At 52.5% G+C, this 115,343-nt stretch carries 90 protein-coding genes, 19 pseudogenes and 2 other annotated features (1 of these 111 running past the window's edge); of the genes and pseudogenes, 80 read left to right on the forward strand and 29 right to left on the reverse strand.

The genetic code is table 11. The features are described 5' to 3' along the window. Positions 1-176: 176 nt before the first annotated feature. Both XI25_RS31685 and XI25_RS27220 read left to right on the forward strand, forming a co-directional pair. Positions 177-560 (forward strand): IS110 family transposase, encoded by a 384-nt coding sequence (locus XI25_RS31685; protein WP_052759780.1) that lies wholly within the window; start codon positions 177-179, stop codon positions 558-560. A gap of 777 nt (positions 561-1,337) precedes the next feature. Further along, entirely contained in the window at positions 1,338-2,750 is a 1,413-nt protein-coding gene (locus tag XI25_RS27220; protein ID WP_235440456.1) for a peptidoglycan D,D-transpeptidase FtsI family protein, read from the forward strand. A 69-nt stretch (positions 2,751-2,819) separates the two neighbouring features. Here the strand turns inward: XI25_RS27220 and XI25_RS27225 are convergent. After that, a pseudogene (locus XI25_RS27225) lies at positions 2,820-4,006 on the reverse strand (AI-2E family transporter). 144 nt (positions 4,007-4,150) lie between these two features. On the opposite strand from XI25_RS27225, the gene XI25_RS36590 reads away from it, so the two are divergent. Next, positions 4,151-4,414, forward strand: coding sequence for a polysaccharide deacetylase family protein (locus tag XI25_RS36590; protein ID WP_327204867.1), 264 nt, complete (start codon positions 4,151-4,153; stop codon positions 4,412-4,414). Then, on the forward strand, positions 4,362-5,543 hold the full coding sequence (locus XI25_RS27230; RefSeq protein WP_327204868.1) for a polysaccharide deacetylase family protein: 1,182 nt from the start codon (positions 4,362-4,364) through the stop codon (positions 5,541-5,543). The genes XI25_RS36590 and XI25_RS27230 overlap by 53 nt, the downstream gene beginning before the upstream one ends. Positions 5,544-5,619: 76 nt before the next feature. Here XI25_RS27230 and ilvD read toward each other — a convergent pair whose 3' ends face one another. From ilvD to XI25_RS27245, 3 genes and pseudogenes are all read right to left on the reverse strand, one after another. After that, positions 5,620-7,293 carry a dihydroxy-acid dehydratase gene (ilvD, locus tag XI25_RS27235; RefSeq protein WP_046681045.1) on the reverse strand — a complete coding sequence of 558 codons (1,674 nt, stop codon included), beginning with the start codon at positions 7,291-7,293 and terminating at the stop codon, positions 5,620-5,622. A gap of 486 nt (positions 7,294-7,779) precedes the next feature. After that, positions 7,780-7,995, reverse strand: a pseudogene (locus XI25_RS27240) (KGG domain-containing protein); the annotation flags it as partial. A gap of 131 nt (positions 7,996-8,126) precedes the next feature. After that, positions 8,127-9,167, reverse strand: coding sequence for an acyltransferase family protein (locus XI25_RS27245; protein ID WP_046681046.1), 1,041 nt, complete (start codon positions 9,165-9,167; stop codon positions 8,127-8,129). Between the two features lie 285 nt (positions 9,168-9,452). Here XI25_RS27245 and XI25_RS27250 point away from each other — a divergent pair. The 3 genes and pseudogenes from XI25_RS27250 (at position 9,453) to mgrA (ending at position 12,154) form a co-directional block, all read left to right on the forward strand. Further along, positions 9,453-10,221, forward strand: a pseudogene (locus XI25_RS27250) (HAD family hydrolase). 24 nt (positions 10,222-10,245) lie between these two features. Further along, positions 10,246-11,020: pseudogene (locus tag XI25_RS27255) on the forward strand (NAD-dependent protein deacylase). A gap of 129 nt (positions 11,021-11,149) precedes the next feature. Beyond that, positions 11,150-12,154 carry an L-glyceraldehyde 3-phosphate reductase gene (gene mgrA, locus XI25_RS27260; protein ID WP_046681047.1) on the forward strand — a complete coding sequence of 335 codons (1,005 nt, stop codon included), beginning with the start codon at positions 11,150-11,152 and terminating at the stop codon, positions 12,152-12,154. 100 nt (positions 12,155-12,254) lie between these two features. On the opposite strand, the gene XI25_RS27265 is transcribed toward mgrA, so the two are convergent. After that, complete coding sequence (locus XI25_RS27265) at positions 12,255-13,112, reverse strand: AraC family transcriptional regulator (protein ID WP_200901489.1); 858 nt, start codon at positions 13,110-13,112, stop codon at positions 12,255-12,257. A 181-nt stretch (positions 13,113-13,293) separates the two neighbouring features. Between XI25_RS27265 and XI25_RS27270 the strand changes: the two genes are divergently transcribed. The 10 genes and pseudogenes from XI25_RS27270 (at position 13,294) to ptsP (ending at position 26,102) form a co-directional block, all read left to right on the forward strand. Then, entirely contained in the window at positions 13,294-14,472 is a 1,179-nt protein-coding gene (locus XI25_RS27270) for a galactokinase (protein ID WP_046681048.1), read from the forward strand. Position 14,473: 1 nt separating this feature from the next. Beyond that, positions 14,474-15,463 carry a UDP-glucose 4-epimerase GalE gene (gene galE / locus XI25_RS27275; protein WP_046681049.1) on the forward strand — a complete coding sequence of 330 codons (990 nt, stop codon included), beginning with the start codon at positions 14,474-14,476 and terminating at the stop codon, positions 15,461-15,463. A gap of 12 nt (positions 15,464-15,475) precedes the next feature. Continuing rightward, positions 15,476-17,059, forward strand: a complete 1,584-nt coding sequence (locus XI25_RS27280; protein WP_046681050.1) for a UDP-glucose--hexose-1-phosphate uridylyltransferase — start codon at positions 15,476-15,478, stop codon at positions 17,057-17,059. Positions 17,060-17,205: 146 nt separating this feature from the next. After that, positions 17,206-18,368 (forward strand): annotated as a pseudogene (locus XI25_RS27285) (iron-containing alcohol dehydrogenase). 269 nt (positions 18,369-18,637) lie between these two features. Then, positions 18,638-19,173, forward strand: a pseudogene (locus XI25_RS27290) (protease). 3 nt (positions 19,174-19,176) lie between these two features. Beyond that, positions 19,177-20,614 (forward strand): annotated as a pseudogene (locus tag XI25_RS27295) (SPFH domain-containing protein); the annotation flags it as partial. Positions 20,615-20,879: 265 nt separating this feature from the next. After that, positions 20,880-21,733: pseudogene (gene glcT / locus XI25_RS27300) on the forward strand (glucose PTS transporter transcription antiterminator GlcT). 277 nt (positions 21,734-22,010) lie between these two features. Further along, a pseudogene (gene ptsG / locus XI25_RS27305) lies at positions 22,011-24,076 on the forward strand (glucose-specific PTS transporter subunit IIBC). A gap of 42 nt (positions 24,077-24,118) precedes the next feature. Then, on the forward strand, positions 24,119-24,394 hold the full coding sequence (locus XI25_RS27310; protein WP_046681051.1) for an HPr family phosphocarrier protein: 276 nt from the start codon (positions 24,119-24,121) through the stop codon (positions 24,392-24,394). Continuing rightward, positions 24,387-26,102 (forward strand): phosphoenolpyruvate--protein phosphotransferase, encoded by a 1,716-nt coding sequence (gene ptsP, locus XI25_RS27315; RefSeq protein WP_046681052.1) that lies wholly within the window; start codon positions 24,387-24,389, stop codon positions 26,100-26,102. The genes XI25_RS27310 and ptsP overlap by 8 nt, the downstream gene beginning before the upstream one ends. Before the next feature lie 174 nt (positions 26,103-26,276). Here the strand turns inward: ptsP and XI25_RS27320 are convergent, their stop codons facing one another. Further along, complete coding sequence (locus XI25_RS27320) at positions 26,277-28,355, reverse strand: glycosyl hydrolase family 18 protein (protein ID WP_046681053.1); 2,079 nt, start codon at positions 28,353-28,355, stop codon at positions 26,277-26,279. 590 nt (positions 28,356-28,945) lie between these two features. Here XI25_RS27320 and pulA point away from each other — a divergent pair. Both pulA and XI25_RS27330 read left to right on the forward strand, forming a co-directional pair. Beyond that, complete coding sequence (gene pulA / locus XI25_RS27325) at positions 28,946-31,195, forward strand: type I pullulanase (RefSeq protein ID WP_235440457.1); 2,250 nt, start codon at positions 28,946-28,948, stop codon at positions 31,193-31,195. A 513-nt stretch (positions 31,196-31,708) separates the two neighbouring features. Beyond that, positions 31,709-32,338 carry a 50S ribosomal protein L25 gene (locus tag XI25_RS27330; RefSeq protein WP_046681054.1) on the forward strand — a complete coding sequence of 210 codons (630 nt, stop codon included), beginning with the start codon at positions 31,709-31,711 and terminating at the stop codon, positions 32,336-32,338. 205 nt (positions 32,339-32,543) lie between these two features. On the opposite strand, the gene XI25_RS27335 is transcribed toward XI25_RS27330, so the two are convergent. Both XI25_RS27335 and XI25_RS27340 read right to left on the reverse strand, forming a co-directional pair. Then, the gene (locus XI25_RS27335; protein WP_046681055.1) at positions 32,544-33,407 is read right to left on the reverse strand and encodes a transporter substrate-binding domain-containing protein; all 864 of its coding nucleotides are present in this window, start codon (positions 33,405-33,407) and stop codon (positions 32,544-32,546) included. Between the two features lie 85 nt (positions 33,408-33,492). Further along, entirely contained in the window at positions 33,493-34,407 is a 915-nt protein-coding gene (locus XI25_RS27340; RefSeq protein WP_046681056.1) for a LysR family transcriptional regulator, read from the reverse strand. 166 nt (positions 34,408-34,573) lie between these two features. On the opposite strand from XI25_RS27340, the gene XI25_RS35485 reads away from it, so the two are divergent. The 5 genes and pseudogenes from XI25_RS35485 (at position 34,574) to XI25_RS27355 (ending at position 37,678) form a co-directional block, all read left to right on the forward strand. After that, positions 34,574-34,696: an NAD(P)H-dependent oxidoreductase gene (locus tag XI25_RS35485; RefSeq protein ID WP_160308960.1), complete on the forward strand. Its 123-nt coding sequence runs from the start codon at positions 34,574-34,576 to the stop codon at positions 34,694-34,696. Continuing rightward, the gene (locus XI25_RS33540) at positions 34,693-34,842 is read left to right on the forward strand and encodes a hypothetical protein (RefSeq protein ID WP_160308961.1); all 150 of its coding nucleotides are present in this window, start codon (positions 34,693-34,695) and stop codon (positions 34,840-34,842) included. The genes XI25_RS35485 and XI25_RS33540 overlap by 4 nt, the downstream gene beginning before the upstream one ends. 42 nt (positions 34,843-34,884) lie before the next feature. Continuing rightward, positions 34,885-35,799 (forward strand): NADP-dependent oxidoreductase, encoded by a 915-nt coding sequence (locus tag XI25_RS27345; protein WP_046681057.1) that lies wholly within the window; start codon positions 34,885-34,887, stop codon positions 35,797-35,799. 275 nt (positions 35,800-36,074) lie between these two features. Further along, positions 36,075-36,290 carry a DUF2905 domain-containing protein gene (locus tag XI25_RS27350; RefSeq protein WP_046681058.1) on the forward strand — a complete coding sequence of 72 codons (216 nt, stop codon included), beginning with the start codon at positions 36,075-36,077 and terminating at the stop codon, positions 36,288-36,290. A 22-nt stretch (positions 36,291-36,312) separates the two neighbouring features. After that, positions 36,313-37,678 (forward strand): annotated as a pseudogene (locus XI25_RS27355) (glycosyltransferase family 2 protein). Positions 37,679-37,835: 157 nt separating this feature from the next. On the opposite strand, the pseudogene XI25_RS27360 reads toward XI25_RS27355, so the two are convergent. Continuing rightward, a pseudogene (locus XI25_RS27360) lies at positions 37,836-39,078 on the reverse strand (cation:proton antiporter). Between the two features lie 4 nt (positions 39,079-39,082). Then, positions 39,083-39,578: pseudogene (locus tag XI25_RS27365) on the reverse strand (cation:proton antiporter regulatory subunit). Between the two features lie 189 nt (positions 39,579-39,767). Here XI25_RS27365 and XI25_RS33150 point away from each other — a divergent pair. Beyond that, positions 39,768-39,953, forward strand: coding sequence for a hypothetical protein (locus XI25_RS33150; RefSeq protein WP_152669234.1), 186 nt, complete (start codon positions 39,768-39,770; stop codon positions 39,951-39,953). 259 nt (positions 39,954-40,212) lie between these two features. Here XI25_RS33150 and XI25_RS27375 read toward each other — a convergent pair whose 3' ends face one another. The 4 genes from XI25_RS27375 to XI25_RS27390 all read right to left on the reverse strand — a co-directional run bounded on the left by XI25_RS27375 (position 40,213) and on the right by XI25_RS27390 (position 42,321). After that, positions 40,213-40,482, reverse strand: a complete 270-nt coding sequence (locus XI25_RS27375) for a hypothetical protein (RefSeq protein WP_046681060.1) — start codon at positions 40,480-40,482, stop codon at positions 40,213-40,215. A 164-nt stretch (positions 40,483-40,646) separates the two neighbouring features. Continuing rightward, positions 40,647-41,369, reverse strand: a complete 723-nt coding sequence (locus tag XI25_RS27380; protein ID WP_046681061.1) for an ABC transporter permease — start codon at positions 41,367-41,369, stop codon at positions 40,647-40,649. After that, positions 41,362-42,099 carry an ABC transporter ATP-binding protein gene (locus XI25_RS27385; protein ID WP_046681062.1) on the reverse strand — a complete coding sequence of 246 codons (738 nt, stop codon included), beginning with the start codon at positions 42,097-42,099 and terminating at the stop codon, positions 41,362-41,364. Before XI25_RS27385 ends, XI25_RS27380 begins: the two co-directional genes overlap by 8 nt. After that, the gene (locus XI25_RS27390) at positions 42,100-42,321 is read right to left on the reverse strand and encodes an AbrB/MazE/SpoVT family DNA-binding domain-containing protein (RefSeq protein WP_235440458.1); all 222 of its coding nucleotides are present in this window, start codon (positions 42,319-42,321) and stop codon (positions 42,100-42,102) included. A gap of 254 nt (positions 42,322-42,575) precedes the next feature. Between XI25_RS27390 and XI25_RS27395 the strand changes: the two genes are divergently transcribed. The 13 genes from XI25_RS27395 to XI25_RS35495 all read left to right on the forward strand — a co-directional run bounded on the left by XI25_RS27395 (position 42,576) and on the right by XI25_RS35495 (position 58,577). Beyond that, positions 42,576-42,983, forward strand: a complete 408-nt coding sequence (locus XI25_RS27395; RefSeq protein ID WP_046681122.1) for a zinc ribbon domain-containing protein — start codon at positions 42,576-42,578, stop codon at positions 42,981-42,983. A 42-nt stretch (positions 42,984-43,025) separates the two neighbouring features. Further along, positions 43,026-43,598, forward strand: a complete 573-nt coding sequence (locus tag XI25_RS27400) for a 2-phosphoglycerate kinase (RefSeq protein ID WP_046681063.1) — start codon at positions 43,026-43,028, stop codon at positions 43,596-43,598. Positions 43,599-43,666: 68 nt separating this feature from the next. Continuing rightward, on the forward strand, positions 43,667-44,170 hold the full coding sequence (locus tag XI25_RS27405) for a cysteine hydrolase family protein (RefSeq protein ID WP_268794582.1): 504 nt from the start codon (positions 43,667-43,669) through the stop codon (positions 44,168-44,170). Next, entirely contained in the window at positions 44,127-44,324 is a 198-nt protein-coding gene (locus XI25_RS35970) for an isochorismatase family protein (protein WP_268794586.1), read from the forward strand. The genes XI25_RS27405 and XI25_RS35970 overlap by 44 nt, the downstream gene beginning before the upstream one ends. A 120-nt stretch (positions 44,325-44,444) precedes the next feature. After that, positions 44,445-44,903: an NUDIX domain-containing protein gene (locus XI25_RS27410; RefSeq protein ID WP_046681064.1), complete on the forward strand. Its 459-nt coding sequence runs from the start codon at positions 44,445-44,447 to the stop codon at positions 44,901-44,903. A gap of 153 nt (positions 44,904-45,056) precedes the next feature. Beyond that, on the forward strand, positions 45,057-46,580 hold the full coding sequence (locus tag XI25_RS27415) for an extracellular solute-binding protein (protein WP_046681065.1): 1,524 nt from the start codon (positions 45,057-45,059) through the stop codon (positions 46,578-46,580). Further along, the gene (locus XI25_RS27420) at positions 46,577-48,409 is read left to right on the forward strand and encodes a cache domain-containing sensor histidine kinase (protein ID WP_046681066.1); all 1,833 of its coding nucleotides are present in this window, start codon (positions 46,577-46,579) and stop codon (positions 48,407-48,409) included. Before XI25_RS27415 ends, XI25_RS27420 begins: the two co-directional genes overlap by 4 nt. Then, on the forward strand, positions 48,406-50,016 hold the full coding sequence (locus XI25_RS27425; RefSeq protein ID WP_046681067.1) for a response regulator: 1,611 nt from the start codon (positions 48,406-48,408) through the stop codon (positions 50,014-50,016). The genes XI25_RS27420 and XI25_RS27425 overlap by 4 nt, the downstream gene beginning before the upstream one ends. A 270-nt stretch (positions 50,017-50,286) precedes the next feature. Then, positions 50,287-51,246 (forward strand): ABC transporter permease, encoded by a 960-nt coding sequence (locus XI25_RS27430; RefSeq protein ID WP_046681068.1) that lies wholly within the window; start codon positions 50,287-50,289, stop codon positions 51,244-51,246. 61 nt (positions 51,247-51,307) lie between these two features. Then, complete coding sequence (locus XI25_RS27435) at positions 51,308-52,186, forward strand: carbohydrate ABC transporter permease (RefSeq protein WP_235440459.1); 879 nt, start codon at positions 51,308-51,310, stop codon at positions 52,184-52,186. Between the two features lie 91 nt (positions 52,187-52,277). Further along, entirely contained in the window at positions 52,278-53,849 is a 1,572-nt protein-coding gene (locus XI25_RS27440) for an extracellular solute-binding protein (RefSeq protein WP_235440460.1), read from the forward strand. A 14-nt stretch (positions 53,850-53,863) separates the two neighbouring features. Next, on the forward strand, positions 53,864-55,732 hold the full coding sequence (locus XI25_RS35490) for a hypothetical protein (protein ID WP_235440461.1): 1,869 nt from the start codon (positions 53,864-53,866) through the stop codon (positions 55,730-55,732). Then, positions 55,617-58,577 carry an S-layer homology domain-containing protein gene (locus XI25_RS35495; protein WP_235440477.1) on the forward strand — a complete coding sequence of 987 codons (2,961 nt, stop codon included), beginning with the start codon at positions 55,617-55,619 and terminating at the stop codon, positions 58,575-58,577. Before XI25_RS35490 ends, XI25_RS35495 begins: the two co-directional genes overlap by 116 nt. A 253-nt stretch (positions 58,578-58,830) precedes the next feature. Here the strand turns inward: XI25_RS35495 and XI25_RS27450 are convergent, their stop codons facing one another. Then, a complete protein-coding gene (locus tag XI25_RS27450) occupies positions 58,831-60,405 on the reverse strand; it encodes an FAD-dependent oxidoreductase (protein ID WP_046681070.1) in 1,575 nt (524 codons plus the stop codon). 472 nt (positions 60,406-60,877) lie between these two features. On the opposite strand from XI25_RS27450, the gene sstT reads away from it, so the two are divergent. The 5 genes and pseudogenes from sstT (at position 60,878) to sigK (ending at position 67,165) form a co-directional block, all read left to right on the forward strand. Next, positions 60,878-62,110 carry a serine/threonine transporter SstT gene (gene sstT, locus XI25_RS27455; RefSeq protein WP_046681071.1) on the forward strand — a complete coding sequence of 411 codons (1,233 nt, stop codon included), beginning with the start codon at positions 60,878-60,880 and terminating at the stop codon, positions 62,108-62,110. Between the two features lie 878 nt (positions 62,111-62,988). After that, positions 62,989-63,957 carry a discoidin domain-containing protein gene (locus tag XI25_RS35975; RefSeq protein ID WP_268794583.1) on the forward strand — a complete coding sequence of 323 codons (969 nt, stop codon included), beginning with the start codon at positions 62,989-62,991 and terminating at the stop codon, positions 63,955-63,957. Further along, positions 63,945-65,462, forward strand: coding sequence for a DUF4855 domain-containing protein (locus XI25_RS35500; RefSeq protein WP_268794584.1), 1,518 nt, complete (start codon positions 63,945-63,947; stop codon positions 65,460-65,462). The genes XI25_RS35975 and XI25_RS35500 overlap by 13 nt, the downstream gene beginning before the upstream one ends. Further along, a complete protein-coding gene (locus XI25_RS27465; protein WP_160308962.1) occupies positions 65,389-66,039 on the forward strand; it encodes a discoidin domain-containing protein in 651 nt (216 codons plus the stop codon). Before XI25_RS35500 ends, XI25_RS27465 begins: the two co-directional genes overlap by 74 nt. A 426-nt stretch (positions 66,040-66,465) precedes the next feature. Further along, a pseudogene (gene sigK / locus XI25_RS27470) lies at positions 66,466-67,165 on the forward strand (RNA polymerase sporulation sigma factor SigK). A gap of 115 nt (positions 67,166-67,280) precedes the next feature. On the opposite strand, the gene XI25_RS27475 reads toward sigK, so the two are convergent. Both XI25_RS27475 and XI25_RS27480 read right to left on the reverse strand, forming a co-directional pair. Further along, positions 67,281-67,730, reverse strand: a complete 450-nt coding sequence (locus XI25_RS27475) for a YbaK/EbsC family protein (protein WP_235440462.1) — start codon at positions 67,728-67,730, stop codon at positions 67,281-67,283. A gap of 87 nt (positions 67,731-67,817) precedes the next feature. Then, the gene (locus tag XI25_RS27480) at positions 67,818-69,374 is read right to left on the reverse strand and encodes a 2-isopropylmalate synthase (RefSeq protein WP_046681073.1); all 1,557 of its coding nucleotides are present in this window, start codon (positions 69,372-69,374) and stop codon (positions 67,818-67,820) included. Positions 69,375-69,464: 90 nt separating this feature from the next. Further along, positions 69,465-69,699, reverse strand: a binding site (T-box leader). A 769-nt stretch (positions 69,700-70,468) separates the two neighbouring features. Between XI25_RS27480 and XI25_RS27485 the strand changes: the two genes are divergently transcribed. From XI25_RS27485 to hutI, 6 genes and pseudogenes are all read left to right on the forward strand, one after another. Beyond that, positions 70,469-71,146: a TetR/AcrR family transcriptional regulator gene (locus tag XI25_RS27485; RefSeq protein ID WP_235440463.1), complete on the forward strand. Its 678-nt coding sequence runs from the start codon at positions 70,469-70,471 to the stop codon at positions 71,144-71,146. Further along, entirely contained in the window at positions 71,143-72,351 is a 1,209-nt protein-coding gene (locus tag XI25_RS27490) for an Acg family FMN-binding oxidoreductase (protein WP_046681074.1), read from the forward strand. Before XI25_RS27485 ends, XI25_RS27490 begins: the two co-directional genes overlap by 4 nt. Before the next feature lie 1,207 nt (positions 72,352-73,558). Next, complete coding sequence (gene hutP, locus XI25_RS27500) at positions 73,559-74,017, forward strand: hut operon transcriptional regulator HutP (protein WP_046681076.1); 459 nt, start codon at positions 73,559-73,561, stop codon at positions 74,015-74,017. A gap of 191 nt (positions 74,018-74,208) precedes the next feature. Next, positions 74,209-75,723, forward strand: coding sequence for a histidine ammonia-lyase (hutH, locus tag XI25_RS27505; protein ID WP_046681077.1), 1,515 nt, complete (start codon positions 74,209-74,211; stop codon positions 75,721-75,723). A 27-nt stretch (positions 75,724-75,750) separates the two neighbouring features. Further along, positions 75,751-77,431: pseudogene (gene hutU, locus XI25_RS27510) on the forward strand (urocanate hydratase). Next, positions 77,428-78,762, forward strand: coding sequence for an imidazolonepropionase (gene hutI, locus XI25_RS27515; RefSeq protein WP_046681078.1), 1,335 nt, complete (start codon positions 77,428-77,430; stop codon positions 78,760-78,762). Before hutU ends, hutI begins: the two are co-directional and overlap by 4 nt. A 12-nt stretch (positions 78,763-78,774) precedes the next feature. On the opposite strand, the gene XI25_RS36595 is transcribed toward hutI, so the two are convergent. The 4 genes from XI25_RS36595 to XI25_RS35520 all read right to left on the reverse strand — a co-directional run bounded on the left by XI25_RS36595 (position 78,775) and on the right by XI25_RS35520 (position 81,673). After that, a complete protein-coding gene (locus XI25_RS36595) occupies positions 78,775-79,149 on the reverse strand; it encodes an AraC family transcriptional regulator (protein WP_327204869.1) in 375 nt (124 codons plus the stop codon). Positions 79,150-79,324: 175 nt separating this feature from the next. Beyond that, complete coding sequence (locus XI25_RS35510; RefSeq protein ID WP_235440464.1) at positions 79,325-79,837, reverse strand: response regulator; 513 nt, start codon at positions 79,835-79,837, stop codon at positions 79,325-79,327. Beyond that, positions 79,825-80,580 (reverse strand): sensor histidine kinase, encoded by a 756-nt coding sequence (locus tag XI25_RS35515; RefSeq protein WP_235440465.1) that lies wholly within the window; start codon positions 80,578-80,580, stop codon positions 79,825-79,827. Before XI25_RS35515 ends, XI25_RS35510 begins: the two co-directional genes overlap by 13 nt. Beyond that, a complete protein-coding gene (locus XI25_RS35520) occupies positions 80,465-81,673 on the reverse strand; it encodes a cache domain-containing protein (RefSeq protein WP_235440466.1) in 1,209 nt (402 codons plus the stop codon). Before XI25_RS35520 ends, XI25_RS35515 begins: the two co-directional genes overlap by 116 nt. Positions 81,674-81,925: 252 nt before the next feature. Here XI25_RS35520 and XI25_RS27530 point away from each other — a divergent pair, with 252 nt between their 5' ends. The 7 genes and pseudogenes from XI25_RS27530 to XI25_RS27555 all read left to right on the forward strand — a co-directional run bounded on the left by XI25_RS27530 (position 81,926) and on the right by XI25_RS27555 (position 88,179). Further along, positions 81,926-83,311: an ABC transporter substrate-binding protein gene (locus XI25_RS27530; RefSeq protein WP_046681079.1), complete on the forward strand. Its 1,386-nt coding sequence runs from the start codon at positions 81,926-81,928 to the stop codon at positions 83,309-83,311. 29 nt (positions 83,312-83,340) lie between these two features. Then, positions 83,341-84,294 carry a carbohydrate ABC transporter permease gene (locus tag XI25_RS27535; RefSeq protein ID WP_046681080.1) on the forward strand — a complete coding sequence of 318 codons (954 nt, stop codon included), beginning with the start codon at positions 83,341-83,343 and terminating at the stop codon, positions 84,292-84,294. A 46-nt stretch (positions 84,295-84,340) separates the two neighbouring features. Then, a pseudogene (locus tag XI25_RS27540) lies at positions 84,341-85,166 on the forward strand (carbohydrate ABC transporter permease). Between the two features lie 48 nt (positions 85,167-85,214). Further along, entirely contained in the window at positions 85,215-86,099 is an 885-nt protein-coding gene (locus tag XI25_RS27545) for a sugar phosphate isomerase/epimerase family protein (RefSeq protein ID WP_046681081.1), read from the forward strand. Beyond that, positions 86,092-86,727 (forward strand): Gfo/Idh/MocA family protein, encoded by a 636-nt coding sequence (locus tag XI25_RS35525; protein WP_235440467.1) that lies wholly within the window; start codon positions 86,092-86,094, stop codon positions 86,725-86,727. The genes XI25_RS27545 and XI25_RS35525 overlap by 8 nt, the downstream gene beginning before the upstream one ends. Before the next feature lie 22 nt (positions 86,728-86,749). Beyond that, the gene (locus XI25_RS35530; RefSeq protein WP_235440468.1) at positions 86,750-87,103 is read left to right on the forward strand and encodes a hypothetical protein; all 354 of its coding nucleotides are present in this window, start codon (positions 86,750-86,752) and stop codon (positions 87,101-87,103) included. Between the two features lie 62 nt (positions 87,104-87,165). Continuing rightward, positions 87,166-88,179: a Gfo/Idh/MocA family protein gene (locus tag XI25_RS27555; RefSeq protein ID WP_046681082.1), complete on the forward strand. Its 1,014-nt coding sequence runs from the start codon at positions 87,166-87,168 to the stop codon at positions 88,177-88,179. Between the two features lie 72 nt (positions 88,180-88,251). Here the strand turns inward: XI25_RS27555 and XI25_RS27560 are convergent. After that, positions 88,252-89,092: pseudogene (locus XI25_RS27560) on the reverse strand (sugar phosphate isomerase/epimerase family protein). A 16-nt stretch (positions 89,093-89,108) separates the two neighbouring features. After that, complete coding sequence (locus XI25_RS27565; RefSeq protein ID WP_046681083.1) at positions 89,109-90,182, reverse strand: M42 family metallopeptidase; 1,074 nt, start codon at positions 90,180-90,182, stop codon at positions 89,109-89,111. Positions 90,183-90,753: 571 nt separating this feature from the next. Here XI25_RS27565 and spoVAC point away from each other — a divergent pair. The 21 genes and pseudogenes from spoVAC to XI25_RS27670 all read left to right on the forward strand — a co-directional run bounded on the left by spoVAC (position 90,754) and on the right by XI25_RS27670 (position 108,543). After that, a pseudogene (gene spoVAC / locus XI25_RS27570) lies at positions 90,754-91,210 on the forward strand (stage V sporulation protein AC). Further along, positions 91,207-92,221 (forward strand): annotated as a pseudogene (gene spoVAD / locus XI25_RS27575) (stage V sporulation protein AD). Before spoVAC ends, spoVAD begins: the two co-directional pseudogenes overlap by 4 nt. 12 nt (positions 92,222-92,233) lie before the next feature. Then, positions 92,234-92,578 (forward strand): annotated as a pseudogene (gene spoVAE / locus XI25_RS27580) (stage V sporulation protein AE); the annotation flags it as partial. Between the two features lie 188 nt (positions 92,579-92,766). Further along, positions 92,767-93,723, forward strand: a complete 957-nt coding sequence (locus XI25_RS27585) for an AAA family ATPase (RefSeq protein WP_046681084.1) — start codon at positions 92,767-92,769, stop codon at positions 93,721-93,723. Positions 93,724-93,725: 2 nt separating this feature from the next. Beyond that, complete coding sequence (locus XI25_RS27590; RefSeq protein WP_046681085.1) at positions 93,726-94,976, forward strand: DUF58 domain-containing protein; 1,251 nt, start codon at positions 93,726-93,728, stop codon at positions 94,974-94,976. Next, entirely contained in the window at positions 94,973-97,186 is a 2,214-nt protein-coding gene (locus XI25_RS27595; protein WP_046681086.1) for a DUF4129 domain-containing transglutaminase family protein, read from the forward strand. The genes XI25_RS27590 and XI25_RS27595 overlap by 4 nt, the downstream gene beginning before the upstream one ends. 234 nt (positions 97,187-97,420) lie before the next feature. Then, positions 97,421-97,948, forward strand: a complete 528-nt coding sequence (locus XI25_RS27600) for a YqeG family HAD IIIA-type phosphatase (protein ID WP_046681087.1) — start codon at positions 97,421-97,423, stop codon at positions 97,946-97,948. Next, complete coding sequence (gene yqeH, locus XI25_RS27605; RefSeq protein ID WP_046681088.1) at positions 97,945-99,072, forward strand: ribosome biogenesis GTPase YqeH; 1,128 nt, start codon at positions 97,945-97,947, stop codon at positions 99,070-99,072. The genes XI25_RS27600 and yqeH overlap by 4 nt, the downstream gene beginning before the upstream one ends. An 87-nt stretch (positions 99,073-99,159) precedes the next feature. After that, positions 99,160-100,044, forward strand: a complete 885-nt coding sequence (gene aroE / locus XI25_RS27610) for a shikimate dehydrogenase (protein WP_046681089.1) — start codon at positions 99,160-99,162, stop codon at positions 100,042-100,044. Positions 100,045-100,135: 91 nt separating this feature from the next. Next, a complete protein-coding gene (yhbY, locus tag XI25_RS27615; protein WP_046681090.1) occupies positions 100,136-100,426 on the forward strand; it encodes a ribosome assembly RNA-binding protein YhbY in 291 nt (96 codons plus the stop codon). A gap of 34 nt (positions 100,427-100,460) precedes the next feature. After that, positions 100,461-101,063: a nicotinate-nucleotide adenylyltransferase gene (locus XI25_RS27620; RefSeq protein WP_046681091.1), complete on the forward strand. Its 603-nt coding sequence runs from the start codon at positions 100,461-100,463 to the stop codon at positions 101,061-101,063. Continuing rightward, entirely contained in the window at positions 101,035-101,613 is a 579-nt protein-coding gene (gene yqeK / locus XI25_RS27625; RefSeq protein WP_046681092.1) for a bis(5'-nucleosyl)-tetraphosphatase (symmetrical) YqeK, read from the forward strand. Before XI25_RS27620 ends, yqeK begins: the two co-directional genes overlap by 29 nt. Next, entirely contained in the window at positions 101,610-101,954 is a 345-nt protein-coding gene (gene rsfS / locus XI25_RS27630) for a ribosome silencing factor (protein ID WP_046681093.1), read from the forward strand. The genes yqeK and rsfS overlap by 4 nt, the downstream gene beginning before the upstream one ends. After that, positions 101,951-102,868, forward strand: a complete 918-nt coding sequence (locus tag XI25_RS27635) for a CvfB family protein (RefSeq protein ID WP_046681094.1) — start codon at positions 101,951-101,953, stop codon at positions 102,866-102,868. The genes rsfS and XI25_RS27635 overlap by 4 nt, the downstream gene beginning before the upstream one ends. Before the next feature lie 26 nt (positions 102,869-102,894). Further along, on the forward strand, positions 102,895-103,665 hold the full coding sequence (locus tag XI25_RS27640; protein WP_046681095.1) for a class I SAM-dependent DNA methyltransferase: 771 nt from the start codon (positions 102,895-102,897) through the stop codon (positions 103,663-103,665). A gap of 351 nt (positions 103,666-104,016) precedes the next feature. After that, positions 104,017-104,223, forward strand: coding sequence for a helix-turn-helix transcriptional regulator (locus tag XI25_RS27645; protein WP_046681096.1), 207 nt, complete (start codon positions 104,017-104,019; stop codon positions 104,221-104,223). Beyond that, complete coding sequence (locus tag XI25_RS27650; RefSeq protein WP_235440469.1) at positions 104,220-104,564, forward strand: hypothetical protein; 345 nt, start codon at positions 104,220-104,222, stop codon at positions 104,562-104,564. Before XI25_RS27645 ends, XI25_RS27650 begins: the two co-directional genes overlap by 4 nt. A gap of 324 nt (positions 104,565-104,888) precedes the next feature. Next, entirely contained in the window at positions 104,889-105,740 is an 852-nt protein-coding gene (locus tag XI25_RS27655; protein ID WP_046681097.1) for a sugar phosphate isomerase/epimerase family protein, read from the forward strand. A 55-nt stretch (positions 105,741-105,795) separates the two neighbouring features. Continuing rightward, on the forward strand, positions 105,796-106,959 hold the full coding sequence (locus XI25_RS27660) for a Gfo/Idh/MocA family protein (protein ID WP_046681098.1): 1,164 nt from the start codon (positions 105,796-105,798) through the stop codon (positions 106,957-106,959). Between the two features lie 69 nt (positions 106,960-107,028). Beyond that, positions 107,029-108,117 carry a Gfo/Idh/MocA family protein gene (locus XI25_RS27665; protein ID WP_046681099.1) on the forward strand — a complete coding sequence of 363 codons (1,089 nt, stop codon included), beginning with the start codon at positions 107,029-107,031 and terminating at the stop codon, positions 108,115-108,117. A 93-nt stretch (positions 108,118-108,210) separates the two neighbouring features. Then, positions 108,211-108,543 (forward strand): AraC family ligand binding domain-containing protein, encoded by a 333-nt coding sequence (locus tag XI25_RS27670; protein WP_046681100.1) that lies wholly within the window; start codon positions 108,211-108,213, stop codon positions 108,541-108,543. A gap of 85 nt (positions 108,544-108,628) precedes the next feature. Here the strand turns inward: XI25_RS27670 and XI25_RS27675 are convergent, their stop codons facing one another. The 6 genes from XI25_RS27675 to pqqA form a co-directional block, all read right to left on the reverse strand. Continuing rightward, the gene (locus XI25_RS27675; protein ID WP_052759782.1) at positions 108,629-109,576 is read right to left on the reverse strand and encodes a dipeptidase; all 948 of its coding nucleotides are present in this window, start codon (positions 109,574-109,576) and stop codon (positions 108,629-108,631) included. Between the two features lie 12 nt (positions 109,577-109,588). Continuing rightward, the gene (gene pqqE / locus XI25_RS27680; RefSeq protein WP_082112519.1) at positions 109,589-110,695 is read right to left on the reverse strand and encodes a pyrroloquinoline quinone biosynthesis protein PqqE; all 1,107 of its coding nucleotides are present in this window, start codon (positions 110,693-110,695) and stop codon (positions 109,589-109,591) included. After that, positions 110,686-110,961: a pyrroloquinoline quinone biosynthesis peptide chaperone PqqD gene (gene pqqD, locus XI25_RS27685; RefSeq protein ID WP_052759783.1), complete on the reverse strand. Its 276-nt coding sequence runs from the start codon at positions 110,959-110,961 to the stop codon at positions 110,686-110,688. Before pqqD ends, pqqE begins: the two co-directional genes overlap by 10 nt. Further along, the gene (gene pqqC / locus XI25_RS27690; protein WP_235440470.1) at positions 110,958-111,704 is read right to left on the reverse strand and encodes a pyrroloquinoline-quinone synthase PqqC; all 747 of its coding nucleotides are present in this window, start codon (positions 111,702-111,704) and stop codon (positions 110,958-110,960) included. Before pqqC ends, pqqD begins: the two co-directional genes overlap by 4 nt. Continuing rightward, positions 111,705-112,625: a pyrroloquinoline quinone biosynthesis protein PqqB gene (pqqB, locus tag XI25_RS27695; RefSeq protein ID WP_046681103.1), complete on the reverse strand. Its 921-nt coding sequence runs from the start codon at positions 112,623-112,625 to the stop codon at positions 111,705-111,707. 63 nt (positions 112,626-112,688) lie between these two features. Next, the gene (gene pqqA, locus XI25_RS37105; RefSeq protein WP_082112520.1) at positions 112,689-112,871 is read right to left on the reverse strand and encodes a pyrroloquinoline quinone precursor peptide PqqA; all 183 of its coding nucleotides are present in this window, start codon (positions 112,869-112,871) and stop codon (positions 112,689-112,691) included. 272 nt (positions 112,872-113,143) lie between these two features. On the opposite strand from pqqA, the gene XI25_RS35980 reads away from it, so the two are divergent. The 3 genes from XI25_RS35980 to leuS form a co-directional block, all read left to right on the forward strand. After that, complete coding sequence (locus tag XI25_RS35980; protein ID WP_268794585.1) at positions 113,144-113,266, forward strand: hypothetical protein; 123 nt, start codon at positions 113,144-113,146, stop codon at positions 113,264-113,266. Positions 113,267-113,302: 36 nt separating this feature from the next. Then, positions 113,303-113,977 carry an AraC family transcriptional regulator gene (locus XI25_RS27705; protein WP_235440471.1) on the forward strand — a complete coding sequence of 225 codons (675 nt, stop codon included), beginning with the start codon at positions 113,303-113,305 and terminating at the stop codon, positions 113,975-113,977. 83 nt (positions 113,978-114,060) lie between these two features. Continuing rightward, positions 114,061-114,324 (forward strand) — a binding site (T-box leader). 182 nt (positions 114,325-114,506) lie between these two features. Continuing rightward, positions 114,507-115,343: the start of a leucine--tRNA ligase gene (gene leuS, locus XI25_RS27710; protein ID WP_046681105.1), read on the forward strand. It continues 1,605 nt past the right edge of the window; 837 of the gene's 2,442 nt are visible here — the first part of the coding sequence; the start codon lies at positions 114,507-114,509; its stop codon lies off the right edge, out of view.

Genomic DNA, 115,343 nt, shown 5'->3' on the forward strand with positions numbered 1-115,343 from the left:
CTAGAAATGTGTCTCTCGCCAAAAGGCATTGAGGAGCGAGACCATAATACTTGGGCTGCGGTCGTAAGAGAATCCACTAAAGCTGCTCGTTCTGAAGATTGGATGAACCGTAAGATTGAGCATTTAAACGTAGCTATAAAGGATAATCCTGTTAGCATGTCCCATATGGATTAGAAATGGCTCTGCGCAGTATGCTAACGGTTATCCGTGACTTGCAAAACCAACTAGCTGAACTAGAAAAAATCATATTAGAACTGTCTGAAACGATAGCAGAAGTTCAACTTTTAGAATCCATTCCAGGAGTAGGTACAAAACTGGCAACCTCTATTGCTGCTGAAATTGGTGATGCTTCGCAGTTTCGGCATCCGAAGCAACTAGTAGCTTATGCTGGCCTTGATCCCAGTGTCTTTAGTTCAGGCAAGTTTGTAGCAACGCAAAACCGAATAACAAAACGTGGCTCCAAACGATTAAGACGTGCAGTTTATTTAGCAGTAACCTGTGGTCTACGAGGAGATCTAAATCTCCGTATTAGAGAGTACTATGACAAGAAAAAAAAGTGAAGGGAAGCCCCATAAAGTAGCTGTGATTGCTTGCGCCAACAAGTTATTACATCACATCTACGCTATGCTCAAAAAAAGGCAACCCTACACTTTATAGTCCCAAAATCCATAAACTTCCATTTATATGGAGGTTTATTTCGTATGCTTTCTTACAGTATAACAAATTTCTTTCGCTTCAAATAGCTTGACTTGACAAACCATTAGCTGGTTTTTTCGTTGCGGGTCGGGCAGGGAACGGATTCTTCAACCGACTGCCAGTGAGCATGCCGGCCCTGATAACGGAGGATTTTATGATCTGCTTGTCACCCTGAGATTGCGAACAGGTTAGCTGGGGAAGGATGTTGATAGAGGTGCTGAAATCCGAATTTGTTGAATATTCACTTAAAGGTTTCGTTGGAGGGACGTCATGAGGGTGAACCGTCACCGTCGCATTTTTTTTCGCCTGGATAGCACTTGCCACGCTGATCGGGCTGCTGGTCTGCAGGCTTGCTTGGGTGCAGCTGGTCATGAAAAATCAAAAACAGCCCGGGAGCCGCCATACTTTGTTGGAAGCGTCGCTTCTACAGCGGGAACGCGGGCTCGTTCTGGATAGCGGGCGCGGGCATTTTACCGACCGGAACGGATATCCGCTGACAGGAAAGCTGGTTTGGGCTGCGGTCCTGTTCCCGGAATCCGGGGATCAAAGGATCTCCAAGGATGTACTTCGTCAAGCGGCTGAACTATTAAACACTCGACCGGAACGATTAAAAAACGGTTTGGGAGGGATTAAAGGAACCCATGCTGTGGCATGCCGAAGGAAGCGCCATTCCGCTTGCCTTGAACGAGGCGCAAAAGGATGGCATCGGACATCTGGATCTGCCGAATCTGCAGGTGCTTCCATTCGAGCAAAGATACGGAAACCGGGAATCCGGGATGCAGTGGCTGGGCTTTATTTCCGGCCAAAGGAAAGAGAAATTGTTTTACCGGGACTATGAAGGGGTGAAAGGAACAAGCGGGCTTGAAAGAACGCTGGATGCCCTGCTGCAGGGTACCGGTCCTACCGTCGTTTATTTTCCCGTAGATGGCCGAAACCGGATCATCAACGAAATGAAGCCTATGGTCAAAGCTTCAACCAACCCCTATTATCCGCTTCGCTTTACGGCCACGGTGGATATCCGAATTCAGACGGGAATAGAAAAGCTGATGGAAAAGGCGGGAATCATGGAAGGGGCGGTGGTGGTACAGGATACATCAAACGGAGATATCCTCGCCATGGTTTCCCGACCGTTTTACAATCCCGAGCAAATTCATCCGAAGGAGGGCCAGTGGGGAAATAAAGCGCTTCAGTCAGCCCCTCCCGGCTCGATATTCAAAATCGTAACGGCTGCTGCGGCTTTGGAAGCCGGGGTGACTTCAGGCAAGGAAAAGTTCCGCTGCAGCGGCGAATACGGAAAATACGGGTTATCCTGCTGGAAAACGGGAGGGCACGGCACAATCAATTTGCGTCAGGCTTTTGCGGAATCCTGCAACGTGGCATTCGCTGAACTCGCCGAACGTTTAACCTCGGAGCAGATCCAGGATACGGCCAATAAGCTGGGGTTGGGAAGAAGCATAGGGTGGGAAGCGGATAACGTGCTGGGATTGCCGCTTCTCAAGCCGCTGGATCATGAGGAGAGCGGGACCGTATTTCTCCCATCAACAGACCCGAAGGACGCGGGTGCCCGGGTTCAGACCGCGATAGGGCAGAGGGACGCTTCCGTTACGCCGCTGCAGGCGTCAAATCTGATGGTTACCTTACTGCATGACGGAAAGGTCATCAGACCCCGGATCGTCAGCAGCATCTCGTATGCTAACGGTCAACAGCTCCAATCCTTTCAGCCGATGAGAGTCACGGAGGCAGGCGAGACCATTTCCCGCGAGACGTATCATACCCTGCGTAAATGGATGGAGGATGTTGTCCGTCAAGGGACAGGTCGATCCCTCGGGCGGTCCGTCTGGAAACTAGCCGGAAAATCGGGAACGGCGGAAACCGTGGTTAATGGCATCCCGCGAAACAATCAATGGTTTGTCGGATACGGCCCTGTCCGACAGCCGCGTTACTCGGTGGCCGTTCTTGTGGAAAATGTAAAGCCGAACAGCCGTCATCTTGCAACCGAATTGTTCGGACAGGTTATGGATTTGTTGGCATTGGCAGACAACTCAAGCCGATAAGAAAAAACGGCCTTTCAACCGGATCTGCCGGGGAAAGGCCGCTAACGTTTTTCAAAAAAGACATAAAGCTCATTCGGGTGACGATTTTGTTGCCGAGTTGTCAGCCTCCTTCGAGGTTTTGGAAGGATGCACCGTATCCTCGGCGGGTTTGGTTACCTCGAAAGGAGAAACAACGAATTCCTCTTGCGGCAGCCGAATCCACTGCTGCAAGTAACCCTGCTGAAGCAGCTCCTTCAAGAGGATCATCAAGATCGGCGAAAGAATCAGTCCGGCTACCCCAAATACGGATAGCGAAATGATCATGAACGACAGCATAAGAAACGCCGAGGACACGCCGAGGGATTTGCCCATAATTTTCGGTTCCGCAAGTTGGCGCGTCACCATGACAACGGCCAACAGTATAATGAGTGCGACGGCCATGCCGACATCGCCCGTCGCAAACAGATATACGATCCAAGGAATAAAGATGACCGGGACGCCAAGCAGCGGCAGTAAATCAAACAGCGCGCAGATCAAGGCCAATGACAAGGCGTTGCCCGTCCCAAGGATGAGCAAGCCTATGTATACGAGCACGAAGGTTATGGATATCAGCTTGAGCTGTGCCTTCAAGTAGGAGCCGATCGCTTTGAACACATTGTCTTTCAAAAAATGAAAGGCTGTTTTTAGCGTCTTAGGGGTCTTGTCATGGGCGATTTTTCGCCAGCTGCCGATTTCCGTGCTCAGGAAAAACGCGAGTACGATGGCGATGCCGAAGTGGGTGATAAAGGTAGTGAACGTACCCATAAAACCAACGACGGAAAATAAAACCGACTGAGCTGCTTTTGTGGCAAAGTTCGTAATATCCTGAAAATACTCGTTCATGCGGGCCGTAATATCCGGTGGAAGAGCTTCAAGCTTTGCCTGCAGAAAGACGACCAAAGATGCGAATTGTTCTTGAATGATGCGCGTGTAAAAGGGAAGGGAGTCCTGGAGTTGGATAATCTGCGAGATGATGATTGCCCCTGCGCCGAACAATATTCCCAGTATAATCAGGAGAAACAGTAAGACGCAATTGCCGATGCATAAATTTTGGGCATCCCCCGGCGGTGGAAAAAACGCGCGATCGGCTCGATCATCCAGAAAACGATAAATGACAAGAACACGGGGGCCGCGATCTGATACAGCTTGCTGAAAGCGAACATGACCAGAAAAACGGTCAACACGATCATGGCTATATCAAAGAAGGTCCTCCAATATTTTTTGTATAGGGGAAGCATAGATCGGTATTCTCTCCTTTATACTTTAATGATTGATTTCATTGTACACGATTTGTGAAAAAAAACGCCTATTTCTTTTAAGGTATGTTAAAATATTAGATAGTGTAATGCCAAAAAAAGATAAAGAAAAAGCGGGGAGTTGGCATGCAGAATATACTGCTTGGGCTGTTTTACATTTCAACTTTTTATGCCTTTATTCCCGGGATTATCACCCGGATTTTTGGTTTCAGAGTATTCCGGAAAGGAACGGGGCGGCAGGAATTTGCCTTAACGTTTGACGACGGGCCGGACCCGATCTTCACGCCCCGGCTGCTCGACTTATTGAAACGGTTTAACATGAAGGCAACATTTTTTTTTGGTAGGTTCCCATGCGGAGCGTCATCCGGATATCGTGAGGCGCATCCATGAAGAAGGACATTTAATCGGAATTCATAACTACACGCATAAGAGCAATTGGTTGATGCGGCCCAAAACCGTAAAAATGCAGCTGAAGCGGACGGATGACATCATATTTGAGGCTACGGGCGAGCGGCCAACCTTTTACCGACCTCCGTGGGGAATCGTCAATCTGTTCGATTTCGCCAAAAACAGCGGATACCGGATCGTCTTGTGGTCGGCGATGTTTGGGGATTGGCGCAGTAAAACGGGCTCCGACAAGCTGGTCAAACGGATGCTCCGCAAGCTTAAGCCGGGTGAAGTGATGCTTCTGCATGACTGCGGAACCACAATGGGAGCCAACCCCGAAGCGCCCGAACAAATGCTGATCGCTCTGGAGCAGGTGTTGCAGGAAGCGGAACGCAAAGATCTGAAAAGCATTAGGGTAGACGATATGATCAACCTTGAAAATAAGGCTCAGAAAAAGAAGAACCTGTCCTTGATGAAACGTTTGTTCGTCTCCTTATGGCTACTTTGGGAAAAAGTCTTTCACGTCATGTTCCATCTGGAGACGGTTACGCCGAAGGACCCGATGCTTCACTTCCGTCGCCGCCCTTATCAGGGCAGGACGCTGCAGCTGGAGGACGGAAGCAGCCTAGAAAAAGGGGACCAGGTGCTGGAGCTTCATTTTGACAATAAAAAGCTGTTTCATATCGGAAGCCGGTCGCGTTCCGAAGTACAGTTGGCCATTCAAATGATCCGGGCGGTTCAGAAGGACCTTCCGACGTTGGCCAATATGGTGGTTGAACGGCCGGAGTTCAGCGACATCAAAGGACTATATGCGGTAACGATGATCACGCGGGGGCCGGAGCAGTTCGGGTTTATCGTTCAGGATCTGCCTCCCGGAATCTTTGCAAGGACAACCCGGATTTATCTGAAGCTGCTGTTGAGCGTGATTCATCCTAAAGGCCAAGCCCGGCTGAAGGAAGGCAGGCGCGTTATGGAGCCGAAAATACTCATGATGCCGGTGGATGTGCTTATAGGCCGATATGCCGAAAAAGACAAACGGCCCTGCCGTTCCGTCAAGCATGAACCTGCGGAAGAAGAACAGGAGATCGGCGAACTGCCGATTTCAAGCGCGCCGCACGGGTTCTCATCTTAAAAACCCGCCTCGAAAAGAGGCGGGTTTTTAAGTTTCGACATTGGAGTTATAAGTTAAAAATAAGCTCTTTCTTACCTTAGATTTTCATGACGCCGCCGTTGCTCGCGTTCGTAACGAGCTTGGAGTAACGGGCAAGGTAGCCGGTTTTGACCTTCGGCTCAAACTCTTTCCAGTTGCTCGCGCGTCTTCTCTCAAGCTCTTCATCGCTCACTTCGAGATGAATCCGGCGGTTGTTCAGATCCAGCTCGATGATGTCTCCGTTCTCCACGAAAGCGATGGGGCCGCCCTCAGCCGCTTCCGGCGAGATATGGCCGATGCTGATGCCGCGGGAAGCTCCGGAGAAGCGTCCGTCCGTGATCAGGCCGACTTTGGCGCCAAGTCCCATGCCGGCGATCTGGGAGGTCGGGGCAAGCATTTCGGGCATGCCCGGTCCGCCTTTAGGGCCTTCGTAGCGGATCACGACAACCATGCCTTCCTTCACTTTACCGTTCGCGATGCCTTCCAGCGCCTCATCCTGGGAATCGAAGCAGATGGCAGGTCCTTTATGGTAGCCGCCGACGGATGGATCGACAGCGCCGACTTTGATGATGGAACCTTCGGGTGCGAGGTTGCCGTACAATACGGCCAGACCGCCGCGCTCGGAATATGGCTGGTCGATCGGATGGATGACGTTGGTATCCTTAATCTCGCAGCCTGCCACGTTTTCAGCCAGCGTCTTGCCGGATACCGTGATGCAGTCGCCAAACAGGGCGCCCGGTTTCTTGAGCAGCTCGTTCAGAACCGCGCTGACGCCGCCGGCCGTATGAACGTCTTCGATGAAGTAATCGGAAGCCGGAGCCAGCTTGGAAATGTGCGGGACGCGGTTCGCAACTTCGTTGATGCGTTCCAGCGGGTAGTCGACGCCGGCTTCATGCGCAAGCGCAAGGGTGTGAAGCACGGTATTCGTGGAGCCGCCCATGGCCATATCGAGGGCGAACGCGTTATCGATTGCTTCGCGCGTTACGATATCGCGCGGCTTAAGATCCATTTTGATCAGCTCCATCAGCTGACGGGCGGATTGTTTGACGAACTCTCTGCGTTCTTCCGCGACCGCAAGGATGGTGCCGTTGCCCGGAAGGGCAAGCCCCAGCGCTTCGGACAGGCAGTTCATGGAATTTGCCGTGAACATGCCGGAACAGGAGCCGCAGGTTGGACATCCGTATTGTTCAAGCTCCAGGAGCTCTTTGTCGTCGATCTTGCCGACCTGATGGGCGCCGACGCCTTCAAATACCGAAGTCAGGGACAATCGGCGTCCTTTGCTGTCCACGCCGGCTTTCATCGGGCCGCCGCTGACGACGATGGTCGGAATGTTGACGCGGAGCGCGCCCATGAGCATTCCGGGAGTGATCTTGTCGCAGTTCGGGATACATACCATCCCGTCGAACCAGTGAGCGGATACGACGGTTTCGAGGGAATCGGCGATGATCTCGCGGCTTGGCAGCGAATAGCGCATGCCGATATGTCCCATGGCAATCCCGTCGTCCACGCCGATGGTATTAAACTCGAACGGTACCCCGCCCGCTTCACGGATGGCTTCTTTAACGATTTTGCCGAATTCCTGAAGATGGACATGGCCCGGGACGATGTCGATATAAGAGTTGCATACGGCGATAAACGGTTTATCGAAGTCTTCTTCCTTTACGCCGGCGGCACGCAGCAGACTGCGGTGCGGCGCCCGGTCAAAGCCCTTTTTAATCATGTCTGAACGCATTTTTTTTAGCTGCCATGATGTCGGTTTCCCCCCAGATCTCCCAAAATTGTCCTACAACGCGCTTTAGCGCGGTTCACCGGCAAAGCAGCCGGGTAACTGTAATGACGAATCAGATTTTATATGAGTCTATCACAAACAGGCAGGTTTTTCTACTCGATTTTGGATAGGGAAGCAGGGAAGGAGAGCTTGGCTGTCCTATAAGAAAAAACGTCTATCGATGTACTTTCTTAGAAGACAGACCGCATATAGCAGAAGTTTTTCTTGCGAGATAAGGATGGCCAACCTCTGAAGTCTATACTCTCTTATCTCTTAAGAAAAACGTCTATCGATGTGCTTTCTTAGAAGACAGACCGCATATAGCGGAAGTTTTTTCTTGCGATATAGAATTCCATCAGCTCCGCTGATAACTTATGATTTCTACATCTATGAAAAAGAGGCCCTGCTCTTAGATAGAGCGGGCCTCCCTGAAAGCGGCAGAAATTATTTCTTTCCGCCTTTGCGTCCAATTTCCTGGTAAAATTCACGGTCGTGGTTGCGGGAAGTGGCTTCGCCGCCTTTTTGGCCGATTTCCTGGTAGAATTCGCGGCTATGATTCTTTGATGTAGCTTGCCCGCCTTTCTTGCCGATTTCCTGGTAAAATTCACGGTTATGCTTCTTGGCGGTAGCTTCGCCGCCCAGACGGCCGGCTTCTTCTCTTGACATTTTTTTCGCCTTTATTTCGTGCCACAAGAATCACTCCTTCTCAGTCGTTTTTGCTGTGCGCAAGACTTACTTACCACAGCTAACTTGTCATGAAACAAAGAAAACGACTAAAGATTGGAAGGAAAGTGGGTTTATCTTACAAAAAAGCGGCGTAAGGCCACGTTTTCCAAACGGAGGAGTCCATCCACCGGCGGTTCGATAACATAATGGAAGAAACGCTTTAAACCCGGATGGGCAAGCAGTACGGCACACATAACCGCCGCAGTGATCAGCAGGATCGCGCCCCAAATGTTCGAGATCGATTCGTGAAGTCCCGAATAATCGGCGAATCGAATAATGAATCCATGGAGAAGGAACACGTACAGCGTGCGTCGCCCCAGGTCCGTTATTCGGCCTGATGCCATAGGGACCCAGGCCAGAAAAGCGGCGGATGCGATAAACTGCAGCCCGTAAACGGCGATCCGGAACAGACCGGCATACCAAACTTCGTGTCCAAGCTGCATATAGGTCATGCTGCCATAGAGCCAGCCGGCCGGAAGCTCGCTGCCCCACAAGCCAAGCACGGTAAACAAAGCGATGGAGACGATGCCTGCGGCAGCTTTGATCCATGTTCTAAAGCGCTGCCTGAAAGCTTCAAAAGAAAAATGATATCCCGCCACAAAAAACGGGAAGAAGACAAACGTACGGCTGATGCTGAGCCAGACCCCATCAACCGGAAGGTATCCCGCCAATATGCCAAGCGTTGCGGCAATGATCAGCTGACGGGCAGCCGTCAAGCGGCTCAGCGACAGGAACATCAGGCGCCAGCAGAAATGGCTGAACAGGAACCAGAGCAGGAGATAAGGAGCAAAGAACGAGCGGTGGACGTCATCCACATGGAAAACGGCGGCATCGAGCAGCGAGTACAGGCTCTGGAATATGACGTATTGCATGCCGATCTGGAGCAGCGTTTTGCGGCCCGCCGGACCCGAGATCGATTTCTTGGCAAAATAACCTGTTACCAAGACAAACAAGGGCATGTGAAACGTGAATATCCAAAGATATAGTGCGTGAATACTGCCCATGCGGTTAATTAACGGTTCGATGGCGTTGCCGACAAGCACGGTAACGATCAGCATAAATCGGAGATTCAGGAAAAACGTTTCCCCTTTTTCTTCAATGGTGCGGTTCATGGTTTCCCTCCACGGCCTTTTTTCTAAATAGCTGCAGGCCTCTATGTGATCCGTATGACAGGACTTTTGATCCTTTAATCCATTTACAATTTAAAATTACTCCTTTTAAGGAGAATGGTAGGTGATAAAAATCACAAAGTATTCCGCTGTCAACGTTTTCAAATGTGTCAAACCCTTGAAGACGGGGAGTTCTCGAACCTTCGTTCTGTTTTAAAAAGGAAAGGAAGAATAAGGAGACATTTCTAATTAGAAAGAGTATGATCGAATAAAAGGGAGGGATACGGCTTGCCGATACTGCAGGTAAATCAGTTTAAGGTGCCCTGCCGGGGGGTACTGTTCGATAAGGATGGGACACTGCTTCATTTTATGTCTTTATGGGGCGGCTTTTCCGACTATGTTTTGCGTTTTTTTGGAAGAACGGCTTGAATTGATGGGCGCCGGTTTTACGGGTCCCAAGGAAAAAGTGCTGGGAACGTTTAACGGAGAGGACGGAAAAGCAACCTCCTATGATGTCCGGGGGCCGCTCGCCATGGGAACGGTGGAGGAAACGAACGGCATATTGGCTTGGCAGCTTTACGCTGCAGGCATGCCCTGGAATGAGGCAATCCTTCAAGTAAATCAAATTACGAAAAATGCGATGTACGAGCTCCGCCAGAGCAAGCCGGCATTTCCGATGCCGGGATTGAACGGATTTTTGGAATCCTGCCGGAAAGCATCCATAAAAATGGCTGTCGTCACCTCGGATACGACGTCTGCTGCCCTAGAGCATTTGGAATGGATGGGGATAAGCAATTATTTCTCGGAGGTCATCGGACGCGATCAGGTCCGAAACGGCAAGCCCGATCCGGAAATGGCGGAAGTCGCCTGCCGTCGGCTTGGCATTGAACCCGGGGAAGCTGCCGTAATTGGCGACAGCAACGGGGATATGCAAATGGCCAAACAGGCCGGGGCTGCCGTCGCGATCGGTCTCTATGAGAGGGACGGCGAAACGGAGCATCTCATAGATGCCGATACGGTCATCACCGATTATAATGAAATTACGTTAGCCTATTAATCAGGATTATTTTTTGGCGCTGTTATGGAGGTGTTTGGAGTGGAGAACAGGGAAAAGATCGAAAGATTGGCCACATGGATCGAGGCAAGCGATTATATCGTATTTTTTGGAGGAGCAGGCACGTCGACGGAAAGCGGAATTCCCGATTTCAGATCGGCTGCGGGATTGTACCAAACGGAACACCATTCCCCGTATCCTCCCGAGATTATGCTCAGCCATACGTTTTTTATGGAGCATCCGGAAGTTTTTTTTTGACTTTTACCGCAGCAAAATGCTGCATCCCCATGCCGAGCCGAACGGCTGCCACAAGCTGCTGGCGAGATTGGAGCAAGAAGGGAAGCTGAAAGCGGTCATCACGCAAAATATCGACGGTCTCCATCAAACGGCCGGAAGTACCGAAGTGCTGGAGCTCCACGGATCCATTCATCGAAACTACTGCATGGACTGTTCCCGTTTTTATTCGCTGCACGATATTCTGAGCATTCCGGAGACGGTTCCGCGCTGCCCGGCATGCGGGGGCGTTATCAAACCTGACGTTGTGTTGTACGAAGAGGAGCTGGACCAGCAAGTCCTGCTTCGCTCGGTGCAGGAAATATCGACTGCGGACCTGCTCATTATCGGCGGCACCTCGCTTACGGTTCATCCGGCGGCGGAGCTTGTCACTTATTTTCACGGCGGCAAAACAGCCCTTCTCAACAGGGACCCCACACCGTATGATCATCGTGCAGGGCTTTTAATCTCCGACCGCATTGGTCAGGTTATGATGCAGATCAGCGGCCTGCTGCGAAAAGACATTTAACGGCAGAATGCCGAAAATCGCCTTGGAATTGTAATCGTTTTCTAGTCGGAAGGTTCTTTCGGCATGCTGAGATTAGGTTAATCATACTTATTGGACACTTAAGAGATGAAGAGAGGCAGGGGATAGCAGATGACTTATGTGGCTAGCGAAGACCGCTATGAGGGTATGAAGTACAACCGGTGCGGCCGGTCGGGTTTAAAACTTCCGGCCATTTCCCTCGGGCTGTGGCATAATTTCGGCGGCATCGACACGTATGAAAACGGACGGAGCATGATTACGAGGGCGTTCGATTTGGGCATCACCCATTTTGATCTCGCGAATAACTACGGTCCTCCTGCCGGTTCGGCAGAAGAGACCTTCGGCAAAGTGCTGTCGCGGGATTTGAAGCCGTACCGGGATGAGCTTATTATCTCGTCCAAAGCGGGATATTACATGTGGCCGGGGCCGTATGGGGATTGGGGCTCGCGCAAATATCTGGTATCCAGCCTCGATCAGAGCCTGAAGCGGATGGGACTGGATTACGTGGATATTTTCTATCACCATCGCATGGATCCGGATACGCCGCTGGAAGAAACCATGACGGCTCTCGATCACATTGTCCGCTCCGGCAAGGCGCTGTATGTAGGCATCTCCAATTATACGCCCGAGAAAACGCAGGAAGCGGCCGCGATTCTGAAAAGCCTGGGCACCCCGCTGCTCATTCACCAGCCTAGCTACTCCATGCTGAATCGCTGGGTGGAGAACGGGCTTCTGGATGTGCTGGATCAGAACGGGATCGGCAGCATCGCCTTTACCCCGCTGGCCCAAGGACTGCTGACCAACAAGTACCTGAACGGGATACCGAACGATTCCCGTGCGGCCAGCCCGTCGGTATTCCTGAACGAAAACAATATTACGCCGGAAGTTTTGCGGAAGATCCGGGCGCTGAATCAGATGGCTGCCGCCCGCGGACAAAGCCTGGCCCAATTTGCCTTGGCGTGGGTTCTTCGCGGAGGCCGGGTGACTTCCGCCCTGATCGGGGCGAGCAAGGTCAGCCAAATCGAGGATAACGTGGCCGCATTGAATCATTTGGAGTTTACCAAGGAAGAGCTGGACCGCATCGAAACCATTTTGAAAACGGATAGCGAAGCCTAAGCTTGCTACCGGAAACAAGACATGAATGAAACGAACAGCATACTGAATCAAACAGCCCGCTTTTCGGCCTGAGAAAAGCGGGCTGTTTCGTTCGAAGGCGTCAGTTATCGGCAATGTCTTTGCGGTAACCGGTCGGGGACTGTCCGCAGAAGCGTTTGAACTGGCGCGAAAAGTAAAGGGGATCCGTCAAACCGACGGAGGCCGAAATTTGCTCGACGGAAAGTTCGGGCCGCTCGCGGAGGAGACGTTTGGCCTGATCGATTCTCAACTTCAGAAGGTAGGTCACCGGCGATAGGCCGGTTTCCTTTTTGAAAATTCGGGACAAGTAGGCCCGGTTATAGCCCAGGCTTGCACACATTTGTTCGATCGAGACCGGATGGGCGTACTGGGATGCCATATAGCTGATCATCTGCTTGACGGTTCGCTGGACCTGGGGTTCTGCCATGGTTAAGGTAGACGGGCGGTCACTGCGGTTCATCATCTCGGCGAACAGCAGATGAAGATAACCGACGGCGGCCGTATGCGCGCTTTCCTGTTTGCCGTGGAAGCTCTCCTGGATATGACGAATATAAACCGGAACCTGGCTTTGTCCGGCATTGTGAAGCACCGGATAGTCCGGGACGAGTGCCGAAGCTTCGGTCAAGGACAGGGCGGATTCCCCGGAAAAAGCAATCCAACGGTACCGCCAAGGTTGGGAGGAATCCGAAACGTAGCTGACCAGCTGGCCCGGATGGATGAGGAAACAATCTCCGGCTCCCAGCTCGTAAACTTCGGTTTCCGTCCGGAAAATGCCTTTCCCGGATTCGATGGCATGAAGCAGGTAATAGTCATAAATTTTCGGGCCGAGCGCATGCCCGGGCTTGGTTTGGCTTTCGCCGGCGAAGAGCACATGCAGCTTGTCGCCACGAAGCGGAGCAACAGGGTTGGAATCGACGGAATAACTTTCTTTTCCAATCATGGCGGGTTCTCCTTCTTATATAGTCAATGCCGGTTCATTGGATTTTAATTACTTGCATTGTACTATGCGAGGTCACATTTATCCATATGTAACACACAAGACTGCATTACCGTGCCAGGAAGATTCTTTTATACTGGGAGTATCAGTACTACCATACCTACAGGATGGAGTGATTCATCGGATGAATAAGCAGCAGTTGGTACAACAATTTGAAGAAAAATACGGGGACAGCAAGCGGCAGCTTCGGGTCTTCAATGCTCCGGGACGGGTCAATCTGATCGGAGAGCATCTGGACTATAACGGCGGTTACGTGCTTCCGGCGGCGCTGGAATTCGGCACGACGCTTGTGATCCGGGAGCGGGACGACGATGTGATTTCTTTGGCGTCGACCAATCTGCCGCATGAAGCCGATGTGCGCATCAGCGAGAACTTTGGCGGAAAAAGCGGGCAATGGACCGACTATCCGGTTGGCGTCATGGTCGAACTGGACAAACTCGGCTGCAGGCTGACAAAAGGTTATGATCTGCTGTACCACGGCGATATTCCGAACGGCGCCGGCTTATCTTCATCGGCTTCCATCGAGGTGGTAACGGCTTATGCCTTGCTGTCCATGGAAGGACGCGACACCGATACGGTAGAAATCGCCAAGCTGTCCCAACGGGCGGAAAACCAATTCGTCGGCGTCAATTCAGGGATCATGGATCAGTTTGCGGTTGCGAACGGGCGCAAGGATCATGCGATTTTGCTCATGTGCGACACGCTCCGATATGAACTGGTGCCTTTTCAGACGGGGCGTTACAAAATCGTGATCGCCAATACGAACAAACGCCGCGGGCTGGTCGATTCCAAGTACAACGAACGCCGCGGCGAATGCGACCGGGCGCTTGAAATGCTGCAGAAGGAACTTCCGGCCCTTCAGTTTTTGGCTCAGCTGACCCCGGAGCAGTTCGCGACGCTCCAGGACAGTATTACGGATGAAACGGTAAGGCGGCGCGCCCGGCATGTCGTGGAAGAAAACCAGCGCGTGCTCGATTCGGTTGAAGCGCTGAAAAACAATGACCTGGACGCCTTCGGACGGTATATGAACCAGTCCCACGACTCCTTGCGTTATCTTTACGAAGTAACCGGAGACGAGCTGGACGCGATGGTCGAGGAATTCCAGCGCGAACCGGGCACCTTGGGCGCCAGGATGACCGGAGCCGGCTTCGGCGGCTGTACGGTGGCTTTGGTCCATGAGGATCATGTGGAGAAGGTCACCCAGGAAGTCGGGAAGCATTATGAGGCAAGAACGGGGCTGAAGCCGGACTTTTATGTATGCGGCGTAGGCCAGGGCGTGCATGAAGTAAAGGAGGCGTTGTAAAATGGCGATTTTGGTAACCGGAGGAGCAGGATATATCGGATCGCATACCGTGGCTGAATTGCTGGAACGCGGGGAAGAGGTCGTGGTCGTCGACAGCCTGGAGACAGGACACCGCGAAGCCCTGTTGGGCGGCAAGCTCTATGAGGGGGATTTGCGCGACAAAGCGCTGCTGAAATGTCTGTTTGCCGAAAACGAAATCGATGCCGTCATTCATTTCGCGGCCAATTCCCTCGTGGGAGAAAGCATGAAAAATCCTGTCAAATACTATGACAACAACGTATACGGCACGCTCTGCCTGCTGGAAGCGATGAATGAAGCGGGGGTCCGCAAAATCGTGTTCTCCTCGACAGCCGCAACGTACGGCGAGCCGGAAAAGGTGCCGATTGAGGAGAAGGACCGCACGCAGCCGACGAATGTGTACGGCGAAACCAAGCTCATGATGGAAAGAATGATGTCCTGGTTCGATCAGGTGCTGGGCATCAAATACGTTTCCTTGCGGTATTTCAATGCGGCCGGTTCCCATGCCAGCGGAGCCATCGGCGAGGATCACCGTCCCGAAAGCCATCTGATTCCGCTCGTGCTTCAGACGGCCCTGAAACAGCGCGATTTTATTTCCGTCTTTGGAGACGACTATCCGACGCCGGACGGTACCTGCATCCGCGACTACATTCACGTAAGCGATCTGGCGGATGCCCATCTCCGGGCGGTCGAATATCTCCGCCGCGGCGAGGAGAGCAACGTGTTCAACCTCGGCAACGGCCTCGGTTTCTCCGTCAAGGAAGTCATCGAGACCTCGAAGAAAGTCACGGGGCGCGACATTCCGGTCGTGATGGAGGCGCGCCGTGCGGGAGATCCTGCCGTGCTGGTCGCCTCCTCCGAGAAAGCGCGCCGTATCCTGGGCTGGAAGCCTACCCGGGTCAAACTTGAGGATATCATCGCAAGCGCCTGGAAATGGCACGACAGCCGTCCCAACGGTTACGGCGACAACTAAGGGGGACAGACCATGGACAACCAGACAGCAAGAACTCCCGAGCCTGCTCAAGCTAAACGTGCCATCGAGAATCTGGTTCGGTTCGCGCTCCGGCACGGATTAATTCAAGAGGCGGACCATGATTACAGCCGCAACCTGCTGCTTGAAGATTTCGGCTTCAGCGAGCCTTACGAGGGACGGCCGGATCACGAGACGCCGGAGAGTCCTCAGCCGATGTTGGACGTGCTGATCGATTACGCGGCCGCTAAAGGTCTTATCCCCGATAATAGCGACACGTACCGTGATCTCTTGGACGCAAAAATCATGGGGCGCCTTTTGGCCCGTCCTTCGGAAGTGGTTTCCGAATTTCTTCGTTTGGAACGGGAGTCGGGAATCGAAGCGGCTACGGATTATTTTTACAAGCTGTGCATCGACAGCAACTACATCCGCATGGACCGGGTAGCGAGGAACGAATACTGGAAGCATCACAGCGAGTACGGGGAAATCGAAATTACGATCAACCTGTCCAAGCCGGAAAAAAACCCGAAGGAAATCGCCATGGCGAAACTTCTCCCGCCGCCGGTTTATCCGAAATGCCAGCTGTGCCGGGAAAATGTCGGTTATGCCGGACGGATCAATCACCCGGCCCGCCAAAACCTGCGAATCATCCCCTTGAAGCTGAACGGCGAAAACTGGTTTTTCCAATACTCGCCTTATGTGTATTACAACGAGCACTGCATCGTGTTCCATCATGACCATGTCCCGATGAAGCTCACGAAAGACACGTTGGCCCGTCTGCTCGGATTCGTGGAGGATTATCCGCACTATTTCCTGGGCTCCAATGCGGATTTGCCGATCGTCGGCGGGTCGATTCTGACCCATGACCATTTTCAGGGGGGGCGGCACACCTTCCCGATTCAAAAAGCGGCAAGGCTGGCTTCGTTCGAACATAAATCGTACGCCGGCGTATCCGTCGGCATCGTCCATTGGCCGATGTCGGTGATCCGGCTGACTTCGCAGGACCGTTCGGCCCTGCTGGAATGCGCAAACGACATTTATGAGGCATGGAAGGGGTACAGCGACGCCTCCGTGGATATCCAAGCCCGGAGCGAAACGGACGGGGAGAAGGTCCGCCATAATACGGTAACGCCGATTGCGCGACGAAGCGCAGACGGAGGTTACGAGATGGACCTCGTGCTTCGCAACAACCGTACGAGCGAGCAGTATCCCGAAGGGATTTTCCACCCGCACCGCGAAATGTTTCATATCAAGAAGGAAAACATCGGCCTGATCGAGGTTATGGGCCTGGCGATTCTGCCGGGCAGACTGAAGACGGAGCTGGATCAAATCGCCGCCATTCTGGCCGGCGACGACGAGCTGGATAAAGCTTCCAGGGCCGAAGAACACCCGCTTGCCGTGCACAGGGACTGGGTTGAACGGCTTAAAGCGGCAGCGGGGACGACCTTGGCCAAGGATCAGGCCGCGGATTTGATCCGCCGCGAGGTGGGCGGCATTTTTACGGCCATTCTTGAGCAGGCAGGCGTATACAAACACACGCCGGAAGGCCGGGACGCCTTCGTCCGCTTTCTTGAAAGCATGGGGTTTGTTTCCTTGTAAACCCGATCAGCAACATATTTGTTCAGCCGCAGCTTCCGGTCCGCAAGCTGCGGCTGATTTTGTATTGCCGTGGTGAAAGATAGTATAATGGGAAAGCTGAAAACGTATAGACAACCATACAATACTGTTGATGGAGGTTGAAACGAATGGGACCTTTTGAATTTCATAATCCGACCCGGCTGATCTTCGGCAAAGGCAAGCTGAGCGCACTGACAGCCGAAGTTCCGAGATACGGCAAGAAAGTGCTTTTGGTATACGGCGGCGGCAGCATCAAGCGCAGCGGGTTATATGACCGCGTCATCTCCCTCCTGGCCGAAGCCGGAGCGGAAGTGACGGAGCTGAGCGGCGTGGAGCCGAATCCCCGTCTGTCCACGGTACACCGCGGAGTGGAACTCTGCCGGGAACACGGCATCGAGCTTATATTGGCCGTCGGCGGCGGCAGCGTGCTGGACTGCTCGAAGGCCATCGCCGTCGGTGCGAAGTATGAAGGGGATATGTGGGATTTCGTCGAGCGCAAAGCGGTTCCTAAGGACGCCCTCCCGCTGGGAACGGTGCTGACGATGGCGGCTACCGGCTCGGAGATGAACGGCGGCTCCGTGATTACCAACGAGGCTACCCAAGAAAAGATGGGTTGGGGCAGCGAGCATGCGTATCCCGCTTTTTCGATCCTGGATCCGGAGCATACCTACTCCCTGCCGAAGGACCAAACGGTCTACGGCATGGTCGACATGATGTCGCACGTGCTGGAGCATTACTTCCATCCGGAGACCAATACGCCGGTGCAGGACGGCTTTTGCGAAACGATTTTGCGAACGGTGATCGAAACGGCGCCGAAGCTGATCGGGATCTCGAAAACTTCGAGCTCCGCGAAACGATCATGTACTGCGGCACGATGGCGCTGAACGGCATGATCAGCATGGGGCTGAGGGGGGATTGGGCAACCCATAACATCGAGCATGCCGTGTCGGCTGTTCATGACATCCCGCACGGCGGGGGGCTGGCCATTCTGTTCCCGAACTGGATGAAATACAACCTTGACGTGAATCCGGAGCGCTTCAAGCGGCTGGCCGTCCATGTGTTCGGCATTGATCCCGCCGGCAAGACGGACAAGGAGGCCGGTCTGGAAGGCATCCAAGCACTGCGCGATTTCTGGAAGTCGATCGGGGCCCCAAGCCGTTTGGCGGACTACGGCATTGATGAAAAAGACATCGATCTTATGGCTGAGAAGACGGTGCGCTTTGGGCCGTTCGGCAACTTCCGCAAGCTGCAGCGCGAGGATGTCGTTGAAATCTATAAGATGTCGCTATAATCTCTTTAGAATAAACATGCTGCCTTGAACTATGGGTAGGCTGTGCCTGATCAGAACATTCTGAAAGGGCACAGCCTTTTTTGGCTGTATCGGGGAAAAGCTATCGTCCCTGGAAGGACAACGAAGTCGTTTCTACTTGCGCAAAACCAGTCAAGGCTTGATTTTCCCGAGAGAGAACCACGGATTTCAGGCAAATATTTGAAACGAAGCCAACTTTATTACGTATGAATTGTTATATACAGTAAGGAAACTTCGGGGAGGCAGTCAAAATGGAGGCGCTTTTTTGGGGATGTCTGATCGGCGGGGTTTTGTTCGCGGTCGTAACGGTGCTGCTGGGGGACGTATTGAGCGGAGCGCTCGACGGCATGCTCGATTTTTTATCGGTTGATTTTTTTTAAACCGGTCGTGCTTGCCGCGGGAGTGACGGTTTTCGGAGGCACCGGAGTCATGCTTGCAAAGTACACGGAGCTAACCGCTCTGCCGCAGATTCTGATATCCGTATTGGTTGCGGTCCTGATCTCGATTGCGGTGTATTTCGGTTATGTGCGGCCGATGGAGAACAGCGAGAATTCCACGGGCTTTTCCATCCTTGAAATGGCCGGAAAAATCGGGGAGATTACGGTGCCGGTGCCTGAACAGGGGTATGGCGAAGTCATGGTGAGGGTCGGCGCGGGAAATACGCTACATATCGCCTCCAGTTTTGACAAAAAAACCGCTGGCCGCCGGGGTTCGGGTCGTCGTGGTGGAAGTGTCCGACGGCGTCCTCCGTGTATCCGAGCTGGAAGAACGAAAGGGAGAGATGTAAAACATGCCTGAATTTTTGGTCATACCGTCCATTGTCGTTGGCGTTATTATCGTACTGGGGCTGGCATTCTGGGCCCGCTACAAAACGGTTAGTCCGGATGAAGCCATGATCGTAACGGGTTCGTTTCTCGGCAGCAAAAACATTTCCGAGGATGAATCCGGCCGCAAAATCAAAATCGTCCGAGGCGGCGGCGCGTTTATCTTGCCGGTATTCCAGAAGTCGGAGTTCGTGTCGCTCTTGTCCCACAAGCTGGATGTCATGACGCCGGAGGTTTATACGGAGCAGGGCGTTCCGGTGATGGCGGACGGCGTGGCGATCATCAAGGTGGGAAGCTCGATCGAAGACGTGGCGACGGCCGCCGAGCAGTTCATGGGCAAGCCGATCGAGGCACTGAAGGGAGAAGCGCAGGAGGTTCTGGAAGGTCATTTGCGTGCGATTCTGGGATCGATGACCGTTGAGGAAGTGTACCGGAACCGGGACAAATTCGCGCAGGAAGTACAAGGCGTGGCTGCACGGGATCTAAAAAAAAATGGGTCTGCAGATCGTATCCTTTACCATCAAAGACGTCCGCGACAAGCACGGTTATCTGGAAGCCCTTGGTAAGCCCCGCATTGCGACGGTAAAACGGGATGCCGAGATCGCCGAAGCCGAAGCGGTCCGGGACGCGCGGATCCAGAAGGCACGCGCCGAAGAGGATGGACAGAAGGCCGAACTGCTGCGTGATACGAATATTGCGGAAGCGGCTAAGGAAAAGGAACTGAAAGTTGCATCTTTTAAGAAGGAACAGGATACGGCGAAAGCGGAAGCCGACCAGGCCTACCATATCCAGGAGGCGCGTGCCAAGCAGACGATGGTCGAGGAGCAAATGAAGGTGGAACTCGTCCGGAAAGAACGCGAAATCGATCTACAGGAAAAGGAAATTATGGTTCGTCAGAAGCAGTATGACGCTGAAGTGAAGAAAAAAGCGGACGCCGACCGTTATGCGGTTGAGCAGGCGGCCGAAGCCGATAAAGCCCGCAAGATGCGCGAAGCAGACGCGCTTCAATATTCCATTGAAACGCAAGCTAAAGCTTCGGCAGAGCAGAAACGCCTCGAAGGACAGGCGATAGCCGATGCGGAACGCGCCAAAGGTACGGCGGAGGCCGAGGTCATCCGGCTGCGCGGTTTGGCCGAAGCGGAGGCCAAGGAGAAGCTGGCCGAGGCGTTCCAAAAGTTCGGGGAAGCCGCCGTGCTGGATATCATCGTCAAAATGCTGCCTGAGCTGGCAGGGAAAATCGCTCAACCGATTTCGTCCATCGATAAACTGACCGTCGTGGATACCGGCAAAGGCGAGGGCGCTGCGCGCGTCAGCAACTACGTGACCGAGCTGATGTCCACCGCGCCGGAAATGTTGAAAAGCGTATCGGGGATCGATGTGGAGCAGCTGATCCAAGGCCTGACGAAGCGGCCTGCCCCGGCTGCCGGTTCAGAAGCCGGCCGTCATCGAGCCGGAGCCTGCGGTCATGGAGGTCGGCGCAGCCAAAGAAAGCGAATAAAACCAAAGAATCGGGCAGCTCTGGACACAGAACAGGGCTGCCCGATTTACGATAAACGGTTACGTCTAGGGCACTGCAGCTTAAGGATGAAAAGCCAAAATGCCCTTTTGCCCAGCAGCGCGATTTCTGTTAAGATTGCGGGTATAGGGTTATCTAAAAAGAGGTGCGGACGTGAGCAGTTTACAAGTCGCTAAAGTATTGAACAATAATGTCATTATCGCGAAACATCCCCGGCACGATGAGGTGGTTGTCATCGGTAAAGGCATAGGATTTAACCGTAAAGCCAAAGATTTGATACCGCTGTCAGCCGTTGAAAAAAATGTTCATCCTGACGAAGCCCGAGGAGCAGGAACAATATAAACAGCTCGTGCCGCAGGTCGATGAGCAGCTCATTGAAGCCGTCAATGAAATCATTCTTCACGCTTCCAAAACCGGCTCCGGGCCGATGAACGAGCATATCCATATCGCTTTGACCGACCATATCGCTTTTGCCGTCAAACGCCATGCCCAGGGACTTTATATCCATAATCCCTTTTTGTTTGAAACCAAAGAGCTTTATCCCGAAGAGTATGAGATGGCGGAATATGCGGTCGAGACGATCAAACATCGTCTTGGCGTGGATCTTGGGGAGAAAGAGGCCGGATTTATCGCTCTGCATTTTCATGGGGCGTTGACGAACCAGCATATTTCGGAGGTCAGAAAATATTCGGAGCTGGTGTCGGACCTTGTGCAGACCGTCGAGGATAAGCTGGAATACAACATTCCTAGAGATTCGCTGGATTATTCAAGACTCATCACCCATCTGCGGTTTGCGCTTGAGAGAATCAGGCGGGGAGAGGCCGTCGAAGAAACGGATTCGCTGGACGGCTTGCTTAAGCGGGAGTATCCGGAAATGTACGCTTTGGCCTGGAAGCTCACAAAAATCATGGAGGTCCGGTTAAAAAAAACCGGTTTATCCGGCGGAAGTGGGATACCTTACGATTCATCTCCAGCGGCTGGCCCAGCGGAAAGAACAAGGTGAATAATTCGTGAAGATTGGCGAATGAGGGCATAAATCCCTTGCAGCCCGACGGGCAGGATGATACAATACGGACAGTAATTCAACAAAACTCCAAATCAAAAACGTGTAACTGATTCGATCAGGCATGAGTATATGACAGAAATTTTTGGTTGTTTCTATCCCTTTCCGGGTAACCTAGGGTAAGAAAACAAACAGGATTCTGGTGTATGCTTGTGCCTTTTTTTGGTTTGAAGTTTTACCATTACACCCAGAATCGACCACATGATGGAAGGAGAAATACCATGTTTAAACGGCTCTTTGGCGTTTTGCAGAGAGTAGGTAAAGCTCTCATGCTACCCGTTGCCATTTTGCCAGCAGCCGGGCTTCTGCTCGGGATAGGCAATATGCTGGTGAATCCCGACTTCCTGCAATATGCACCTTGGCTGGATACCGCTTGGGTTCAATCGGCCGCTACCGTTATGATGAATGCGGGTCAAATCGTCTTTACGAACCTGTCACTCCTGTTTGCCGTCGGCGTGGCCGTTGGTCTGGCAGGGGGGGAAGGCGTTGCGGGACTGGCAGCAATCATCGGTTTCCTGGTCATGAACGTGACCATGGGCTCGGTCATCGGCGTTACGCCTGCGATGATCGGTACGGATCAGGCTTACGCCAGCGTGCTCGGAATCCCGACGCTGGCCACCGGGGTGTTTGGGGGCATTATCGTCGGCGTGCTTGCAGCAAGCATGTACCGCAGATTTTTCAAAATCGAGCTTCCGCCCTACTTAGGTTTTTTTGCAGGAAAACGGTTCGTCCCGATCATGACGGCGGCTGCCTCGGTACTGCTCGGCTTGCTCATGACGGTCGTCTGGCCGCCGATCCAATCAGGCCTGAACGCAGCTTCGCACTTCATGCTGGAGCAGAACCTGACCCTGTCCGCGTTTGTATTCGGCGTGGTGGAACGGGGATTGATTCCTTTCGGGTTGCACCATATCTTCTACTCGCCTTTCTGGTTTGAATTCGGCGAGTACGTTAACCACGCAGGACAATTGGTGCGCGGCGACCAGAACATCTTCATGGCGCAGCTTCGCGACGGCGTGGAATTTACGGCAGGCACGTTCATGACAGGCAAGTTCCCGTTCATGATGTTTGGTCTTCCGGCCGCAGCGCTGGCGATTTACCATGAAGCGAGACCCGAGCATAAGAAATATGTCGCGGGCATTATGGGATCCGCAGCGCTGACATCCTTCCTGACGGGAATCACGGAACCGCTCGAGTTCTCCTTCCTTTTCGTGGCGCCTTTGCTGTTTGCGGTTCACGCGGTGTTCGCGGGTCTGTCTTTTATGACCATGCATATCCTCGGAACGAAAATCGGCATGACGTTCTCGGGCGGTTTGATCGACTACCTGATCTTCGGCGTGATCCCGAACCGGACGCTTGGTGGAACGTCATTATCGTCGGCTTGATCATGGCGGTGATCTATTACTTCGGTTTCCGGTTTGTTATCCGCAAGTTTAACCTTCGGACACCCGGAAGGGAAGAAGCCGCGGCAAGCGATGAGAGTGCAGGCACCGGAGGCGGGGGCAAAGACGAATTGCCTTATAACATTCTGACGGCGCTTGGCGGTCAGCGTAACATCGCCCATCTCGATGCATGCATTACGCGCCTTCGCGTTGAAGTGAAGGACAAGGCGGAAGTGGACAAAGAACGCCTGAAAAAGCTCGGCGCTTCCGGGGTTCTGGAAGTAGGCAACAATGTGCAGGCCATATTCGGTACCCGATCGGATACGATCAAGTCCCAAATTCAGGACATTATGTCCGGAATTGCGCCGGCACCGGCACCGGCCGCACCTGCCTCCGAGGAGGGCAAACCGGCCGTTGTAGAGCAGCAGGCTGCGCAGGACGGAGACGCCGTGATCATGGAGGACATTGTCTCTCCGGTCAACGGCGAGTTGATGGACATCTCGAATGTGCCGGACCCTGTATTCTCCGAACGGATGACGGGCGACGGATTTGCTGTTCTTCCGCATGACGGGACGATTTCTTCGCCTGTTTTCGGTAAAGTGTTCAATGTTTTTCCGAGCAAGCATGCCGTCGGCATTATGTCGGACGGAGGCAAGGAAGTACTCGTCCATATTGGCGTAAATACGGTAAAATTGAAAGGACAGGGCTTCAAAGTCCTCGTTCAGGAAGGCGACCTTGTATCGGCCGGACAGCCGATCATGGAGGTAGACCTGGAGTATGTGAAAGAACATGCGCCTTCCATCATTTCGCCCGTTATTTTCTCCAACCTTCCGGAGGGTGTGTCGGTGACACTGAATAAGACGGGCGTCGTCAAAACCGGGGAACCCAATATCATTACAATAAAATAATTATTTTGGGTAATTAAAAACAAGAAAGAGGGATGATGAACAATGCAAAAAACATTCAGAATTATCGATGAGGATGGAATCCACGCACGTCCGGCTACAGCTCTGGTGAACACGGCCAACAAATTTAAAGATACGGAATCCTTTGCGGAAGCCAACGGCAAAAAAGTAACGTTGAAATCGATCCTGGGCGTTCTTTCCCTCGGATTGGAGCAAGGAGATACCTTGACATTGATTTCGGAAGGACCAAGCGAGAATGACGCATTGTCCGCTCTTTCCGAGGTGATGATTAACGAAGGGCTGGGAGAGCTCAATGAATAACATTAAGGGGATCGCGGCATCGGCGGGAATCGCCATCGCTAAAGCGTTCATCCTGGAACATCCGGATTATTCCGTGTCCTACCAAAAAGCGGAGGACGTAAACGGGGAGATCGTCAAACTTGATGCCGCGCTGGATAAGTCCAGATCGGAGCTCGAAGCCATTAAAGAGCGCACGCTTCGGGAGCTTGGAGAGAAGAAGGCCGAGATTTTCGAATCTCATCTTCTGATTCTTGACGATCCGGAGCTGATCAGTCCGGTGAAGGACAAGATCGCTGCCGAATCGGTTACGGCCGAATATGCGCTTAACGAAACGGCGGGGCAATTCATCGAAATGTTCCTGAACATGAAAAGCGCCTATTTGCAGGAACGCGCGGCCGATATGCGGGACGTGACCAAACGAATCCTTAAGCATCTGCTTGGCCTTACCTATGTAAGTCCGTCGGAAATCAGCGAGGAAGTCATTGTCGTTGCGGAAGACCTGACGCCTTCGGATACGGCCCAGTTGAACCGGAATTTTGTCAAAGGTTTCACGACCAATATCGGAGGCCGAACTTCCCACTCCGCCATTATGGCCCGCTCGCTTGAAATTCCGGCCGTGGTCGGAACCAAGAACGTTCTTTCCCATGTAAAGAGCGGCGACCTGGTTATCGTGGACGGTTTGGAGGGCCATGTGCTGATCAATCCGTCAGAGGCAACCGTTTCCGAATACCGCGGCAAGCAGGAGGCCTATGCCAAGCAGGTCGAGGAATGGAGAAAGCTTCGTACCGAGCGGACCGTCTCCAAGGATGGGGTCCATGTGGAACTGGCCGCAAACATCGGCACGCCGAATGACGTTGCAGGCGTCTTGGATAACGGCGGCGAAGGCGTTGGCTTGTATCGCACGGAGTTCCTATACATGGGAAGAGATAAGCTTCCTTCCGAGGAAATCCAGTACAATGCCTACAAAACGGTGTTGGAAAAAATGGAGGGAAAGCCGGTCGTCGTCCGCACGCTTGATATCGGCGGCGATAAAGAGCTTCCTTACATGGATCTGCCGAAGGAGATGAATCCGTTTCTTGGATTCCGGGCGATTCGTCTTTGCCTGGAACGCCAGGATATTTTCAGAACCCAGCTTCGGGCACTGCTGCGGGCGAGCGTTCACGGCGACCTTCGCATCATGTTCCCGATGATCGCAACCTTGGGCGAATTCCGTCAAGCAAAGGCACTGCTCGAAGAAGAAAAAGCAAAGCTGCTGTCCGAAGGGATCGCCGTTTCGGAGCATATCCAACTGGGCATTATGGTTGAGATTCCTTCGACTGCCGTAATGGCGGATCAGTTTGCGAAGGAAGTGGATTTTTTCAGTATCGGCACCAACGATCTGATTCAATACACCATGGCTGCGGACCGGATGAACGAGCAGGTTTCCTACCTGTATCAGCCATACAACCCGGCCATCCTGCGCCTGGTGAAAATGGTCATCGATGCGGCACATCGTGAAGGCCGCTGGGCCGGCATGTGCGGAGAGATGGCGGGAGACGCAACGGCCATTCCGCTCCTGCTCGGATTGGGCCTGGATGAATTCAGCATGAGCGCAACTTCAATCCTGCCGGCCCGCAGCCAAATTTCACGGCTGTCGAAGGCCGAAATGGAGGACTTGGCCGCCAAAGCGCTGCAAATGCGAACGGCTGAGGAAGTCGTCGAGCTGGTCAATCAATTTGCGGCCAACTAGTTTGGGCTGTAAAATTTAATCGGATGACGAATCCGGATTTTTCAGGGGCATCTTTTATTAGCATTCGTTCTTTGTGGACGGATGCTTCTTTTTTAGGATAGGAAAGACGAAGGGACTGCCTCCGAAATCCCGTTTGAATTGGCCGCGGATTCCGGGGCAGTCCCTTCCATCGATCTAGGATTGAAGCTGGAATAAAGCCGGCACGTTAGGCGGCTCCCAACCTGCGATAGAGGTATGGGACTGAATAACTTTATAGGTCTTACCGTTATAGGTCACCAATTGGTTGACGGTGTAAGGCGTATTCGGCTGCCAGGCGGCGGTTCCCGGCCCGGTTTCGGCCTCGGTCGCAACCGTAAGTTCCGGGCTTGCCGCCGAAACATTGCCCGCCGCGTCCTTTGCCTTGACGGAGAAGGTATAGGAGGTTGCGGCATTCAAACCACTAATCGTAGCGGTTGGTTCCGTTACTGTGGCGGCTAATGAATTCCCCCGGTATACCTCGTATGAAGCAACGCCAACATTGTCGCTGGAGGCGTTCCAGCTAAGCGAAACGCTGGAGCTGGTCTTGCCGGTGGAGATCAGCCCGGAAGGGGCGCTTGGCGGCTGCGTATCTCCCGGATGGGTCCCACCCGTGTCCGTTACGACCGTAACCGGATTGCTTGCAGCGGAAATATTTCCGGCCGCGTCCATGGCTTTGACCGTAAAGGTATAGCTTGTGGCAGCCGTTAGACCGGAGATCGTGGCGGTCGTTCCGGTCACCGTCGCTGCTTTGCCCGTACCGTTGTACACTTCATAACCGGTAACCCCGACATTATCCGTGGACGGGCTCCAGCTGAGCGTGACGCTGTCCGAGGTTTTGCCGGTGCTGGTCAGGCTGCCGGGGGCCGTGGGAGGTTGAGTGTCGGGAACCGGCCCGCTGTTGTTCAAATCCGAGTTGAGCTTATTCAGGAGCGTTTTGTTCCGATCGCCGCTGAGCTCCCAGAACATCGCGCCTCCAAGGCCCTTCTGTTTAATATAATCGGTCTTATGTCCGAGGGATGACGCGTCATCATAACTTATAAACCGTTTCAGGCTCGGGTTGTACAGGTAAGGAACTTTCGAGGCGTCGTTCCAGTACCGGGTATACCCGTTTTTGTTGATATAGTTGGCTTCCAGATCATTGAAGTCAAACGAGCCGTTTTCCCATGTTCCCGCTTGGGATGGCCCTGTTCCGGTCTGGTATTGCCCGTTGCCGACCGAAGGGACGCCATCCCATCCACGGCCGTAGAAGGCCACGCCGAGCACGATTTTCGAGGAGGGAACCCCTGCGCTTAAATGCCCCTGGACCCCGGCGTCGACGTTGAAAGCGGATGCATGGGGAACCTTGGCAGTCTCAGCGGCCGGATCAAAGTACAGCGGGGCATTGTGGGCGCTGATCTTTTGCCAGCCTCCATTAAAATCGTAGGTCATAATATTGATCCAGTCCACGACGGCGCCGATGTTTCCAAGCTCGGTATTGTTCTTGTAGTTTTCCGAAGCCCCGGAGGCGATGGTGAGCAAATAATCCTTGCCGTCTGTTTTCTCGGCGGCGTCCAGTTTATTGCGGATTTCCTGCAGAAGCAGGGTGTAATTCTGTTTGTCTTCCGGACGGGCGCTGTTGCCCGCAAGCCCTCCGCCGACCGGGTATTCCCAGTCCAGATCGACGCCGTCGAAGTTGTACTTCCGCAGGAAGTCGACCGCGGAGTTGGCGAACGTTTCGCGCGTAACCTGGCTTGCGGCCACATCGGAGAAGCGGTTCGACCAGGACCAGCCGCCGACCGATATGATCGTTTTCAGATTCGGGTTGATCTTTTTCAGCTTGTTCAGCTGGTTAATATTCCCGGCATAGGGTTGATCCCAAGCGTCGCCGGGAAATCGTTTTCCGGTATCGATCCAGGGGTCCCCGAGCACGATGGTGCCGTTAGGTACATTGATCGTTTGGCTGTTCTCATCCTGGCACGTCCAGGTCGACGGGTTCGGGCTTGCCGGATCGGGATTGCCGTGCCTTCCGTTCCAGCAGATGTCCGCAAAGGCATAGTTGATGTGGGTCATTTTGCCGGGATCGATATCGGATACATTATAATTGCGTCCATATGCCGCCCATGACGGATAGTATCCTACCATTTTGTAGCTTTCCGCAGCCGAAGCCTGGCCCGGCCCGGTGAAGCAAGCGGGCGCCAGCAGCGCGAACATGAGGCCGAATAGCGCAAATCGGGACCATTTGTTTCGGTTTGACATGACACGATTTCCTCCTTCCAATGATCAAAACAAGGTTCAGGGGAGACAAGGATCTCTCGTTTTTTTGTTTCCGGCATCGCCACCTTTCCGAAAGAGATCGAAGAATGCGCTTTCAACAGCGCCCGACGGTGATACGATAAAACGTTGTCATGCGTGCTTTTCGACCATAAGAGCATACAAGCTGGTATAGTAAAAATACAAAGAGATTCAGCGGCCGACGAATTAGTTAAATATTTACAAAAGAGGATTTTATGTATTTTTATTAAAGCACAGGAAACACGAAATAAAAGGGATAACATATTCCATCTTCGGGATAAAATTTTACTTAAACCATGAGAAGGACAGGCCTTTGGGATCTGCATGATATGATTTATTTTCCGCACCGTTCGACATGTTCGTAGTTCCATAGACTTACATATCCGCCCAAAACAGCCGATAATAGAGACATAGACCCAAACTTTTTGGCGCCACCGGCATAAGCTATATCTTGAAAGCGATTTTTTGCCCGATAGGTCTGTCTTATGAATCAGGCGCCAATACTATTAAAATGATTCTTTTTAAAAGTGACGGTGATTATGATGAGTATGGACATGATCAGTAATATAACGGATATAAAACTTGGGGTAACCTATAGCAAGGCGGGAAGCCGGTTCAGCTTGTGGTCGCCGTCCGCCCGGGCCGTATCACTGATGTTATATGAAGACGCGGGAGTTTATAACGAAGCAGGCGTGGCCGCGGATCATAAAGACGGGACCGAGTACCCGATGGAGCGGGACGAGGATGGCGTATGGACGGCGAGGATTGAAGGAGAAACCGCCGGTTTGTTCTATATGTACAAAGTTTTTCATGAAAACGGAGAATGCCGTTATGCGGTGGATCCTTATGCGACGGCGGTTTCCGCCAATGGGTGCCGGGGCGCCGTTGTCGACCCCGAGGTCTGCAACCCGGAGGGCTGGGAACAGGATAAACGCCCGCCGTTCGTTCAGCCCGCCGATGCGGTGCTCTATGAGCTGCATGTCAGGGATTTCTCGATATCCCCTGACTCCGGCATGAAATATAAGGGGAAATTTAAAGCTTTTACGGAGACGGGATTGAAGGATGCACACGGAAACCGTCTCGGGATCGATCATTTAGCCGAGCTTGGGGTGACCCATGTTCACCTGCTGCCGATCTTCGATTTCAAAACGGTGAATGAGCTCAAATCCATGCCGTTTTATGAACCGGAAGGAGAATACAACTGGGGATACGACCCTCAGCATTACAATGTTCCGGAGGGATCCTACGCGACCGATCCAACCAGGCCGGAGGTGCGTATCCGCGAATGCAAGGAAATGATTCAAGCGCTTCACCAAAAGGGCATGAGAGTGATTATGGACGTTGTCTACAATCACACGTACACGGTGGATGACGGGCCGTTTGAGCCTGTAGTGCCAGGGTACTTTTACAGGAAAAACGCGGATGGCGGGTTATCCAACGGCTCGGGCGTCGGCAACGAACTGGCGACCGAGAAACCGATGGTACGGAAATTTATCAAAGATTCCCTGCGTTATTGGGCGGAGGAATATCATGTTGACGGGTTCCGGTTTGATCTGATGGCTCTGATCGATACGGCGACCCTTTGCGAAATCGTGGAAGAACTGCGCCGCGAGGTGGATCCCGGCATTCTGGTTTACGGAGAGCCCTGGACCGGCGGAGAAAGTCCGCTTCGGGACAAAACCGTAAAGGGAAGCCAGCGGGGCAAGCGCTTTGCCGTGTTTAACGATCATTTCCGTCAGGCCATCAAAGGCGATAATGACGGCGGAGGCAGGGGATTTGCCACCGGGGAAGCCTGGTGCGAAGGCGCCATAGCGGAAGGCATGATGGGCTCCATTCATGATTTTGCGTATGAAGCATCGGAAACCGTTAATTATGTTACGGTTCACGACAACCTGAATCTGTGGGACAAAGTTCTCGCATCCCAGAACAAATGGGAGGAATCCGGCCTGATCCACATGAACGACGGCCGACCTGCAGACGGAAGCTCGCTTCAGGAGAAGCTGGCGGCTTCCAACCCTTACGCCTCCGTATCGGTTATGGACGTGATGGCCTCCGATCCGGTGAGGCGATGCCTCTTGGCTAACGGCATTGTGCTTCTGTCTCAGGGAATTCCGCTGATTCACGCAGGCGACGAACTTCTCAGAACCAAGTTCGGCGATCATAACAGCTACCGGAGCGGCGATGGAATCAATGCGATGCGATGGAGCTGCAAGGAACGGTTTTTACCGGTTTACGACTATTACCGGGGGTTGATCGCGCTGCGACGGAAGCATCCTGCGTTCAGAATGAGCTGCAGGGAGCAGATTGAAAAGCATATGGAAATCATCCGCTGCAGCGACCAGATCGTGGCTTACAGGTTAAAAGACCACGCTGGAGGCGATGCCTGGAAGCAGATCGTCGTGATCGTGAACGGGAATCCTAAAGCCTTGGACGTTGAGCTGCCGGCAACCCCGTACAGCTGGAATATCGTCGCGGATGAACGCAGGGCAGGGGTGGAAACCCTGTCCCAAGTGGATGAATCCTCGGTTTCCGTGCCCGGACTCTCCATCATGGTACTGTATGAGGACGAACGGCGGCCGAAGAAACACAAGGTTAAAGTTGAAGTGGAATACGAGCGCCAGGATGGCTGCTATGAAGGCTGGAACCTTTGGGTGTGGGGCACCGGGGTTGAGGACGGACGGATCGATTTCATGGAGGAAGACCATGGCAGGGTAAAGGCTGTTTTTTTATGCGGCTTCCGGGGTGAAGCGGATTGGATGTTTAGTCCGGCTGAACGATTGGGAAGCGAGAGAATGGGAGAATGACCTATTCATCGAGGTGCCATCCGGCAAAAGAGAAATCAAGGTTAGGGTAGCCAGCGGAAAAGAGGGCTTTCACGGTCCGGATTCGGTATCCGATATGGCAAGCTGACATGCAAATGGAGCCTTCCGGTTTTAACCGGAAGGCTCCATTTCATATTTAAGAGAGGGGTAATTATCATTACCCTCAATTTCGGTGGTTAAACCGCGAGAAAATAAGAAAAACGCATATCGACGTACTTTCTCAGAAGACAGACCGCATATAGCGGAAGTTTTTTCTTGCGAGATAAGGGAAGCCGCGTCTCCGAAGCTTATACTTTCTTATCAAATAAAGAAAAAACGCATATCGACGTACTTTCTCAGAAGACAGACCGCATATAGCGGAAGTTTTTCTTGCGAGATAAGGGAGCTGCGTCTCCGAAGCTTATACCTTCTTATCTCTTAAGAAAAATGTTTAGCAACCAAGGAAAGCGGGTAAAGGATAGATAGACTTGTTTTCGTATAAGGAGGATGTTAATCATGACGTCAAAAGGAAACAATGTTCAACTTCAAGCGAAAGTCAGAAACGAATTTACCCGGGCTTCCCGCCGCAAAATACGGCAGAACGGCGGCGTTCCGGGCGTCGTATACGGATCCGGTACCGAAAGCATTCCGGTGTCCGTCAACCTGAAGGAAGCGGCAAAACTGTTTTATACCGGCCGCTCCGAAGTATTCAATCTAAACATTGAGGGCTCGGATTCCGTCCCCGTGCTGGTTAAGGATATTCAACAGCGGGGCGGTAAAGTCATACATGTCGATTTTCTCCATATTTCGATGAACAAACCTGTCCGCGTCAGCATTCCCGTAGAATACCAGGGAACCGCCGCAGGCACGAAAACAGGCGGCATTTTGCAGACGCAAGTCACGGAGCTGGAGGTGGAAGGGCTTCCTGCCGATCTTCCGAGCGCCATTGAGGCGGACGTGTCCGGACTGGAGGTTGGGGATAAGATCACCGCTGGCGATCTGAAGCTGCCGAAGGGAGTAACCTTGCACGCTTCCGAAGAGGAAGTGCTGGCCTCCGTCATTATTCCGCGGGCCGTGGAAGCTGCCGAGGCTGAGGCGGCGGCGGGGGAAGAAGCGCCGGCTGAAGGTCAGGATAAAGAAGACTAATAAGGAACATCGGAAGATCGAGGCTCCCAATTTATAGGCACAATGCTAATGCGTTGGGATAACCTTCTGCTTGAAAACAATAGATTCGATAGAAACAGCAGCAGCCGGGATTTCTTCTCGGCTGCTGCTGTTTTTAACTCTCTTAAGACGACGAACGTTGCTGCTTGGCTCATTGCTTTTTTCCCGATCCCAATGATGGATTCCCTTACAGGGCGTTAACTCCCAGGGAGGGAGCGCCATCCCCGAAATATTTGCTCCAAATCGCCAGGTAAGTCCCGTCCTGCTGCATCGTGCGGAGCGCGTTGTTAACAGCTGCCAACAGATCGGGGTTTCCATTCGCAACGGCTGCGCATACGTTATAGGTTTCATCCAGGGAATCGGCCGTCTTGACAGCCAGATCGGGCCTGGTCTGTTTCATGTTCAGCACGGACAGGCTGTCCGTTATTACGGCATCGACCGTTCGACGGAGGAGCAGATCGGTCGCATCCGAATAATTTCGGGCCTGAATGGTATTCGACCGATGCCGGGAAGCGATGCTCCGATATTCTCCGACGGCTTCTACGGCGACATTTTTTCCCTTGATGTCCCGAAAGGAACGAATGTCGCGTTCGTCCGGTCTCACGACGAGAACCGGCGTGGCAGACATATATGCATCGGAGAAATCGTACAAGCCTCTTCTCTTGGCCGTGTCCGCGACTTGATTAAAGACGGCATCGTAGGCTCCGCCAGTCAGGCCGGGCAGAAGGTCTTTCCACTGCTTTTCAACAAACACCGCCTTCATTTCCATATGTCTTGCGACTTCTTCCGCCAGCTCGACATCAAAACCTTTCAGGCTCCCATCGGCTCCGCGATAGCTGAAGGGCGGGTAATTGCCCTCCGTGCCAATCCTCAGCGTTCCGCGCAAAGAAGCATCCTGAAGAAGCCTTCCCGTATCCACCCGGTAGGGAGCTACCCCCATATTGGGTGTCGGAACCCTGTCGCGGGCCTGGTTATTGCCGCATCCGGATAAGAAGCCCAGAGCCAATGCGGCCGTCAACAGCAGTTTGCAAACCGTGGATATCCCGAACATCTCAAAACCGTCCCTTCCCATAACGATGAATGATTGATGTAAAAGTTAGGATATCCCAAACCCGAGCATGTATTCGGAAGCGGGTTTATTTTTGAACGGAGCCAAGGTTGGCTGGTGTGCCGTTCTGCTGCAAATCATGAAAATAACCCGCAAGGTAATCCCTGAATTCCATGGCTGCCCTGGAAAGATATCGAGTCTCAAGCCAGGCGATATGGAAGGTTCGTTCGCATACGGGCTGTTCGATTTCCAGCTTTACCAGGGATAATTCCTCGCTGCTTTTGCATTCTCCCATAAAGGCCACGCCAAAGCCGGACCGGACCAAATCGGCGATGCTTGCGGGGTCCTCCACCTCGCAGACGACATTCGGCTCGAAGCCTGCCTGACGGCAAAACTCGTCGTTCATGATTCGTAAAGGATAGCTTTCCTTGTAGCCGACAAATGCCTCGTTTGCGGCCTCCTTCAAGTGAATGCGGGTCCGGTCGGCGAGTCTGTGCGATGGAGGGACGGCCAGATAGACCTTCTCCCGCAGCAACGGAAGCTGACGGATGCCTGGATGTTTGATCGTAATCGCGGTCAGTAAGAAATCGACCTCGTTTTCCTCGATCATCTGCTCCATTTCTTCCATCGAAGACTGAACGATATGAAAATTTACGTCCGGGTGCTGTTTAAGGAAATGCTGCAGAGGCTCCTTGAGCGATTCCAGGTTGGACAGCGCCAAGTGGATGCGTCCGTGCTCCAGCCCCGCAAGGTCGGCCAGCTCACGACGCCCCTCCTCCAGCAGCCGCAGAGCCGCCGAAGCCTTTTTCAGAAACGCTCTTCCGAACGGATTAAGCTTTATTTGCCTGGCTTGCCTGTCGAACAAAGGCACTCCCAAGTTCTCTTCCAGTCTGGCGATGGTTTTGCTGAGTGCCGGCTGGGCGATTCGCAATTCCTCCGCGGCCTTGGTCATATGCTCAAGTCTGGCTACGGTTAGAAAATATTTAAGCTGTAGCAGTTCCATTCCGATCTCCCTTCTTCTTTTCATATACTTAAGTATATGCATATATGTCCATTTTTGTATTTTTTTATTATCTTTCTGTGATTTTAAAATGGAAGTGTGGAAAGAACAATACCTATCTCCATGTTTAACGATGAACATTCGGATTAGAAGATTACGGAGGGGTGATATGAAATTGTTGGTCATCAGCGGTAGCGCGAGAAGCCATTCCAATACGGGCGCCGTTTCGGAAATGGTCCGCCGCATGCTGGATAAGATAGGGGAAACGGTCGGAATTGACTTGGCTGCTTGAACGCTGTGGTTCAGCCGGGTCAGGTAGCGGTTGACGTGGAGCGTATAAACCGAATCAAGGGATCGATCGAGGACGCTTGTCTTCAGAGAATTGAGTCCATGCTCCGGGAGTTTGCACAGATGGCGGAGCAGCGGTCGGCAGAATAACGGCAATAAGTGAGAGCCTTTACCAGAAAGGGGATGGATGTTATGAAAGCTGCGGCGATTAACGCATTTGGACCGCCGGACGTGTTGAAAATCATGGAGTTGGATCGCCCCGAGGCCGGTCCCGGTCAGGTTCGGGTAAAAGTAAAAGCGGCCGGGGTCCAGCCGTTCGACTGCGCGGTCAGGTCCAGCGGCTGGGTGCCGCCGGGATTAAAGATCCGGTTTCCGCAGATTCTGGGAAACGAATTTGCCGGCATTGTGGATCAGGTCGGTGAAGGAGTCGCGGATTTCTCAATCGGCAGCGAGGTTATGGGCTGGGCCATGTTGGCCTGTTATGCGGAATACGTGGTGGTCGGTACGGATCAACTGGTCCGTAAACCCCAAGGGATGCCTTGGGAGGAGGCGGGGGTGCTTACGGCTTCCGGCCAGACGGCCCATACGGCACTTGAAGAGCTGGGCGTCGGTCAAGGAGATACGGTGCTGATTCATGCGGCGTCGGGCGGCGTCGGCACGATGGCCGTTCAGCTTGGGAGAGCCTGGGGGGCGACGGTGATCGGTACAGCCAGCGAATCCAATCATGAGTATCTGCGTTCCTTGGGGGCTATTCCGGTCACCTACGGGGAGGGGCTTGTCGAGAGGGTCCGCTTGCTGGCGGCTAACGGCGTGGATGCCGCCTTCGACGCTGCTGGCGATGAGGCGCTGCGCGCATCGCTCCAACTGGTCGAGAACCGGGATCGCATCGGCACCATCGTATCCTTTGAGCTGGCTTCACAGTCGGGCGTCAAATCCATCCGCAGCCAGCGCTCCGTAAGGCGCCTGAACGAGCTTGCCGAATTGTACGCAGAGGGAAAGCTGAAAATTCATGTACGGCGGACATTTCCTCTCGAACAGGCTGCGGAAGCGCATCGGGCTGTCGAAAAGGGTCATGGACGCGGAAAAATCGCTTTGGTAACCGAGTAATCACTTGGAACATGCGTGCGTGGCCTTCCGCTTATCTAGTAAGCATAGTGCCATTTACCGTCGGTCTTTTTGCCGGCGGTTTTTTTTATTGTACGGGGCAAGCTGATTAAGAGGAGAGGACGACTAAGGAACCCGGGCTTCCGGTTATCCCGGTTTACCGCAAGATTAATGCTCGGTAGTTATCTTGCAGACGGGAGTTCCATCCTTTATGATTACAAGGAAATTGATCTCTATCGCGATTTCCAATGTATTTTTTCATTTGAGGTGATAAATGAATGCATCCGGTAACCAAAACACTGCTCATTCTCGGCGGCGCCCTGATCGTTATCGGCCTGTTGTGGCCGCTGATCGGCCGGTGGATCGGCAGGCTGCCCGGCGACATTGCGGTGGAACGGCCGGGCTTCCGGTTTTATTTTCCGATCGTGACGTGCATCGTGATCAGTGCGGCCGGATCCTTGATTATGTACCTGATCCAGCTGTTCCGGAAATAGGTTGCAACGACAGGAGAAGAACATGAACAACACGAATTTGAACAATACCAACTTGACGTCAAAGGCTGAGGGATCCAGGGGCCGGAAAAAGCATTACATCCCGGTAAAACGAAAGTTTTACGCCAGCCATCTGTTTGCATTGGCCTGGATGGCCATGTCCATTGTCTTTTCCATACCGTGGGTAAGGGATTTCGGAGAATTGGTTACCCTTCCGGTCAGTCTTATAGTCATTGGAGGCATCTCTTATCTGCCTGGCTATATGAACGCGTTTATGGTCTCCAGTCTGCTGTTTGACCGGCAGCCTTCCTTCAAAGTCACCAATTCGAAGGCGCCGGTATCCATTCTCATTGCCTGTCATAATGAAGAGGAAAACATTAAGGATACGCTCCGTTATATTTCTGTTCAGGATTATAACGGCCCCCTGCATATCTGCGTCATAGATAACAACTCCAGCGACAACACCCCGGAGGCGGCCCGATTGGGCGCGAAGGAACTGGGGCTTGAGATTACCGTGCTGTCCGAAACGGTGCCGGGCAAGCACCATGCCTTGAACCGAGCGATTGAGAATGTAGAGACCGAGTTGGTTATTACCCTGGATGCCGATACGGTATTGCATCCGTCAGCAATCAGGTATCTTATTTCACGGCTAGTTTCGTCCCCGGATGATGTATGTGCCGTTGCGGGTACCGTGCTGGTACGCAACAGCCGGGGGCGATTTTTGGCAAGGGTTCAGGAGTGGGATTATTTCTTAGGGATTGCAAGCGTCAAGCGTCTGCAGGGTCTATTTCAAGGAACGCTTGTTGCCCAAGGCGCTTTTTCCGTCTATAAGACAAAAGCGGTTAAGGAGGTTGGAGGGTGGCCTGACGCCATTGGAGAGGATATCGTGTTGACCTGGGGGTTTCTCAGCCGAAACTGGAGGGTCTATTATGAACCGCTTGCGGTTGCCTTTACCGATGTGCCGGAGGGCCTGCGGCATTTTATAAGACAGAGAAGCAGATGGGCCAGAGGGATGATTGAAGCCCTCAGAATCACGAAGCCGTGGAAACAGCCTATACCCTATGTAAAATATATGACGGGCGTTAATCTGGTCATGCCATACCTGGATTTCGTATACACCTTTTGCTGGCTCCCCGGTCTGGTGTTTGCCATGTTCGGGCATTACTGGATTGTCGGTCCGGCCACGCTGTTTGTGCTTCCCCTCGCCCTGTTGCAGAACTATATATTGTACCGTTACCAGCGGGGGATTTTTTCGTCGGCTCGACCTTAAAATCAGGCAGAATCGCTTCGGCTTTATAGCCTTCGTGCTGTTCTATCAAATGCTGATGAGCCCTATATCGGTCTGGGGGTATCTGCAGGAAATGTTCAGGCTGCGGAGGGTGTGGAAATAACCGATGATACAGGCATGTTGAGGGAAAAGGGGTATCCGGAAGGGGAGAATCTTCCGGATACCCCTATTTCAATCGCCTGGCTTCCGATGGTTGTTTGGAACGATGTTCCGGGTCAAGATCCAAGCCATCGGCACCCATTGTGTATGGAGGATGAAAATTAACTGCTGCCATCCTCTTTCAAAATCATGGAATCAGCCTTTTTCTTGTGCTGATCCTTAAACTTGAACAACCGGTTCATCAAATTGTAAACCAGCTTGGATTCTTTCGTTAATAATGGACCAAGAATAGCCAGGATCAGCACGTACAGCGCGGCAAAGGGTTGGATGATGCCCATCAGGCCGCCGGCTTTACCGAGATTGGCAAGGATGATCGAAAATTCTCCACGGGAAACAATCGTCAGTCCGATATTCGAAGAGGCCTTGGAGGACAAACCCGCGCTCCGGCCTGCCAGCATACCGGCAGTATAATTGCCGATCAGCGTGACGATAACCGCTGCCAGGGAGAGCCAGACGGCTCCGCCAAGCGCGCGCGGGTCTATGGTCAACCCGAAGCTGAAAAAGAATATGGCGCCAAAGAAATCGCGAAACGGCAAAATGAGATGCTCGATCCGATCAGCGTGCTCGGTTTCGGCCAGAACCAGTCCAAGGAGCAGCGCTCCGATCGCCTCGGCCACATGAATCGTTTCGGAGAAGCCCGCCAGCAGGAACAGTGACGCAAAAAATAACCAGAGAGAACAACTCGTTGGAGCGGATGTTCAGCAGACGGTTGAGCAGGGGGGTAGCCTTGCGTCCCGCCAGGAGCACCAGAAGCATAAATCCCAGCGCGACAACGGCTGACAGCAGTACGCCTCCAATCGAGGAGGAGCCGCTCAGTATGAGTCCTGAAAGAATGGATATATACACGGCCAGGAATACGTCCTCGAACATGATGATGCCAAGAATCATTTCGGTTTCCGGATTGGCCGTCCGCTTTAGATCCACCAGCACTTTCGCGACGATCGCGCTGGAAGAAACGGTGGTAATGCCCGCGATGATAAGGGTTTCCGCTAACGGGAAGCCGGACACCAACCCGATCAACAGACCGAGCGTAAAGTTAATGCCGATATAAATGGTTCCGCCGACAGCGATAGAGCGTCCCGATTTAATGAGCCGTCCGACGGAAAATTCAAGACCAAGATAAAACAATAGAAACAATACGCCGATGCGTCCCATAAATTCGATGAACGGAGCGCTTTCGATAAAACGGAAATCAAAGTGCCACCATTGCATGGCATGGGGACCGACAGCCATTCCGATCAAAATGTAAAAAGGAACGACGGAAAAACGGAGTTTTGCGGATAATAACCCCGATAAGGCGATTAAGGCAATCGCCAAACCCACTTCAAAAACGAGATGATCCATCTATTCAACCACTTCCATTCAGTAGAATTTGTTTAAACAGCCGCTGCTGGGGGCGTTCTCCCACCACAACGAGCATGGAATCGGCATTTAAAATGGTGTCCGGTCCGGGATTGATCCGCTTTCCTCGGGTTTTGTCCACGACAGCGATAATCGTTGCTCCCGACGCCTGCCGGACCTGAAGCTCGCCGATGGTTTTGCCAACCCCATCGTAATGCGGCTCCATCCGGTACCATTCAATGATCAGTTCGTCGAGCGCCATATCAATGGTTTCGAGGGCTTTCGGCTTATACGTGAGCCCGCCCACAATCGCGGCAAGCTGACGCGCTTCATCATCATCCATTGAGATCATCGAAATGCTATCGTCCGGATCGTCATAACTGAAATGGTAGATTTCACGTCGTCCGTCATCGTGCAAGATGACGACGGCTTTATCTCCTCCGCGGGTCTCCACGACAAATTTTTTTTCCGATACCCGGCAGATCACTTTCACGCACATGCATGTATTTAATCCTCCTAGGGAAGTTTTTTTGTTGAAAAACGGCACACTTAAATAAGCCTTCGCTAGTTCGGCTTTTTTTTAGACATCGATTTTAAACACTTGAATTAGGATGAAAGGAGAAATCAAAGAAAGCGCGATTCGTCAGATCAATCGGCAGGTAACTACGCTCACAAATGTGGAAGTGAATTTGATGGGGAAAAGCATTAGAAGGCGCAGCCGAAGAAGGATAACGGGTCGGTATGTGAGCCGGTATCCCGGGACAGGAAGCGTCATAACGGCCGCGGTGCAGAACAGCACGATGATGATTTTGCTTGCGGATAAATGCTTGGATGCCGAATGGGATGTTTTTTGTACGGCGGATGCTTTCACGCGATGATGGGGATCATGGACTGATTTTCCCGAACCGTTCTGATTGGCGTATGGATCCTCGACCGGAATGGAAAAGGGAAATACCAGCAAAAACAGGATTCCCAACATGGCAATTTTTTTTGAAAATATTGTAATGGCCTTTCATGTTGTCCCACCCCCTTTCGAGTCAACCATTCTCAATTCATCATAACACATAAATGAATCGATCTCAAAAAGAGATTGATGAAGATGCGAACGCGCATTCAGAAATGAGTAAAAAACATGAATCAAAACAAAACCTGAGACGAAATTCGCCTCAGGTTTCGGGATGTTCCATTCGGGCAACTGCATTTTCTTACGGGTTGATACCAGGAACGGACCGGGTTTTCTGCTTGTTTTTGTAATCCTTTTTTTATCTCGTCTTCATCTTTATTCTCAAGTATGCCGGTAACCACCTCGTCCAGCATGTCCGTGGCTGCATGATCCGGGCGGTCCGGCTCGGGGATCGGTTCTACCCCTGGGAATCGTCCTTCGTAATCGGTTTTATTGTCGGTCATGTCTGCTCCTTCCTTTCCACACTATATTTTGGCATTATGGGTCCGGATATATGTAACGAATAAACATGACAAGAGCGTTTGAACCAAAAAAGAGAAGGAGGGAATGCCGATCTTTGCCCAAAAACCAATCCGACGAATCCGAAAGCGAAAGTTCAAAATGCTTCTTACCGTCTGAACATTTTCTTGAAGGCAAGCTGCGCCAAAACAAACGTCAATACGGCATATCCGATCGTCCACCAAAAATGCTCGTTAAAGGTGGCGTAATTGCCGGCTATTACGTCGCGGGCCAACTCAATCCCGTGGACGAAAGGCAAAGCATGGCTGATCTTTTCAAACGTTTCTCCAAGCAAAGAGATATCCATCCAGGCACCGCCTAAAAACGATACCAACGTAATGTAAATGGTTCCTATGCCGGAAATTTGTTTTTCGGTGAACAATGCTCCCAAAAATAAGCCCAGGAACGTGGACATCATCGCAAGCGGCAGAAGAAGGACCGTGCTGGCCAATATATCCAGGATATCTGCCGTCAGCCCCAAAAACATCGCAATGATATAACAAATGAGCGTTTGAAAAATGGACAGGGGCAGCATTGGCAAAGCATAGCCAATCACATAATCCACGGTTCTTAAAGGGGAAGCCGATAAGCGTTTCAGCAAAGCGCTTTGTTTATCTTTGGCAATAAGCAGGGCAGAGAACATGGTTAAAAAAGCGAAACTAAAAACGATGAGTCCAGGCGTCAAATTGATGGCCTTGAATGTATCGAGAGGCGCGTTCTTTTCAATCGTCGTGAAAACAACCAACAAAACAATGGGCAATGCGATTCCGAGAAAAACGGACAAAGGATCGCGGAATATCTCTTTTCGGTTGCGTACCGCAAAATTAAGCACTGCTCTCAACCTCCCCGTCGCATATAGCGAGAAAGGCGTCTTCGAATGATGCTGCGTTGGTTTCCTGTTTAAGTTGTTCGGCGGTTCCCAACGCCTTCAATATGCCTTTTTGCAAAATGCAAATGCGGTCGGCCAACGCTTCCGCTTCTTCCAAGTAGTGGGTTGTCAGGATAATCGTCATCTTGCCTTTCAGCTTGGAAAGATTGCTCCATAACTCGCGCCGGGAACGTACGTCAAGCCCTAACGTCGGTTCATCGAGAAAGAAAATTCGAGGATTCGTAATGAGCCCCATGGCAATGCTTAATCTTCTTTGCATACCGCCCGATAATGTTTTAGCTTTAGCTTTTTCTTTCTCTGTCAGGTTAAACAAATCGATCATTTCGGCAGCTTTAGCTTTGGCCTCTTTCTTGGAGCTCCCATAGGTACCTGCAATGAACTCGAGATTTTCGCGTACGGTCAGATTGGGCGCCACGGCTGTTTCTTGAGGGGAGAGATTCATTTTGCGCTTTATTTTGTCCACGTTTGTCAAAATGCTGTCCCCGAAGACAAGAGCATCCCCTCCCGTCGGCGCCAAAAGTCCGCATAACATGCTGATCAAAGTGGTTTTCCCGGCCCCATTTTCCCCAAGCAGCGCGAAAAATTCACCTTCTTCCACGGAAAACGAAAGCCCGTTGACAACGGCCGTTTCCTTATATCTTTTCGTTAAATTTTTTAATTGTATGGCTGTCATCTAATCCTCCTCATCGATCTTTTTTGCGTTTAAAATATCGTTCGCAAATTCCAGGAAGAGCTCTTGCTTCACAAGGGCAATTCCTTGATCCTCATCACCCAGCATCAATAAAGAATCCCCGGGCTTAATATCAAAAATCTCCCTTGCTTCTTTGGGGATGACGATCTGTCCTTTTGCCCCGACTTTTACGCTTCCAAAAATATGCTTGCCTTTAGGTGCCATTAAGTGAATCCTCCTTAAAGTCCGTATAGTCATACTTTTCATACTTAGTATACTTAGTTGGAAAAGTAATTTCAAGTGGTACTCCAATTATTGGATGTTCATCATTCTGCCCAGAAGCTGTACGCTTCAGAGCATAGTTGCACAGGAAGCTTTTGTCATGAAGCGTGACAGTCATTATAATGAGAGGAACGGATATATCCGTCCGGATTGCCATAAGTTTGGCAAAAAACGGATCGGGAAAAGGGGGAGTTTCCATGAGTTTCATGGATAAATTCAAAGCCGGCGTAGCCGAGGCCGGAAGCAAAGCGAAAACGATGGTCGAAATTAACAAGCTCAAGCTGCAGAACAGCGGCAAGAAAAATGAAATGAACGAGCAGTTTCAGGAAATCGGGAAGGTTGTTTTCGAAGCGGTGGAGTCGGGGATGTGGCCGCCGGAAAGGGAGCGGCTGGAAACCTACATCGAGCAGCTCTCCCGCCTAAAATGGGAGATTGAACAAAATGAACTGCAGATCAAAAACCTGACGGATGTAAAAACCTGCAAATCGTGCGGCCAGCAGGCAGCGATACAGGACCGTTACTGTTCCGTCTGCGGTTACACGTTTGAGATTGTTCAGGAGCCCGAAGTTCGCGCGATTGAGCTAGGGGAGGGAAGTCCGGACTAGGAAATAGACACTATTAGAAGCACGAAAGGATGCGTGCCCTTCATGATTATATTATTAGGCGGAAACAGCTGCACCGGTAAAACATTAATGTCCCAAAAACTGTTAGAGAAATATAACATGCCGTACCTCTCGATGGATCACTTAAAGATGGGATTGTACAGAGGAGACGAGAATTGCGGATTTACGCCTCTCGATAGCAACGAAGTCATTGGCGAAAAATTATGGCCCATGATTAAAGGAATCATTATGACTAATATCGAGAATGATCAAAACCTGATTATTGAGGGTTGTTATCTGCTGCCGCAATATGTCAAGGATATTGAAATCGCTTATCCGGATCAGGTTATTTCGGTTTTTCTTGGCTTCTCTTCAAAATATATAAAAGAAAACTTCACTAAAATAATTGAACATAGAAATGCCATAGAAAACCGCAAGTATCCGGAAGAAAGAACAATAAATGATCATATCCAGGCTCATGACGAGTTTAGAACGAAGTGCTTGGAATGGGATGCCAATTATTTTGAGATCGACCAAAATTACGAAGAAGAGATTCAGAAGGCATATCGCTATATAGATGCTCGGATGAGCATGCTAAATGCTGTCAAACAGTTATGAGGAATCCATTAAAAAAAACGCTTGAAAATCGGATATGCCACGAGAGCTTTAGGAGGTTGGACGAGACGATGGATAAGTATACAAAGCCCGACTTCACCCGATGCGCCGTCCTAACGATTGATACCCAAAATGACTTTAGTTTGCCGGGGGCTGCCGCCGAAATTCAAGGAACGCACGAGGTCATTCCGCGAATGAATTGCATCTTGGAGGTTTGCAGGAGCCGGCAAATCCCGATCCTGCATGTTATCCGCATCTACAAGGAAGATGGATCGAATGCGGACCTTTGCCGAAGGGAACGGATTGAATCCGGAGCGGGTATCGTCAAGCCCGGATCCGTTGGGGCGGATCTTGTTGCTTCCATTAAACCTTTGGATGCCGAGGAATTAAATTATGAAGACCTGTTAAATGGAACGATTCAACGAATAGCCAATTTGGAATGGGTTCTATATAAGCCTAGATGGGGGGCATTTTACCAAACCCGGCTGGAGTCTTTTTTTAAGAGAGAAGGAAATCGACACGGTAATCATCATAGGGTGCAACTTTCCGAATTGTCCAAGAACAACCATATATGAGGCGAGTGAGCGGGACTTTAAAGTTGTCATGGTCGAAGATGCTGTTTCAGGCGTCTATGGCAAGGGCATTGACGAGATCAAGAATATTGGCGTGAAGGTTTGCGCAACGAACGAGTTCATGCAAGTGTTGGGAAACATGCCGCCCAAAGGCTGAATTTAATGAATTGATCATTGAATTTCCCTCTTTTAAATGCTAGAAATAAAATGTGAATCAAAGAAGGCAATGGCATCATCTCACGTTTTGCGAAAGAACAATTTTTGGAAGAGGGATAAAATGATACAGGACAACCGAACGCAAAAGTATCACGTGCTGACCCGAGGAGTCATATTAGCCGATAACCATCTTTTAGTTGCCCATTGCATAGGAATGGATAATACGTTTTTACCAGGAGGACATGTTGAGTTCCGTGAAAGCATTAGAACTTCTTTGCGGCGAGAGATCAATGAGGAACTTGGTTTAAAATGTGAGGTGGGACCGTACATAGGAGCAGTAGAAGCGGAATACGAGGATGAAGGAATATACCATCAGGAAATAAATCACGTTTTCGCTGCTAAGTTGGAAGGAGCGGAATATAGAAAGAATCCGCCATCCCAAGAGAGCCATTTGGAGTTTTATTGGATACCCGTAAACGAAATGGATCGACATAACCTTCTTCCGCAACCCATGAGAAGGATTGTTGAAAATTATATAAATGAAGCCGAAGGGCCTTTTTTCGAAAGCACATTCGAATAGGGAGCTTTCCAAAAAAAGCATTCCTCAACCCCGAGGATTGTTTTTTTGCATGCTTGCATGAAAAAAAACATGAGAAATGAATCATCGATCCTGCCAAACGATAACCAAATTATAGTATGATGTTGTCTAGCACCGAGGGAGGGATTGGAGAGCATGAGGAGAAAATTACGATTCGTTTCGACAATTTTTGTAACCGCTTTCTTGATAAGCTCGGGATGTGACGTCCCGGGAAGCCTTAAAAACCGGCAGGAGCATCCCAAGTCGGAGGCGAGGTCCATCAGCATCGTCATTTCCAATCTGGGGATGACGTTTCCTTCCGGGATGGACGAAAATGACAACCGCTACCTGAACTACATCGAGGGGCAGACGGGACTCGATATTCAGATTACGACGCCGCCAACCGAGGTGTACGACGAGAAGCTCGACGTGATCATGTCCTCCGGGAATTTGCCCGACATGCTCCATGCGTACGAACCGGTCTGGTTTGGCAACTACGCGAAGCAGGGGGCTTTTCAGCCGCTGGACGATCTTATTGATCAATACGGACCCCATCTGAAAGAAAAAATTCCTGCCGAGGCGTGGGACCGGGTAAGATATGGCGGAAAAATATACGCCGTTCCCAGCTTGAACGAGGTTAGCGGCGTTGAGCTGATGTACGGCAGAAAGGACTGGCTTGACCGGCTCGGCCTGCAGCCGCCTAAGACGCTGAAGGAATACCGTGAAGTCATTCGCGCGTTTACCCGGGACGACCCCGACGGCAACGGCATCGATGATACGATCGGTCTAACCTTGATGATCGATCTTGGCCGGTCGTCCCCGTTTTTCGGCGCTTTCGGAACGCAGCTGAATACGTGGTTTGAACGGGACGGAAAGTTGGTGAACGGCAGCATTTTGCCGGAGACGAAGGAAGCGTTGGCCTACCTGAACGGATTGTATGAGGAAGGTTTGCTGGACCGCGAATTTCCGCTGAATTTGCAAAATAACCTGTTTGAAAAAATAGAGGACGGCAAGGTGGGGCTTTTTTCGGCCACCTGGTACGACACACGCGGCCCCATCGCGGCCAACAAGCTGAAGGACCCTCAAGCCGAATGGATTGCCCTACCGTATCCCACAGGACCTGAAGGGCAAAAGGGGGTATACGAAAAAGATCTGATCCGAGGTTATAACGTGATCCCGGCCGGTTCCTCCAAGGCGAAAGAGGTCATACAGTTCCTCGATTTTATCGTGAGCGATTATAAAAACTTAAAGCTTGGCTTCGAGAACGAAATATGGCGTCTTGAGAATGGAAGGATGATCACGGATTTCAAGAAGCACGACGAGCATCTGTACAGGGGGATTTATCAAGCCCTGGTGGATGTTCCGGATCCCGTCTTATCCAAAAAACGACTGGATTCCCTGGGGGATTTTCATTTATACGACAATCTGGAAATGATCCGCCAAAACGTGATCAAGAACGGGTTCTACGGTATTCCCACGCCAGCCATGAGCAAATACGACAAAAGGCTGGGCGAGCTTCAGGGCATTTTTACGAGCATCATCTTGGGCATTGAGCCGATCGAGTCCTTTGACCGTTTTGTGGAGCAGTGGAAGCGGGAAGGCGGCGAGGAAATAACCAAAGAGGTGAATCTGTGGTTTGAGAACGGGGGGCGGGAAGAGTTAGAGGGGGAGGAAGGATGAATAACGTATTTCGCAAAATTGCAGACCGTTTTTCCCGAAACATCCAGACCAGGCTGACCGGATATATCCTGCTCATTCTTCTGCCGCTTGTCGTCATCAACCTCTTTGCCGTCGAACGGTCAAGGGACATTCTATACGAGCAGGCCGTGAAAAGAACGGAGATGGCCTTGTCTTCGGCGATGAACCACTTTGATCTGGCGCTGCAAAACGTGGAAGAAATCTCCACGCTGATCGCGGCGGATCCGAGCCTGAACGAGCTGTTGAACAAAAACGGAGCGGATTTTTCGCCGAGGTCCATCGTTGATTTTTCCAACGTGCTTCAGCAGCTGTCCAATTCGGTGTCGGTCAACCGGTTTGTTTCGCAAATTTCCGTGTATCACCAAGCCTCCCACATGTTCATCTCGACCCATTTCGGCGGGCGGAAGCTGACATCGGAGCCTGAACAGGAATGGCTTGTGGAATCGGCCCGGAATAACGGGACGGGGATTTCGTACGTCATGGCCGATTATCCGGTGTCTGACGCGCGGACGTTCGGCAAGCTGACGGGAACGGACAGCGTTTCCTTGATCCGTTCCATGGATTTATACAATATGGACCGCCAGTCCAATCTGCTTGTGGTCACCTTTAACCGCAGCAAGCTGCTGAACATTCTGAAAACGCTGCTTCCGTCGGAGAACAGCCGGGTTTCTCTGTTGAATGAAAGAGGGGAGGTCATCGTCGAAACGGGGAAGGCTGCGGCAAGCGGTACCCCGTCCGCCGATGAAATGGAAGTAACGATGAACTCGGATTATTCCTCATGGAGGCTTGCGCTCGTTCAGCCGAAAAGCGAGCTTTACCGGGAGACCGACCAACTCCGCATGTTCACGTTTACGATTATCGGGATCAGCATCCTGCTCGCTTTCATTATATCGTGGGTCGTTTACAGCGGAATCGCTTCTCCCGTGCTTAAGCTTTCCCGCGGGATGAAACGTCTGAGCAGCGGCGAAATGAACGTGCGCGTAGAGACCAAAAGAAGGGATGAGTTCGGCTTCCTGATCCAGTCCTTTAACCGGATGGCATCCGTGCAAAAGCATTTGATCGAGGACCATTACGAGCAGCAGCTCAGGCTGGCAACGACGGAGCTGAAATTTTTGCAGTCCCAGATCAATCCGCATTTCTTGTACAACACCCTGGATTCCATCTATTGGACGGCCAAAAATTACGAGGCGGACGAGATCAGCGAGATGGTGATGAACCTGTCGAAGTTTTTCCGTCTCAGTCTGGATAAGGGAAGGCAGGTATTTACGATCGAAGAGAGCATCACCCACCTGCATTATTACATTCGGATTCAACAGCTCCGCTTTCTGGACAGCTTTGAAGTCGAGTACCGGATTGCCGAAGAAACGAAGGAAATTCCGATATTGAAGCTGCTGCTTCAGCCTTTGGTGGAAAACGCGATTTTGCACGGGATGGAGGGAAAAGCGAGCGGCGGAAGCCTTATCCTATCCAGCCGGATCGAAGGAGAGCTGATCAAAATCAGCGTGGAGGACAACGGGCCCGGGATCGGGGAGGAGCGCCTGTCTTATATCCGGAACGAACTCGAACGGATGGGGTTCCGCAGTTTTCCGTCCCTGTCACAGGACGAGGAGAACATCAAGGATTTGTTCGGCCTGCGGAATGTGATCACCCGAATGAGGCTGTACTACGGGGAAGAGGCCCGATTGACGGTGGACAGCCTGCCCGGCATGGGAACCACCGTATCCATATATATACCGCTTCATCATGCCGGACGGGATACCGGGCGCATGACACCGGTTTCGGCTTTATACGAAGGAGGACGGGGAGCATGAATTTGATCATCGTGGAAGACGAACCCAGACTGCGGAATTCGCTGGCCTACAATATACCGTGGGAAGACCATGGGATCGAGGTCGTCGGATTGGCGGCGAACGGGGTGGAGGCGCTTCGGATGGCGGAGCGAAAAATGCCCGATTTGATGCTGATCGACGTACAGATGCCGGAAATGGACGGCTTGACCCTGATTGCCCGGTTAAAGGAAAAACAGGGCGGTAAGCGGTTTATGAAGATGATTATTTTAAGCGGCCATGACAATTTCGCCTTTGCCCAGCAAGCGATGGAGCACGGGGTATCCCGATATTTGCTAAAGCCCGCCGGCGAGGAAGAGATCCTGAAAGCGGTGCTTGAGGCACGGGACGGGCTCCGGGAGGATTTGGAGCAGTGGAGACTTACGGCGGAGCTTGAAAGGAAGTGGAGGGACCATGTGCCGAGCCTTCAAAACCACTTCATTCTGAATTGGGTGAGCGGCAAATACGGCGAACGGGAGATCCTAAACCGGAGCAGGGAGCTGTATATGGGCCTGGAAAAGGATACGCTGCTGGCCGCAGCCGTCGTGGACTTGGATCCTCTTCCGGAACATGACGCCAGGTTTGGCCCGAACGACCGTGAACTGCTGCGGTTTACGATCCGTTGCCTGGCCGGGGAGTTGCTGTCTCACTCTTCCTGTTCGGTGTGCACGGACCCGGATTCGGACGTGCTTCTTGTGTTTCGGGCCGAGCCCGAACGAAATCCGAAGGAATTCATGCTGCATATCAATGCGTCCGTCGTCAAGCTGCTCTCCCATGCCAAGGAAATTTTGAAGCTGACGGCAAGCGCCGGCATTTGCGGAAGGGCGGGAAGGATTGAGGAGCTGCCGCAGCTATATGCGGAAGCCTGCAGAGCCCTCCAGGAAAGAGTCGTGTACGGACAGGATATCGCCATTCCCTACCGGGAAGAAGAGAGAAGGGACAGGCCGGAAATCTCCGGGCAGCAGCACCTGGAAAAAATGCTGGAAATTGCGCTGGAGACGGCGGATGAAGCCAAAGCGGCGGAAGCCGTGGAGGGCTTATGGCAGGAGCTCTTCACCCGTACCGGGACATCGCAGCAGTTTCAGGAGGCCGTGCTGTACATGAACAGCCTGTTTATCCGGATCATGGTCAAGCAGGGCTGGAGTATTCCGGAGGTGATGGGGGAGGACTGGGCTTTTTTGCAGAACATCCATCTCCTCAACACGAAATCGCAAACGCGCTCCTGGCTGGCAAGAACCGTGAACCGTATCACGGAATATATGAAGGGACAGCGAAAAAGCAGCAGCCATCAGATCGTTCAAAAAATAGCGAGCCTCATTGAGCAGGAAATCGACCAGGATATTACGCTGCATACCATGGCCGACCGGCTGTACGTCAATTCCTCGTACCTGAGCCGGCTGTTCAAACAGGAGATGGGGATGGCTTTTTCGGCTTACGTGTTGGAACAGAAGATGGAGAGGGCTAAGCGCATCCTTCAGGAGGGGCAAAAGGTGTATGATGCCGCAAGGCAGACGGGCTACCGGGATGTCAGTTATTTTACGAAGGTGTTCCGCAAGTACTGGGGCGTCAATCCGGGGGAGTTTAAACCGTAAGGAAGGCTCATCCCAGCGGCCGCTTGAAGAAATAAGAGAGGCATACGAAACAGATCAGACATTACATAGCAATTCTGCACCATCGAATAAGACGTAGTTAAGGCATCCTCCGGTTGTTCGCAAACCGGAAGCGATGCCTTCTTAGCATGCGCCAAAGGAGCATCAAATTACCACAAACAGTAATGATTGTCGTCTACCGGGCTTTTAAGTCCCGCTTTACAATTTTAGGTATCGAAGTAACGGTTCTCATTCATCAGAGGGGGGAATTGCATGAAGCCAGGATCGAAGAAACTGCCCGTACCCGGACTGAGCCGCCGCGGATATTTTCCGTCGCTGTGGAGCGATATACGGAAGGAATGGGATTTGTATTTGCTGCTGGTCCCGGGAATTTTGTTTATTCTGCTGTTTAAGTATACGCCCATGTACGGCATTACGATCGCGTTTAAGGATTTCAACATCTTTACCGGCTTTGCGGATAGCCCATGGGTCGGATGGAAGCATTTTGAGAAGCTGTTTACCTCCCCGGACTTCGCGCTGGTATTTCAAAATACCGTCATCATCAGCCTGCTGAAAATCATCATCCTGTTCCCGCTGCCGATCATCGTGGCATTGATGCTGAACGAGATGAAAAACATGATTTTCAAGCGCTCGGTGCAGACTGTCATTTACCTGCCGCATTTTCTGTCCTGGGTCATCGTGAGCGGCTTGTTCATTGATCTGTTGTCGACGAACGGCGGTTTGGTGAACAAGCTGCTGGTATCGCTCAACCTGGAGCCGATCGCTTTCTTTCTGGATAACAGCGTGTTCCGGAGCGTCCTCGTCACCTCGGCCGGATGGAAGGAAACCGGGTGGAGCACGATCGTGTACCTTGCCGCTTTCAGCATGATCGATCCGACGCTGTACGAAGCGGCTAAAATCGACGGTGCAGGCAAATGGAAACAGCTGTGGCATATTACGCTTCCCGGTATCGCGCCGATTATCATTCTGATGTTTATCCTGCGTCTCGGGAGCATTTTGGAAGCGGGAACGGAGCAAATCCTGGTCATGTACAACCCGGTGGTGTACAAAGTTTCGGATGTCATCGGCACGTACGTGTACAGGCAGGGCCTCGGCAACCAGGATTACAGCTTCACGACAGCGGTAGGTCTTTTCGAAGCCGTGATTTCGTTTACGCTCGTGATCGTCGGCAACTCGCTCAGCAAAAAATACCTGCAGCGGGGAATCTGGTAAAGGAGGGAGAGCGCCATGAAACAGGATCTTGATTTAAAAAACCATTTCCGCCGGCGTAGGCGTGAACTCCATCAAACCTTCCGCAGGAGAGAAAGTTTTTGCGGCATTCAATTACTGCGTTTTCATCCTGATCGGGATTACGACATTGGTTCCTTTCATTAATTTATTGGCAAAATCCCTCAGCAGCGAGGAGGCGGTTGTATCCGGACGCGTCGGCCTTTTCCCGGTCGGCGTTCAATTTGAAACCTACAAATACGTGCTGCAGGACTCGATGTTTCTGACTTCCCTGAAGACGTCCGTGCTGCTGACGGTGATCGGAACGGGGCTCAGCCTGATCATGACCACGATGACCGCTTATCCGCTTTCTAAAATTCGGCTGCGCGGGAGAAAATGGCTGCTGCTCATGTTTGTGTTCACGATGTTGTTCAGCGGCGGCTTGATCCCGACGTATCTGCTTATGCACAATCTGAATCTGGTCAACACGCTGCCGGTTTTGTTTTTGCCCGCCATGGTAAACGTTTTCAATATGCTGATCATCAAAAACTACTTCGAGGGGCTACCGGATTCGCTGGAGGAATCCGCCAAGCTGGACGGCGCAGGCAACATCCGGATTTTGATCCATATCATGCTCCCGCTTTCCCTGCCGGTCCTTGCCACGATCGCATTGTTTTTTGCGGTAGCTTTCTGGAACGATTATTTTGCCGCCATGATTTACATTACCGATCCGGAGCTTAAGCCGCTCCAATTGTACCTGAAGGAGCTGATCGTTTCTTCCAGCGGGGATTTTTTGAAAAACAACGTGGATGCGGCCATCAATATGACTCCGCAGTCGATTCAAGCGTCCTCCATTCTGCTCGCGACCATTCCGATTTTGCTGGTGTACCCCTTCCTGCAGAAATATTTCGTCAAAGGCGTGCTGGTCGGCTCGGTCAAGGGCTGAAGAAGGGGAAAGATCATTCCACAAAGGCGGTGATGCCCCGCTTATACAAGGGTTCGGTTTAAAGGTTATCCCATTCCAAGGAGGTTATCGTATGAGAAAAAAATCGGCAATGCTTGCCGCGTTTCTGGGTCTGAGCCTGGCGGTGTCCGGCTGCGGCGGGGGAGCTTCGAAGCCGGAGTCGCCGGGAGCGGCTCCTTCAGAGGGACCGAAGGGAGGAGACGCCAACAAGGAGATCCGCATGATCATGCAGTACGGGCTGTTTGATCCGGCCAAGGAATACACGAGCCAGTACATTAACGAGAAGACGGGATACAACGTCGAGTACGAAATGCTCCCGGCGGAAAAAGCGAATGAAAAGCTGAATCTGCTCGTGGCCAACAAGGAAAGCTTTGACGTGATGAAGCTGAATTCCGAGCAATTCTACAATCTCGCGACATCGGGCGCGCTGGAGCCGATCGACGATCTGCTCGCCGCCCACGGCAATCACATCAACCAGGCGATCAAACCGGAATCGTGGGGCAGCGCGACCATCGACGGCAAAAAGTACGCCATTCCGGAAACGGGGGCGGGCGTGAGCGTCGGCGAGGAACTGGTCGTCCGACAGGATTGGCTGGATGAACTGGGGTTATCCATTCCGACAACGACGGATGAGCTGTACAACGTGCTGAAAACGATCAAGGAAAAGAAAAACATCATTCCGCTTACTGGTAGCAAAGACTCCGTCTACGGCGATATTGCGTACGGTGACATAGCGGCAACGTTCGGAATACTTACAGACTGGAAAGAAGTTGACGGCAAGCTGGTGCATAAGGCCGAGCAGCCGGAAATGAAAGAATTCCTGGCCTTTATGAACAAACTGTATAAGGAAGGGCTGCTGGATACGGAGATGCCGATCAACACGGCGCAAAAAGCGATCGAGAAATTCGCAAGCGGCAAGGCAGCCGTTTACAAGCTGGCCTGGTGGAACGCGGGCAGCACGATTTCGGCGCTGAATCAAAACTTCCCGGATGCCAAGGTATCTGTGATCCCATATCTGAAAGGGAAGGATGGGAAAGCCGTCGTTGGAGCCGACACGAAAACCAGCTGGTTCATTGCCATCCCGAAGTCATCCAAAAATAAAGAGGAGGCGATGAAATTTTTGAACGCGAAGCTGGAGCCAGAGACGTTCAAAGGCCTGGCCATCGGTACGGAAGGTGTTCACCATGAGGTGAAGGACGGCAAATATTATCCGATTCTTCCGAAATTCAATGATGATTTGGGCAATGCCAGCGCCTTTGTAACCGGTGTTGACGAGGAGAAATATCCGATTTATTGGCAGGCACGTGTACGGAAGGATCCGATTGTTCAGAATTATTTTGAGACGTTCCAGAAAAATGCCGAGGGCATTATCGTCATTGATCCGATGTCCAAGGCACCCCCGATCAATGCCGTTTCGAAAAATACGCTGAAGCTCAGAACGCTGCTTAACGATAACATGCTGAAATTCATCAGCGGTTCCGAGCCGTTGGAAAACTACGATAAATTCCTGGAGCAGTGGCGTGCGGAAGGCGGAGCCGATATGGTAAAGGCCGCAAACGAGTGGTATCAGACGAAAAAAATAATAGGAGGTTTTACGAGCAGCTTGCGTTCGCGGCTGCTTTTTTTCCAAAAAAAATTCCGATGAAAGGTGGTTATGTGATGAAGCTGAATCTCCGAAGACGTATGGCTGCTTTGCTGAGCGTTGCCCTGATCATCTCTTCGGTGACCCTGGGGACGCCGGCGGCAGTAGCCGGCGATCCCGATACGGGAGGCCAGGGAAGTCCCTCGGCTGCTGCTGCCGACCCTGTAACCTTGGTTTCCCAAGATGAGCATACCGTTCTGGAATTTACGGATATCAACCCCGGGGAGGAAGCGTTGTCCCAAAAATCCGGTTATCTGGCTTTGTTCACGCACGGAGCCCGAGTAACGGCTGACGTGTACGATAACGACGTGCTTATCCGGGAGCAGACCGTGGCTCTCGTGGTGGATGCCGCCGGCGTGGTGCAGAAAAAACACGGGCCCGACGGCGATCCGCCCAATGCGTGGGATACGGAGGAAAATGCCGCGATTCCGGAAGGCGGCTATATCGTTCTTGCCGGCGACGGCTCGTGGGACGATTCCGGATACCGGAAGCCGCTGTTCCTGCATTATGAAGCCGGGGACCGGATCAAGTTGAAACGCGGCGGCGTCGAGGTGACCGCGGCGGATTTTCTGACGCAGACGCCGGGGCCGAATCCGGATCCCGAACCCGAGCCTGAGCCTGGGGAGAAACCAGAACTCGTGCTGAATACCCCGCCCGACACGACGGTAACCATCCCGCTGGTGGAGGTATCCGGCTACGTGAAAAACTACATGGAGGATAAAGCAATGCGAGTTACGGTCAATGACAAGGAGGCACCCCTTACGGCCAGCGGAAGCTTCAAGCTGAATGTTTACCTGCATCCGGGGCCGAATGCGGTGACGGTCCGGCTGTGGGAGGGCGAAGCCGAGCAGGCTTCCGTTACCCTGAATGCCGTCTATGATACGGCGGGCCAGATCGAGGATTATATCGAGGTGGAGGCCGCGCCGGCCGATATCACGATCGGCATTGAAGGACCGCGCAAAAAGCTGGACTTTATCGACAAGGACGTCACCGGAATCGAAAATATTATAGCCCTATACACCCGCGATTATGGTCCTTCGCTGCTTGTGCCCAAGTATAACGTGGCGGTTCTGGTAGACGGAAACAACCGGGTCGTCCAGGTGGTCAATCCGTCCGTGGGCGGAAAGCCGCCGGTCTGGACGGGACCGACCGAGCTTACGATCCCCGAGGACGGGTATGTGCTCATGGCCCAGGATAACAGCTATGCGGGCAATGACATCAAGCGTTTCCTGGCCGAAAAATTCAAGGTCGGCGACATGATCAAGCTGCGCAAGAACGGGGAAGTCGTCGCTATAAGGGATTTGAGAAGCGGCTTTATTGCCAGGCTGAAGCTCGAAAATCCGCCGATGTACACGGTTACCGATTCCCAAACGGATATCAAGGGGATGATTGAAAATATCGACGATCCGTCGGCCATCGAACTGACGGTAAATGACGCGGAGGTCCCTTTTGCTCCCGACGGCTCCTTTTCCTATTCGTATCCGCTGCAAACAGGAACGAATTATGTGGATGTTAAGGTGCTGAAGCGCGGCAAGGAGCAGGACGCGAGGAGTCTTGCGATATTCAACCGTCCCGGATTTTCAACGCAGAAGGATGTTATTTTGTGGGTGGACCAGGCGGCCAACGCGAGAAAGTTCCAAACCAGCGACCATGTGCGGGATTTTCTGGAGCAGGCGAAAAAAAGCGGGAGTCACCTCCATCGTGCTCGACGTCAAGGGAGTGGAAGGCTTCGTCTCCTACAAAAAGAACGATTTGACCGGACGTCCGTACGTGAGCGAGATCAAAGCGCCGCAAAAAGCCGGAGCCAATCCCGATCTGGATCTGCTGCAGGAATTCATTACGCACGGCCACTCGCTGGGTCTAAAAATCCATGCGGCGATCAATGATTTTGCGGAAGGGTCCATCGCTCACCAGGAATTCGCCGTCCTGAACGATCATCTGGATTGGGAAGAGCGGGTTCATTTTGCGGAAAACAACGGGGAGATCAAGCGCCTCCGGGAAAGCGCCAAGCAGGGGTTGGTCGCCTTCGTCAACCCTTCGAACGATGAAGTCCGGCAGTATCAGCTCAAAACGTTTGAAGAAATCATTAAAAACTATCAGGTCGACGGCGTCGTCCACGACAGGGGACGGTATGACAACGAGGGCGCCGATTTCAGCGACGAAACGAGGGCCAAGTTCGAGCAGTTTCTTCAGGCGAGAGGCAAGCAGCTGGTCAATTGGCCGAACGACGTTTTTTACTACGATCAGTCGGTTCGCGTGTATGGACCGCTGATTCAGGACTGGTGGGAGTTCCGTTCGGCTACGATCCAGAGCTTTTTCGGGGAAGTGAAAAGCCTCGTCGACGCTTATGAAGCCTCTACCGGAAGATCCATACAGGTATCATCTTATGTCGGCTCCTGGTATGAAACGTATTATTTGAACGGCGTGAACTGGGGCAGCAAAAACTTCCGTTTCGATCCCCGGCTGGGGATGCCGGATGAATCGGTTTATACGCCGGCGTATTACGATACGGGGTACATTGAATATTTGGATTTTCTGATGATCGGTGCCTATCAAACCACAAGCAGCGAGGTCAAAAAGTACATTACCCTCGGAAATATCGTGACCAACGGGGAAATTCCGCTGTATGCGGGCATCGCCTTGAATAACGTGCAGGAACCGGCCATGCAGCGCGAGGTGTTTCAGGCCGGCCTCAGCAGCACGAATGGCCTGATGCTGTTTGACGCCTCGCAGGTGAACTGGCCCGTCATCACGGCATCGCTTCAGGATAAGGAATGGGTCAAGGACTACCAGCTCGGCATGAGCCTTCCGGGAAATCCGAACGGCTTCCTGGAAGGAGACTTCTATAACGTCAACCGCGTAGAGGGCAACATCAACGTCATGACGGACGCCTTCGGATATTCCACGGGGACGAACCGTTTCGGCGTGGAGGTGGTCGTGAACGCCTCCGGCGAAGTTGAGCATGTGGCTAACCGGGAGCAGGCGATCCGGTGGAACTGGGGATCGCCGGAGGAGAATAACAGCGTGATCCCGCAGGGCGGTTTTGTCATTTCCACGGTGGATCCTTCCGGCGTGCGCACCAAACGCCAGCTTGTGGCGAATGCCTACAACAAGGGAGACCAGGTTCGATCGGCCGTCCTCGGCGGGCTGCTGGACGATGATGGGAAGAAGGTTGCGGATAACCGGGTCAAGGTAGAGGGACGCGCTGAAGCGCTCGGTCCCGGAAAGGTTGAAGTGCGGTTTAACGGCCAGAAGGCCGACGTGAAGACGAACGGGGAATTTTCCGCCGTTATCCCGCTTTCTCCGGGAGCCAATACGGTCGCGTTCGAGGTGTACGTGGATGGGCTGAAAACCAACGGCAAAACGATCGAGATGACGCGGACGACGGGAGGGGATAACGGAGGCGAACCAGGCAATCCGGGCGGCCCCGGCAATCCCGGGAATCCGGGCAGTCCCGGTAATCCTGGGAATCCTGGGAACCCTGGAAAGCCGTCCGCTCCCGAACGGATCAAGCTGGCCAAAGAAACTGGTCCGGATGGGCGTACCCTTGTCCGTGCCGATGTCCAGCTTGAACCGATGCTGCAGGAGCTGGAGAGGTTAGCGAAAGAAAACGCGAAGACGCCCGAGCTGGTTTATGCGGTAAAAGAAGCTTCGGACACGGTGGAGTTGAGCCTGCCGACCGGCGGATTGCGTACGGCGCTGCAGAAAGTTCCAACCGGGACGCTTGTCTTGGAGACCCTGTCCGGCCGTCTGGATTTGCCGCTTGCTTCCTTGAAGGCGGAATTATCGAAGAAACCGGATGCCGAGCTGCTCGTGGTCAGCATCGGCAGGCTTACCGAAGCCGAGGCGTCAGGTTTGAAGGCCCGGTTGTCCAAGGAGGGCACGGCAAAGCTGCTAGCCTCCGTCAAGGTTCGTTTTGCGCTGAGCAAAGGGCAGAAATCGGAGGAGCTGTCCCGTTTCAAACAGGGATATGCCGTGCTGACGCTGCCGGTTAACGGAACGGATGAGCCGGGGCATGCCGGGGCCTTCGGATATAGGCTCCCTCAGGATCAGCTTTCCTTTATTCCGGCTGTCATGTCCGGATCCAAAGAGGGAAGTCTTGCCAAGTTGAGACTGTCCGTCGGCGGAATACTGGCGATTGCGCAGAGGGAGAAGATTTTTCAGGATCTGAAGGGACACTGGGCCGTCCGGGAGATCGAAGAACTTGCCTCCAAGGGATTGGTCCAAGGGGTAAGTGGAGACGTATTCGCCCCGAACCGGCCGGTGACCCGGGCGGAGTTTACGTCCCTGCTCGTTCGGGCACTAGGGCTCGACGAAACGGCGTCGAATGAATCCGGGTTCAGCGACGTGCACGGGGACGACTGGTTTGCCGGAGCGGTCACGGCCGCCGCGGCCTCAGGGCTCATTGACGGCTACCGGAACGGAGAGTTCCGTCCGGACGAAAGCATTACGCGGGAGCAGATAAGTCTTCTGCTGGCCCGCGGCATGGAATTTGCGGGAGGCAAGCTGGAAACGGGCGGGGCGGCCGCGGAAATTCTGGACCGGTTTAAAGATGCCGAAGCCATCGCTTCCTGGTCCGGGCCGGCCGTCGCTGCGGCAGTGCAATCCGGGCTGATGCAGGGGCGCTCTTCCGGTCATTTTGCCCCGGACGCCCCTTCGACACGCGCCGAAGCAGCTGTCGTGCTGAAGCGATTGTTGCAGCTTGCCGGATATACAAACAACCAGGAATAAGTAAGCCCATTCATCCAATCCTGTAGGTGCTGAACATCCGGCTTTTGAACACGTACTTAAAAAGGCATTCCCCGGATCTTTTCGGACCAGGGAATGCCTCTTTCTTTTGGCGGCGGGGATGCGGCATTAGGGACGGCCGTGCCGACTCATGTATAGGAAGCGACGGCCTTTTTGAGTCTTTCCCGTCTTTGGTTGCCCTAGGGATCAGCTCCCGGTAGCAGATGGCTTCTATCCGCCAGCTGTCTTGCTGCCGTCATACCGCGTGAATGGACGGCCACGCGAGCTCGATGCCCTCTTGGCTAAGCCGCCGCTGAAAATCGGTCATCTCGGCCTCGTCGTTCCGCACGGCGGAAGGAACAAGACCGCGGTCGAGGCAGTAGCTCGCGCAGTATCCCGCGGACTCCCCGATATTCCACTCTACGGGATGGAGACGGTAACAGCCGTTCGTGATATGGGTGACCCCGATATTTTTGCAGGCGGCAAGCATATTGGTGACCCGTTTCGGAATGAGGCTGCCGAGCGGAATTTGAAAGGGCACGGAGGAGATGTCGATGTACGGCTGACCGCCGGTGCTCGGGTGCAGATCGATACGGTAACAACCGATGCCAACCGAATCGCGGAACGTCTCCGCCCGCCCGTCCGGACGGCATTCGGCGGCTACGTGCTGTTCAAGCACCGTAAATTCCGCCTGAATCCGTCTGGATTCGCGTATGTACGGATACATCGCCAGGCCGTCGCCCGTGCCGACGACATCCGGGCGGAGGCGCAGGCCGGGATAGCCCTGTCCCCCGTCCGGGCGGGGAGCCTCGGTCTGAAGCCAGTACAGCAGGGAGAGGCTCAGCTGCTTTGCCCCATGCAAATGGCGGTTTCGTTCCTCATCGCCCACGTCGATGACCGGTCCGAGCCAGTAATCGTTTTGCGGCCAGTTCACGAGCGTGACGGGGCTGGCGAATAGCCCGTCCCGAAACAGGGAGGGATTCAAAATTTGCCGGTATTCGTACAGCGAAAATTTCCCGAAGCCCGGGAACAGCTCATAGGAGACGGGCTCCATCGTGGAAGGCTTCACGCCGGTCAGGCTGAGCAGACGATCCGGCCAGAATTCCGGCTTGTAAGCGCGCCAGAAGGGATACTGCTCCGGTTTGTCGATCGTATGGTCTTCGCCTTCGGCATAATCCAGCGCATAACACCAGGTGAAGCCCTGCATATCCATCGGTTGCGCCTCGCCATCCACGGCATGAGGCTCGCCCGTTTGGCTTTTGGATTCCGCTCCGGTCACATATTCGATGCCGGCGGCGGGTAGAAGGTCGCCGCACTCTGTGGCGTCCAGATAAAAGGGCGCGATGAGCTCGGTCAAATCGCCGGTTGCGCTGCATTGAACGATGACGTTCTCGATCCGGTCGCCGGACGTTTCGGCCCTCAGCAATTTATGCCGGTACAAAATCATCAATCGTCCGCTGTGGATGTATGGCGCCAGCATTTGCTCCAGCACGGCCAGCGCCGCTCGGGGCTCATGGCAAAGCCTGCTGACGGTGCCGCCGCCGGGATTCAGCGGAACGCCTCCTCGCCCGTCATCCTTTAAAGGAAAGAAGGTTCTGTAGTACCGGCGCACTCCGTCCCTGAATTCTCGATAGCTTGACGTGCAGCCGAACGATTCGATCCATGGATGCTCGTCGGGCGGTACCGCCTGGCTGGTCAGCTGGCCGCCGATCCATCCGGTTTCTTCGGTCATAATGACTCTTTTTCCGGATTTGGCCGCTGCGAGCGCCGCCGCCGTACCGCCGGTTCCGCCCCCGACAATGACGATATCGGCATGCATTTCTTTACTCATCCGAAAACCTCCTTTTTACCGCTGCGTTCTTAGTCATTGGCAGTGATGGCAGCCGGATTGCAGCCACCAACTCTAGTGTAAAAGGCAAAGCGGTGGAACAGTACGGCCCGGCGGTGACCTTTTATGGTAATTTGATGCGGAGTTGAGCATAAGAAAACGTCTATCGACGTACTTATCAGAAGACAGACCGCATATAGCGGAAGTTTTTCTAGCGAGATATGGAGGAAAACCTCTGGAGTTTATGCTTTCTTATCTCTTAAAAAACCTCCCGTCCAGGGAAAAAGCTCCGAATGGGAGACGAGAAGGTCCGTGGTCAGGCCCGGCCGCGAATCTCCTGACGCAAAAACAGCATTAAGGCCATGGTGTTCATTGACGGAATTAAAGGCTGAACCAATGTTAGATATTTCCGCTCGTTCACTTCTAATATTCATGATAAACTACTGATGAAAATTCGAAACCAGGGGGAGTATTCGTGAAGAGTTTAGTGTTCAAATGGAATCAAGTCAGCCTGGTCAAGCGCATATTCTTCGGTATCGTCATGGGGATTGTTTTGGCTTTAACGATTCCGGATGCCGCGAAATGGGTCTCGATATTCGGCACTTTATTCGTAGGCGCTTTAAAGTCGGTTGCCCCCGTATTGGTCTTGCTGATCGTTATGTCTGCCATCTCCATGCATAAACACGGTCATCAAACGAATATGAAATCCATTATTGCCTTGTATGGCGTAGGCACATTTATGGCCGGGGTTGTAGGCGTTACGGCAAGTTTTATATTTCCAGTCGACTTATCGCTTGCAGCCGGCGCCAAAGATTTGACTCCTCCCTCCGGCATTGTGGAAGTACTTAAAACACTATTGTTTAACTTTGTCGACAATCCGGTAAGCGCTCTCATGAACGCCAACTATATCGGCATCCTAACTTGGGCTATCCTGCTAGGGATTGCGTTAAGAAAAGCGTCCGATTCCACCAAAACCATGATTTCCAATTTTTCGGATGCCGTATCGCAAATCGTGAAATGGGTCATCAATTTGGCGCCGTTTGGCATCATGGGCCTTGTTTTTGATTCCATTACAACCAATGGCCTTTCCTCCTTGCTCGATTACGGAAAATTGCTGCTCATTCTGGTCGGATGCATGTTAGTCGTAGCTTTTATCGTGAATCCTATTATCGTTTTCCTGAATATTCGCAAAAATCCTTATCCGCTTGTTTTTAAATGCTTAAAGGAAAGTGCGATTACCGCCTTCTTTACCCGCAGTTCAGCGGCAAACATTCCAATCAATATGAACTTGTGCAATAAACTGGGCTTGGACGCGAATACGTATTCCGTTTCGATCCCCTTAGGCGCTACCATCAATATGGCTGGCGCAGCGGTTACGATTTCTGTATTGACTCTTGCTGCGGTTCATACCCTCGGCATTCAAGTGGATTTCGGTACGGCGGTGATTCTCACCATCCTATCCGCTATATCTGCTGCAGGTGCCTCGGGTGTTGCCGGAGGATCGCTCTTGCTCATTCCTCTGGCGTGCAGCTTATTCGGGATTTCCAATGACATTGCGATACAGGTCGTTGCTGTCGGTTTCATTATAGGTGTTTTGCAGGATTCTTGCGAAACTGCCCTCAATTCATCCTCCGACGTGCTTTTTACGGCAACGGCTGAATATGCTAAGCTGCGCAAGCAGGGCAAGGATTTTTCAATTCATTCTTAATAAAACATTTTAAAAACCATCTCTTAAACTGCATCCCCGTTGTTAGGCATGACTAACATTGGAGGTGCGGTTTTTTTTTTAGAGATAAGAATAGTATAAGCTTCGAAAGACACGGCTTTCCTTATATCGCAAGAAAAAACTTCCGCTAAATGCGGTCTGTCTTCTGAGCAAGTGCGTCGATAGACGTTTTTTTTTTATGGCTAAATTTCATTGTAGGCTTGAAAAACGGAAGCAGAATCGGTTATCGGTCAGTTGAGGGAAACAAAAGCTTAAGTGTATATCCCAGGCTCCAAATCCCAAAAATTTGGTTTATCCTCAAACTTTAAGGGAACAGCCGTCTCCTTACAAAAGACCATGTACTTTTCTTTACATGGATATACAATTCTTTATTTCCAAACCATTTTCCGCACACAAATACGTCTTATATAGAGTGCGAAAATATTGCGCAGCTCATCAAATTATGTTGCTTGCCATCCTTTGAGATCCCCCATTATCATGAATCCATGCGGAAGCAAGGGCCCGAAAATGCCGCAAACGATGCATATTTTTTATATTCAGCTATATTCCGATGTACGGATCGTGATCGCTTTTTTAGAATTATTACCCGGGAAAACCTTTCTTCACTTTTGAAAGCGCTAGCTGGGTTGATCTGCGGCATTTCATCGATTTTTTTTAGAGGTCCATATTTCGGGAGGCTGATGCGCAACACGTTTTTACTCAGCTTCTACGCGACGCTTATCTTTGAAAGTGCTTTCAAAATGGTTTGGGCCAGATTTCGTGAAAGGGGGGATCAATCAAGCGTTCACCCGAAACAGAAAATAGGTTTACAGGTTTCAGGTATTTCTGTATTCGAGAATAAAAAAAAAGGAGCTGGCTTGATGAATTCGAATATAAAATGGGGATCCGTCCTGATAGCGGCAGTATTGTTGATGGCCCCGGTTTCTGCGGTCCAGGCGAAATCGCCTGTTCCGACCATGACTATCGCGCAGGAGGGAGATGCAGTGCAGCCGGAAGGGAATGATGCGGGAAAAAATCCACAGGCCGTACCGGATCAACCGACGGATGCTGGTGAACCGTCAGCGGAACAGGCGCCACAAGCAAGAGACGCAAATCAAGCGGCAGCATCTTCTGCAGTGGAGGAGACGCAATTCCGCAATCTTGCGGCAGGCCTTTCCTATGAATGGTCCGAAACTCCGGAAGCATCGCATCCTGACGACGGGCATAAGCTTACGGATGGAAAATACGGTAATTTGGATATGAATGACCCGGCATGGGTAGGGCATCTGCGCGGAAAAACGCGCGAAGTCGTGTTCGATTTAGGCGAGGAAAAGTCGATCGGAAAGATTACGGCTCATTTTTTCCAGGATTATCCTGAGAACTCGATCCTCGTGCCGCTGACGGTATCGATGTATGTCTCCGACGATAAGGAGAATTGGGGACTGCTTTCCCATAACGCCACCCAACTGCTCTGGGGGGAAGGTCCGCCTAGACAGGAGACCTTTGAATGGGACGGCAACCGGGACGGAATCAAAGGCGGGAATACGGATGGCAAGCTGGCTTATGCCCGTTATGTTAAGGTGACCTTTACGATGCATCATTCGCAGTGGGAATACATTGACGAAATCGAAATCATGGGTACGGACGGCAAGGCCGACGGGGCCGTAAAGGTTCCTGCCGAGCAGCCCCATTTTTTGGAGCCGGGGGAAGCTACAGGCGGTATCCGCAATCTGAATCTGCTGTATAACGGACAGTATGAAAATGGTTTGGGTGATTGGAATAAGGAACGGATTATTCCTAACATCAGTTATGTGAATAAAGATGGCGAGCCTACCGATTGGCTTTTTTGACGGCGTTTTTATATCTCGGGCTGGCTTCGCCTGCCGGCCGGGATTTCGGCGTTGGGCAAACGATCCTGGAGGACTGGAAATGGTATTTGGATAAAACATTTGCAGCGACGGGGGATATGCAGCAGTTGGATGAGGCTACCAAAGAAGTCGGAGCCAAGCTGAACCAGCCTGATCACAAAGTGAAAGTTGTGTTGATGATTCCGAATCCGGGGGAACACTCCAACGATTTTGGCGACGTTGACGGTGACGGGGTATCCGAAAGCTTCAACGCCTCCGTCGTCGGCAAAGAGAAAGCGCTCGAAAACAGGGGAAAAGCGGTGCAATGGTGGCTGGATCAGGTCCGTCAAAGATGGCAGGAGGGGAATTATTCCAATCTGGAGCTTGTCGGCATGTACTGGCTGGAAGAACAAATCAGCACAAGCGATACGGGACCGGACTTGGTTAAAGCCGTAAGCGGCAAGGTCCATGACATGAACCTGAAATTTTTCTGGATTCCCCACTCTTTGGCATACAAAAGCTTTATGTGGAAAGACGTAGGGTTTGATGCCGCGGCGCTTCAGCCTAACTACTTCTTCGGCGGAATGGATTCCGACCGCTTGGAAGATGCCGCGAACCTGGCCAAACAGTACGGGATGTCGAACGAAGTCGAGTTTGATGACCGGATGCTGACGGACGGCGCATTCCGCGAGCGTTATATCGAATACTTGAATAGCGGCGCTGCAACCGGCTTGATGCAAAAGGGCTTTAGAGCTTATTACCAAGGCAATAATGCCGTTTATAACTTAGGGGTGAGCAAGGATCCAAGTTTACGTTTAATGTATGACTGGCTGTACCAGTATTTGAACGGAACTTACGTCATCAACAATAGTCCGGCGCCGGAGGCAGAGGTATTCATCAACGGACAAACGTTAAACGGCGATGTGGTCGTACCGAATACGGAAACCATTCATATTACATGGAAAGTCAAAGACGATGACGGAAGCGGGTTGACGAAGGTCACGGCCTTGCTCGACGGCGAGCCTTACACTTCGGGAACGCCGATTGATCTGGCGGGAATACCGGGCAAGCATCAACTGGTCATCACCGTGGCCGCTGCCAAATCCAAGACGACGACTTACATCATCAAAGCGGCGTCAACCGCCGATACCATGAAAACGCACGTGAAGCGATTCGCCGGACAGAATCAGTTCACGACAGCCGATGCCCCTCGTTCTCTGAACAATTATGCGGAACTGATGAAGCGTTATGAAGGAACGGATGCGGCGTTGTTTGACAAGTACCTGAAAGGGTTTAACGTTAAACTGGATCAACTGGCTGCAGACCGTATCATTTCGGATTCGGCTTATGCCGCGTTGAAAGAGGAGGTTTACAACCTTGTCGGAAATCTGGCGGAAGACAAAGAAACGACAGCATCTTCCGTTGAAGGTTCCCTTGAGCGATTGGCGCCGAAAAAACGCCGTGGACGGATTCTCGTCGACAAGATGGGCGAGCAACTATGCCAATGACAGCTGGTTCCAGGTAGATCTGGGCGAGGCTAAAGAATTTGATGCGATCAGAATCGACTGGGAACTCGCTCGCGCGAAAACGTACAAAATCTTAGTCTCGGACGACAATCAGAACTGGACCAGCGCGATCAAAGACAACGAAGGGATCATTGCGGCGCATGACGGAAAGGAAACGGTCCGATTCGAACCCGTCAAAGCCAGATACGTCAAATTCCAAGGCGTCGAAAGAAATACGGATTACGGGTACTCCTTCTATGAGTTTGGCGTATACAATCTTGCAGGAGGCGGCGAGGTCACCCCAATCGACGGCGCAAGAGCCGCGGTGGATGCCGATGCGAAGAAATTGACGATCGACGGACTTGTCATGGACGGCAGCTTGTCCAACGTTCATTTGAAAGTGGTCGATTCCAAAGGGAAGGTTCGCTACGAAGGCGAAACGACAAGCACGGAAACGGGAGGTTTCCAATTCGCGATCAAGCTTACCGGCAATCTAAAAGGAACCTGCGACGCCTATCTCTCTATGGAGGGAATGTCGGCACCCGTTAAGATTTCATTCGAGTACGATAAAAAGGACTGATGTTATTTCCCGCGCGAGCTCAGAATTCGATGGCATACGGCCTGATTTCTTTCCATGATTTTGTCTTTGGATGAGGGCATTCCATGAAAAATTCTGTCGCGTCATGATGCATGATAACTTATGTTTCGTAAAAATAAAGCCATGGACGCAGCGTTATTTCCACGCTGCGACCCGTGGCTTTTGCTATTGAAGCGGTCTTGATGAACGCTGGGGATTTGCTCCCCTGACTTCTTCATTTCTGAGGCGGAAGCCGTTCAACCGAAGACATCATAAGAAGGATAAATTATTGAACAAGCAAAACCGATTTGCATATAGCTTTTATGACCGTACAGGCACGATCGGGCGAATGCCCACATACAATGAAAGGACTGGGAACCGAGCGCGATAAAAGACCGGTTGCATCGTATTCTTCAGGAGGTGTCCCCTGTGCCTGGACTGTTTACCGCAATTGCTTTGTTCATTAAAGAGTTGAGCCTTCTGGTATCGTACGTCAAAAACAACGCGTTTCCACAGCCGCTGACCGAAGAGGAGGAAGCCAAGCATCTGCTGCTGATGGCAGAGGGCGATTACAACTCCCGCAACAAGCTTATTGAACATAATCTTCGTTTGGTGGCCCATATCGTCAAAAAATTCGACAACACTGGCGAGGATCTGGAAGACCTGATATCCATAGGGACCATCGGCCTCATCAAAGCTATTGAGAGCTTCCGTCCCAATAAGGGGACAAAGTTGGCTACGTTTGCTGCCCGTTGTATAGAAAACGAGATCCTGATGCATTTGCGTTCGTTAAAAAAAAATCCGCAAGGACGTATCTCTCCATGATCCGATCGGAACGGATAAAGAAGGCAATGAAATCACCCTGATTGACATCCTCGGCACGGAAGCCGATGATATCGTGAACACCGTACAGCTCAAGATCGAAAAGAGCAAAATTTACCGCAATTTAGATATTCTGGATGCCCGGGAAAAGGAAGTTGTCATCGGGCGGTTCGGCCTGGAAGCGGGGGGAGAGGAGAGGACCCAGCGTGAGATCGCGAAGGAACTGGGCATTTCGCGCAGTTATGTTTCGCGGATTGAAAAGCGGGCTTTAATGAAGTTGTATCACGAATTTTACAAGAAAAAGTAAAGTCAACCACGCCATGGCGCCCGAAAAAGAGCTGTCATGGCGTGGTTTTCTAATGGCGCTGCTTTCATTTTTCCAGCTATATCCAAAGATGCAAGTACCATATCACCCCAAGCTGCTATCCATTGGAGTACTTTTTTTTCCTAATGGTCATGACCTCCCCGCTCGTCATGGCAAGCAGGTCATCCGGCGTTAATTGAAACACGGCTTTGGGATGTCCGGCTGCCGCCCAGATCGTCCGGTATTGCAAGAGGTCTTCATCGATGATCGTTTTAATGGTTTCCGAGTGCCCGATGGGGGCCACCCCTCCGATGACGAACCCCGTGCGTTCCCGAACGAAATCCGCATCCGCCTTAACCAGCTTGTCGTTCAGCCTTTTGGAGAGACCTTTCTCGTCAACGCGGTTCACCCCGCTTGCGACGACCAGAAGCGGCGAATCGGAACCGTTAAGCCGGAAAATAATCGACTTCGCGATTTGCGCGACTTCGCATCCGATGGCATCCGCCGCTTCTTGCGCCGTACGCGCTGTCCGGCAGCTCCACGACACGGTGGGCATACCCGGATTCAAACAGCAAATCCTGTACTCGCTGCGCGCTTTCTTTTAAATCAGCCATTTTGCATTTCCTCCGTGGTTTGATTGTGAAATAAATTCCTTTTAACCCTGTTTCAGTTCCAACGGCCCATGATGAACCGCATCCAGCAATGCGGCGTTGATGCCGTTCAAAAAAGCCAGGGCGCTTGCTTTGATAATATCCGTGTCCATGGCCCGGCCGGAGTAGGTTTTGCCTTGGTAATCGATGTGGATGTTCACCCGGCCGATCGCTTCTTTTCCTCTGGAGATGCTGTTGATTTTGTAATGCTTCAAGTGTACGTCCATGCCTGCCAAGGTTTTGATTACGCTGTAAAGGGCATCGATCGGACCGTCGCCGACCGCGCTTCCTCTCAAGGACTCGCCGTTCTTTTTCAATTCAACCGTTGCAGTCGGATGCATGTCGTTGGTCACGACCTGGAACGACCCCAGTTCGTAAAGCGGATGGCTGGTTTCAACCTGTTTCTGATGTTCGGTCACCAGATAAAACACGTCATGGTCGTATATTTCTTTTTTCAGGTCGGCCAAGGATAGGAACTTCTGGAACAGCTTCTCGAATTCTTCCGTATCGCCGCTGTCGAAGCCCATTTTTTCAACGGCATTTTTAAAGGCATGACGGCCGGAACGCGCGGTCAGGATCAACTCCATGCTCTCCGCGCCGACTTCCTCGGGCGACATGATTTCATACACGTTCTTGTCTTTAAGCAGTCCGTCCTGATGAATGCCGGAAGAATGGGCAAATGCGTTATCCCCGGTGATCGCCTTGTTGACCTGCACATCCAGTCCCGTCAGGTGGGTGAGCAGCCTGGAGGTCCTAAGCAGTTCCGTTGTTTTGATATTCGTTCTGCACTGATACCGGTTTTCTCTCACCTTCAGAGCCATCACGACTTCCTCCAGCGAGGTGTTTCCGGCCCTTTCGCCCAAACCGTTAATGGTGCATTCCACTTTTTTCGCGCCGTTTCGGATCGCGCTCAGCGTATTCGCCGTCGCCAATCCCAGATCGTTATGGCAGTGGACGCTAAGAATGACCTTGTCATTCAGGTTTTTCAACCGTTCGTTGATTCTTCGGATCAAATCGCCGAATTCCTCCGGCTCCGCGTATCCGACGGTATCCGGTACGTTGATGATGGTCGCCCCGGCTTTGACGACGGCTTCGATCGTGTTCCACAAGTATTCGAACTCCGATCTGGATGCATCTTCGGTAGAGTACTGCACATGCGGAAGCAGCGTTTTGGCGTATTTGACGGCATCGACTCCCATCTGCATGACCGCATCCCTGGAACGGTTGAATTTCTTTTCCACATGGATGTTGGAGGTGCCCAGCACGATATGGATAAACGGATCCTGGGCGATTTTAATGCTCTCATACACGGCATCGATATCGCTTTTTACGGCCCGGGCCAAAGCGGTGATCGATACGCTGTCGCCCGTGTTGCGGGCGATCTCCTGAACGGCCTCGAAATCCCCGGTCGAAGAAGCGGGAAAGCCGGCTTCGATCATGTCTACCTGGAGCCGCTTCAACTGCTGGGCAAACTCGATTTTTTGATGTACGTTCAATTTCGCGCCCGGAACCTGCTCTCCGTCCCGCAATGTCGTGTCAAGCATGATAATGTTGCGAAGCATTTGCAACTCCTCCTTGAATTTCGGTTGATATATATCAAGCGGGGTTGATTAAACCCGGAATTTAACCAACAAAAAAACCCCGTCTCTATGCATAGAGACGAGGTTTAACCCGCGGTACCACTCTAATTCATTTCAAAACATGCGAAATGATCTTTTTCGACGGCTGACACCATCTATCCTTGTAACGGCGGAACCCCGGCTTACCCTACATTGTCAGGCAGCTGCTCATAGACGAGTTCAAAGCGATCAACACTGCCGCTTCGCACCAACCAGCGGCTCTCTGAGAGGTCTTTTCACTTCTACTATTTCTAATCAACACATTTTGTTTTTGAAATTAATGGTTATTATATGCAACGCTATCGAATTTGTCAAACTTTGTTTTTATGTTTTGAGCTTGCTGCCGGGCTGATTAATACCAAAATTCATGTGAAATGGAATTTATTTACTCGAATCAATTCAGTGAGTTCTTAAGTGTTTAAGCACTTGATTCTTATTAAAACTCGTTTCGTGAAGATACAACACAATTTTATAACGATCAATTTATTACTAGCAAAGTTTGGGTAACGAGAGCGAATTCGTTAAAAAAATTGTTATTCTGATGAGCAGTTGACTAATCTTGCATCGCATTTAAAAAAATAACTGTATGTCCGAAAGAAAGCATTCGAAGCAATATTTGATGTGGAGTATTTTGGATTTAAAACGAAACAACATTTTATTGACAAATCATCATTTGCATATCTGCTTAAGGAAAAACAAAGCTACATTGATAAGAAGGAAGCATCACGGATATTAGGTATACAAAGAGATTCTGTCTCTCAACTTGTAGGCGCAGGGTTAACTCATTTTACAAAAAAAACGATTTCTCGACTCCAAAACCCAGTAGAATCAACAAACCCAGTCTAAAATGAAGTGTAGTTCTTAAAATCAAAAGTAACACTGCTACTATGCCGTTTAACTCATATGATTTTTCTTTGTACGTCTGACGCAGCCTTGTCTTTTTCATGAAATTTGACATTGACGCACAATGTGCATTATCATATCTTAAAGTAAACTAATGGTTTACTTTCAACACTGTAAGTATACAAAAAAAAGAGGTGGTTGCTATCGGAACGAAGGATCGGAAGGCTAAAGAAAAAGAAAGGCGAAGAAACGACATTATCGACGCTGCCGAGAAAGTGTTCTTCAGCAAGGGATACGATTCGGCGACAATGGATGATGTGGCCAAAGAGGCCGAGTTCAGTAAAAGAACGGTTTACGTTTATTTCAACAGCAAGGAACAAATTTACTTCGAGATTATGCTGAGAGGGTACAGGCTGTTGACTGATATGCTGGCGGCAACTTCTCAGGCACGATACAATTCGGCAATAGATCGTATTCAGCAAATAGGTAACACTCTTTTGGACTTCAGTACAAAATATCCAAAATATTTTGAAGCGATTATGGAGTATGAGAACGGCGAGTTAGATTTTGACAAAGGGATAACCGATCAGTCAAGAGAAGATTGCTACAAACAAGGAGAAAAAGTGATGCGTTACTTAATTGATGCTTTAAACGAAGGAATTGAACAAGGTGTTATTCGCAGCAGTATTAATACCGTAAGCACAGCCCTTGTTCTATGGGCATGCGTCATCGGCGTTTTTAAAACGGTGAAAAAAAAGAATAAGTATATCGAGCATTATCATCACAGAAGTCCTGACCAATTTATAGCTGAAGCCTTCGATTTGTTAACTCGTTCCATTCGATCAATTCGATCGGAGGATATTGAAAAATGAATCGGAAAGCGGTGAAGAAAAAGATGATCATCATCTTGGCGGGTATAATGACTTTGGCAGTTGCAGTTTTTGCTGTTCTGTTGTTATCAAGCGGAATTTTCACAAGCTCACGTTATTTGGAGCCTTGGGACAAGAACTACTCTATGCAGTTCGATGATCCTCGAATTCGTTTGGTTTCCCATGGAATATTGGCCGCGAACGGACATAATATGCAGCCTTGGAAAGTGCGGCTTGATCCGGATGATCCGCTAGTTTTCTACTTGTATGCAGATGCCGATCGATTAACGCCCGAAGTCGATCCTTTTGCACGCCAAACTTTGATTTCGCAAGGTGTATTTCTGGAATATGTCAAAATCGCCGGAGACAAGCTCGGCTATGAGACCAAGATGGCATTATTCCCGGAGGGGGATTATGATGAACAGAATTTGCTGGAAAGCATGAAGACGACGCCAGTTGCCAAAGTCGCGTTAACAAAAACCAGCCCTCAAACCAATGTACCGCTATATGATTACATGTTTTTACCGGATACAAACCGGGCTCCATATAAGGAGAATCAGTTGACGGACAAACAAATCAACGTACTGCAATCGATCCCAGCGGAAACCGATATTTCACTGCAAATTTTTCAATCTAAAAATGACGTAAATCGCCTGGGTCACTATGCGATCGAGGGGGCGAATATCGAAGCCGGCATCCATCGCATTAACGAAGAATCAGCTCAAATATTCCGATCCAACGAGTATCAGAAAAATAAATACCGCTACGGCTTTTCGCTTGAAGGCCAAGGAAATTCAGGTATCATGAAGCATATCATGCAGGGAATAATCACATTGATCCCATCTTTCAACAACGAGAAGGCCTCATCGGACTTATTAGTAAAATCGACACAGACCGCGATTGAACATACACCAACCTATGCAATGATCATTACACAGGATAATAGTCGAGTTCAGCAAGTTCTATCCGGAATGGTGTACAGCAGATTGAATTTGACTGCGCATAATCTAGGGATCGCCATACAGCCGACAAGCCAAGCACTCGAAGAATATCCGGAGATGGATACATTATATTCGGCTATTCATCAAGAGTACGCCCCGCATTTTGGTACGATCCAAATGTTCGTCCGGCTCGGCCTGCCGACTAAAGCTGCGCTGCCAACAATGCGCCGGGACGTCCTGGAAATCATCGAAACGGCCAAAGATTGATCATTGAGAGAGGCAATCGTGAATTGGATATAAAAACTACACGGAAACGCTGGTAGAGACTAGATATAGAGCTCAAGACTATACTGAGAGCTACAGCAAATAAGGTGTTGCCGAGATAATAGATGTCTTATGTAAACTAAAAACGAATCGAAACATGTAAGCACCTTCGATTTTTCTTGAGATATATCTAGGAAGATTTAATCTTGTTGCTATATCGTTTGCATTAGGACGAAGGCGTGAACACGTCATCCAGAGAATCTCCATCATGAACCACACGCAAATAAAATAAGCTGCTTCTGGTAAAGTACCCGAGGCAGCTTTTAGCATAGGCTTTATACAATGTCTACAAAATCGGTCTTGACCCTTTCTTGCGAAATGCTTGAAAGTGTTTTGATTTCTCCTACGTTATATGGTCAGTCACGATTGCTCAGAATTCCTTTATTTTTTTATTTGATTGATTCAAACTTTAAACTTTGTCTTCAGTTTTAGAGTTTATCAACATCCTCTGGTGTAGGCGATAGGACATACACCCATTGATCTTTGAAACCTTTTAAGTACACTTGAGTTTTAATTAAAGCATAAGTTAGTGCAAAGAATTCAATAGTGCATTTAAGTATATTCATTATATGGTCAGTTTTGTCTAACCCAGTAGTTAATATTAATTCGCTTAGAACTATTCCAATTGCATCTACAATGCCTTTCAATCCATCTGAGACAAAGAGAAGTACTTCTTGTGTACTTTCGACATTTTATACTACGCCGAGTGGATTAAAGACCGTTATGAGCTACAGTTTATTGACATATATCCTGTGGACGATAGCAACCCTTTCATTGTAGTTAGTGTTAGCGGCACAATGTTAGGGAATAAAAAAGCACGAGATCCTAAAGACAAAGTGATTTTCCAGTATGACTATTAACAACTGCCTGAGAGGGCTAAAATCAACTATACACATGTGTAGCTTTGAACATGGAGCCAATAAAGAAATGTTAGTTTGATCAAATTAACGCCTATCTGCTGATTTTCTCCTGCAAAAACTGAGTTATTGACTTGAGCCGGTCCATCAGGATATAGTGATAAAAAGCACTGAATAGTTATTAGCGATAAGAATGTGTCTTTGAAAGCGGGAACTTCGGTTCCTGTATTTGGAGCGCATTTTTTTTTCTGAATTCTTTTTGAACCACCTCTACAAAGGAAAGGATGAAAGCGATGTCGGATTCATCATCTTCCTTGCCGATCGGTAAGCTGTCCATACTGCTTGCGGTTCTTCAAGAGCATCCATGGAGGAAGGAGATTGAAAAGGAGCTGACCGAGCAGGGCTGCTTATTTACAATCGGCCGGGTTGGAGCGATGGATATTACCAAAGTCGTTGTCGCGATGGAAACCGCCGCCAAGAACAACCATATTATCGACAGTCAATCTTATCGCGAAGTGCATGCGGTATACCATGCCATTATTGAAGCCATCCAGGGATTGGGACGCGGCGTGTTTCAATTCGGGGATATCCTGCGCACCGTCGGGCTGACCTTTGCCATCGTCAGGGGGAAGATGGAGGGGACCGTAAAGCATAACGGCGAGTGGATTGCCGTCTGCGTGTACGGAACGATCGGAGCCCCCAAAAAGGGCTTTGAGCATGAAGCGATCGGATTCGGGTTTAATCATATTTAGAAGCCGGGGTTCATCTTTGGTCAAAAAATTTAAAATTGATGCAATCTTTATCGCTTTATACAGCTAGACAGCCCCTTCTGGCATTTAGTCATTAGTAATTTAGAAGCCGGTACCATTTTATTTGGTATGGGCTTTTTATATTACTCGTAAAGCAGGTGGACTGATGCAAACAACATCCGAAAAAAAAAGTAATGCTGAATGGCAGATCGTTAACGCTGGAACATGTGGTCCGGGTGGCGCGCGATTTTGCGAAAGTGGATATCGACGCGGATAGTCTCGGCAGAGTAAAACGTTCCCGCGAGTACGTGGAGAAGCTGCTGCAAGAGAAAAAAGTGGTCTACGGCCTTACCACAGGCTTCGGAAAATTCAGCGACACCTATATCGATGGCGAGGATGCAAAGCAACTGCAGCTTAATCTCATCCGCAGCCATGCGTGCGGAATAGGCGAGCCGTTTTCGCCTGAAGTCGTCAGAGCCATTATGCTGCTGCGCATCAATGCGCTTCTGCTTGGTTATTCCGGCATCCGGCCCGAGGTGGTGAAGCGGATGGCGGAAATGCTGAATCGGGGCGTCACGCCGGTCATTCCCGAAAAAGGATCGCTGGGTGCGAGCGGGGATCTCGCCCCTTTATCCCATTTGGCGCTTGTGCTTATCGGGGAAGGCGAAGCGTATTATGAAGGACAGCGGATGCCCGGCGGCCAGGCCATGGCCCTTGCGGGACTTAAGCCGGTCACGCTGGAAGAAAAAGAGGGGCTGGCGCTCATCAACGGAACGCAGGCCATGACCGCCGTTGGCGCCATCGCCTGTTACGATGCGATCAACCTGGCAAGATGGGCGGATTGCACCGCGGCCTTAACCGCTGAGTCGCTCCGGAGCGTAAAGGATGCTTTCGATCCGTTGACCCACATCATCCGGCCCCATCCTGGGCAGGCGGCGTCCGCCGGAAATATCCGAAAGCTTACCGAGGGCAGCGGCCTGTTGACTGCGCAGGGAGAGCTTCGCGTCCAGGATGCCTATTCGATTCGCTGCGCGCCGCAGGTTCATGGCGCGAGCCGGGACGCCCTAACTTACGTCAGGGAAAAGATAGAGATTGAAATGAATGCGGCCACGGACAATCCGCTCATATTTCCTGACGAGGACAGGGTGATATCCGGCGGAAACTTTCACGGCCAGCCCATCGCGCTCGCAGTGGATCACCTGTCGATTCTTTCATCCGAACTCGCAAACATCGCCGAGCGGAGAATCGAAAGGCTGGTGAATCCTCATCTGAACGAAGGCTTGCCGCCGTTCCTTACCCGAAACGGAGGGGTGCAGTCCGGTTTTATGATCGCCCAATATGCGGCAGCCGCGGTGGTGTCGGAGAACAAATCGCTGGCCCATCCGGCAAGCGTGGATTCGATTCCTTCTTCCGGAAATCAGGAAGACCATGTGAGCATGGGGACGATCGGTGCCCGCAAAGCCATGTTAATCGTGAACAATGCCTATTCCGTTCTTGCCATCGAGCTGTTGTGCGGCGCGCAGGCTGCGGATTACCGGGGGCCCGAGAAACTTGGCAGAGGAACCAAGTGGCTGTATGAACGCTGCCGGGAGCAAGCGGGGTTTGTGGATGAGGATCGGGCGTTATCCGATGATTTCAGGACCATTGCAGATTGGATGAAGCAAACGGATGTGCAAGCGGCTTTATCCGGAATCACGGACATTCAATAACTTTTGTGGGGGTTGAATAGGATGAATATGAAATCTGCTGCAAGAACCATACGCGCGCCGAGAGGAACGGAGCTGAATGCCAAGGGCTGGGTTCAAGAGGCGGCATTGCGAATGTTAATGAACAACCTGGATCCGGAGGTCGCCGAGCATCCCGACAAACTGGTAGTTTATGGCGGCATCGGCAAAGCGGCGCGGAACTGGGAGAGCTTTGATGCGCTGGTTGAAACCCTCAAGACCCTGGAGGAAAACGAAACGATGCTCGTGCAGTCGGGCAAACCCGTGGCCGTATTCCGAACGCATAAAAAATGCGCCGCGCGTGCTGTTGGCCAATTCCAATCTTGTCCCTGCGTGGGCTCACTGGGAGCATTTCCACGAGCTCGACCGGAAAGGGCTCATCATGTACGGACAGATGACGGCGGGAAGCTGGATCTATATCGGCAGCCAGGGCATCGTTCAAGGAACGTACGAAACGTTTGCGGAATGCGCTAGGCAGCATTTCGGCGGCAGCTTAAAGGGCACCATTACGGTCACCGCAGGCATGGGGGGCATGGGCGGCGCCCAACCGCTGGCGGTGACGATGAACGATGGCGTTGTCATCTGCGTCGACGTGGACCGCACCCGAATCGACAAACGGATCGAGACGCGTTATTGCGATACGGTCACGGAAAATCTGGATGACGCGATTGCCCTTGCCATAGACGCCAAGAATCAGGGGAAACCCTTATCGATCGGACTGGTCGGGAATGCGGCAGAGGTGCTTCCGATGATGCTGGACAAAGGGTTCATTCCCGATATTGTTACAGATCAAACGTCGGCCCATGATCCGTTAAACGGATATTTGCCAAAAGGCTTCACGCTTGAAGCCGGTAAAAAGCTCCGCCAGGATGATCCGGCCTTGTATATGAAGCTGGCGCGGCAAAGCATGGCGGAGCATGTACAGGCGATGCTGGAGCTGCAGAAGCAGGGTGCCGTCGCTTTTGACTACGGCAACAATATCCGTCAAATGGCTTACGATGAAGGCGTTATGCAGGCATTTGATTTTCCGGGGTTTGTTCCGGCCTATATCCGGCCTCAGTTTTGCGAAGGCAAAGGGCCGTTTCGCTGGGCGGCGCTGTCCGGCGATCCGGAAGACATCCTGAAAACGGACAGAGTTATTTTAGACACGTTCGCTCATAACGAGCATCTATGCAAATGGATCAGGATGGCGCAGGAAAAGATCGAATTCCAGGGCCTTCCTGCACGTATTTGCTGGCTTGGCTACGGGGAACGGGCCCGATTTGGACGCATCATTAACGACATGGTGGCGTCCGGCGAGTTATCCGCACCCATCGTGATCGGCCGTGACCATCTGGATGCGGGCTCCGTCGCTTCGCCTAACCGGGAAACGGAAGCCATGCGCGACGGAAGCGATGCCATTGCGGATTGGCCGATTCTGAATGCGCTTTTAAACACTGCGGCAGGGGCAAGCTGGGTATCGCTTCATCACGGCGGGGGCGTTGGCATGGGATACTCCATTCATGCGGGCATGGTTGTCGTGGCGGACGGAACGAAAGATGCGGAGGAGCGATTGGAACGGGTGCTGACCACCGACCCGGGCATGGGCGTGGTGCGCCATGCAGACGCCGGTTATCCGCTTGCCGTGGAAACGGCCAAGAAAAATGGCATAAGGATGCCCATGCTGGATGAGCGGGAGGGAGGTCTCTTATGATTTATATCCGGAAAGCGGCCCAGGTGGTTGCCGTCAGCGGCGGGACCACCGCCCCCAAGATACGGGATGACATGAGAGAGCTGAACGTGATCGAGAACGGCGGCGTTGTCGTCGAAGGGGAGCGCATTGTTTTTGTGGGCCCCGACGAAGAGGCGGAAGCATATGTAAAGGCGAATCGGAGCCAAGAGGAAGTTACGGTTATAAACGCTGAGGGCAAAACGGTCACCCCCGGCCTGATTGATCCGCACACTCATATCGTGTTTGCCGGGTCGCGTGAATTCGAACTGGGTCTGCGTCTGCAAGGGGCGACCTATATGGATATCTTGCGGGCAGGCGGCGGGATTTTGTACTCTACGGAACAGACCCGCAAAGCGGATGAACAGCAATTGATGGAGGAGACCGGAAAGCGCCTTGACCGATTCCTGGCGCATGGCGTGACGACGGTCGAAGCCAAGAGCGGATACGGGCTGCGACTGGAAGACGAATTGAAGCAGCTGCGGGTTGCCCGTTCCCTCAATCGGCTGCATCCCGTAGAGCTGGTGTCCACGTTTATGGGAGCGCATGCCGTGCCCCCGGAGTTTAAAGAGGCTCCGGAGGAATTCGTTCGCCTGATCGTCGAAGGGATGATCCCGGCCGTGGCGGAGCAAGGACTCGCGGAATACTGCGACGTATTTTGCGAAGAGGGCGTGTTTACGCCGGATCAAACCAGGGATATTTTGCGCGCGGGAATGAAGTTTGGGCTCAAGCCGAAGGTACACGCGGATGAAATCGTGCATTCCGGCGGTGCGGAACTGGCCGCGGAACTCGAAGCCGTCTCGGCGGAGCATTTGCTTCAAGCTTCCGAGGGAGGAATTCGGGCTATGGCGGAGAAGGGGGTCATCGCCGTTCTTTTGCCCGGTACGGCTTTCTATTTGATGACGACCCCGGCCGATGCCCGGAAGATGATCGATGCGGGCGTCCCCGTTGCGCTGTCGACGGACTGCAATCCGGGATCAAGTCCCACGGTTTCGCTGCCTTTCATCATGAACCTGGCCTGTCTGACGATGCGGATGACCCCGGAGGAAGCGTTGACAGCTTGCACTATCAACGCCGCCCATGCGATCGGCCGCGCAGAACGGATCGGCAGCATCGAGCCCGGTAAACAGGCGGACATCGTCATTTTCGATGCCCCGAACTATATGTTTCTGCAGTACCACTATGCCGTAAATTTGACGGATACCGTGATCAAGAAAGGCATCCCCGTGATTGCGGGGGGGGAAAGTCAAAGCATAGACCCCGATGCCCAAAGAACCGCATGCCGGCAAAGCATGCGGTTTTTTTTTTGGCCATAGCTTCGGTCCGTCTTAATGGCTTGCATGCCGGAACCCCGATTTCCGGTATTCGGCGGGCGTCAGGCCGAAATGCTTTTTAAAGGTTCTGCTGAAGTGCGAATAATCGGTGAACCCGACCTGATAGGCGATTTCCACGGCAGGGGAGGTGTCCTGCTCAAGCAGCTCCGCGGCTTTTTCCAACCGGGTCTGAACGAGATATTTAACAAAATTGATATTCATTTCTTCTTTGAAGGAACGGCTCAGATAAGCGACGGACATCCCCAGTTCGGCGGCCACTCTCGGCAGGGAAAGCTCTTCATCGGCATAATGCTCTTTAATGTATTCCGTCGCCTTTAAAATATTATGGCGCGCCCCCAAATTCCGGGACCCTTTGATCTCGGAAATCATGGAAGCGACGGCGCTTTGAAGATGGGCCACGCACAAATCCTCACGGGCCGGCCAGCCGGACGCATCCCGCCGGGATTCGGATAAAGCGAAGGATCTGTCGTTCAGGTTTTCTTCGACCCATCCAATCAAACCGGAGGCGAACCTGGGAAAGGCCAGTTCTTCCGTTTCCCGCTCCTCATAATGCGCGCAGGCTCTCGAGATCACCGCCGTCGCCTCCGTTTGATCCGTGCTCCAAATCGCCGAGGCCAGCTCTTTCGCCAGCTCCTGGTATTTTACCAGCCAACCGCTCTGCCGAATCAAGCGCTCTTCGTCCTTTTTTTAACTGTTCATAAACGATGGAAAGCGATTCCAAAAATTGATCGGGGTCGACCGGCTTGAGCAAAAAGTTGGACACGCCGTACCGGATGGCCTGCTGCGCGTACTCGAAATGGTCGTAACCCGACAATATGATAAAGCGGATTCCGTTTCGCCGCTGTTGCGCTGCCCCGATAAAGGCAAGACCGTCCATCCGCGGCATCCGGATATCCGTAACGACAATATCTGGACAGCTGCCGTCAAGCAGTTCCAGCGCTTCCTCCCCATCCTCGGCTTCCCCCGTGACGATAATATCGAGACCGGAGGTTTCAACGAGTTTTCTCAAACTCAAGTGAATCATATATTCATCATCGATGATCATTAAACGGTACATGGCCAATCCTCCTCTTCCTTCAGACGGCATGGCAGCCGGATTTCAAAACAAGTCCCCTGGCCGGGGGCGGATTCGACGATGCGCAGTCCATAGTCCGAGCCGAAGGCAAGCCGCAGCCGCTGATGCACGTTCAATAGTCCGATGCCCGAGGTAACGGTGTCCCCGGTTGAAGCAGCTGCTTGAAGATCCCCGTCGCTAAACCGGTCAAGGAACCGTTCCCGGGTCTCTTCGCTCATTCCTATGCCGCGATCGATAACGAGAACGGAGAAATAGCCTTGCTCCGGTTTTCCCATCACCCCGATATAAGTCGGTTTTTGACCATGATAACCGTGAATGAACGCGTTCTCGACCAGAGGCTGCAAGGTCAGGCGGACGGTAGAAATATGACGGCCCCAGTATTCATCCATATGGATATCCACTTCCAAATGCCGGAAGCGTGCCTGCTGGATCGTCAAATACGAGCGGATATGCGTCAGTTCCTCGTGCAGGGAGACGATCTGCCCCGCGTTCCCGGTGTTGTAGCGGAACATGTGCGCAAGCGCGCCCGTCATCCGGCTGATGTCCCGGTTGTTTTCCATGATGGCATGAGAGTTGATAATTTCAAGAGAGTTATATAAAAAGTGCGGATTAATATGCGATTGCATGGATTGCAGCGCGGATTCCTTTTGTTTGATAATCAGTTCCTGCTCCTTCAGCTTGGAGGAATGGACCTCTTTGACAAGCCGGTTCAGTTCGCCCACCATTTTGAAAAAGCTCCGGTATACCAAACCGATCTCGTCCTTCCGCCGGCTGTTGGAGTGGGAACGTATCGTAAAGTCGCCGTTCTCCACATGCGCCATGAGCTTTTGGAGGAAGGTGAGGGATCGGGACAAAAAAAAGCGAATAACCGCCTACGACCGAGAGGGTGATGCCGACAAGGATTACCGCCGCAATCAGCGAAAGGTTTCGCAAATGGATCAGATTGCCGATGACCTTGCGGAGCGGGATGTCGGCAATCACGATCCAATCGGTTATTTGGGAATTTTCGTAAATGACCAGCGTTTCATCGGATGCCGGTCCGTGACGAAAATACCCCGAATTCCCTTCATGCATTCCTTTCATCACCTCCTGCGGAATCCGGGTACCGGTAAGCGAAGCTTCCGGATGGTACACGATATCGCCGTTCCGGGATGCAATCCATACGGTAAACCCGCCGGGGGTGGCGTTGTTGGATATGCTTTCGATCTGCCGGAGGTTCAAATCGACGATGAGAAGGCCTTTATACAAATACGAAGTGCTGCTGTGGAGCTTGCGGGCAACGGTGAGCACAGGGGTCGAGCCAATTTTGCCGACGCCCAGGACTTGATAGTTGTCCATGGATTCCATCTGCTGAAGATAATTTAAATTGCGGGTGCGTACATCTTTCATGTTGACGGGGGTTTCGGCTCTGCTGAAGTCCGTAATTTGCCTCTGGTTATCCGCGACCAGGGACATGCCGATAATATCGGATCTGCCGTAAATCATTTGCGCGAACAGGTCATCCTCCACTTTTTCGGAGATGGTATAGTACTGGAACGGCGTCAAAGCCGGGGCGTCGAGCAGCTGCTGAATCTGAGGGTGGTTGACGAAAGGATACGTCGAATTTTCCAGGCTGGATATGTACAGGTCGAGGTATTCGTTTGTCTGATTGATAATGCTTTTATTGGTGGCGATCGCCGACTGCTCGATCGTTTCCGTCGAGGAGGCATACCAAAGCCAGCTCATCATGGATACAGGAATGCCGATACCGAAAACAATTAACAGCATCAAGCGGCGGTTGATCGAAAGGGAGGGTTGGAATAACGAGCTTATCCTCAAATCTGGTCACATCCCTGTTCATTTATTGCATCACTGTATGGAACATTGTAGCAAAAAAATATCAAGTTGTAAATAAAAAACTCATGTCAGGTTCAGGCAAAGTTGATTATACTTACTTGCAATGAAAGCGCTTTACAAACAAATGAAACAGGCGTTAAGGAAAGGGGAAGGGACGAAAAAACGAAAAAATTCATGCAAGCGAACCAAACATAAAAAAAAGATCGCACGAGAGATATGAAAGGGGATGAAGGTATGAAAAAGATAGCATGGTCGAAAGGTTGGATTGTCGCGGTATTGATGATCGCGCTTGTGGCGGCAGGGTGCTCCAACGGGGGCGGTGCCGGACAGACAGCGGATGGGGGAGGCCAAGCCGCCTCCGGGGAGACCAAGGAGCCGAAGACCGCGGGGGAGAAAGTTGAAATTACGCTGGGTTACTACTCTGACGGAAAGTCCGACGCCAAAATGAAACAGCTGATCGATGCATTCATGGAAAAGCACCCCAATATCAAAGTATCTCCGCAAAGCGCGCCTTACGGCCAGTTTTTTCAAAAGCTGGATACGCAGATCGCAGCCGGAAAAGCGCCCGATGTATGGTTGTCCGACGGCGTGTACGTGATGAAATATGCGGAGCGCGGCGCGGTAAGGGATCTGTCGGAATGGATTGCGAAGGACCTGAACAAAGATGAATATTACGGGCTTGATTTCAACAAGGATTCGAGCGGAAAGTACTGGGGGGTTCCGCAAGGCATTCAGGTGGCCGCCCTGTACTATAACAAGGATATGTTCGATAAAGCCGGCGTAGCCTACCCGACGGAAGATTGGACTTGGGAGGATTTGAAGGCGGCGGCCGCCAAACTGACCGTTGACGCCAAGGGAGCGACGGCGGATCAAGCCGGATTTGATCCGGCTAACGTAAACCAGTTCGGCCTGACCTTTTTCAGCATAACCGAAGGCTGGTTCTCGCTTTTGAAATCCTACGGCGGCGGGGTGATCGATCCATCCGGGCAAAAGTCGATCATTCAGTCTCCCGGAAACAAGGCGGCGTTCGAATGGATCGTTGACGGCATGAAAAAGGGAATCATTACGGATCCGGTGGATTTGAAGAGCTTCCAAAGCGCTACGGCGGTGTTCCCCAGCGGCTCCGCGGCCATGAGGATCGGGATCTATGCCCGGGTGCTTGCGGCCAACGAGGCGGGTCTGAATTATGACGTTACCCTGCTGCCGAAAGGACCTGAGGGCAAGCGGGTGTCGCCGGTCATCGCCAATTCGTGGGTCATCAATCAAAAATCAAGCGATGCCGAGGCGCAGGCTGCCTGGGAATGGGTGAAATATTGGGCTACGGAAGACGATGTGCAAAAGCAGTGGGCAGAGCTGGGGGAAGCGGTCCCCGTTAAAAAATCGGTTGCCGAGTCCGACGTGTTCTTGAAGTTCAGCGACCGTCCATCCAACCGTCAGGCTTTCCTGGACAGCCTGAAATTCGCGGAAACGCTCGATATGAATGCCGTTTGGGAAGAGTGGGTCGACAAATTCAACGAAAACGCCCTGCGCGCATTTCTCGGAGAAGCTTCCATCGATGAAGCGCTGGCGGGAGCGGATAAAGACGTGCAGCGCGTGCTCGATGATTTCTACAAGAAATAATAGATGAATCTTTGAAAGGCGGGATCGAAATGAGCCGTGTCATCAGCGAGAAACCGAGCGTGCCTGGAATACCGGCTCGGAAAAGACGCAAATCGTACCAAGCCGAGGGGAGATGGGGCCTGCTCATGGTCTCCCCTTATTTACTGCATTTTATCGTATTTGTCGCAGGGCCGCTGGCCGCATCGTTGTATTTCAGCTTGTCCGAGTACGATATGCTGAACCCGCCCAAATGGAACGGACTTGAGAATTATAACCGGCTGTTCGGCGATGAACTGTTCTGGAAATCCCTTTGGAACACCTTGTATTTTGCCGTTCTGTTTGTTCCCCTCCAAACGATCCTCGCTCTGGTATTGGCGGTTGTGCTGAACCAGAAGCTCAAGGGGCTCAAGCTGTTCCGGATGGCGCATTTTATCCCGGTCATATCTTCCTGGACCGTGATTCTGTACGTGGCGGACGCCATCTTTAATCCGAGGTTCGGTTTTGCGAACGCGATATTGAACAAGCTCGGCCTGGAACCCCAACGCTGGCTTCAGGATGCAGACCTTGCGATTCCGCTCCTTGTCCTGATCGCGGTATGGAAGGGCGTCGGATACATTATGGTGATCTATCTTGCCGGTTTGCAAAGCGTCCCCGGCGATTTGTACGAAGCATCCGAAATCGACGGGGCGGGCGCATTCCGGAGGTTTACCCGAATCACGCTGCCGATGATATCGGGGACGACGTTTCTGGTCATTATTTTGAGCACCATCTCCACCTTTCAGGCCTTCGAACAGATTTACGTTCTGACGGGGGGAGGCCAGATTGGGGCAGCGGGGGGCCCAAACCATTCGACATTGGTCCTAATGCTGTATCTGTACCGCGAAGGGTTCACTTATATGCGCATGGGCTATGCGTCCGCCCTGTCGTGGGTGCTGTTCATGATCCTGTTCGTGCTTACGCTGATCCAGCTGTCGCTGCAGAAAAAATGGGTGCATTACCAGTGAGGGAGCCGCTTCGACAGCCGTGCTCTCTTTGGAAAGGAGGATTCCGATGAAACACAGGAGATGGGTCCGGGGACTGGGCTATGCGGCCATCATCATGAGCTCGCTGATCATGATCGTTCCTTTTTTGACCGCGGTCATGAACTCATTGAAAACGTACAAGGAATACACCTCGGTTCCCCCCAAATGGATACCTGACGCTTTTCAGTGGTCGAATTACTCCGAGGTGCTCGGCTTGGGAAGCTTCGGCCAATATATCGGCAACAGTTTTTTATGTGTCCCTGTTATCGGTGGCCGGTTCGCTGCTGTCCTGCTCCATGGTCGGATATGCGTTTGCGAGGCTCCGGTTTCCGCTGAAAAACGCGCTCTTCGTCATGGTTCTCGGAACGATGATGATTCCGCCGGTGGTCATCATTATCCCGCATTTTATTATTTTCAATCATTTGAACATGCTCGATACGCTGACCCCGCTGTGGGTGATCGAATGGCTGGCCCAGCCCTTCGGCATCTTTCTGATGAGGCAGGCCTTTCTGAATATACCGAAGGAGTATGAGGAGTCCGCCAAAATGGAAGGATGCAATCCGTTTCAAATTTATGCGAGGATTTTCCTGCCGATGACCTTGCCGACGCTGGCTACGCTTGCCATCTTTACGTTTATGGGAAAATGGAACGAAATTTTGTCGCCCGTCATTTATCTGACGAGCAATGAGAAATTTACGCTTCCCGTCGGCATTCTCTCGCTGGGCGGCCAATGGGTAGGCAACGAGCAGCTGATGGTGGCGGCCGCTTGATCAGTCTCGTCCCGATTTTGCTGGTTTTTTTTGTTCGCCGAGAAATATTTTGTGCAAAATCATGCTTCGTCGGGGATTAAGTAATCCCTGCTTTTGGATGAAATCAGACTTTGAACTGGGGAGGCAAACGGAATGAAAATTGCGGCATTCAGCGGTTCCTTGATGGATTGCGGCATTCGGGAAGCGATGGAAATCACGGCCAAGCTTGGCCTGGAAGGAATAGAAATCGCCTGCAGGGAGCCGCACCTGACACCGGTTTCCACGGCGCGGCATGTTATGGAAATCGGCAGGTTTGCCGAGGAATACGGACTTTCCATTCCCGCGCTCGCCGGATACGCCGGCCATTTCAGCGAACGCAGCGACGGGGAATGCGAGCAGGCGCTGGACGATTTCCGGAGGCTGCTTGAACACGCTTCGCTTCTTAAAAGCGATAACATACGCATTTTTCAGGGCGGACCCCATGCTTTTATGGCGGATGAGACGCACTACGAGAGGGCCGCGCTCTGGCTGCGAAAATGCTCGGAAGAAGCTCGCCGATACGGAAAAACGATCCTCTTGGAAATTCATAATGCCAGTCTGGTGGAAACGCCGGATGCCGCGATCAAACTCCTGGACATGATCGGAGAGGACAATATCGGCATGATTCACGATGCGGGCAATATGTATATTACCGATACCGATTATGGAAAAGAATCCGTACGGCAGCTGGGCTCCCGGCTTACGCATGTGCATGTGAAGGACGAGAAGCGGATACCGTCAGCGGGAGCGCCGGGCACGTTTGCGAACCGCACAAGGCATGGGATGGAGCATTTTCTGCAGTGCAGGCTGGGGGAAGGGGAAGTCGATCATCGCGAATTGTTTGAAGCTTTGATCGAGAACGGTTATTCGGGATGGATCACGCTGGAATGCGCCGCCCCGTTTCCTCCGGTGGAAAGATTGGCGTACGATTTTGAAGTGGTGAAGCGCTGGCTGAGGGAAACGGCTCTAGGGAAGGAGGCGAATAGCGGCAATGGCTAAAATGAATTTTTCAATCATCGGCTGCCAGCATGCGCACATCGGCATTTTTATAGAAGAGATGCTGTCTATTGGTCATCACTGCACGGGAATTTACGAGCCGGACAACCGCCTTTTGGCAGAGCATTTGGCGCAAAAATATGGGCTCCCTCTTGCCGGGGATCCCGAAACGCTGCTGGCTGCCGACGTGGTCGGCTGCGCCTCGGTAAACCAGGAAAAGATGGACGTGATCGAGCTGTGCGAGCGGCATGGCAAGCCGATCATGATCGATAAACCGGCGGTAACGTCCCGTGAGGGGCTGGATAGGCTGCGCCGCGTGTTTGAGCGCGGTCGGATCCAGGTCGGCATGCTGCTTACCGAACGGTTCCGTCCGGAGATCCGGCTGGCCAGGGAATGGATCGAAAGAGGGGAGCTCGGCGAGCTTGTGCATATCTCCATGCGGAAGCCGCACCGGTTGAACCCGGAAAGCCGTCCGGCCTGGCATTTTTCCAAAGATCAATCCGGCGGCATTATCATAGACTTGCTGGTCCATGATTTCGATTTGCTTCGTTTCTTCACCGGGCAGGAAGTGTCTTCGTCAAGCGGCTTTATGTCCAAGAGCATGTTGCCGGAGCACCCGACGTTTTTATGATGCCGCCGGCTTGCAGGTCGTCATGGATCAAGGGATAACCGCCCAGCTGTATGCCGATTGGCACACTCCGCCGACATGCTGGACCTGGGGAGACGGAAGGATTTTTCTGACGGGAACCCGGGGAACCGCCGAGATCAGACTGGAGGGGGATCCTTTTCTGGGCCAAGGCGGCGTGGCGTTATATATGAATGCCGAAAAAGCGTGGACCCGAGCCGAAGGCATTGATGCCTTGGCCGAAACTTACGCTTCAATCACGGAAGATTTTTTAAGCCGAATCACCGGCGGCCCGCATGTTCTTAGTCATCGGGACATCCTTGCCGCGACCGAAGCCACCATAGCTGCGGATCAAACGGCAGAACGGATATGCAAAATTTAAGGCTCCCGGCTTCGTGTATTTAAGGGCTGGCCTTTCATCATATAAAAGGAGGATCGGTCATCATGAATTCCAAAGAAACAAAGGTAAGATTCGGCATCGTCGGCTGCGGCATCATTGCGGATGTCCATGCCCGGGCCATTCAAAATAACGGTCATGCCGAGCTGGCAGCGGTGTACGACCGCGATAGGGAGAAAGCGGTCGGTTTCTGCGTCAAATATCCGGCTGAAGTATGCGGCAGCTATGATGAGCTGCTCTCCCGCAAGGATGTCGACGTTATATGCATATGTACTCCCAGCGGTCTTCACGCAGAACAAACGAAGATGGCAGCGAAGGCGGGGAAACATGTTTTTGCCGAAAAGCCGCTGGCGATCAGGCTTGAAGATGTTGATGACATGGTTTCATCGTGCCGCGAGCAGGGGGTTATCCTGTCCACCGTGTTTCCGAGGCGCATGTCTCCCCAAGCCCGGTATGCCCGCCGGTTGATCCGGGAAGGAAGGCTTGGCAGTCTCAGCCTCTGCTCAGCCTACGTGAAAATTTACCGCAGCCAGGAGTACTACGACAGTGCGGGGTGGCGCGGTACCTGGGACATGGACGGCGGGGGAGCCATGATGAACCAGGGGATCCATACGGTCGATCTGCTTCAATGGCTGGCCGGACCCGTGGCTTCGTTATGCGGCCGTGCACGGGCGGTGCTCCGTGATATTGAGGTGGAGGATACGGCGCTTGCCATGCTGCGGTTTGAGAGCGGAGCAATGGGGGTACTGGAAATGACGACTACCGCTTATAACGGCAAAGGACAGCGGCTGGAAATCCACGGGGAAAAAGGAACGCTCGTCATGGAGGAGGATACGATCGTCGCTCTCGATATCGAGAATGAAACGGTGGAGCTTCCCGATTTCGAACCGTTCCGGGTCATTCCGGACGGCCATGGGAAACAGATAGCCGATATGGTAAGAGCGGTTCAGGGCGAAGAGGTAGAGCTCATTACCGGAGAGGACGCAAGGCATTCCCTTGAAATCATACTCGGAACTTATGCTTCGTCCGAGAGCGGGAAGGAAATGGTGTTCTCAAGCTAGATCCGATAACGATAAAAAGCCTAATGCGCCGGCTTGTAAAGCTGTGGCATTAGGCTTTTATGTCGTGCGCGTTTATTTCAGGCCCGCCGCCCCAAAAACCTTGTCAAATCCGTCCCGTGAACGGGCGGCAAGAACTTCGGGGGACTCGGCGGGAGCGCCGGGAGTCAGGACTTCCTGCGCCACCGGACCGGCATATCCGATGTGATGAAGCCCTCTCAAAAAACCGGCAAGATCGATCACGCCTTCTCCCGGGTACAGCCGGTCGTTGTCCAGAACCTCCTCGACCGGGACGTCCTTCGCGTCATTAATATGTACATGAACGATCTGGTCCGCTCTTAACCCGGCGATATCCTCCGTATTCATCCCGTTGGTGTACCAGTGATAAGAGTCGAACAAAAGGCCGACATTCGGTTCGTTAATGGCCGCGATCCAGTCCAAGGTTTCTTCAAGGCTCCAAATGAAAGGATTTTTCCACTGGGTCCGCAAATGGTGCGGACCTACGAATTCCAGGCCGAGACGGATGCCGTAAGCACCGAGAATGCTCGCGCACAACCGGAGCCGGGAGGTCGCGACAGCCATGAAATGAGCCGCCGGGTAATCCGTGGAAGGCAAAATATACGTGCAGCAGCGCGTGCATCCGAGTGCGGCTGCCGCGGCTGCCGATGCAGGAAGCTGCTTCAGGCCCTCCAAAAAACGTTTCTTCCCCTGCCCTCCATTCCACCGGCAGTCCGATCGAGCCGACGGTGAGCTTCAGGGACTGGAGACGTTCCGCAGCCGCTTCGGCCCCCAGCCGATCAATCAGGGATTTGGCATCAAGATCGACGCTCTGAAATCCGTGTCGCGAGGCGATGTCCATCAGCTGCTCCTCGTTTTCAATCGCGCCCAAACCGGCACTCGTTAATCCTCTAAGCATTTCAGGTTCCCCCATTCTACGCCCGATCCAGAATCGTATTCAGCGTCGTGCGGTCCAGCCCCTTGACCAGCTTGATCAGCAGTTCTTTTGCCGCTTCGTAGTCATCCGTGTGAATGATGGAAGAGGAAGTATGAATGTACCGGGAGCAGATGCCGATGATGGTGGACGGCACGCCGATTCCGCTCAGGTGCACTTGACCCGCATCGGTTCCTCCGGGGGACACGAAATACTGGTATTTGATCTTGTTGGTCTCCGCCGTATCCTGCACGTATTCGACCATGCCGCGGTGCGTGAGCATCGTCGGGTCGAATATGCGGAGCAGCGCGCCCTGTCCGAGCTGTCCGAACTGGCTCTTGTCGCCCATCATATCGTTTGCCGCGCTGGCGTCAAGACCGAAGAAAATGTCCGGCTGGATCAGATTGGCCGAAGTCCGCGCTCCCCGCAGACCGAGTTCCTCCTGGACCGTGGCACCGGCAAATACCGTGTTAGGAAGGTTTTCGCCGTGAAGAGCCTTGACAAGCTCAATCGCCAGTCCGACGCCGTAACGGTTATCCCAGGCTTTGGCCATAATTTTCTTCGGGTTGGCAAGCGGCGTAAATTGGCAAATCGGCACGATCTGCTGTCCCGGCCGGATACCGAACGACTCGGCTTCGGCTTTATCGTCGGCACCGATATCGATGTACATTGTTTTGATGTCGACGGGTTTGCTCCGCGTGGCTTCGTCAAGCAGATGCGTTGGAATCGAGCCGACGACGCCGATGATCGGACCGCGATCGGTAATGATCTGAAGGCGCTGGGCAAGTACGGCCTGGCTCCACCAGCCGCCGAGCGGCTGAAACCGGATCATGCCGGCTTCGGTAATGCCGGTGACCATAAACCCGACCTCGTCCATGTGTCCGGCAACCATGACCCGTGGCCCTTCATCATTGCCGCGAAGAACCGCGAAAATGCTGCCCAAACGGTCCTGCACGAATTCTTCTGTATATGCGGATAAGGCATCTTTTACCCAGGAACGCAGTTCCCGTTCAAAGCCCGGAGCCGCAGGGAATTCCGTCAGCGTGCGCAGCAGCTCCATCGTGGATTGATTCATGCGTGTTCGCTCCTTTTTCTGGATGTTATGTATAAGATTCTTCTCTAGTATGCTCTCCTCCATGAAAAAAGTCCATGGCGAATCCCGTTCTTTGCTTGCGTTTGCCGAACGTCTTTTTTTAACCAGGTACCTGTGTCCGCCGAGCCGAATACAATGGAGGTATCAAGAACCGCGTATGCCGGAGAAAGGGGCGGAGCATGGACCGCTTGACGATTAAACCGAACGCCGAGCTTGGCGATGGCAGGGAGCTTATGCTCATTTTGGTGCTCTTTATTTTATTGGTCGTTCTGCTGATGTTGGTTTTTATTTGATCCCGAACGAAAATGATTCTTTCGGACAGTCCCGGGCTTCATGCCTTGGGGCTGTTTTTAATATGAGAAAGTGTAAACCACCCGGATTCGGGCTCTTTCTTATTATGGATGATTTACCAAACATAAAGGAAGCCAATTCAAACCATAATGATATCGAGTGAAATGTCCATAATCTCCACACTGTGAAAGAAACACATACTTAGCCGGAGGTGTAGGAATTGCCAAACTCCAAGAATAAATCCCAGTCCAAGTTAAGCTCGATGAGTCCGGAAGAATACAAAGCGATCGCCAAAAAGCATGAGCCGCCGCACGGCATTTTTAAAAACTGCCTGAAGGCTTTTTTGGTCGGCGGATTGATATGCGTGATCGGACAAGGGATTCAGCAGTTTTTTTATGTCCGTTTTCGATATGAGCACAAAAGAAGCAAGCAGTCCAACGGTTGCGGTGCTCATTATCATTTCCGTTATTCTTACCAGCATGGGCGTTTACGATAAAATCGCGCAGTGGGCCGGCGCGGGGACGGCGGTTCCCGTAACGGGATTCGCCAACTCCATGTGTTCGGCCGCGCTGGAACACCGGGCGGAGGGACTGGTGCTCGGCGTCGGCGCCAGCATGTTCAAGCTTGCAGGCTCCGTTATTGTGTTCGGTACGGTAGCCGCCTTTATTGTCGGCATCATTTACGCCCTTCTGGGCGTAGGGGGAGGACATGGAGGATGAAGGTAACGGGACAAACCTGGAAGTTTGAGAACAAACCCGTCATTCTCGGGGCCTCCTCCATCGTCGGTCCTGAAGAGGGGGAAGGTCCGCTGGCCGAGGACTTCGATTATATTTACGACAACATCGAAATCAACGAAAAGACCTGGGAAAAGGGGGAGCGTCGCCTGCTGGAGGATGCCGCCAAAACAGCTCTTGAGCTTTCGGGCATCACGGAAGAGCAGCTTCAGTTTTTTTGTCGGAGGGGACTTGATGAACCAGATCATCAGCAGCTCCTTTGCGGCCCGGAAAATGGGCGTTCCCTATATTGGCGTATTCGGGGCCTGCTCTACCTCGATGGAAAGCCTCGCCATGGCTTCCCTGATGGTGGACTCCGGTGCGGCTCAATATGCGATGGCCGGTACTGCCAGCCACAACTGTACGGTAGAGAAGCAGTTCCGTTACCCGACGGAATACGGCTCGCAGAAACCGCCGTACGCGCAGTATACGATTACCGGTGCCGGCTGCTCCGTCGTATCCGCCCAAGGGACCGGTCCGCAAATCACGTACGCCACGATCGGCAAGGTCATGGACCTTGGCATCAAGGATCCGTTTAATATGGGGACGGCGATGGCGCCGGCGGCTGCCGACACCATATCCGCCCACATGAAGGATACGGGAAGGACCCCGGGGTATTACGATCTTATTGTAACCGGAGATTTGGCGTCGGTAGGCCTGCCCATTGCGAAGGAGCTTCTTCAGAAAGAAGGGATCCGCATGGAGGAGACCGACTTTAGGGATTGCGGTCTTATGATTTACGACCGGGACAAACAGAAATACGTTTTGGCCGGCGGCAGCGGATGCGGCTGCTCGGCGGTCGTGACCTACGGTCATATTTTAAAGCGGATGCGCCGCGGCGAGCTGAAAAAAGTGCTGGTTGTCGCCACGGGGGCCTTGCTCTCGCCGTTGTCCTACCAGCAAGGGGAGAGTATTCCTTGCATCGCGCATGCGGTAGCTTTGGAGATGGGAGGTTAACAGGCATGCAATTTTTTATGGGCTTTTATCATCGGAGGTTTGATCTGCGTGATCGGTCAAATTTTAATGGACGCGGTCAAGCTTACCCCCGCCCACACCATGAGTACGCTGGTCGTGGCAGGGGCCGTCGCGGATGCTTTCGGGCTATACGATCCTCTCGTCAAATTTGCCGGAGCGGGCGCCTCGGTTCCGATAACCAGCTTTGGCAACTCTCTCGTTCACGGCGCATTGTCCGAGCTGGAGCGGGACGGTTGGATCGGCGTGGTTACCGGTATTTTCGAGGTCACGAGCGCCGGGATTTCCTCGGCCATTATTTTCTCATTCCTGGCCGCCTTGATCGTGCGCCCGAAAGGTTGATCATGCTTTGAACATTGCAGGCCATGAGGTCTTTTGCCCCGGAAAAATGCTCCGGGGCTTTTTAGCGTTCCGGGACTTGGAGCCAAAACTCTCGCAAAGGTTTGTTTTCCCGAATGTACTCGGCGACCATCATCATGTACAATAGTAGTAAAACATCTATATATTCCCTTACAGGAGGTTTATTATACATGCCCGTAAGCCAAGAATCGATCAACATTATTTCATCGGTACGCTCCAATCTGGAGTCGTGCCTCCTGGGCAAGGAATTCGAGATCCAACTGCTGCTGACGGCGCTTTTGGCCGGAGGACACGTCCTTATCGAGGACGTTCCGGGAACAGGCAAAACGCAGCTCATCAAAGCTCTGGCCAAATCGATGCAGGGGGACTACCGGCGCATTCAATGCAACCCGGACATCCTCCCGAGCGACATTACCGGGGTCTCGGTCTTTCATCCCCGCGATGAACGGTTTTATTTCCGGCCGGGACCGGTCATGACCAACGTGCTGCTGGCGGATGAAATCAACCGTGCGACGACCAAGACGCAGTCCGCGCTGCTGGAAGTCATGGAGGAACGGAGCGTAACCGTTGACGGGGAAACGCACGAGCTGCCCCATCCGTTCATGCTGTGCGCAACACAGAATCCGATTGATTTTGAAGGAACATACATGCTGCCTGAAGCGCAGCTTGACCGCTTTATGCTTAAAATCAGCCTGGGATACCCGGATGCCGCAACGGAGAAGGAGCTGATGTTCCGCTCCCGGCACGGTCAGCTGGTGGACAAGCTGAAACCCGTAACCCATATGGATATCGTCTCCGCCATTCAGCAGGAAATCCGCGATGTTTTTATCGGGGAACCTGTTGCCGATTACCTGCTCGGCATTATTCGGGCTACGCGCGAGCACCGCGCCGTTCTCCTTGGCGCGAGCCCGCGGGCGACGTTATCTTTCATGAATGCCGTCAAGGCCTTTGCTTTCCTGGAGCAGCGTGACTACGTGCTGCCGGACGACGTGAAGACGCTTGCCCCTTATGTTCTGTCGCACCGGATTATGCTGCGTCCGGAGTCCAGACTTGACAACGCTACGCCGGAGTCGGTGCTTCAATTTATTTTGAGGCAGGTCAAAGTGCCGGTTCAGATGGGGAGATAGACATGCGCCGTTATATATCTGCTTTATTTAACGGCATAAAACCGTCTAATCTGGCAGCGGTGCTGGCGGTTTGGATTTTAGTCCTGCTGTATGTATTGTTTCAGGGCGGGAAGACGTCCACCATGCTTTTTTCCATGGTCAGCCTGCTGGGCGTCTACTTAATCGGTTCCAGTTTCGGAGGGGTAAATCGCGTCAAGGCATCCAGGTCGGTCATGTCGGGCGACGAAAGGAATGACATCCTTCATGCCGGCGAGCAGGTGCAGATCAGGATGGAAGTAACCATTCCCGGTCTGCTGCCCATGCCGTATCTGATCGTGCGCGAAGTCCTGCAGCGCCATAACGGCGATTCATGGTCTTTTGAAGACAGCGTCATTCCAAGCCTTCGGGGATCAGGGGAGCTTGTGTTTCAGACACCGCCGCTGGAAAGGGGGAGGTATGCCTTTTCGAAAACCGAGTGCATCAGCGAGGATATCTTCGGCCTGATGGAGCACCGGGGAATGATTGAGGTAAAAACGGAATTTCGGGTGCTTCCGAGAACGGTCTACATCCCGAATTGGCAGCGGAGCCTCCGTAACGTCAGACTTGGCGGGACGCAGACAACCCTTTCGTCCTCCCGCCGGGAAACCACCCAAATTAACGGGGTCCGGGACTATGTGTACGGTGACCGCATATCCCGAATTCATTGGAACGCAACGGCTAAAACCGGTTCATGGAAATCCAAGGAGTTCGAGCATGAGTCGTTTCCCAAAACGATGATCGTGCTGGACTGTGCTGCCAAGGGGTACAGCCATCCCGGGCAGTTTGAACTCGCCGTATCCGCTGCGGCTTCCCTGGTGGAGTACGGAGCCCGGGAGCATTCGGGGACCGGATTGTTTACGGCTGCAAAAAAGTCTCGGATATTTGCGCCAAGCGATGCCCCAAGCGAACGGATGCGCATGATCCAGCACCTCGTGGACGTGGATGCCGACAGAACGGAGAGCCTGCTGACTTCCCTGGAAAGGGTGTACCGGCATTTTCCGAAAGGGGCATTGTTTCTGCTCGTAACCTCCTCGGCGGATCAGAGCGTCGTAGAGGCTTTCCGATGGGCTGAAAACCGTGGAATGAACCCTTGCTTGCTTCGGATCATCGGCTCTGAAGGGAAGAAAGACGGAAAAGATGATTACACCGCGTTTCTTCAATCTCGCGGAATCCTGAACTACGCGGCTTCATCGCTGGAAGAGCTTCCGGCCGTGCTAGGGGGGATTGCAGGATGAGAAAGGAACGGGGATCGGCATCGCCATTTTTTCGGATTCTGTCACTCTTGTGGATTGGGCTGCTGTTTTTGCAGTGGGTGTCTTACTCTGAACCCATACTATATGAAGAAACGACGGCAGCCATTCTGGCGGCCCTGACGGTTACAGCGGTTACGGAAGCCCTTGTCTTCATTAACAGGGGATACAGACTGCTTATTGAGCTCCCGCTCATCATTTATGCCGTTTACCGGACCCTCGATAAATACGGAATGCCGGTGCCTTCAGGCTTGATGGAAGGAATCCTGGGCGACGAGATCATTTATTTGTTTCCGTATTTATGGTTTGCTTTGGCCGCATGGGCCATCTTTATATTTGTTTCGGTATGGGTGAACAGCAAAAGGAAAATTTTGCTCGTGGTCGGTCTGAACGTAATAGCTTTTGCCGTTTTGGATTCATTTACGACATACGTGCTGTGGGAAGAAACCGCATGGGTTGTTGCCATAGGAATGGGCTGGCTTGTGACCGAGCATTTCAACCGTTTCCGCAAAAGGTTTCCTCAGGGATGGCGCCGGCTGCGGGAATATCCGATCAAGATCATCGGCAATATTCTTGTCATTTTTTCGTTGATTATTTTTGCAGGCATCAATATGCCTAACATTCAGCCTACGCTGACCGATCCGTATACCGCATGGAGGGAATGGAGCGGCTTGCCGCTTTCCAGCAGTGCAACCGGTACCGGAGGCGGGATCCTGGAAATCCCGTCTGAAAGCATGTCCGGCTACGGCCGCGAAGACAACGAGCTCGGCGGCGGTTTTAACTTCGACTACTCGCCGGTCATGTCGGTGTCCTCCGAGGAACGGAGTTATTGGCGCGGAGAGACGCGGTCCATCTATTCCGGCTCGGGCTGGGCCGACAAGCAGAGGCGACGGGACGGCGATTCCGTCCTTCCCGGCGAAGACCTGAGCGGCGACTTGTCCGGAAAAATTCCGACCAAGACGGTGCAGCAAACCGTTACGATGCTTAACGACAATGTCTATCCAGTGCTGTTCGGCGCTTATTCGATTGCCCGGGTGGACCGGTTGGATCCCGAAATGGAGGGAGGCACGCTTCGCTGGAAGGGCGAGGGCGCCGAGCTTCACCTTGACTCGGAACCGAAACGCCCGAGCTATCCGAAAACCTATGCCGTTACGTCCGAAATCCCGGTCATTCCATGGAATGAGCTGAGCGGCAAATCGCATGAACAGCTGTATGGGGAATCGATTGATGAGGATTACCTTCAGATGCCTTCCGATTTTCCCGATCGCGTCAAGGCGCTTGCCGAAGAAGTGACGGCGGGCGGAAACACCCCTTATGAAAAGGTAATGCTGCTGCAGCAGTATCTGCAGAACCATTTTTCGTATACCAATACGCCGGATCTTTCCAAAAAGAAGAGCGACGACTTTGTCGACAGTTTCCTGTTTGAGATACAGGAAGGCTATTGCGACTATTTCTCCACGTCGATGGTCATGCTGACCCGCTCGCTCGACATCCCGGCACGCTGGGTAAAGGGCTACGCTCCCGGAAACGTTCCTGCCGAGGAATACATGTCCCCGAGCGGCGTGAGAACGAGTTCCGGAAGCTATACCGTAACCAATGCGGACGCGCACTCCTGGGTTGAGGTGTATTTCGGCGATTACGGCTGGATTCCGATTGAAACGACGCCCGGCTTCAATATGCCGATATTGTCCGGAGGAGAGACCGCCGAACCGGTCGTGCCTGAGATTGAGGAGGAGCCGCAAGAAGAGAAGAAGGAGACGGTCCTTCCGGAAGAATCGGCCGACAAGACGGGTTCTTCTTGGTACAAAATCGCCGGAGTTGCCGCCGGAACGATTATTTTGATCTGGATCGGGTATATCCTTTGGAGAATGCGCTTGAATCTGCGGTTTCTGCATGCCCGGCTTTTGGCCGGAAAGCCGCTGACGCCGGCGGATAAGGTGATCGCCGAAACGGAGCGGTGGCTGCGATACGCCCGGCGGCGCGGCTTGACTCGAGGCCCGCATGAAACGCTAAGGGAATCGGTCAACCGCTGGGGACGCCGTTACCCTTCCCTTGAACCTACGCTGAAACCGCTGCTCGTGCGTTTTGAGACAGCCCGATACAGCCCTGTGGATGTTCAAGAGGAGGAATGGAAGAACGTGCAGGCGGAAGCCGTCCGGTTTAGAAAAAGCATGAAAAAAGTTAAAACCGCATGATTCCGGCCGCCCGCATTCCGCCAGGAAGCGCGGGCGGCCTTTTTAAATTATAGGAAGAGATATGAAGAAGGCAGGGGATCCGCATGATAATACGGAGGTTCAATCCGGTTACTTTCGGTCATCCTAAACCCGAGGTCGGACACGGGAAAAGGGATGGTCGAAACGCGTCGATTATTTTTTACTAAGCAACCGGAATATGGTATAGTTTTTCGTATGAAATTGAGGTGACGAATTTTGTTTGAAATGCTCATTCCCAAACTCCGGGTCAATACGGTTTTCGACATTAATTTGGAGGAATTATACAAAAAGGGGTACCGTGGAATTATTACGGATTTGGATAATACGCTGGTAGGCGCAAAAGCCCCGCTGGCAACACCCGAGCTGGTGGAATGGTTCAAGAAAGTAAAAGAGATCGGGTTTCAGCTGATCATCGTATCCAACAACCAATTGGAGCGCGTATCCAAGTTCGCCACTCCATTAGATATACAGTATGTTCATGAGGCACGCAAACCAAGCAATGCTCCCTTCCGGAAAGCGATGGAGATGATGGAACTGACCCATGAACAGACCGTTGTTGTCGGGGACCAGATGCTTACGGACGTATACGGCGGAAACAGACTGGGGCTTTATACGATTTTGGTCATGCCGATTGCCATAAACGATGAGGGATGGCTGACCCGGCTGTTTAACCGGCGGGTTGAACGGATTGCATTAACGCGCCTTCGCAAGCGGGGACTATGGATTGAGGAGGATAAAAAATGATGGAGCCGACAGGCGGACAAGACATCAAGAAATGCAGCGGCTGCGGCATAACCCTGCAGCATGCCGCTCAGGGGGCGCCGGGCTATTTGCCGGAGAAGGCCATAGACCGTGAACCGGTCATATGCCAGCGCTGTTTCCGGATCAAAAATTATAACGAAGCGGCCACCGTTGCTGTCGATCAGGACGAATTCCTTCGGCTCCTTGGACAGATCGGCGGAAAAAAGGCGCTTGTCATTCATATCGTTGATATATTTGATTTCGAAGGAAGCCTGATCTCGGGCCTGCAGCGGTTTGTCGGCAACAATCCGGTGATCCTCGCCGTAAACAAAATCGACCTGCTGCCCAAGGTAACCAATTGGAACAAGCTGTTGAACTGGGTGCAAAAGCAGTGCAAAGAGCAGGGGCTGAAGACGAGCGATATCGTCCTGTGCAGCGCCAAGAAAAACCAGGGGTTTGACAGGTTGCTCGAAACGATTGCGGCGAGCCGAGGCGACCGTGACGTGTATGTGGTCGGGGCAACCAACGTCGGCAAGTCTACCCTGATCAATCGCCTGATCCGGGACTACAGCGATTTGGACCAGGAGCTGACAACCTCCCGGTATCCTGGAACGACCTTGGATATGGTCAATATCCCGCTCGATGACGGAAGGTATATCGTGGACACCCCGGGGATTGTGTATCCGTGGAGATACAGTGAGCTGGTCAGCCGCGAAGACCTTGGCGTCGCAATGCCGGAAAATCCGTTGAAGCCGATCGTGTACCAGCTGGATTCGGGACAAACCTTGTTTTTCGGAGGCATGGGCCGGTTCGATTTCATTCAAGGGGATCATCAGTCCTTTACCTGTTTTATTAGCGGCAGGTTAAAGATTCACCGCACGAAACTGGAGCGCGCAGACGCTTTATTCAAGGAACATGCCGGAGAACTCTTGTCGCCGCCGACAAAGGACCGTCTGAAAGAGCTGCCGGAATGGACAAGGCATGAAATCCGGGTGCCGAAGGGCTCCCGCTCGGACGTATTCATATCGGGCCTGGGCTGGGTAAAGATCAACGGAGACCAGGGCGCCCTGGTTGCGGTTCATGTTCCAAAAGGCGTCAAGGTGCTTTTGAGGCCATCCCTGATTTAACGGGGATGATTTTAGATTAAGTTTTCAGCGAAGCTGAACAGATCCTTTGATCGGAATTTTTTAATCGTTGTGGGGAGAGCGGAAACTATGGAATCGAATCAGCTCAAAAGCCTTGTCCCGGCCAGCGGTTCTTTGCTGCTTGGCGTTATGGGAGATCCGATAGCCCATTCCAAGTCGCCTGCCATGCACCAAGCGGCCTTGGGGGCAATGGGAGTGCCGGGACATTATGTCCCGCTCCATGTCAAGCCGGATAACCTTAAAGACGCGATTCAGGCGATCCGTGCACTGGGTTTCAGGGGAGTTAACGTAACGATACCGCATAAAGTCGAGGTCATGACTTATTTGGACGCCGTCGATGAAGGCGCCAAGCGAATCGGTGCCGTCAATACGGTTGTGAACGATAACGGCTTGCTGACCGGATACAACACGGACGGAATCGGGTACGTTCGTTCATTAAAAGAAGAGATTTTGCCGGAACTTGCAGGCAAACATATTGTCGTCCTTGGAGCCGGAGGCGCGGCGCGCGGCATTATTCACGCGCTGATTCAGGAAGGGCCGGGATCCGTTTCCGTAGTCAACCGGACCGCCTCCAAAGCGAAAGAGCTGGCCGAGGAGTGGGGAAACCTTGCGCAGATCCGCGGATTCGGCGAATCTGAAGCCGAAACAGCGATCCGATCCGCGGACGTGTTGATCAATACCACGTCCGTCGGCATGCACCCGAACGTGAATCAGGTGCCTGTCCCGGAAGCCTGGATACCGGAAGGCATCGTGGTCAGCGATCTGATTTACAATCCGCTGACCACGAAGCTTCTTTCGATAAGCGCAGCCAAAGGATGCAGCGTTCACGGCGGGCTTGGCATGTTTATCAATCAGGGGGCCTATGCGTTGGAATATTGGACCGGGCAACCGGCACCGGTTGAAGACATGAAGGCTGCCGTGCTTGAAAGTTTCCGGCGGGAGACGCGCGCATAAATGGGTTCCATGATAGGCCGAACGCCCGAATAAAGGTTTCGGTACTGACGAATGCTTGAAATAGACCAACTAAAGGGAGTTATGAAAAAGCATGTTAACAGGAAAGCAAAAAAGATATTTACGGTCACTCGCCCACCATCTGGACCCGCTGTTTCAGGTCGGAAAGGGAGGCAGCAACGACCATTTGATCCGCCATATCTCCGAAGCGATCGAGAAGCGCGAGCTGCTGAAGGTATCCGTGCTGAACAATTGCCTCGAGGATCCTCGCGAAATCGGGGCCGAGCTGGCCGAAGGAGCAGGAGCGGAGCTGGTGCAGGTCATCGGGAAAACGATCGTGCTGTACAAGGAGTCCCAGGATCACAAAACGATCGAGCTGCCTTAATATTAAGGGGAAGTTCAAGTAGGAGGAAAGCGTTATGAAAGTAGGGATTATGGGCGGGACGTTTGACCCGATCCATATCGGTCATATGCTGGCTGCAGAGGCGGCCCGGGACGCTTGCGGCCTGGACGAGGTTTGGTTCATGCCGAGCCATATTCCTCCCCATAAGCATGAAGCCGGTGTCACGGGACAGATGAGGCTTGAGATGACAGCCGAAGCCGTTTCCGGGCATCCTTCCTTTCGAACGCTCGATTGGGAAGTAAAACGCGGAGGGGTTTCCTACACCGTGGATACGGTAAGGGAATTGCGGCGGATCTATCCTCATATCGAGTTCAGCTTTATAATCGGAGCGGATATGGTCAACTACCTTCCGAAATGGCACCGGATCGAAGAGCTTGCAGACATGTTGACGTTTATCGGCGTCAACCGGCCGGGCTCGGGGTTAAACGTTGACGATCTTCCGCCATGGTTACGAAAAACCGTCAAAATCGCTGATATGCCGCTGGTCGATATTTCCTCAACGACGATCAGGAAGCGCGCGGCGGCCGGGAAGTCCATCCGTTACATGGTGCCCGACCGCGTTTACGAATATATGGTTAGGAGCGGAATGTATGGAATACAATCGGGAACAGCTGATTGAGGCCGTATCCTCCCAAATGCCGGAGAAACGGTGGATACACACCCAAGGGGTCATGGATGCGGCGGTCAAACTTGCCAAGCAGTACGGCGCAGACCCCGTAAAAGCCGATTTGGCGGCTATACTCCACGATGTCGCCAAGTATTGGCCGGTTCAGCGGTTAAGGGATGTCCTGAGCGAGAACCGGCTGAACGATGAGCTGCTTCAGCACGAAAAGCAGCTGTGGCATGCGGAGGTAGGGGCTTTCGTAGCTGAGAAGGATTACGGGATAACCGATCCCGAAATTTTGGATGCCATCCGTTTTCACACCTCCGGGAGGGTCGGCATGACATTGCTGGACAAGGTAGTCTGCCTGGCGGACTACATCGAACCGGGAAGGGATTTTCCGGGGGTGCATAATATACGGGAACTGGCCAACCATAGCCTTGATAAGGCTCTTGCCGCAGGATTTGACTCCACCATCAGTTTTCTTGTTTCCCGGAGACAGATTATTTATCCGCTGACGGTATTGGCACGAAATGATTTAATTAAGCAATTGGAGGCGAATTCATGACGATCCAACCGAATGAATTGTTAAATAAGGCCATAGCGGCCGCAGAAGATAAAAAAGCGATGAATATCGTAGCCCTTGATCTCAGGGGGATTTCGCTCGTGGCCGACTATTTTGTCATCTGTCACGGCAACTCGGATACCCAGGTCCAAGCCATTGCGACGGAAGTGCGCAAACGCGCCCATGAAGCGGGAGCGGCCGTCCGCATCGAGGGAATGGATTCCGCCCGTTGGGTACTGATGGACCTTGGGGATGTAGTGGTGCACGTGTTCCACCGCGACGAGCGCGAGTATTACAATCTTGAACGTCTGTGGTCGGACGCCAAAGTGGTGGAAAACGTATGAGCCTGATCGCCGGTACCATGGTGGAGCTGGAGGTTTCCCGCGAAGTCTCGCCCTATGGCTATTTTTTGAACGGGGGAGACCGCGACGTGCTTCTTCATTACTCGGAGCTTACCCGGGAGATCCAGCCTGGAGAGAGGGTAGACGTATTTATCTTTTTCGATACGGAAGACCGTCTGGCGGCTACGATGAAAAAGCCTTACTTAACGCTTGGCGAGACGGCCCAGCTGCTTGTAGCGGATGTTCATCCGCGTCTCGGCTGCTTTCTCGAAATGGGTCTCGGCCGCCAGCTTCTGCTGCCGATCCGCGAGCTTCCCGAAATGAAAGAGCTTCATCCCCAAGTGGGCGATTATGTATATGTGATGATGGAGCACGACAAACAGGGACGCCTTCGGGCCAAACTGGCGGGCGAAAAGGAATTGGCGCCTTTGGCCTTCGATGCGCCGCAGTCCTGGTTAAATCAGTGGTTTACGGCCCGAGTTTATAAACCGCTTCAAATGGGCACGTTCGTCATCGTTGACGGCGGCGTTCTCGGGTTCGGCGCGATCGGAATGATCCATTCCTCCGAGCGGACCCGTCTGCTTCGTCTCGGGGAAGAAGTTCGCGTAAGGGTCAGCCACATCCGGGAGGACGGTCGCGTGAATTTGTCGATGGTTCCGCGTAAAGAGGTCGGGCGCACGGATGATGCGGACCGGTTGCTCGCTTTTCTGAAGGAGCGCCCCGGAGGAGCCATGCCTTATTCCGACGCCACGCCTCCGGAAATTATCAAGCAGCGCTTCGGTATCAGCAAATCGGCTTTTAAACGGGCCCTAGGCAAGCTGATGAAGGATGGATTGGTCACACAGAAGGAAAGCTGGACCTATTTAGCCGGAAACCAAGGGACCGCCGACTCTTCGCAGGAAGAAGGCAAGAAATAAGGAAGCCTTAAGAAAGTGGTGTCATCATGTCGTCTTACCGCAAATTTGCGTACGTTTACGATCAACTTATGGAGGATATGCCGTATCCGGAGTGGCTCCGGTTCGCCCGGACCGCATGGGAAAAGCACGGCATGCCTAAAAGCGTGGCGGAACTCGGGTGCGGCACGGGCAGCATCACCATCCCGCTCGTGAATTCGGGCTTTGAGGTAACGGGCATCGATTTATCGGCGGACATGCTTTCCATAGCCCGCCGGAAGCTGGAGAAGACCCCTCAGGGAAACCGTTTGTTCCGCGAGGGAAGCGTCCGCTGGGTGCAGCAGGATATGCGGGTATGGGAGCTGCCCGAAAAGGTGGATTCGGTCATATCGTTTTGCGATTGCCTGAATTATTTGCTCGAGGAGGACGATATCCGGGCTGCCTTTGCCCGTACATACGCAGGTCTTAAGGACGGGGGGACCTTTCTGTTTGATGTCCACCATCCGAACACGCTGGTTCGCTATGACGAAGAGCAGCCTTTCGTTGTCGATGATCCAAGCGTTTCATACATCTGGACCTGCGAATTTGACGGACCGCGCTGTCAAATCGAGCACCACTTGTCCATTTTCGCCCGGGATGAGCATGACCGCTCCGTGTATCGGCGGTTCGAGGAAACCCATATACAGCGCGGTTACGATCCGGCATGGATGAAGGTCGAACTGACCAAAACCGGCTTCCGGGACGTGAAATGCTACGCCGATTTTGAATGGGTGGAAGCGGGAGCGGATGCCCAGCGGCTGTTTTACGTTGCAGTAAAGTAAAGAAGGGCCATCGCTGGTGAAATTGTCCTGCAGCTTCATACTGAAAGCCGAAAGACTGTTCCAAGCAGAGCATCTGCGTTAGGAGCAGTCTTTTTTTAAGAGATAAGACAGTATAAGCTTCGAAAGACGCTGCTTCCTTATCCCGCAAGAAAAACTTCCACTAAATGCGGTCTGTCTTCTGAGAAAGTACCTCGATAGACGTTTTTCTTATTTGACTTCTGGAATTGAGCGTCCGCCGATTCCGTAGATGAGATGATGTGTAAAAAGTATTTGACATCATAAATATCTCTTTTTATAATCGGAGTGTAAAAAGTTTTTTACATACCTTTAGCAATCGATGGAGAACCGCAAATGAAAAATCGAATCAAGGAATACAGGGAAATGAAACATATTTCGCAGGGGAAGTTGGCGGATTTGTGCAATGTGAGCAGACAGACCATCAATGCCATCGAAAACAATAAATACGATCCCAGTTTGCAGCTGGCTTTTGACATTGCCGAAAACTTAGGAGTCAGGATCGACAACTTATTTATACATGAAAAGGGGGAGAACGGATGAGTGCTCGGAAAATAGGGGCAGTAATCTTTGGCTTGGGTGCGCTGATTGTAATAGGATTTACAATATATAAAATCAGTGCGGGAAAAGATGTCGGCTTCAACGAAATCATAACGATCGCATGTTTGGTGATGATCTTTCTCACTAGTATTACCTGGGGTAGCAAAGAGGAGAAAGACGGGATATTGCCGGGAGAAGAGCTGGGACAAAGGATAACGGAAAAAAGTTCAAAAGTGGGTTATTTCCTGCTGACTTTTTTTTATCTTGGTCGCCGTATGTGCAGATCAGCTCACTCATGGAACAACCAACATTTTTTTTATTGCTATTATTGGGATTGGCGATGATCACGCTCCCATTTATTGAGTTTATCATTGCAAGAAAGTATCAGTAAAACGCATACAACCGATTTTGTGATAGACCCATGAAGCCGATTTCTTCAATGTAAAAGGAGATCGGCTTGATTTGTTTTCACGTGATCAATGCGCGCTATGATTTAATCGAAGTCTGTTTTCTTCTTGTCCGTTTGATTGAGGTTAAGTTTTATGCGCACTCCCGTAGGTTTTCGGTTCCTCGTGTGATAGACTATACCCGCAATTGATGTGGAAAGCGTTTACAGAAAAAGAGCGGGTTTAATAATCATTTTGATGGTAGAAAGGGTGATTAGGCTCATGAAATTTTCGGTATTTACCGTAGCCACCCCGGACATGACGCCGGAGGAGTTGGCGGCTTTCGCAAAAGAGGCCGGGATCGAGGGAATCGAGTGGCGTTTTAAAGAGATTCCTGCGGATGCCCGGGAAGAAGAGCCTTCGTATTGGCGGCACAACCGGTGCTCCATGGATCCTGCGGGGACGGAGGAGGAATGGCTCCGTTTTGAACGGGCCGCAAGGGAGAACGGGCGGAAGAGCATTGCGGTCGTCCCTTATTTAACCTGTGGAGATATTGCGGGAACACGAAACGTCATGAAGGCAGCAAAGCTGCTGGGAGCTTCTTTTATTCGGGCAGGCGTTCCCGCCTATGACCGACGGACGAATTATCGTGGGCTGTATGAACAGGCTGTCCGTTATTTAAGAGAGGTTGAAGAATTGGCCGCGGAATTCGGAATCAAGGCGTTGGTCGAAACGCACCATAACACGATTGCACCGAGTGCCGGACTGGCCCATCGCCTTGTATGCCATTTCGATCCGCGGTTTATCGGCGTGCTGTACGACCCGGGCAATATGGTATATGAAGGCTACGAGAATTACAGAATGGGTCTTGAACTTTTGGGACCTTATCTGGCCCATGTCCATGTCAAAAATGCCGGTTACAGCCGCGCCGCGTCAGAGGACGGAAGCCGAACGATATGGAACCGGGAATGGCTTCCGCTGGAACAGGGGGCCGTATCCTGGCCGGAGGTCTTGTCGGACCTGAAGTCCGTCGGATATGGAGGTTACTTCGGAATCGAGGATTTCAGCGGCTCCGCTTCCTCCAGGGAGATGTTGAAAACGTTTGTGTCCCGGATGGCGGAATGGGGGAAATAAAGCGGCTGCATGACGGAATTAAACCGGATGGATTCAAGCTTAAGGAGGGATTTGGATGCAAAAGCTCAAAATAGGGGTAATCGGCCTCGGCATGGGTTATTTCCACGCCAGGACACTGGCCGCCGGAGCTATTCGCGGAGCCTGCCTCGCCGCCGTGTGCGACGTGCAGCCGGCCAAACGGGAAATGGCGAGGGCCGAGCTTCCCGAAGAGGTATCCATTTGGGAGGATGCCCAAGCGATGATGGCGTCGGGGGAGCTGGATGCCGTCATTATTGCGACTCCCCATTACGGGCACCCGGAGGAAGCGATTTTTGCATTTGGGCAGGGATTGCATGTTTTGATCGAGAAACCGGCGGGCGTTTATACGAAACAGGTCCGGGAGATGAACCGGGTTGCGGCGGGCAGTGGAAAAGTATTTTCGATCATGTACAACCAGCGCTGCAATCCGCTGTACCGGAAGCTGCGAGAGCTGATTGCCGACGGGGAACTCGGAGACATCCGCCGGATGAATTGGATTGTCACCCATTGGTACCGGTCCCAAAGCTATTATGATTCGGGCGGCTGGCGTGCGACATGGGCAGGGGAAGGCGGAGGCGTGCTCATTAACCAGTCCCCGCATCAATTGGATTTATGGCAGTGGACCACCGGGCTTATGCCTCGCAGAATCCGGGCATTCTGCTCCTTCGGAAAATACCGGAACATCGAAGTGGAAGACGATGTGACGGCTTATGCGGAATACGAAAACGGCGCTACCGGCATATTTATTACAACGACCGGCGAAGCGCCCGGAAGCAACCGGTTTGAGGTAACTGGAGACCGCGGAAAAATCGTCGTGGAGGACGAAAAGCTGACGTTTTGGCGTTTACGCGTGCCGGAACCGCAGTTCAACCGGGAATACGCCGGGGGTTTCGGCCAGCCCGAATGCTGGAAATGCGAAATACCGGTCTCCGGCGACGATCCGCATCATGCCGGCATCATTCAAAATTTCACGGATGCCATTCTTCATGGCGTCCCGTTAATCGCGCCCGGCGAAGAGGGGATCAAAGGACTAACCTTGTCCAACGCGATGCACCTGTCGAGCTGGAAAGACGATTGGGTCACGCTGCCGCTGGATGAGGAGCTGTACCATGAACAGCTTCAGGAACGGATCCGGAACTCCACCTATCAAAAAGAGGTAAGGGAAACGGGACCGGCAGACATGTCGAAGACCTTCGGCTAGAGTTAACCGAAAGCCGGCAGCTAATATTTCGGATCAGCTTATCATAGGAGTTTAAGGAGGCCATAACCAATGAATCGCATCAGCGGTATGCTGTACGCTCCCTCCGGTCAAGCCCGGCCCGTTGTCGGTCCCGGAGAATTCGTGTTTGCGGCAACATCTCTGGAGCATGGGCATATTTATGGCATGTGCAACGGATTAATCGAGGCGGGGGCGACTCTAAAATGGGTATACGACGATGATCCGGCGAAAATGGAGGCTTTTATCAAAACCTATCCACAGGTCCGCGCTGCCTCCTCAGAAGAGGAAATTTTGGCGGATGGGACGGTACGACTTGTGGCTGCAGCGGCCATTCCTTCGAAGAGGTGCGAACTGGGACTGAAGGTGATGTCGCACGGCAAAGACTATTTCACGGACAAAACGCCGTTTACCACGCTGGATCAAGTGGAGTCCGCGCGGGCCAAAGCGGCCGAAACGGGCCGCAAATACATGGTATATTACAGCGAACGGCTGCATGTCGAGAGCGCGGTTCATGCCGGCCGGTTGATTCGGGACGGAGCAATCGGACGAGTGATCCAGGTGATGGGCACAGGTCCGCACCGGCTTGACGCCTCCTCGCGTCCGGACTGGTTTTTCAAACGGGAATTGTACGGCGGCATCCTGTGCGACATTGGCTCCCATCAGATCGAGCAATTTTTGTTTTATGCCGGCTGCAGGGATGCCGAAGTAACCAGCAGCAGGGTGGCGAATTACAATCATGCCGATTACCCGGAGCTCGAGGATTTCGGGGATGCCACCCTGGTCGGGGACAATGGCGCCGCCCATTATTTTCGGGTGGACTGGTTTACGCCGGACGGCTTGGGGACGTGGGGCGACGGGAGGACCTTTATTCTCGGCACGGAAGGTTATATCGAACTGCGGAAATACATCGATGTGGCCCGAAGTCCGCACGGGGATCACCTGTACCTCGTCAACGGCCAGGGAGAGCATCACATGGAACTTAAGGGCAAGGTCGGCTTTCCGTTTTTCGGCGAGCTTATTCTTGATTGCCTGGAACGGACTGAAAGGGCGATGACGCAGGAGCATGCCTTCAAAGCCGGGGAGCTGTGCGTCAAGGCGCAGAACATGGCAATTCGTCTCTCTCAAGGTATTCCGTTATAATAGCGGGCATACCAGTACGAAAAGGGGCAGACTCTATGAAACCGGCGTCCTCCAAAAACGGAACAAACGGGCATATCCAGCTGCATCGGCCGTATGAGGAACGACCGTCCCGTCGAGAGCGGCGTTTTTCATTCGCATCCGTTTTACGAAATATATTATTTTCACGAAGGTCACTGCACTTATTTGATCGGCGACCGGATTTACGTGCTGAAGCCCGGGGATCTTCTGCTGATGAACGACCTGACCCTCCATTGTTCCCATGTCCATACGGATGCCAGGTATGTTCGCAGCATCGTTCATTTCGTTCCCGGATTTTTGGAGCAGTGGCTTCATCCGGCGGTTTCGGCTGCCGTCCCTGAAAAAGAACGCCATATCCAGCAGGTCATCACGTTTGTGGAACGTGAATCGTTAAAAAGCATTGAATAAATGAGCAGTCAAAAACATCCGGCTCCAAGGATTTTTCTCCTGGAGCCGGATGTTTATTTCGGAGCGTATGGCGACGATCCATAAATTATAGCGTCTGCTGCTCAGGCAGCTCGTTCATGAAATAACGAATCCAGTTTTTGCTCAAAAAATGCTCCACATCGTCCGCGCTGTAGTAGTTCAGCAGCATATCCGCCAAATCGGGGTATTTGCCGGCGTGCTCCAGGCCGATCAGCCAGCGGCTGGTGCCGTCGAAGTCCGAGCCGAAGCCGATATGCCGCTTGCCGCCGAGGCTGCAAATATGGTCGATATGCAGCAGCAGCTTATCCATTGTGACCGGCTCTTCCGGCATGACGAACGGCGGAACGAACGTAATGCCGATGACGCCGCCTTTGCGGATCAAGGCGGCGATCTGCCCGTCGTTCAGGTTGCGAAGGCACGGGCTGATCGCGCCGGCGTTGGAGTGGGAGGCGATGAACGGCCGTTCCGACAGCTCGGCCAGCTCCCAAAACCCGGCTTCGGACAAATGCGACACGTCGAGGACCAGCCCCAGCCGGTTGCATTCCGCAATGAGCTGCCTGCCTTTGGCCGTCAGTCCGCCTTTGCGTGCCTCCAGCACTCCGTCGGCCGCCCAATTGGCATAGTTCCACGTCAGCCCGACGCTGCGCAGCCCGAGCTCATACAAAATGCGCAAATAGGCGAGATTGCCGCCCAATGCGTCGACGCCTTCGAGCGAGAGCATCGCTCCGATTTGCGTTCCGGACAGCACGTGCTGCAAATCCTGCTTCGTCCGTACAAAATGGATCGGCTCTTCGGAAACGATCCGAGATAGGAACAAATCGACGCAATCCAAAACATGCTTGAAGTCGCCGTTCCAACGTTCGCTTAAATAGATGGCGAAATTTTGCACCTTCACTTTCCCTGCGAGCAGCCGTTCCACGGTGACGTCGAGCAGGCTCGCTTCCTTGCGGAAATCGAGCTCGGGATTTTGAAAAAGCTTGCTCAGCACATCGCAATGCGTATCGAGAACGTGCACGGCGATTCCCCCTTATACTTTTATGGAATCGGTATCGGCGTTGAGCCCGCGATAATGAAACGGCTGCGGCCCGCAGTCGCGATTTGCCATAGCGACCGCTTCATCAATGACCGATCTGTGAGGCGACATGCGGCATACCGGATCGGTTGCGCTTGCGTCGCCTGTCAGGGCAAATGCCTGACAGCGGCAGCCGCCGTAATCTTTCATCCGATGCTCGCAGCTGCGGCAAGGCTCCTGCATCCAGTCCGTTCCGCGGTACGCCTGGAACGGCGCAGATTCGTACCATATGGTCGCAAGGCTGCGCTCTCTGACGGAATCGAAGGTCAGGCTTGTAATGCTTGATGCGGCGGGACAAGGGAGGACGGAGCCGTCTGGGGCGACGGTTAACGAGAGCTTGCCCCAGCCGCCCATACAAGGCTTTGGCCGATCGGCGTAATAGTCGGGGACGACCCATATGAGCTCCATTTGCTTGCCGATGCGCGCTTTGGTTTTGTCGTAGACCTCCTCGGCTGCGGCAAGCTGCTCTCTGGTCGGCATAAGCGCCTGCTGATTTTTGAGCGCCCAGCCGTAATATTGCGTATTGGCGAGCTCCAAGCGCTGCGCTCCCCAATCGCGGCACAGCTCGACGATCGCTTCCAGCTCGTCAATGTTTTGCCGGTGCAACACGGCATTCATGTTCAACGGAAGTCCGGCGCTGCGGATCATGGCAGCGGCTTGGCGTTTCAGCTCGAATGCCTTCAGCCGGGCGATCCGGTCGGACAGCTCTGGCGCTGCTGCCTGAATGCTGAGCTGGATGCTGTCCACTCCGGCATCCTTCAGCGCGTGAAGCCGGGCTTTCGTCAATCCGATCCCGCTCGTGATCAGATTGACGAACAGGCCGAGCGCCCGCGCTTTCGCGATCAGTTGCTCCGAGTCGGTGCGCAGCAGCGGCTCGCCGCCGCTTAGATGCACCTGAACGACGCCAAGTCCGGCCGCTTCTTCGAGAACGCGGAGCCATTCTGCGGTCGACAGCTCGGACTTGCGCTTGGCGAGCTCGACCGGATTGGAGCAATACGGGCAATGGAGCGGGCAGCGATGGGTCAGCTCGGCCGTAAGCGCATAAGGGAAGCTTATTTCCATCGCTCGACCCATCCTTCCTCCGCAGCGCGCGTCAAAAAGGCGGCGATCTGCTCCTGCAAGCCGGTTTGGTCGTACAGCCGTTCGAGCTCGCGGGTCAACGATTCGACGGTGTGGCTCCCGTCGCACAACCGCAGAATCGTCCCGGCGGTCGAGTTGAGGCGAACAACCCGCTCCGGCAGGAGCAGCAGCTCCTGCTCGCGCAGCTCGTCGTATTTCAAGCGGGCCGGAGGGCGCAGAACGGGGCATTCGGCGGCGGTCCACATCATACCGGCTCCTTCTTGCAGCCCGCTGTGATGTCGGCCATTGCGGCCGGCTCATCCGGGTAGGCGAGCTGCAGCGCGTCCAGCAGCGACCAGAGCACGTCGCACTTGAACGATAAGGCGGCGACCGCGCACTCCTGCTCGCTGCGGGTAGCGCATGCCCGCAGCACGAGCTCCAGGCCGTGGTCCGCATCCCGCGGAGCTTGATGGAGCCGGCTGCGGAAGTACGCGAGCCCATCCGGCTTAATCCACGGATACAGCTCCTGGAATACGCCAATGCGCCGGGAGACGAGCGAGGGAGCGAACAGCTCCGTCAACGACGAGGCGACCGCTTCGGGCCAAGGCTGAAGACGGCAAAAGTTCACATAGGCGTCGACGGCGAACCGGACGGCGGGCAGCACAAGGCGTCCACTCAGCATATCCGTCCGCGGCATGCCCGCAGCTTCGCCGAGACGTATCCACGCCTCGATTCCGCCTTCGCCGCCTTCATGCCCGTCGTGGTCGATGATGCGCTGTATCCATCGGCGGCGCTCCTCCCGGGAAGGCAGCTTGGCAAGAATGAGCGCGTCCTTGACCGGAATGTTCGTTTGGTAATAAAACCGGTTTGCAATCCAGGCGCGGAGCTGGGCAGGGGATAGCCTGCCCTCGTGCATCCGGATATGGTATGGATGCTTGTCGTGATACCGGCGTTCGCCGACGGCTCTCAACTGCTCAATAAATTGCTTCTCGGACCATGCTTCATTCATCATTTATACCTCCAGTACCATGCCGTCGCTTCCGATTTCAAAACCATGATTCAATACAATGCTATGCTCGGCGGATGTCGGGTCGGCGATCGGGTTCGTATTGTTAATGTGAATCCATATTTTGCGCGCTGCGGGGAAAGCGGCAAGCCGTTCCAGGCTGCCGCCGCCGCCGGAAATCGGGATATGTCCCATCGCATGGGCGTCGAGCTCCGAGATGCCGAGCCGCGTCAGCTCGTCCGCGCGCCAGAACGTGCCGTCGATCAGGATGCAATCCGCATCGGCGAGCCGGCTGTCGAGCTCGGGCGTCCACGCTTCAACGCAAGGCGCGTAGATGACGACACCGCCCGTTGCTTCATCCTTCAGGCGCAGTCCGATGACCCATGCGGAGTTGCTGGCCGCGTCGCCGTTGCGCGAGCTTGCATAAGCGTAACGCGGAGCTTTGCAGCCAAGGACGAAAGGCGTGACCGTAAGCTGCCCGCCGAACAGAGCAAACGGCTCGCCCGGCGTCATCTCGTGCCACCGTGAAGCGGCGTAAGGCTCCAGCATCGGACGGATCGGGAACGACTCCGTCAGCGCGTCCGCGACGGGAGCCGTCACGTACACGTTCAGCGTCCCTCCCTCGCGCAAGCTGAGCAAGCCTATCGTATGATCGAGCTCCGCATCGGTGAGCATAACTCCTGCTATAGGGCTACTGCGAATAGCCGGGCCGGGCTGCAAGGAAGGCTCGGCCTCGATTTGCGCACTTATATCCGGCGCCGCGTTGATCAAATACCATGTTTGGCCGTCACAGCTTACGGCCGCGCCGTTTTGCGTGCGGCTGTGGGCTTGCCCGGCTTCCGTCCGCGCGAAACGGCAGCCCGGGCATGCGCAATTCCATTGCGGGAAGCCGCCGCCGGCCGCGGTTCCCAGTAGTTTGACAATCATTTGCCCAAACTCTCCCTTCATCTACGATAAAGAAAAGATGCCGGATTTCTCCGGCAATCCGTCTTATTTTTGATAAGCATAGGACGTGACTTCAGCGCATACTTCGATAATTTCAAAATCCGGTTGAGTCCATTTCATCACGAAAACCTCCTTTAGCCGGGAATTTGAACAGCCCGCGCAACGGAAGCCGGAAGAACCATACAAGCAAAACGGTACGCCTCGCGCTGCCTTCGGTGAAGCGGTCATGTCCACAATGCATCATATTCGGGCTGATGAATGAATATGTATATTTATGGAAATTGATTTTGGTGACAAATTGTGACAAGGCGAAAGACGTCATATGACAGTTTCTGACAATCCAAAGTTTGATTGCCTGGAACGGACCGAACGGCGATGACGTTAGGAGCATGCCTTCAAAACCGGAGAGCTGTGCGTCAAGGCGCAGAACAAGGCGATTCGTATCCCGTAAGCCATACCGTTATAATAGGGGCATACCAGTACGAAAAGGGGCAGACTCTATGAAACCGGTGTCCTCCAAAAACGGAATAAACGGGCATATCCAGCTGCATCAGCCGTATGATTTTTGTTACCGGAACGACCGTCCCGTCGAGAGCGGCGTTTTTCATTCGCATCCGTTTTAGGAAATATATTATTTTCACGAAGGCCACTGCACTTATTTGATCGGCGACCGGATTTACGTGCTGAAGCCCGGGGATCTTCTGCTGATGAACGGCCTGACCCTCCATTGTCCCCATGTCCATCCGGATGCCAGGTATGTGCGCAGCATCGTTCATTTCATTCCCGGATTTTTGGAGCAGTGGCTTCATCCGGCGGTTTCGGCTGCCGTCTTAAGTCCCTTTAAGCAGCTCAGCAACTACCGGCTGACGCTTTCCGGCGAGGATCGGGCCGAGTTTGAGCGCATGCTTGCCGATTTGAGCCGAATGCCGACGAAGAATCGGGGGTTGGGGCCGGAGAGGAGGACGCTCCGACTGGTCGAAATCATGCTTTTCGTATCCGAGCTGTGCCGCCAGGCCGCCCGGGAGCAGGATGCCGTTCCTGAAAAAGAACGCCATGTCCAGCAGGTCATCACGTTTGTGGAACAAAACTATATGAACAACCTCACCCTGTCCGAAATCGCCGGGGCCGCTCATTTATCGAAGCCTTATTTGTCCGCTTTATTCAAAGAAGTGACGGGAACGACGGTACTGAAGTACGTTTACAGCCGCCGGATCAATCAGGCGAAGATATTGCTGTGGCTGCAGCCCGGCTTGACCGTTACCGAAGTGTGCCGAACCGTCGGTTTATGCATTTGGCCCATTTCAGCCGCATGTTTAAGGAAATGGTGGGAATAAATCCGGAAGAATACCGGAACGGCAGAGCTGCCGCATTGACTTCGTATTAGATGTCCGGTATAATATCGTCATTATAATTAAAAAGGTATACAATGATGAGGGGTACTAGTTTCCTTCCCGTTCACCCAGAGAGCCGGCGGTTGGTGAAAGCCGGTTGAAGGGCGGAAATGAACTCGCCTCGGAGTAACGATGTCAACCCGGCGGACGGCGCAGTTGTTGCAAGCTTGTCCACACCGATGAATCATCGTCGTCTCACCTGCGATAAAGGTGCAAAGGGAGCCCGAGGCAAAGCATGCCTTGGACTAACTAGGGTGGTACCACGGGAAACAAAACCTCTCGTCCCTAGCGTCATACGCTATGGATGATGAGGTTTTTTTTTGTAAATATAAGAAAGCATAAACTTTTGTTTCTATGCGTGCCTTATATTTTCACGGAAGCGTCTTGCTCTCATGAGCAAAAGAAAGCCGTTTCCGCTTGCAGAAACACGGTCACGGATCGTGCCCGACCGCGAAGAAGGAGCTGGCAAAGTATGAGTGAGAATCAACAAACGGGCCACGGCTACCAGCCGCAGGCCATCGAACCGAAATGGCAGCAGTACTGGGATCAACACAAAACCTTTAAAACAGAAGAAGATCCGTCCAAGCCGAAGTTTTATGCGCTGGATATGTTTCCGTATCCGTCGGGCGCAGGGCTTCACGTAGGACATCCGGAAGGCTATACCGCTACGGATATCGTTTCCCGCTATAAGCGGATGCGGGGATATAATGTGCTTCATCCGATGGGCTGGGACGCGTTCGGCTTGCCTGCCGAACAGTATGCGATGGATACAGGAAAGCACCCGCGCGAGTTTACCGTGAAAAATATCGATAACTTCCGCCGTCAGATCAAGTCGCTCGGTTTCTCGTACGACTGGGACCGCGAGATCAGCACGACGGACCCCGAGTACTACAAGTGGACGCAATGGATCTTTATTCAACTGTATAAAAAGGGCCTGGCTTACGTCGATGAAGTACCGGTCAACTGGTGCCCGGCGCTCGGCACCGTGCTCGCGAACGAAGAGGTCATTGACGGCAAGTCCGAGCGCGGCGGCCACCCCGTGATCCGCAAGCCGATGCGCCAGTGGATTTTGAAGATTACCGACTATGCGGAAAGATTGCTGGAGGACCTTGAAGAGCTGGATTGGTCCGACAGCATCAAGGATATGCAGCGGAACTGGATCGGCAAATCGACCGGCGCGGAAGTGACCTTTGAAATCGACGGTCACGACCGGCAGCTGACGGTGTTCACCACCCGTCCGGATACCCTGTTCGGAGCAAGCTACTGCGTTATTGCACCGGAACATGAGCTGGTTGATGTCATTGCTACG

The organism is Paenibacillus sp. DMB20, assembly GCF_000987955.1.
Classification (GTDB): Bacteria; Bacillota; Bacilli; order Paenibacillales; family Paenibacillaceae; genus Paenibacillus_AQ.

Coding starts and splice junctions, on each gene's coding strand:
- XI25_RS27375 (WP_046681060.1), bottom strand. CDS start 40,482: ATGACCGACAATAAAACCGATTACGAAGGACGATTCCCAGGGGTAGAA.
- XI25_RS27430 (WP_046681068.1), top strand. CDS start 50,287: ATGAAGCCAGGATCGAAGAAACTGCCCGTACCCGGACTGAGCCGCCGC.
- XI25_RS27280 (WP_046681050.1), top strand. CDS start 15,476: ATGGACAACCAGACAGCAAGAACTCCCGAGCCTGCTCAAGCTAAACGT.
- pulA (WP_235440457.1), top strand. CDS start 28,946: ATGATCAGTAATATAACGGATATAAAACTTGGGGTAACCTATAGCAAG.
- XI25_RS27425 (WP_046681067.1), top strand. CDS start 48,406: ATGAATTTGATCATCGTGGAAGACGAACCCAGACTGCGGAATTCGCTG.
- XI25_RS35525 (WP_235440467.1), top strand. CDS start 86,092: ATGGCTAAAATGAATTTTTCAATCATCGGCTGCCAGCATGCGCACATC.
- XI25_RS35975 (WP_268794583.1), top strand. CDS start 62,989: ATGAATTCGAATATAAAATGGGGATCCGTCCTGATAGCGGCAGTATTG.
- XI25_RS35515 (WP_235440465.1), bottom strand. CDS start 80,580: ATGGTGGGCGAACTGAACCGGCTTGTCAAAGAGGTCCATTCCTCCAAG.
- XI25_RS27545 (WP_046681081.1), top strand. CDS start 85,215: ATGAAAATTGCGGCATTCAGCGGTTCCTTGATGGATTGCGGCATTCGG.
- XI25_RS27535 (WP_046681080.1), top strand. CDS start 83,341: ATGAGCCGTGTCATCAGCGAGAAACCGAGCGTGCCTGGAATACCGGCT.
- XI25_RS27270 (WP_046681048.1), top strand. CDS start 13,294: ATGAATAAGCAGCAGTTGGTACAACAATTTGAAGAAAAATACGGGGAC.
- XI25_RS27640 (WP_046681095.1), top strand. CDS start 102,895: ATGTCGTCTTACCGCAAATTTGCGTACGTTTACGATCAACTTATGGAG.
- XI25_RS27665 (WP_046681099.1), top strand. CDS start 107,029: ATGAATCGCATCAGCGGTATGCTGTACGCTCCCTCCGGTCAAGCCCGG.
- XI25_RS27595 (WP_046681086.1), top strand. CDS start 94,973: ATGAGAAAGGAACGGGGATCGGCATCGCCATTTTTTCGGATTCTGTCA.
- XI25_RS27480 (WP_046681073.1), bottom strand. CDS start 69,374: ATGCTTCGCAACATTATCATGCTTGACACGACATTGCGGGACGGAGAG.
- pqqA (WP_082112520.1), bottom strand. CDS start 112,871: ATGACCGCTTCACCGAAGGCAGCGCGAGGCGTACCGTTTTGCTTGTAT.
- hutP (WP_046681076.1), top strand. CDS start 73,559: ATGTCGGATTCATCATCTTCCTTGCCGATCGGTAAGCTGTCCATACTG.
- ptsP (WP_046681052.1), top strand. CDS start 24,387: ATGAATAACATTAAGGGGATCGCGGCATCGGCGGGAATCGCCATCGCT.
- hutH (WP_046681077.1), top strand. CDS start 74,209: ATGCTGAATGGCAGATCGTTAACGCTGGAACATGTGGTCCGGGTGGCG.
- XI25_RS27400 (WP_046681063.1), top strand. CDS start 43,026: ATGATTATATTATTAGGCGGAAACAGCTGCACCGGTAAAACATTAATG.
- mgrA (WP_046681047.1), top strand. CDS start 11,150: ATGACTTATGTGGCTAGCGAAGACCGCTATGAGGGTATGAAGTACAAC.
- XI25_RS27320 (WP_046681053.1), bottom strand. CDS start 28,355: ATGTCAAACCGAAACAAATGGTCCCGATTTGCGCTATTCGGCCTCATG.
- pqqE (WP_082112519.1), bottom strand. CDS start 110,695: ATGGAAATAAGCTTCCCTTATGCGCTTACGGCCGAGCTGACCCATCGC.
- XI25_RS27245 (WP_046681046.1), bottom strand. CDS start 9,167: ATGAACCGCACCATTGAAGAAAAAGGGGAAACGTTTTTCCTGAATCTC.
- pqqD (WP_052759783.1), bottom strand. CDS start 110,961: ATGATGTGGACCGCCGCCGAATGCCCCGTTCTGCGCCCTCCGGCCCGC.
- pqqC (WP_235440470.1), bottom strand. CDS start 111,704: ATGATGAATGAAGCATGGTCCGAGAAGCAATTTATTGAGCAGTTGAGA.
- XI25_RS27395 (WP_046681122.1), top strand. CDS start 42,576: ATGAGTTTCATGGATAAATTCAAAGCCGGCGTAGCCGAGGCCGGAAGC.
- XI25_RS27340 (WP_046681056.1), bottom strand. CDS start 34,407: ATGGAACTGCTACAGCTTAAATATTTTCTAACCGTAGCCAGACTTGAG.
- XI25_RS35980 (WP_268794585.1), top strand. CDS start 113,144: ATGAAACCGGTGTCCTCCAAAAACGGAATAAACGGGCATATCCAGCTG.
- XI25_RS27620 (WP_046681091.1), top strand. CDS start 100,461: ATGAAAGTAGGGATTATGGGCGGGACGTTTGACCCGATCCATATCGGT.
- aroE (WP_046681089.1), top strand. CDS start 99,160: ATGGAATCGAATCAGCTCAAAAGCCTTGTCCCGGCCAGCGGTTCTTTG.
- XI25_RS35510 (WP_235440464.1), bottom strand. CDS start 79,837: ATGTACCGTTTAATGATCATCGATGATGAATATATGATTCACTTGAGT.
- XI25_RS27530 (WP_046681079.1), top strand. CDS start 81,926: ATGAAAAAGATAGCATGGTCGAAAGGTTGGATTGTCGCGGTATTGATG.
- XI25_RS35490 (WP_235440461.1), top strand. CDS start 53,864: ATGAAGCTGAATCTCCGAAGACGTATGGCTGCTTTGCTGAGCGTTGCC.
- ilvD (WP_046681045.1), bottom strand. CDS start 7,293: ATGCGTTCAGACATGATTAAAAAGGGCTTTGACCGGGCGCCGCACCGC.
- hutI (WP_046681078.1), top strand. CDS start 77,428: ATGATTTATATCCGGAAAGCGGCCCAGGTGGTTGCCGTCAGCGGCGGG.
- XI25_RS36595 (WP_327204869.1), bottom strand. CDS start 79,149: ATGATTTCCGAGATCAAAGGGTCCCGGAATTTGGGGGCGCGCCATAAT.
- rsfS (WP_046681093.1), top strand. CDS start 101,610: ATGACGATCCAACCGAATGAATTGTTAAATAAGGCCATAGCGGCCGCA.
- XI25_RS27565 (WP_046681083.1), bottom strand. CDS start 90,182: ATGAATCAATCCACGATGGAGCTGCTGCGCACGCTGACGGAATTCCCT.
- XI25_RS27335 (WP_046681055.1), bottom strand. CDS start 33,407: ATGTTCGGGATATCCACGGTTTGCAAACTGCTGTTGACGGCCGCATTG.
- pqqB (WP_046681103.1), bottom strand. CDS start 112,625: ATGATTGTCAAACTACTGGGAACCGCGGCCGGCGGCGGCTTCCCGCAA.
- XI25_RS27265 (WP_200901489.1), bottom strand. CDS start 13,112: ATGATTGGAAAAGAAAGTTATTCCGTCGATTCCAACCCTGTTGCTCCG.
- XI25_RS27585 (WP_046681084.1), top strand. CDS start 92,767: ATGCCCGTAAGCCAAGAATCGATCAACATTATTTCATCGGTACGCTCC.
- XI25_RS27350 (WP_046681058.1), top strand. CDS start 36,075: ATGCATCCGGTAACCAAAACACTGCTCATTCTCGGCGGCGCCCTGATC.
- XI25_RS35530 (WP_235440468.1), top strand. CDS start 86,750: ATGGATCAAGGGATAACCGCCCAGCTGTATGCCGATTGGCACACTCCG.
- XI25_RS27420 (WP_046681066.1), top strand. CDS start 46,577: ATGAATAACGTATTTCGCAAAATTGCAGACCGTTTTTCCCGAAACATC.
- XI25_RS27440 (WP_235440460.1), top strand. CDS start 52,278: ATGAGAAAAAAATCGGCAATGCTTGCCGCGTTTCTGGGTCTGAGCCTG.
- XI25_RS31685 (WP_052759780.1), top strand. CDS start 177: ATGGCTCTGCGCAGTATGCTAACGGTTATCCGTGACTTGCAAAACCAA.
- galE (WP_046681049.1), top strand. CDS start 14,474: ATGGCGATTTTGGTAACCGGAGGAGCAGGATATATCGGATCGCATACC.
- XI25_RS35485 (WP_160308960.1), top strand. CDS start 34,574: ATGAAATTGTTGGTCATCAGCGGTAGCGCGAGAAGCCATTCCAATACG.
- XI25_RS27385 (WP_046681062.1), bottom strand. CDS start 42,099: ATGACAGCCATACAATTAAAAAATTTAACGAAAAGATATAAGGAAACG.
- yqeH (WP_046681088.1), top strand. CDS start 97,945: ATGATGGAGCCGACAGGCGGACAAGACATCAAGAAATGCAGCGGCTGC.
- XI25_RS27660 (WP_046681098.1), top strand. CDS start 105,796: ATGCAAAAGCTCAAAATAGGGGTAATCGGCCTCGGCATGGGTTATTTC.
- XI25_RS27405 (WP_268794582.1), top strand. CDS start 43,667: ATGGATAAGTATACAAAGCCCGACTTCACCCGATGCGCCGTCCTAACG.
- XI25_RS27410 (WP_046681064.1), top strand. CDS start 44,445: ATGATACAGGACAACCGAACGCAAAAGTATCACGTGCTGACCCGAGGA.
- XI25_RS27655 (WP_046681097.1), top strand. CDS start 104,889: ATGAAATTTTCGGTATTTACCGTAGCCACCCCGGACATGACGCCGGAG.
- XI25_RS27345 (WP_046681057.1), top strand. CDS start 34,885: ATGAAAGCTGCGGCGATTAACGCATTTGGACCGCCGGACGTGTTGAAA.
- XI25_RS27645 (WP_046681096.1), top strand. CDS start 104,017: ATGAAAAATCGAATCAAGGAATACAGGGAAATGAAACATATTTCGCAG.
- yqeK (WP_046681092.1), top strand. CDS start 101,035: ATGGAATACAATCGGGAACAGCTGATTGAGGCCGTATCCTCCCAAATG.
- XI25_RS27220 (WP_235440456.1), top strand. CDS start 1,338: ATGCTGTGGCATGCCGAAGGAAGCGCCATTCCGCTTGCCTTGAACGAG.
- XI25_RS27650 (WP_235440469.1), top strand. CDS start 104,220: ATGAGTGCTCGGAAAATAGGGGCAGTAATCTTTGGCTTGGGTGCGCTG.
- yhbY (WP_046681090.1), top strand. CDS start 100,136: ATGTTAACAGGAAAGCAAAAAAGATATTTACGGTCACTCGCCCACCAT.
- XI25_RS27635 (WP_046681094.1), top strand. CDS start 101,951: ATGAGCCTGATCGCCGGTACCATGGTGGAGCTGGAGGTTTCCCGCGAA.
- XI25_RS27390 (WP_235440458.1), bottom strand. CDS start 42,321: ATGGCACCTAAAGGCAAGCATATTTTTGGAAGCGTAAAAGTCGGGGCA.
- XI25_RS27490 (WP_046681074.1), top strand. CDS start 71,143: ATGAATCGGAAAGCGGTGAAGAAAAAGATGATCATCATCTTGGCGGGT.
- XI25_RS27555 (WP_046681082.1), top strand. CDS start 87,166: ATGAATTCCAAAGAAACAAAGGTAAGATTCGGCATCGTCGGCTGCGGC.
- XI25_RS36590 (WP_327204867.1), top strand. CDS start 4,151: ATGCAGAATATACTGCTTGGGCTGTTTTACATTTCAACTTTTTATGCC.
- XI25_RS33150 (WP_152669234.1), top strand. CDS start 39,768: ATGGGGAAAAGCATTAGAAGGCGCAGCCGAAGAAGGATAACGGGTCGG.
- XI25_RS27310 (WP_046681051.1), top strand. CDS start 24,119: ATGCAAAAAACATTCAGAATTATCGATGAGGATGGAATCCACGCACGT.
- XI25_RS27330 (WP_046681054.1), top strand. CDS start 31,709: ATGACGTCAAAAGGAAACAATGTTCAACTTCAAGCGAAAGTCAGAAAC.
- XI25_RS27670 (WP_046681100.1), top strand. CDS start 108,211: ATGAGGAACGACCGTCCCGTCGAGAGCGGCGTTTTTCATTCGCATCCG.
- XI25_RS27450 (WP_046681070.1), bottom strand. CDS start 60,405: ATGAGTAAAGAAATGCATGCCGATATCGTCATTGTCGGGGGCGGAACC.
- XI25_RS27415 (WP_046681065.1), top strand. CDS start 45,057: ATGAGGAGAAAATTACGATTCGTTTCGACAATTTTTGTAACCGCTTTC.
- XI25_RS27590 (WP_046681085.1), top strand. CDS start 93,726: ATGCGCCGTTATATATCTGCTTTATTTAACGGCATAAAACCGTCTAAT.